Below are 115,343 nucleotides of genomic sequence, written 5' to 3'. Positions count from 1 at the left end.
CAGCACCTGGGCGTAAGGGCGCATGCGCTCGCGCAGTACCTTGCCCAGGCCGCCGGCGGCGCCGGTGAGCAGCAGGCGGTTGAATGGAATGGCGGAGGAGGTGGTCATGGGCGTTCCATTTATTGTTGTAAGTTGTCGTATGACTTTGTCAAAGTATTGTTAGGGTTTCACCGGCTTGTCAACGTTCTTGCAGACAGAATGAAAGCACAGTGAGGATCAAAATGTGGGAGGGGGCTTGCTCCCTCCCACAGGGGATCCCGGTGAGTGGGAGATTGAGTGTTACAGCAGGGAAATCGGATAGCTCACAAACAGCCGGTTTTCATCGAACTCGTTGGTGCTGTAATCCCGACGCAGGGTTGAGTTGCGCCAGCGCACATTCAGGTTCTTCAGCGCACCGCTTTGTACGGTGTAGGCCAGCTCGGACTCGCGTCCCCATTCCTTGCCATCGGTGATCGCCCCGGTGTGCACGTTGCTGCCGCTGATGTAGCGGTTCATCAAGGTCAGCCCCGGTACGCCCAGCACCACGAAGTTGAAGTCATGCCGCACCTGCCAGGATTTTTCCCTGGCGTTGTCGTAGCTGGAGTTGTAGCTGTCGTTGGCCAGGGTGCCGCCGCTGGTGCCGTTGACGCGCATCCACACGCTGTCGCCGGTGAGTTTCTGCAGGCCCACGTAGAAAGTGTGGCCCTGGTACCTGGCCGAGAACAGCGCGGAGACGGTTTTGTTGTCCAGGTCACCGGCCAGGGCGCTGCCGTCTTCCTTGCCGTTGAAGAAACCGAGATTGGCGCCCAGGGTCCAGTCGCCCACGGGCTGGCTGTGGGTGAGGTTGAGGTATTGCTGCTGGTAGATATCGCTGAGTTCGGCGTACCACAGGCCGACCTGGGTGCGCTTGTCGTTGAAGGTGTATTCGCCGCCGCCGAAGTTGAAGCGGTCGGAGGTGAACGCCGCTTTGCCGTTCATGAACATGTCTTCCATGCTCGCATCGTTGCGCGGGCTGTTGCCGCGAAACTGGCCGCCGTAGAGGGTCAGCCCGGCAATCTCGTTGGAGGTGACCTGACCGCCGCGAAAGGTTTGCGGCAGGGAGCGGCCATCGTCGGAGCGCAGAATCGGCAGCACCGGCATCCATTCGCCGACCTTCAGTTCAGTCTTCGACAGCCGGGTTTTCAGGGCCACGCCCAGGCGCCCGAAGTTATCCGCCGGGCGGCCGTCGCTGTGCACCGGCAGCAGCTGCGTGCCGGCGGTGCCTTTGCCGCCGTCGAGCTTCTGCGAGTACAGCCCCAGCACATCCAGCCCGAAACCTACGGTGCCCTGGGTGAAGCCGGACCTGGCGTCAAGAATGAAGTTCTGCGTCCACTCTTCAGCCTTGGCCTGGGGGTTGGCCGGGTTGGTGAAATTGCGGTTGAAGTAGGCGTTGCGCAGGTTGAGCGAGGCCTTGGCATCGTCGAGAAACCCATCCGCCTGGGCGGCGAGGGGCAGGGTAAACGCAAGGCTGGCGAGGCTGATGAGACCGAGGTGCGAGGAGGAATTGCGGGCGAATTGACTCACAGTGAAGCTCCCATTTTCTTTTGTTGTTTTTATTATTTGTTATACGTTGTCGTACAACATTGGGGCGGATATTTGCGGGGTTTGGTGGGGGTGTCAAGCGGAAGTTATACGATGACTGAATAAACTACCCAGGTGAGCACCTTCAAGGTCGGACGGCGTGTCAAGTCAGCCCGTCATGGTCATTGGCGGAAGGGTGCCCAATAGAGAAACCGCTGCCACTGCTGAAACACCGAGTAACCATTCCAGCGTCACACTGGCTTTCAACGTGCTCACGCGCTGCTCACAGTGCTCCAGACGCAAACGGTTCAGCAGCGCCAACCCCAGCATGCCGAGTACCAGCAGCACCTTGATCAACAAAATTAGCGCGAACCCGCTGAACAACGGTGTCGGCCACAGTTGCCCGGTCAGTACGCGCACGTTGATCAAACCTGTCACCAGCAGTCCGGCCACCAGACCATAACCGACGCCGCTGAAGCGCCGCAGGATCGGCTCCAGTGCCGGCGTTGGCGAGCGCAGTATCAGCACCAGCAACATTAAACCTCCGAGCCAGGCGCCGACGCACACCAGGTGCACCACCTGATTGAGGATCAGCAACTGCCCGCTGAGGCCGTCAAGCATTGCGCCGTGGCCCACGGGTGCAAGGGTCGCCAGTAACAACGCGAGCAACGCCAGGCGCAGCACTGGCCAGGGTTTGATCAGCGCGATCACCAGCAGCAGGTTCAGCAACAGATGCCACACCCACACCTGGCCAAAGAAGGTCTTGCCCAGTACCCGTCGCACTGTCGCCGGTTGCAGGGCCGCGTCCCAGTTACCGGCCATGCTCGCGGTGATCAACAGCAACCACACCACGCCCGAAACGAGCCCCAGCCAGGCCAGGCCACGGGTGATGCGCAGCAGTTGCCGGTCCAGCGCCGGTTGCGCGTGCGTGCCCAGCAGCCAGGGCCTGAACGCGCAGGCCCCGAACATCAGCAACACGACGATGAAATGCACGAAACGGCACAGCACCAGCAGCGTCGCCATGGATTATTGGCCGACCTTGAAGCTGTATTCACCGTTGCTCTTGTGGGTGTCGACGGAGACGGCGTTCCACACCACCTTGTAGTTACCGGCCGCCAGTGGCGCAGCGGGTGTCACGACCAACACCTTCTTGTCTTTATCCAGTGTCTCCAGGCCTTTGATCGCGATTTCGGTGCCGTCCTTGCTCAGTGAGACTTTGCTGAACGTGGCTTCAACGCCTTCGGTAAACGTCAGGCGCAGATCCTTGGGCGCAGCGACGCTGCTGTCCGCCGCAGGCTCCGAGCTTTTCAAGTGTGCGTGGGCGAAAGCTGACGCAGCGCCCAGCAGAGAAGCCAGCAGCGCGACGGTGGTGAGAGCTTTTTTGATCAACATTGCGCAATACCAATCAATGAGTAGGGCGGGCAGTGTACGAAGTTTCGGATAAGGCTGTGAGTGGGAGTTAGTGTTTAAGCCAGGAATGCAGTTAAAAAAGGCGGAAGGGGGCTCGCGGCGCTACAGCCATATCGCGTCCCACAGCGGGTAGTCGCCAATTCTGCGCACCAGCCCGGCCCGCAGGGGATTGGCCACCACATACCGCGCCATTTTCAGCAGGTCATCCTGCTTGCGCAGCGCCCGGTCATGGAAACTCTCCTGCCAAAGCCGGCCCTTACGCCCGCTCGCGCCGTTAACCGTGCGGGTGCTTTGGGATTTTACCTGGCACATCAGGTCCGCCAGCGAGCCTTTTTGCAGCTCGATAATCCAGTGAAAGTGGTCGGGCATGATCACCCAGGCGAGGGAGTTCGCCAGGCCTTGGAACTGAGCGATCCGCATCTGCCGGACAACCAGCCGGCCCAACTGGAAATCGCTGAAAATGGCGATGCGTTCGTGGGTATTGGTGGTGATGAGGTAGATGCGGTTCGGCTCGCTGAATCGGCCGATGTGCAGGCGGTGTGACGCGGGTAGATCAGGCATTCCCTGGCCTCTCTGCATGGGTGTTCAAGAGAGGCTAGGTGCTGTGGCTGAGCTTGATCGGCAAGCTTTTGGCAGGATGTGTCTGGAAGGGCGCCATCGGGAGCAAGCCCCCTCCCACAGGGGCCAGCGGTGTTCATACATAGTGTGTCTGGCGCAGAGCCGGTGGGTCAGCGACACATTGCATCAACAGACCCGCTGCCATCAGAAGCAAGCTCCACATGAATCCAGCAGTGTTCATACCTAGTGCGTCTGGCGCAAAGCCTGTGGGAGGGGGCTTGCTCCCGATAGCGGTGGGTCAGCGACACTTGCATCAGCTGACCCGCTGCCATCAGAAGCAAGCCCCACATGAATCCAGCGGTGTTCATACCTAGTGTGTCTGGCGCAAAGCTTGTGGGAGGGGGCTTGCTCCCGATAGCGGTGGGTCAGTCACACTTGTATTGGCTGACCTACTGCAATCGGAGCAAGCCCCCTCCCACATGTGGCGCTGCGTAGGCCCTTAAAACGTGCCGGGTTCCCAACCACCTCCGAGCGCCGCCAGCAGCCCCACACTTGCCTGTAACTGCCGCGTCTGCACTGCCTGCAACGCCCGTTGGGCCTGCAATCCCGCAGTCTGCGCGGTCACCACATCCAGGTAGCTCACCGCGCCCGCCTGATAGCTGTTGATGGCCAGCGCCTGGGTGTGCTGCGCCGCATCCGCCGCGGCCTGTTCATCCTCGGCCTGGCGCTGCAAGTCGCGCAGTTGCGCCAGGTTGTCTTCCACCTCGCGCACAGCCTTCAGCACCTGGCTGCGGTACTGCGCCGAAGCTTCTTCGAACTCGGCTTTGGCCTGGCGCTCATTGGCGCTCAAGCGCCCGCCGTCGAAGATCGGCAGGTTCACCAGCGGTCCCAGCGCCCAATAACGATTGCTGGCAGACAGCAGGTTGCCAACGCCCTGGGTCTGTCCGCCGATCAAGCCGGTCAGGCTGAAATCCGGGTACCACGCCGCTCTGGCCACGCCGATCGTTGCGTTGGCCGCAAACACGCGACGCTCCGCTGCCGCAATGTCGGGGCGACGTTGCAGCAGGTGGCTGGGCAGTTGCGCAGGAATCTGCGGCAGGGCGAGCAGATGCGGGCTGGGCGCCAAGGAAAAGTCACTCGCCGCCACGCCCACCAGCTCACCGATGGCATGTTCGGCAAGGTTGCGTTGGCCGCGCACTTCATCCAGCTGCGCCCTGGCCTCTGCCAGCTGACTTTGCGCGCGCGTCAGGTCCAGCTCTGAAGCGATCTGGCCTTCATAGCGACTGCGCGTCAGTTGCAGCGCCTGGCTGAAGTCATCCAGCGAACGCTGCAGAATCCGGCTTTGCGCGTCCAGTCCGTCGAGCTGCACATACAGGGTCGCCAGCCGCTGCTGCAGGCTCAAGCGTGCCATCGCCAGCTCATCCCCGGACGCTTGCGCCTGGGCATCACCCGCCGCCACCTGGTTGCGGATTTTGCCCCACAGGTCCAGGTCGTAGCTCAGGGAAAATCCGGCCGTATCACTGTTGTACAGCGACGGCTGCGTACCCCCGCGCAGCGGCCGCGAATCCGACTGCCGCTGGCGCAGCGGCTGTGCGCTGGCGCTGATCTGCGGGAACAGTCCGGCATGCAACTGGCTGGCATACGCCTGGGCCGCGTCGAAATGCGCGAGCGCCGCCGCCAGGTCCGGGTTGGCCTGGAGCAGTCGCTGCTGCAGGTCATCAAGACGCGCATCGTTGTAGAGCGTCCACCATTGCGGCGTCACTCGGTCGGACGGCTGTGCGCTGTGCCACGGCCCCTCGCGGTAATCCGCCGGCAGGTCCACCGTCGGCACCTTGTAGGCCGGCGCCATCGAGCAACCCTGCAACGCCAGCAGCATCAACGCCACAACTGATTCACGCCGCATGCGCACCTCCCGCGACAGCGGCCAGTTGCACCGGATCGCCTTCGCGCAAGGCATCGGGCGGGTTGTCGACCACGCGGTCGGCGGGGTTGAGCCCTTGATCGATCACCAGCCGTGCGCCCAGGTCGAGGCCGATATGAATGCCTTGCAAGTGCACACGGTTCTGCGCATCCAGCAGCGCCACCTGAGTGCCTTGGGCGCGGAAGATCAACGCGCTGGCGGGGATGCTCACGCCGTGGGTATCGGCCGGAAGCGGCAGGGTGGCTTCGGCGTAATCGCCGGGCAGCAACGTGTCGCCGGGGTTATCGACGACGAACTGCGCGAGCAGCGTACCGGAGCGGCGGTCGATGGCGGTGGAATCGCCGATCAGGCGCGCGTTGAAGTGTTCGCCGGGATGCTCGGGCACCGTCAGTTCGGCTTGCAGGCCGGGATGGATAACCGCCGCGTAGTTCTGCGGCACCGGCACATACAGACGCAATTGGTGCGTATCGGCGAGGTTGAACAAGGCCAGGTTGCTGTCGGTATCGGCCTTGATCAACTGGCCGATATCGGTGTTGCGTGCGGTGATGATGCCGGCGAACGGCGCGCGCAGGGTCTTGTAGCGCTCCAGTGCACACAGTCGCGCATAGTCGGCCGCGGCGGCTTCGGCGTTGGCCTTGGCCGCAGCCGCAGCCGAGGTTTTCTCGTCGGCTTCCTGGCGTGACACCGAATGGCTCGCCAGCAGGTGTTGCCAGCGCGTCGCGGTGGTGGCCGCCAGGCGTGCATTGGCTTGCTGCTGGACCAGGCGCGCATGGGTTTGCGCCAATTGCTGGTCCAGGTCCGGGCTGTCGATGTCGGCGAGCACTTGCCCGGCCTTGACCCGGCTGCCGATATCGACTTTCCAGTCCTTGAGATAGCCGCTGACCCGCGCATGGATCGGCGCCTTGCTCCAGGCCTCCAGGTGCGCGGGCAAGCGCAGGGTGTCGCCGGCGGCGCTGCGTTCGGGTTGTACCACGCTTACCTGCGCGATGGCGGCGGTTTCGGTCCAGGCGCTGACCGACCGTGCGTGCAGCGCGCGCGCATGCAAACCGTTGGCGACCAGCAGGGCGGCCAGGGTCAGGCCGCCGACGCCCAGGAGCATCAAACGCTTGCGCGAGGGGGTGTGATCAGACGACATGAGGGGTTTCTCCGGCAGTAGCGCGAGTAGGGTGGCGCCCGTGGACCAGGCTGAAAACCACGGGAACGAATAACAGGGTGGCGACGGTGGCGAAGATCAGGCCGCCAATGACGGCACGGCCCAGGGGCGCGTTTTGCTCCTGGGAAAGCGCCAGGGGCAACATGCCGATGATCATTGCCAGGGCGGTCATGCACACCGGACGAAAGCGTGTGTAGCCGGCCTCCAGCGCGGCCTTCAACGCATCGCCATGGGCGGCCAGGCGCTCACGGCAGAAGCTCACCACCAGGATCGAGTTGGCAGTGGCCACGCCCATGCACAGGATCGCGCCGGTGAGTGCCGGCACCGACAGCGATGTGCCGCTGAGGAACAGCATCCACACAATGCCGGCCAGCGCGGCCGGCAAGGCGGTGATGATCACGAACGGGTCGGCCCAGGACTGGAAGTTGACCACGATCAGCAAGTAGATCAGCAGCACTGCGCCGAGCAGGCCGACGCTCAAGCCGGTGAAGGCTTCGTGCAGTGCGTCGATCTGCCCGTGCAGGCTGATCGTCGCGCCTTTGGGGCGCAGGTGCGCGGTGTCGTCCAGTACGGTTTGTACGTCACGGGCGACGCCGCCGAGGTCACGGCCCTGCACGTTGGCGTAAAGGTCCAGGGTCGGCTGGATGTTGTAGTGGGTCACCACGGCCGGGCTGTGGGTGCGGGAAATGCTGGCAACGCCGCCGAGGATCTGCGACTGGCCGTCGGCGCCGGTCACCGGCAGCGCTTCGAGCGCCGGCAAGCTGTCGAGGCGGTATTGCGGCGTCGCCGCCACAATCGAATACGACACGCCATTGGCCGGATTGAGCCAGAACGTCGGCGCCACCTGGGAGCTGCCGGCCAGCGATGCGACCATGCTGTTGGTCACGTCCCTTTCCGTGATGCCCAGGCCATTGGCGCGCAGGCGGTCGACATTCACCTGCAACGACGGGTAGCCGGTGGACTGCTGCAGGCGCAGGTCGGCGATGCCCGGCACATGCTGCAAGCGACGCTCAAGTGCCACGGCATAGGCGCGGTTTTCGGCATCGCTGCGCCCGGAGATTTTAATGTCCAGGGGCGCCGGCGTGCCGAAGTTGAGGATCTGGCTGCTGATGTCTGCAGGCAGGAACGCGAACTGGCTGCCGGGGAAGCTTTGCGGCAAGGCTTCGCGCAGTTGTTTGACGTAGTCAGCGGTGGGCGCGTGATCCTTTTTCAGGCTGACCTGAATATCGCCGTCCTGCGGGCCGATGGTGCCGCTGCTGCTGTAGGCCATGTCGATGCCGCTGAGCGGTATGCCGATATTGTCAACGATAGTGTCCAGCTCCGTGGCCGGGATCACTTGGCGGATGCGCGCTTCAATGCGGTCGAACGCGGCCGCGCTTTCTTCGATGCGCGTGCCCAGCGGCAGGCGCACGTGAAGCGCCAGGGCACCGGCATCGGTGGCGGGGAAGAAGTCCTCGCCCAGGCTCGGCAGCAGCAGGAACGACGCCAGCACGCAGGCGAGAAAGCCTGCGATAAAGTGCTTGCGTCGGCCCAGGGCGATCCTCAGCAGGTCATGGTAGGTATCGCGCAGGTTCGAGAAGTGGCGCTCGAAGCCCTGCTGGACATTCACCACCAATTGCAGCACACGATGGCGCGGCTGCGGGTGATACTCGCCCTCATGGTGATTGATGAAGGCGTCTTCCGGATGCTGGCCTGGGCCCGGCTCCGGTGCGTGTGGCTTGAGCAAATACATCGCCAGGGTCGGCACCAGAGTGCGCGAGAGGATGAACGAGCTGGCCATGGCGAACATCACCGCCAGCGCCATCGGCCGGAACAGATAGCCGGCGATGCCTTGCAGCAGAAACATCGGCACAAACACGATGCAGATGCACAGCAGCGAAACGAAGGCCGGGCCGACGATCTGCGCGGCGCCGTCGAGGATCGCGGTCTTCACCGCCTTGCCCTGTTCCAGGTGCCAGTTGATGTTTTCGATGGTCACCGTGGCGTCGTCCACCAGAATCCCTACCGCCAGCGCCAACCCGCCGAGGGTCATCACGTTGAGCGTTTGCCCGCTGACGGCGAGCAGCGCGATGGCCGACAGCACGGCCAGCGGAATCGACGCGGCGATGATCACCGTGGAGCGCCAACTGCCGAGGAACAGCAGGATCATCGCGCTGGTCAGCAGCGCAGCGATGATGCCTTCCCGGGCCACGCTGCCCACCGATTGTTTGACGAACACCGAGGCGTCGCCCAGCAGCGAAGTCTTCAGCGACGGCGGCAGGGTTTCGTTGATGCGCGGCAGCATCTGGCGGATGCCGTCGATGATCGACAGGGTCGAGATGCTGCCGTTTTTCAGCGCCGGCATCAGCACCGCGCGGTGGCCGTCGACGCGCACGATGTTGGTCTGCGGCGGCGAGCCGTCGCGCACATGGGCCACCTGACCGATGGTGATCAGCGCGCCGTCGACGGTCTTGATCGGCAGGTCGTTGAGTTCGTCGATGGCCTTGGGGCTGTTGTTGAGCAGGATCGTGTATTCGTTGGGGCCAAGCTTGGCGGTGCCCACCGGGATGATCTGGTTCTGCAGCGCCAGGGCCGTGCCCACGTCCTGCGCCGACAGGCCTTTGGCGGCCAGGGCCTGCGGGTCCAGGTCGAGGGTGATCTGGCGCTGCCTGCCGCCCATGGGGGTGGGCATGGCCAGGCCGGGCAGGGCGCTCAGGGGCAGGCGGATATTGTTCTGCACCAGGTCGCGAATCTTCGCTTCCGAGAGACTGGGGCTGGAAAACGCCATTTGCAGGATCGGCACCGTGGACGCGCTGTAATTAAGGATCAGCGGCGGCGTGATGCCCGGTGGCATCTGCTTGAGCACGGTTTGCGAAACGGCGGTGACCTGGGCGTTGGCGGTGCGGATATCCACGCCGGGCTGGAAGAAAATCTTGACGATGCCCATGCCGGGCAGCGATTGCGATTCGATATGTTCGATGTCGTTGACGGTGGTGCTCAAGGCGCGTTCGTAGGTGTAGATCACCCGACCGGCCATGGCGTCCGGCGACAGGCCGTTGTATTGCCATACCACCGCAACCACGGGGATGCCGATATCCGGGAACACATCGGTGGGGGTACGCAGGGCCGCCATCGGCCCGATGATGCAAATGATGATGGCCAACACGATGAAGGTGTACGGCTTGTGCAGTGCGGTCTTTACCAGCCCGAGCATGCGTGACTCTCCAAAAAGGCGGGATTGCAAACCCCGGCAGTCTTGGGCGACCCACCTAACACGCACCTTTCAGCCAGATGAAGGAAGATTTAGTCAGCGGCTTAAGATTGCTTCATCTCTATTCATTTGTTCTGCGAACGACCGCTCTTCAAGCTTGTTGCCCATCGCAACTGTCTTTTTCGGAGCTTTGTCATGTCATTGAAAACGCTGTACTTGATTCCTGTTGTCGCCGTATTGCTGTCGGCCTGCGCGGGCCCTGTCCCCAAGGCGGATCCGGGCGATGCGTGGATCGGCCTGAAGGAAGAGACGCCGAATGACCTGATGGCCGAGCGGGTGGACGGCAAGCGCGTGGACGACGGGCGCTTTTTCGAAGTGACACCGGGGGACCATCGGCTGGACGTGACGTTATTCGAGGAGCCGGCGGGCGACGACAATCAGCAGGACTGCCAGGGCCGGGTCGAGTACAGGCATTTCAAGGCGGGTGAGCACTACACGTTGGTGGAGTCCAGCCTGGGCACCGCCGTGCGCGCAGCCCTGATGGATGGGCACGGCAAGGAGGTAGCGGCGACTCAGGACTTCAGTTGCATGCCTGGCTAGGCGTGGCGCACCGCGCCTTTTGCGGTTTTACGGGGGTGGCGTGGGGGTGATGGTGCCGACGGGCAATGCGCAATACCCCCCACAACATGGCGGCGGCTACCGCCAGCCAACCGCAGATCAACATCGCAATGGTTGTTACAAGGCTCATTCCGGCCTCCTCTCGCCCGCACGGGGCACACTCGGTCTTCTTGGTTGACAGTGTAGCGACGTGGCGGTTGCCTGTTATTGACCAATGGTCATGGCGTCCAACTCGTTTGCTATAACCACGGCCGTGGTGAGCGCGTGATTGGGCTATGATTTGAGCCCTCATCGGCGGTTGAACAAGAGAGTAGAAAATTGCGCTTACCCTCGAACCTGAAACCCACCTTGTTGCTGGCCTGTGCATTGGGGCTGGCGGCGTGTTCGTCGCACCCCTCGAAGCTCGCGGGCCTGCCGGAACGCGTCGAACTCAACGGCGTGCCGACCTTTCGCAGCGAGGCCTATCAAAGCGGTCCCACGGCATTAGCCAGCATGCTGTCGCAACAAGGCATTGTCATGACACCGGGCCTGCTGGATAAACCGTTGCACTTGCCCGGCGCCGAGGCGGACCTTGCGCGCAACATGCAGGTGCTGACGCGTGAATACGGGCTGATGGTGTACCCGCTGGATGCCAGGCTGACGGCGGTGCTGGCGCAGGTGGCGGCGGGTTACCCGGTGATGGCGCGCCTGGGTGGCGGGCTGTGGTCGGACGCGCGGTACGTGGTGGTGGTCGGCTTCAACCAGCAGAAGAGCACGGTGTTGCTGCGTTCGGGCATGAACCGGCGCCTGTTGATGGACTTCAGTGATTTCGAATCGAAATGGAACAGCGCCGGGAGTTGGGCAATCCTGACCCAGCGCCCGAGTCAGTTGCCGGCGAATGTCGATGCGCAGCGCTGGCGCGACGCCGCCAATGCCACCGCCCAGGCCGGGCAGGAGCAGGCAGCGGCCCAGGCGCTCAAAGTGTTGGCCGAACACAAATAGACGGTTGGCATGCAAATAACGGTGGGGGGAGCCAGCCCCCTCCCACCGTTGGAGCTGCTTCACATTGGCGCCTGCTGCGTTATTCAGCGCTGCACGTGCGCCGCATTCGGGCGACTTTTCAGATTCTTGTCAGCCTTGTAGCGCAGTGCCACATCCGGCACCGAACCGCTCTTGCCGGTCTCGACCCAGTTGCGAATACGGCTGGCATCGGCAAAGTGGGTGAATTTGCCGAACGCATCCAGGATCACCAGTGACACCGGGCGGTTGCCCATGCTGGTCACCAGTACCAGGCAGTGGCCGGCCTGATTGGTGAAGCCGGTCTTGGTCAGCTTGATGTCCCAATTGGCGCGGTTGATCAGGTGGTCGGTGTTGGAGAAGCCCAGGGTGTAGTTGGGCTTGCGGAACGACACGGTCTTTTCCTTGGTGGTGCTCAACTGGCTGAGCAGCGGGTAATGCCGTGCGGCGGCCAGCAGCTTGCTCAGGTCGCGGGCGGTCGACACGTTGTGGATCGACAGGCCGGTGGGCTCCACATAATGGGTGCTGGTCATGCCCAGCGCCTTGGCCTTGGCATTCATCGCCGCGATAAAGGCTGCGTAACCCCCCGGATAGTGGTGCGCCAGGCTCGCGGCGGCGCGGTTTTCCGAGGACATCAGGGCGATCAGCAGCATTTCCTTGCGCGGCATCTGGCTGCCGATCTTCACGCGGGAGAACACGCCTTTCATCTCCGGCGTGTCGGTGATGTTGATATCGATGTACTCGTCCATGTTCTGCTTGGCTTCCAGCACGATCAGGCCGGTCATCAGCTTGCTCACCGAGGCGATGGGCACCACCACGTCGGGGTTGCTGGAATAGATGACTTTGTTGGTTTGCAAGTCCACCAGCATGGCGCTGCCGGAAGCGATCTGCAGTTTGGAAGTGTCACGCGGGGCCTGGGTGGTTTCGGCGGCGTGGGCGAATGTGCCGGTCAAAGCGAAAAAAAGACTGACGAGAGAAAGACGAATTTTCACGCGGGTGAACTCGCTAAAAAGTAATGAAAGACCGCTGGGGAAACGGCTGGTAAGAAAAATGACGTTACATTCTAGGAGTATGGATGGATAACTGTCGAATGTTCTTCCAGAACCAGACGAAAGTGCTTAAAAAATAACAAAAAACAGTTTTTCAGCAGGCAATAAAAAGCCCCGCGATAACGCAGGGCTTTTTCAGTCCGCAAGGTTATTAGCCGTGCAGGGTCTCTGCGGCGTACAGCGTGTTCTCCAGCAGGCAGGCGCGGGTCATCGGACCCACGCCGCCCGGTACCGGTGTGATCCAGCCGGCGCGGGGCAGGGCGGTGTCATACACCACGTCGCCCACCAGCTTGCCGTCGTCCTGACGGTTGATGCCCACGTCTATAACGATGGCGCCTGGCTTGATCCACTCACCTTTCACCAGGCCCGGCTTGCCGGCGGCGACCACGACCAGGTCGGCACGACCGACATGGCCGGCCAGATCCTTGGTGAAACGGTGGGTAACGGTCACGGTGCAGCCGGCCAGCAACAGCTCCATCGCCATCGGGCGACCAACGATATTCGAGGCGCCAACCACTACCGCGTCGAGACCGTAGAGGTCGACCCCGGTGCTTTCGAGCAGCGTCATGATGCCTTTCGGGGTGCACGGGCGCAGCAGCGGGATACGCTGGGCCAGACGACCGACGTTATAAGGATGGAAGCCGTCGACGTCTTTGTCCGGGCGGATGCGTTCGAGCAGTTTGGACGCGTCCAGGTGTTCGGGCAGTGGCAGTTGCAGCAGGATGCCGTCGATGCGCGGGTCGTCGTTGAGGCCGTCAATCAGGTCGGTAAGCGCCTGTTGAGTGGTGTCGCTGGGCAAGTCGTAGGCCTTGGAAATAAAGCCGACCTCTTCACAGTCTTTACGCTTGTGCGAGACATAAACCTGAGAGGCAGGATCGCTGCCCACCAGGATCACCGCGAGGCCCGGCGTGCGCAGGCCTTGCTCGCGACGCTCGGTGACGCGTTTGGCGATCTGCTGGCGCAGGCTGGCGGCGATTGATTTGCCGTCGATAAGTTGTGCAGTCATTACGCGTGATTAACCATCGAGAGGGGGAAGAAAAGTGCGCGCATTCTCGCACGCCGAGGCGTGAGGGCAAAGGCGCTTGGTCCGCAAATTGCCCTAAGCCCTTAAATAAAATCAGTTTTTTTCAAAAAAGATTTGACGGGTTTCCGGGCCCTCTATACTATTCGTCGCACTTGTCGGGCACAGCCTAGCACTGGTTAAGAAGGTCGAGCAGAATCGTTGTTCTGCAAGGCTGGAAAGCACTTAGTTTGTAATCCTCCAAGAGTACAGATTAATAAGGCGCCCGTAGCTCAGCTGGATAGAGCATCCGCCTTCTAAGCGGATGGTCGCAGGTTCGAGTCCTGCCGGGTGCGCCATTAGGCAGCTTTGGCACAAGTAGCGCTAGATGGTGGGCGTAGCTCAGTTGGTAGAGCACGGGATTGTGACTCCCGTTGTCGAGGGTTCGATCCCCTTCGTCCACCCCATATTTTGAAAAGGCGCCAGATTAACCATCTGGCGCCTTTGCTTTAAGAGCTGCAAGCGCGGATGTGGTGGAATTGGTAGACACACTGGATTTAGGTTCCAGCGCCGCGAGGCGTAAGAGTTCGAGTCTCTTCATCCGCACCAATCAAGCGTCATCGAGCCACTGGGCTTGATGAGGCCAGACGAAGAAGTTGTTTGAGTGCTTCGTCGATGCTAGATGGTGGGCGTAGCTCAGTTGGTAGAGCACGGGATTGTGACTCCCGTTGTCGAGGGTTCGATCCCCTTCGTCCACCCCATATTCGAAAGGCGCCAGATTTAACAGTCTGGCGCCTTTTTTGGTTTTGGCTGTTCGAGAATTCGGCGGCTGCAGGTATTGGGTCGCAAGGGCAGGGCGCTTCATCGTTTTTGTGTCTCGATGATGCTGCGCTGCCTGCCGTCCCTGTCAGCAGGGAGGGTCGTCAGGGAGATGAATGGCCTCTTTGCTATATAGAAGAGGCGGCGCAGAGCTCTGGCGCGATTGGCTGTATTTGTCACCGGGGCGAAGTCCGTCAGTGCCTTCGTACCGATAAAACGGCGGCTGTTTTCGCGCGCATTTTCAGCAGGGTGACTTCTTGAGTTTGACCCACTAGAATGCATGCCCTTGATTGGGGTCGGAAATGGCCGGCTAATGTCTGTGCAACGAGGAATATCCATGCAAGTTTCTGTTGAAAATACTACTGCTCTCGAGCGCCGCATGAGCATCACCGTGCCGGCTGAGCGTATCGAGACTGCGGTCAACAAGCGTCTGCAGCAGACCGCCCAAAAAGCCAAGATCGCTGGTTTCCGTCCAGGCAAAGTGCCAATGAGCGAAATCAAGCGCCGTTTTGGTGCTGATGCGCGTCAGGAAGCGGTAGGTGACGTGATCCAGGCTTCCTTCTACGAAGCTGTGGTTGAACAAAAGCTGAATCCGGCTGGCTCGCCTTCCATCGAGCCCAAGTCCCTGGAAGCGGGCAAGGACCTGGAATACGTTGCCGTATTCGAAGTGTTCCCGGAGTTCGAAGTTGCCGGTTTCGACGGTATCGAAATCGAGCGCCTGAGCGCCGAAGTGGCTGATGCCGACCTGGACAACATGCTCGACATCCTGCGCAAGCAGAACACCCGTTTTGAAGTGGCCGAACGTGCCGCCCAGAACGAAGACCAGTTGAACATCGATTTCGTGGGCAAGGTTGACGGCGAAGCATTCGCTGGCGGCTCCGCCAAGGGTACTCAGCTGGTGCTGGGCTCCAACCGCATGATCCCGGGTTTTGAAGACGGTCTGGTTGGCGCCAAGGCCGGCGAAGAGCGCGTGCTGAACCTGGAATTCCCGGCTGACTACCAGAACCTGGATTTGGCCGGCAAAGCCGCCGAGTTCACCGTCACGGTCAACACCGTGTCCGAGCCAAAGCTGCCTGAGCTGAACGAAGAGTTCTTCGCTCAATTCGGTATCAAGGAATCCGGCATCGAAGGCTTCCGCACCGAAGTTCGCAAGAACATGGAGCGCGAGCTGCGTCAGGCTATCAAGTCCAAGGTCAAGAACCAGGTCATGGACGGTCTGCTGGCCGCCAACCCGATCGAAGTGCCAAAGGCTCTGCTGTCCAACGAAGTGGACCGTCTGCGCGTACAGGCTGTTCAACAGTTTGGCGGCAACGTCAAGCCTGACCAACTGCCGGCCGAGCTGTTCGAAGAGCAAGCCAAGCGTCGCGTTGTACTGGGTCTGGTCGTGGCTGAAGTGGTCAAGCAATTCGACCTCAAGCCTGATGAAGACCGCGTGCGTGAGATGATCCAGGAAATGGCTTCGGCCTACCAGGAGCCTGAGCAGGTTGTGTCGTGGTACTACAAGAACGACCAGCAACTGAACGAAGTACGTTCGGTTGTGCTGGAAGAACAAGTTGTGGATACTGTTCTGCAGAAGGCTAAGGTGACCGACAAGACGGTCTCTTACGAAGAAGCAGTCAAGCCGGCGGAAGCAGCACAAGCCGACTGATTGTCCAACTCGTTGGAAATTCAACCATAAGCCAGCCTCGCGCTGGCTTATGCGTTTTCAAGACATGACTATTTGGGAGTAACTGCAGAGCATGTTCCGTAATTCCTATATTCAGCAGAACTCTGATATCCAGGCCGCAGGCGGCCTGGTCCCGATGGTTGTCGAGCAGTCCGCTCGTGGCGAACGCGCCTACGACATCTACTCGCGCCTGCTCAAGGAGCGAGTAATCTTTCTGGTGGGTCCGGTAGAGGACTACATGGCCAACCTGATCTGTGCGCAGCTGCTGTTCCTTGAAGCGGAAAACCCGGACAAGGACATCCATCTGTACATCAACTCCCCGGGCGGTTCGGTGACGGCGGGCATGTCGATCTACGACACCATGCAGTTCATCAAGCCGAACGTGTCGACGACCTGTATCGGCCAGGCCTGCAGCATGGGCGCCTTCCTGCTGACCGCGGGTGCCGAGGGCAAGCGTTTCTGCCTGCCGAACTCGCGAGTGATGATTCACCAGCCACTGGGTGGTTTCCAGGGCCAGGCGTCGGACATCGAAATCCACGCCAAGGAGATTCTCTTCATCCGCGAGCGCCTCAATACGCTGATGGCCAAGCACAGCGGTCACACACTGGAAGAAATCGAGCGCGACACCAATCGCGACAACTTCATGAGCGCCGAAGCCGCACGTGCGTACGGGTTGATCGACGCCGTGATCGAAAAGCGCCCAGCCTAATATAAGCAGCGCAAAACAAGGCTGATCGGTTTGTCCGATCATCGGCGGGCTTGAAAAAGCCCGCATAAGCCTTCATCTTGTGTTGCAAGCCTATCGGATTTGGATCGAACGAATGACTGACACCCGCAACGGCGAGGACAACGGCAAGCTGCTCTATTGCTCCTTCTGTGGCAAAAGCCAGCATGAAGTACGCAAATTGATTGCCGGTCCCTCGGTCTTTATCTGCGACGAGTGCGTCGACCTGTGCAATGACATCATCCGCGAGGAGGTGCAGGAAGCCCAGGCCGAAAGCAGCGCGCATAAATTGCCATCGCCTAAAGAAATCAGCGGCATCCTTGACCAGTATGTCATCGGTCAAGAGCGTGCAAAGAAGGTTCTGGCCGTAGCGGTGTACAACCACTACAAGCGTCTGAACCAGCGTGACAAGAAAGGCGACGAAGTCGAACTCGGCAAGAGCAACATCCTGCTGATCGGTCCTACAGGCTCGGGTAAGACCCTGCTTGCAGAGACCCTGGCCCGCCTGCTGAACGTTCCGTTTACCATCGCCGACGCCACCACCCTCACCGAGGCTGGCTACGTGGGTGAGGACGTCGAGAACATCATTCAGAAGCTGCTGCAGAAGTGCGACTACGATGTGGAAAAGGCCCAGATGGGTATCGTCTACATCGACGAAATCGACAAGATTTCGCGCAAGTCCGACAACCCGTCGATCACCCGGGACGTTTCCGGTGAAGGCGTGCAGCAGGCCCTGTTGAAGCTGATCGAAGGCACGGTTGCTTCCGTACCGCCACAAGGCGGCCGCAAGCACCCGCAGCAGGAATTCCTTCAGGTGGATACGCGCAACATTCTGTTCATCTGTGGCGGTGCATTTTCGGGGCTGGAGAAAGTTATCCAGCAGCGTTCCACCCGTGGCGGCATCGGTTTCAGTGCAGAAGTACGCAGCAAGGAAGAAGGCAAGAAGGTGGGCGAGTCCCTGCGTGAAGTCGAGCCTGACGATCTGGTCAAGTTCGGTCTCATTCCGGAATTCGTTGGTCGTCTGCCGGTCCTGGCCACGCTGGACGAGCTGGACGAGGCTGCTTTGATTCAGATCCTCACCGAGCCGAAAAACGCCCTGACCAAGCAGTACGCCAAGCTGTTCGAGATGGAAGGTGTAGACCTGGAGTTCCGTACCGACGCGCTCAAATCGGTGGCCAAGCGGGCACTTGAGCGCAAGACCGGCGCTCGTGGTCTGCGCTCGATTCTCGAAGGCGTGTTGCTCGACACCATGTACGAGATCCCTTCGCAGTCCGAAGTGAGTAAAGTGGTGATCGACGAAAGCGTTATAGAAGGCAAGTCCAAGCCACTGTATATCTATGAAAACAGTGAGCCGACTGCCAAGGCTGCGCCAGACGCGTAAGCGTTTGCAGCCGCGATGCAAACAAGGGGCCTCCAGGGGCCCCTTTGTTTTGGCTGGGTTTTTACCTGCGAGCGTTTACTGCGTTTAACTGCTGGCAATAAGCTTGTTTTTTTTGCATGCAGCCCCCATCTTGGTTTCATGCTTATTTTTCAACTGTCATAGAGGCGAAATCATGAAGACAACCATTGAATTGCCTCTCCTGCCGTTGCGTGATGTCGTCGTCTATCCGCACATGGTTATCCCGCTGTTCGTGGGGCGCGAGAAGTCTATCGAAGCCCTCGAGGCCGCGATGACGGGCGACAAGCAGATCCTGCTGTTGGCCCAGAGAAATCCTGCTGATGATGATCCGGGCGAAGACGCCCTGTATCGCGTCGGTACCATTGCCACTGTCCTGCAATTGCTCAAGCTGCCTGATGGCACCGTCAAGGTGCTGGTGGAAGGCGAGCAGCGCGGTGCGGTCGAGCGCTTCATGGAAGTGGACGGTCACCTGCGCGCTGAAGTGGCGCTGATCGACGAAGTCGAAGCGCCTGAGCGCGAGTCCGAAGTATTCGTACGCAGCCTGCTCTCGCAGTTCGAGCAGTATGTGCAGTTGGGCAAGAAAGTCCCGGCTGAAGTGTTGTCGTCCCTCAACAGCATCGATGAGCCGAGCCGCCTGGTCGACACCATGGCTGCGCACATGGCGTTGAAGATCGAGCAGAAGCAGGACATCCTCGAAATCATCGATCTGTCGGCCCGTGTCGAGCACGTGCTGGCGCTGCTGGATGCGGAAATCGACCTGCTGCAGGTCGAGAAACGCATCCGTGGCCGCGTGAAGAAGCAGATGGAGCGTAGCCAGCGCGAGTACTACCTGAATGAGCAGATGAAGGCCATTCAGAAAGAGCTCGGCGACGGCGAGGAAGGCCACAACGAAATCGAAGAGCTGAAAAAGCGTATCGATGCCGCCGGCCTGCCCAAGGATGCGTTGACCAAGGCGACCGCCGAGCTGAACAAGCTCAAGCAGATGTCACCGATGTCGGCTGAAGCCACCGTGGTGCGGTCCTACATTGACTGGCTGGTGCAGGTGCCGTGGAAGGCCCAGACCAAGGTGCGTCTGGATTTGACCCGTGCCGAAGAAATCCTGGATGCCGACCACTACGGCCTCGAAGAGGTCAAGGAGCGCATCCTCGAATACCTCGCCGTGCAAAAGCGTGTGAAGAAGATTCGCGGTCCGGTATTGTGCCTGGTCGGTCCGCCTGGCGTGGGTAAAACGTCCCTGGCCGAGTCGATCGCCAGTGCCACCAATCGTAAATTTGTGCGCATGGCGCTTGGCGGCGTGCGTGATGAAGCGGAAATTCGTGGTCATCGCCGTACCTACATCGGTTCGATGCCAGGAAGATTGATTCAAAAGATGACGAAAGTCGGGGTGCGTAACCCGCTGTTCCTGCTTGATGAAATCGACAAGATGGGCAGCGACATGCGTGGCGATCCGGCATCGGCGTTGCTGGAAGTGCTCGATCCCGAGCAGAACCACAACTTCAATGACCATTACCTCGAAGTCGACTACGACCTGTCCGACGTCATGTTCCTGTGCACCTCCAACTCCATGAACATTCCGCCGGCGCTGCTGGACAGGATGGAGGTGATTCGTCTGCCGGGTTACACCGAAGACGAGAAGATCAACATCGCGGTCAAGTACCTTGCGCCCAAGCAAACGTCGGCCAATGGTCTGAAAAAAGGCGAGATCGAGTTCGAGGTCGAGGCGATCCGCGACATCGTGCGTTACTACACCCGCGAGGCCGGTGTACGGGGTCTTGAACGCCAGATCGCGAAGATCTGCCGCAAGGCGGTGAAGGAACATGCGCTGGAAAAACGCTTCTCGGTGAAGGTTTCGTCCGACTCCCTGGAGCACTTCCTCGGTGTGCGTAAATTCCGCTATGGCCTGGCCGAGCAGCAGGATCAGGTTGGCCAGGTGACCGGGCTGGCATGGACCCAGGTGGGCGGCGAACTGTTGACCATTGAAGCGGCGGTCATTCCGGGCAAGGGTCAGTTGATCAAGACCGGCTCCCTGGGGGATGTGATGGTCGAGTCCATCACGGCCGCGCAGACCGTGGTGCGCAGCCGCGCTCGCAGCCTGGGGATCCCTCTGGACTTCCATGAGAAGCACGACACTCACATCCATATGCCGGAAGGCGCGACCCCGAAAGACGGCCCCAGCGCTGGCGTAGGCATGTGCACCGCGTTGGTATCGGCTCTGACCGGCATTCCGGTGCGTGCCGATGTGGCCATGACCGGGGAAATTACCCTTCGCGGTCAGGTGCTGGCCATTGGTGGCCTTAAAGAGAAATTGCTCGCGGCACACCGGGGTGGCATCAAGACCGTGATCATTCCTGAAGAGAATGTTCGCGACTTGAAGGAAATTCCTGACAATATCAAGCAGGATCTTCAGATTAAACCGGTTAAATGGATTGACGAAGTCCTGCAAATTGCGCTGCAATACGCGCCGGAGCCCTTGCCGGATGTGGCTCCGGAGATAGTCGCCAAGGATGAAAAACGCGAGTCTGATTCCAAGGAAAGAATTAGCACGCATTAATGTGTTGAAGCCTTGGGGGTTTCCTTGACAGCTTTTTAGAGCCCTTGTTATAAAGCGGCTCTTAAGTGTCTGTAGGCCATTCAGCACCGTTTTTTGCTGTTACAAAAAAACTTAGAATCATACTCAATAGATATATAAGGGGACTTAGAGTGAACAAGTCGGAACTGATTGATGCTATCGCTGCATCCGCTGATATCCCGAAAGCTGCTGCCGGCCGTGCGCTGGACGCAGTAATCGAATCCGTCACTGGCGCTCTGAAGGCTGGCGACTCCGTGGTACTGGTAGGCTTCGGTACTTTCTCCGTGACTGATCGCCCAGCTCGCACTGGCCGTAACCCACAGACCGGCAAAGCACTGCAAATCGCTGCTGCCAAGAAACCAGGTTTCAAAGCCGGTAAAGCCCTGAAAGAAGCCGTTAACTAAGCTTCGTTCACGCCTTGCCTACCCGGGCCAGACGCAGGTCTGGCCTGGCAGCGGAGCGGCAGCTGACCCACGTATCCATTGGGTCGCACGCCGGGGGTGTGGGTTCAAACCCCCGTCCGCTCCGCCAGTTACGAGAAGGCGCATCCTCGGATGCGCCTTTCTTCTATCCGGATTCTACCCACGCTCCACGGTTGCCAATTTTTGAAGTTCAACCGTTTCTGGGGGACGCATGCTGCAAAATATCAGGGACAATTCACAAGGCTGGATTGCCAAGACCATTATCGGGATCATCGTCGCATTGATGGCGTTCACCGGTATCGAGGCCATTTTCCAGGCCTCGACCAACACCAAGCAGGACGTGGCCAAGGTCAACGGTGATGAAATCACCCAGACTGAGCTGAGCCAGGCTGTCGACATGCAACGGCGCCAGCTGATGCAACAGCTGGGCAAGGATTTCGACGCTTCCATGCTCGACGAGAAACTGCTGCGCGAAGCGGCGCTCAAGGGCCTGATCGATCGCAAGCTGCTGCTGCAAGGCGCGGCGGATTCCAAGTTCGGCTTCTCTGAAGCGGCTCTGGACCAGGTGATCCTGCAGACACCGGAATTCCAGGTGGACGGCAAGTTCAGCGCCGAGCGCTTTGACCAGGTGATCCGTCAACTGGGCTATACCCGGATGCAGTTCCGTCAGATGCTGACTCAGGAAATGCTGATCGGCCAGGTTCGCGCAGGCATCGCCGGCAGTGGTTTCGTGACCGACGCCCAAGTGCTGGCATTCGCCCGACTGGAAAAACAGACCCGCGACTTCGCCACCGTCAACATCAAGGCTGACCCTGCGGCGGTGAAACTCACCGACGACGAGGTCAAGGCCTATTACGACCAGCACGCCAAGGAGTTCATGACGCCGGACCAGGTGGTCATCGACTATCTGGAGCTGAAGAAGTCGTCTTTCTTCGACCAGGTTACGGTCAAGGATGATGAGCTGCAGGCGGCCTATCAGAAAGAAATCGCCAACCTCGCTGAACAGCGTCGTGCCGCGCATATCCTGATTGAAGTCAACGACAAGGTCACCGAGGCACAGGCCAAGGCCAGGATTGAAGAGATCCAGGCACGCCTGGCCAAGGGCGAGAAATTCGAGGCGCTGGCCAAGGAGTTCTCCCAGGATCCAGGTTCGGCCAACAATGGCGGCGATCTGGGCTTTGCCGGCCCTGGCGTCTACGATCCGGACTTCGAAACGGCCTTGTACGCCTTGAACAAGGACCAGGTTTCGGCGCCGGTACGCAGTGCGTTCGGATGGCACCTGATCAAGCTGCTGGGCGTTGAAGCACCTCAGGTGCCGACGTTTGCCAGTCTGAAAGACAAGCTGACCCGCGAGCTGAAGACCCAGCAGGTTGAACAGCGTTATGTCGAAGCCACCAAGCAATTGGAAGATGCGGCCTTCGAAGCCTCCGACCTGGCCCAGCCGGCGTCGGACCTGAAGCTCACTGTGCACACGTCTGCGCCGTTTGGCCGTGAAGGTGGCGAAGGTGTTGCAGCCAACCGTGCCGTGGTAACTGCTGCGTTCAGCCCGGAAGTGCTGGATGAAGGCGCCAACAGCAGCGCCATCGAGCTGGACCCTGAAACCATCATCGTGCTGCGCGCCAAGGAACACCTGAAGCCTGCGCAACTGCCGCTGGAAAAAGTGTCTGACGCGATCCGTGCACAGATGACCAAGGAGCGCGCAATCGCCGCTGCCAAAACCCACGCCGACGAGTTGATCGCCAGCCTGCGTGATGGCAAGACCGCGCTGAACCAGCCTATTGATGGTCAGGCCTGGAAAGTCACCGAAGCGGCTACCCGTAGCCAGGAAGGGATTGACCCGGCTGTGTTGCAGGCCCTGTTCCGCATGCCCAAGCCTGCGGCCAAGGACAAGCCGTCCTTCACCACCGTGACCCTGGCTGACGGCAGCCTGGTGCTGGTGCGCTTGAACGGTGTCAACGAAGCGGCTGCCCCAACGGATGAAGAAAAGGCGCAATACCGTCGTTTCCTCGCTTCCCGTGTTGGTCAGCAGGACTTCGCTGCGTACCGCAAGCAGTTGGAATCGCAGGCGGACATCAAGAAGTACTGATGTCGGCTTGAACAAAAAGACCCCGTCCTGAAAAGGCCGGGGTCTTTTTTTGCTCCTGTTGATCCAATATTGAAGCGCCGATGTGTGAGGGCCCTGGAATTTTTCCTGACAGGAATGCGCGCGCCCGGAGACCGTTCTGTTGCACAATACCGGCCGGACTGTTTTTCTCAGGATTTTCGATGTCGATATCATTTCACTTGCGTGGCCTCGGGCTGGCGTTGGTGCTGGCGGGCGCTGCGGGCTGCTCGTCACCCAAGACCGCTATTTATGAGCATGAGAACTTCGACGACTCCGGCACGTTTTCCCGTGATTACCCGGTCAGCGACGTCGCCGCGTGCGAAGCCGCCCGGCGTGCATTGCTCAGCCAGGGCTATATCATCACCAGCAGCGATCCGAAGTTGGTGGTGGGCAACAAGAGCTTTCAGCAGACCGGCGAGACGCACCTGCAGATCAGCTTCAACGTGGTGTGCGCCGATGATGGCAGTGGCAAGCATTCGACGATGTTCGCCAACGCCTTGCAGGACCGCTACGCGCTGAAGAAGGTCAACAACTCTGCGAGCCTCGGCGTGGGCGTGCTGGGCTCGGTGTCGATGCCTATCGGGTCCACCGACGACTCGATGGTGAAAGTGGCGAGTGAGACGGTTTCAGCGCCCAAGTTCTATGACCGCTACTTTGCGCTGGTGGACGTGTTCCTGCCCCAGGAAGTGAAAAAGGCGGCGCACATTCCGGAGACGCCCAAGGCAGACCTGGGCATGCCGGAACCCAAGGCTGCGCCGTTGGCGACACCGACAGCCGAGAAGGTCGAAACGCCGAATCAAGAGCCGGCCGCGTCGCAGCCGCTCGCTCCGCCACCTGAGGCAGCGCCGATTGCGCCGCAGGCAGAACCGGCGGCGGCGCCTGCAACCGAGCCGGCACCTGCGCCGACCAATCCAAACCTGCCCGCGCCCACGGAGGCGATTCCGCCGCTGCCAACGCAGCCTTGAGCCTTGTATACAGTGGAAAGCCGCACATTCTGAAGTGCAGGAACTTCACGGTGTTGCCTTTTTTTCGTCATGACGGCACTTTAGGCTGGTGATACAGGTCATTAACCTGTAATCGCTGTCCATTCAAAAAGGAGCCCACCATGGACGATTATCAGGAAGAACTGCTGGAGTATCAGGCCTTTGAGTTGGATCCACTGGATCCGGTCGACGACGCCACCGAGTTGTAACCCCCGACTTCAGGCGGAATGCCGCTGACTGCGGCGAAATTCCCCTGGGGTCTGGTTGTTCCAGCGCCTGAAGGCCCGTTGAAACGCCTGGGCCGAGGCAAAACCGAGCAGGTAGGCGATCTCGCCAAATGCCAGTTCCGTATCGCGAATGTAGGTCATGGCCAGGTCGCGGCGAGTGTCGTTGAGAATGGCGCGAAATTGAGTGCCTTCGTCGGCCAGTTTGCGCCGCAGTGTCCAGGTCGGCAGTTGCAAGCGTGCTGCCACTTCTTCAAGGTCGGGTTCCCGGCCGCCATTGAGCATTGGCCCGAGCAAACGGGTGATGCGCTCGCGCAGGCTGCGTGTGCGTGTAAGCTGCTCCAATTCCCTTTCGCACAGTTGCAGCAACAGCTGCCAGGTACTCGGGCAATGCTGTGGGTTGCGCAGGGCGAGGCTCTGTCGGCTCAGTCGCAGTTGGTTGGCCTCGGCGCCAAAGTGGATCGGGCCGTCCGCCAACACGCTGTATTGTTCGTGGTAGTCCGGCGCGTCGAATTCGATGTCGATGCGCTGCGCTTGCACGGGCTGTCGCGCCAGGCTCGACAATTGCTGCAGCCAGCCGGCAATGATCGAGTCCACCACAAAGCGGTTATAGGCGTTGTAAGGGCTGATGGAATAGAACCGTAGCCACGCGCCATCGGCATCTTCGTGAAAGCTCGACTGCCCTCGATAGTTGGAGCCGTACAACGCTTCGAAGCGCGTGAGCGTGCGAGCGGCCTCGCGCACCGTAGGCGCCTGGGCGGCGGTGACGCCCGCCAGGCCCGTCTGATTCAGCCGGCTGAGCCTGCCCATGCGCAGGCCCAGCCCCGGGTCGTTGGTGAGTTGGATGGCCGCATGGCCCAGGCGCATGTAGCGCGGGATCGACAAGCGTGCGCCGGCCTCAGCGAGGCGCGCCGGGTCAAATCCGTATTGCAGCAGCAGCGGTTGCGGATCAAGGCCATGGCTTTGGATCGCGTCGGCCAGGCTGTGCACGAAGCCGACCGACAAGTCCCCAAGGCGCACCGGCTTCACGCTGTTACAGCCAGATATTCAGCAGGCGTGCGCCACGGGCACTGCCGTCGGCAAACACCTGGCCGTTGCTGCTCAAAAAGCTCTGGCCGGAGCTGCCCAGGTCCCAGAACTGTCCACGCTGGAACACACTCATGCCGGCGGTGGCCTGGCTGATCGGTTGCTGGCTGATCAGCGTCAGGCGATGCCAGGCCTGACCCTCGCTGAGTTCTTCGGGCTTGAGGCTGATTTCCGTGGGGGTGGACACGCTTTTGAAACCGCGCCATGGGCGGTCCCAAGTATCCCGACCGATCACATAGGCCGGCACCGCGATGAGTTGCGCGCCTTGTTCGTTGAGCTTGCGGTAGTTGTCGGGGTACCAGCTGTCGCTGCCGATCAGGATGCCCAGGCGCCCGGCCGGGGTGTCGACCACGCTGACGATGTTTTCATCGCCCGGCTCGATAAAACCGCGCTCGTCGTAGATCGGGTAGAACTGGCGTTGTGGCTGGCCCACTGCCAGGCCGTCGGCGGCGAATACCACGCTGGCGTTATACAGCGCGCCATGGCCGACCTGCAGTTGTCCCTGGCTGATAGTCGGGTTGGGCAGGGCGATGGAACCGGCCACCAGGGTTACACCGAACTCCTTGGCCAACCCGCCGAACAGCAATTGATAGTCGCGCGCCATGGTTTCGGCTTTCATGCGCAGGTACGCGTCGTTCATGCGGTTGTCGCCGGTGGCGCTGATCCATGCCCGCGCGAACGACAGCGGGTTGCTGAGCGACAGCCAGCTCATCGCGTCCTGCCAATGCGTGGCCTGGTACAACTCGTTTTTTTCGCCGCCGAGCATCAGCCAGGTGCCGATATGTTCGGGCATGACCACGATGGTTTTGTCGTTGATAAAGCCTTGGTCGCGCGCCTTTTGCAGATAGGCTGCGAGTTTCAGGTGCAGGCGCTCCACACTCTGGTAATCGGCGGGGAACAGCTCAGGCTGGATGCCCAGCAGGTTGCCCCGGTCGGCAGGCTGGCCCTGGTTGACGGCGACATTGATGCGCAGGTCCGACAGGTAATGCGCCACAGGGCGATCCTGGGTCCAGACCAGATAGGCGGTGAGGGCGGCAACCAGGGCCATGGTGACGGTGAGGGCTAAGAGTTTACGCATGGATAACGGACAACGAACCTGGGACGGGGCATGAATTTTCGACTGAAGTGCGAATGAGGATACACAGAGTCAGCGGGTTACAGGAATTATTGGGGCGATGCGCAGCTTTTTCCTGGCACCGACGGCAGTTTCGCCAATGTTGACGCCTGCGCGTTGGAACCGGATCGTCCGGCTTGGTTCCTGCCCGGCTTTATTCTTTGCCGCCCGCAAAGGCTTGCCCGCCGGCTATCCATTCACGCAGGGCGTCGGGCGACAGGGGTTTGCAGAAGAAATAGCCCTGGCCCTGATGGCACTGCCAGTCACGCAAGAGCCGGTAGTTCAACAGGGTTTCCACGCCCTCGGCCACCACGGTGAGATTGAGGTTTCGCGCCAGGCTGATGATGCCTTTGACGATATGCCAATTGCTGGTGTCGGGCCGCAGATCCACCAGCAGCGAGCGGTCGAGCTTGACGCTTTTGGCCGGGATGTCCCGCAGGTACCGCCAATTGCTGTAACCGCTGCCAAAGTCGTCGATGGCGATGGCCACGCCCAACCGGTGCAGGCGCATGAGCTGGTGCTGGACGGCGTCGAAGTCGGGAATCAGCACGCTTTCGGTGAACTCCAGTTCAATGCATTGCGGCGCCAGGTTGAACTGCGCCAGTGAGTGGGTCAGCTCATCAATCAGTTGGCCATCGGTCAGGTCTATCGACGACACATTGAGCGACACGTTCAGGTGCAGACCCTGGCTCCGCCACGCGTCTATCTGCTTGCACACGTTTCTCACCACCCAACTGGTGATATGCCGGATGGCGGCGGTGGTCTCCGCCAGGCCGATGAATTCGGCCGGCCCGATTTCTCCCAGTACCGGGTGCGTCCAGCGCAAAAGCGCCTCGACCGAGTCACAGCGTTTGTCGGCCAGATTGATTCGAGGCTGATATTCCAGGCGTAGCTGGTCCGGCGCGAGCAATGCGGACTCGATCGAGTGAAGCAGCATTGCACTGCGCTGTGCGTGGGCATCGATGGTGGCGTCGTAATACAGCCACCGGTGCTCGGAGCGCCGTGCCGTGTCAGTCACGCTGGCCATCAGCCGCACGTTATCGACAGGGGGCAAGGCGCTGGGGCCGATCCTGAGCACGCCGATGCCCACGTCGGCGAACACCGGCACATTCTGGAAGTGCACGGGCTGCGCCAGAGCGGCGGTGAGTCGCTGGATAAGTGCGGGCAGGTCAACCTCGGGGCCATCCTCCATCAGCACGGCGAAGCTCAGCGTGCCGGCGCGATACAGGCGTGCATGCCCGGGCAGTACAGCGGCGAGTACATTTTTTACCCCCAGCATGAACTCGACGAAACAGTCCAGGCCCAGGGCTTTCACCAGCCTGTCCATGCCGAATGCGGTCAATGGCTCGACCAGTATGGCCAGACGTTGCGGCAGGCCTGCCGCTTCTCTGGCAACGTCGCGTTCAAAACACGCGCGATTGGGCAGCCCGGTCAGCGCATCGACGAAGTGCCTGTCGTGAATGAAGTCCAGACGCGCGGCGGCGACTGCGGCGGCGTTATGCAAAAACAGGTTGTCCTGCTCGCTCATCGGCGTGCGTCTGCCTGCATCAGTCGGCGCCGCAAAATGCGCCGACACCATGGCCACGATGCTGTCGAGCACCTCATCCACCTCGGGCACACGCGCTTGTTCAGTCAACTCGGATAAGGAATTGGGCATTTTTTCAATCCTGTAAGGGCAATGAACAAGGTGGCGTGTGCCGGGCAGCGCGTCAGGTTTTAAAGCGCAGCACCAGCCCGTTCAAGTTGACGGACAGACGTGAGAGCTCGTTGCTCGCGGTCAAGGTCTGGCGAGTACCCTCGCTGCTCTGAATGGCAAGGTCACGGATGCTGATCAAGCTGCGGTCAACGTCACGTGCAACGTGCGCCTGTTCCTCGGACGCGGTCGCAATCTGCAGGTTTCGATCATTGATTTCAAGCACCGAATCGGTGATCTGGCGCAGGGACTGGCCTGCCTGTTCGGCCGTGTCTCGGGTGTTGTGAACCTGTGATGTGCTTTTGCTCATTGAGTCGACGGCTGCGCGTGAGCCTACCTGGATCGCAGTGATCATGTGCTCGATTTCTTCGGTCGAGGTTTGTGTGCGATGCGCCAACGCCCGCACTTCATCGGCCACCACCGCAAATCCGCGTCCTTGTTCGCCTGCGCGCGCGGCTTCGATGGCCGCGTTCAATGCCAGCAAGTTGGTCTGTTCGGCAATGGCACGGATAACGCTCAAGACTTTGCTGATGTCCTGTGCCTGCCCGGCCAGCACCTTGACTTGATCCGAAGACGATTCAACCAGGCCCGTCAGGTTTTGCATGGCGATCAGCGTTTCGTTCACACGCGTGTTCCCCAGGTCTGCCGACAGGCTCGACTGCTGGGCGGCCTCGGAGGTGGAAGTGGCGTTCCTGGCGACTTCCTCAACGGCAGCGCTCATCTCGTTAACGGCCGTTGCAGCCTGTTCGATTTCGCTGTTCTGCTGTTGCAACGTGCGATCGGCATTCTCGGTGATCGCGGTCATCTCCACCGCTGCCGTGCTCAATTGGGCGGAGGCTCCCGAGATTTCCAGAATCGTGTTGCGCAGATTTTCGCGCATCAGGTTGAGTGCGTTCATCAGGCGCGAGGCTTCATCCGAGCCACTGACCTCAAGCCCATGGGTCAAGTCGCCCTCGGCAATGTCCTCTGCCAACCGCAGCGATGAGGTCATCGGACGGACAATACTGCGGGTAAAGAACGTCGCGAGCATGACGGTGAGGATGGCGGCGGCGAGCAGCACGGCGATCAGGACGCTGACGCTGTGATCGTACACGTTGCCGGCCTCCTTGCCGGATTCAGCGGCTTGACGCGCGTTTTGCTCGCGCAGCAGCGTCAGTTGCTCCTGGTAGTCATTGCCAAGCTGCATCTGTTCGGCGTTGGCCATCGCCACTGCCTGTTCGTGATTGGACGTGTCCAGCGCTATGACGCGATTCAACCCTTCGATGTAGCTGTTCATCACCTGATTGGTTTTTTCAAACTGGTCCTGGTCCTGGGTTCCCGATATCAGGTGGGTGCGATAGAACTCCGTGCGTGAAGTGAGCGTCTGCAAACCCTCTTGAACCTTGTTCAATGACGCTGCGCGCACCTCTTCAGTCGCGCGTGAGAGCATGCGAATGCTTTCAAGGCGGATGTGCAGCAAGGCGATTTGAATATCGTCGATGACTTGAATGCTGGGCAGCGAGTTGGTCTCGATATCCTGCTCGGCGCTGCGCAAGTGCCCGATCTGCACGTAGGAAAAACCTGCGAAACTGAACAGCAGTAGGGTGATCAAGCCAAAGCAGACGAATGCGCGGCGTGCAATATTCAATGATCTGAGAGTCATTGGGGGCCTCCGATGGCCAGGATTGGGACGTGGTAAATGCACGGCGGCATTAAACAGGTGGAAGACAGGGGCTCCAGGCAAATCCCGGATGGCCGCTTGGTAGCAGAATGATGGCGTCGCGCGGTTTAATGAAGTCAGCAAATTGGATCGGGTTGATAGGGGCGCTACATCAGTGCGCGCAGTGAAGTGACAGATACGGCGCTGTGCATTTCGGTCAATAAGTTGTCAGTTTGGGTCATTGAGCGGCAGTCCATCGCCTCTTAGTCTGTGGGACATAAACCGATGGGGTGTCATTCGAATACCTCACGTCCCGTGATCATCCGTTGTGGAGCTGTACCATGACCGCTGTTGCCTACCCGCACCTGCTGGCCCCGTTGGACCTGGGTTTTACCACCTTGCGCAACCGCACCCTGATGGGTTCGATGCACACTGGCCTTGAAGAAAAAACCGGCGGTTTCGAACGCATGGCAGCTTACTTCGCCGAGCGTGCCCGAGGCGGCGTCGGCCTGATGGTCACCGGCGGGATTGGTCCGAATGATGAAGGCGGGGTGTATGCCGGCGCGGCCAAGCTGACCACCGAGGAAGAAGCGCACCAGCACAGAATCGTCACCCAGGCGGTGCACGCAGCTGGCGGCAAAATCTGCATGCAGATCCTTCACGCCGGCCGTTACGCCTACAGCCCCAAGCAGGTGGCGCCGAGCGCGATTCAGGCGCCGATCAATCCGTTCAAGCCCAGGGAGCTGGACGAAGAGGGCATCGAAAAACAGATTCGGGATTTCGTCACCTGCGCGCGGCTGGCCCAGGTCGCCGAGTACGACGGCGTGGAAATCATGGGGTCCGAAGGCTACTTCATCAATCAGTTCCTCGCCGCCCACACCAACCACCGCACCGACCGTTGGGGCGGCAGCTACGAGAACCGCATGCGCCTGGCGGTGGAAATCGTGCGTCGGGTGCGTGAAGCCGTCGGCCCGAATTTCATCATCATCTTTCGCCTGTCGATGCTTGATCTGGTGGAAGGTGGCAGCAGTTGGGAAGAAATCGTGCAACTGGCCAAGGCCATCGAGCAGGCCGGCGCGACGATTATCAACACCGGCATCGGCTGGCACGAAGCGCGTATCCCGACCATCGCCACCAAGGTGCCACGGGGTGCGTTCAGCAAGGTCACGGCCAAGCTGCGTGGCGCGGTGCAGATCCCGCTGATCACCACCAACCGCATCAACACCCCGGAGATTGCCGAGCAGATCCTTGCCCAGGGCGATGCGGACATGGTCTCCATGGCGCGCCCGTTTCTGGCCGATCCGGAGTTCGTCAACAAGGCTGCGGCCGGGCGTGCCGATGAGATCAATACCTGCATCGGCTGCAACCAGGCCTGCCTGGACCATACCTTTGGCGGCAAGCTGACCACCTGCCTGGTCAATCCGCGCGCATGTTACGAAACCGAACTCAACTATTTACCGACCACCCACCGCAAAAAAATCGCCGTGGTCGGCGCAGGCCCGGCCGGGTTGGCCGCTGCCACCGTGGCCGCCGAACGCGGCCATCAGGTGACGCTGTTTGATTCGGCGAGCGAAATCGGCGGCCAGTTCAACATCGCCAAGCGTGTGCCAGGCAAGGAAGAGTTCTTCGAAACGCTGCGTTACTTCACGCGCAAGCTGCAAACCACCGAGGTCGAGCTGCGCCTGAACACGCGCGTGGATGTCGCGCAGCTCGCGGCGGGCAGCTATGACGAAATCATCCTGGCCACTGGTATCGCGCCGCGTACTCCGGCCATTGTGGGAGTCGACCACGCCAAGGTGTTGAGCTACCTGGACGTGATTCTCGAACGCAAGCCGGTGGGCAGACGCGTTGCGGTGATCGGTGCCGGTGGCATCGGTTTCGACGTCTCGGAGTTTCTTGTGCATCAGGGCGTGTCCACCAGCCTGGACCGCGACGCGTTCTGGCGGGAGTGGGGCATCGACACCCAACTGCAGGCCCGTGGCGGCGTGGCCGGGATCAAGCCGCAGCCGCACCTGCCGGCGCGTGAAGTCTTCCTGCTGCAACGCAAGGCCTCCAAGGTCGGCGACGGCCTGGGCAAGACCACCGGCTGGATCCACCGCACGGGGCTCAAGAACAAGCAGGTGCAGATGCTCAACAGCGTCGAGTACTTGAAGATCGATGACGACGGTCTGCATATCCGCATCGGCGCCGAGGGTGAGCTCCAGGTGCTGGCGGTGGACAATATCGTCATCTGCGCAGGGCAGGACCCGCTGCGCGAACTGCACGACGGTCTGGTCGCGGCGGGTCAGAACGTGCACCTGATCGGCGGCGCCGATGTGGCGGCCGAGCTGGACGCCAAGCGCGCCATCAACCAGGGCTCGCGCCTCGCCGCCGAGCTGTAAGACCCGGGCGGGGGCGGTGTTAGACTACCGCCCCTTTTTCGCGCAGGTGCCACCCGGATGGCCCCCTTCGACTGGCTCCCCCACGCGCCCCTTGAACCCGTGCAGCTTGATTGGCTGCGCGGCGTCGAGCTTGCGGTGCTGCGCCTGGACCTGATCGACCCGCTGATCAGCGGCAACAAATGGTTCAAGCTCAGTGGGCATCTGGCCCAGGCGCGGCAGGCCGGCGCCAGCGGCATCATCAGCCTGGGCGGTGCCTACTCCAACCATCTGCACGCGTTGGCGGCGGCAGGCCAGCGCTTCGGTTTTGCCACGGTCGGCCTGTTGCGCGGTCACCCGCAGGACACGCCCACGGTGCTCGACCTCAAAGCGTTCGGCATGCACCTGCACTGGCTGGGGTATGGCGGCTATCGTGCGCGTCACGAACCGGGGTTCTGGGAACCGTGGCATGAGCACTATCCCCACCTGCATGCGGTGCCCGAGGGCGGTGGCGGATTGACCGGGGCGTTGGGATGTGGGGTATTGGTCGAACAGGCGCGTACGCAGTTGAATGCGCTGGGCTGGGACGACTATGACGCCTGGTGGCTGGCCGCCGGCACCGGCACCACGTTGGCGGGGTTGGTGCTGGCCGAGGCGGGCGGCCATCCGGTGTACGGCGCACTGGCCGTGCCGGATGACCACGGTGTGGCGCGCACTGTGCAGTCAATCGTGGCGCAAGGTTATGAACTGCTGGACGCGAGCAGGGGCGGCTTTGCCAACGTCGACCCGTTGTTGCTGGCGTTTATTGACGCCGCGCAACAGCAATGCGGCCTGCCGCTGGAGCCGCTCTACACCGGCAAGGCGCTGCTGGCGCTGAAACAGCAGATCGAGGCCGGCCGCTTCGCCCCCGGCACCCGCCTGATCTTCATCCACACCGGCGGCCTTCAGGGCCGCCGCGGATTCAATCCCTGATGCGACACCCTGCGGGAGGCTCTGCCTGGCAATGTGGCGCAACAAACTGGAGCCTCTGTGGCGAGCGCGCTCGTCAAAGGAATGTAGTTGCCTGAAATTGCTCATGCTCCCGACAGCGGTGTGTCACTCAACCGATTGCCGCCTGCCTGGCAGCATTCGCAACGCCGTGTTATCGCGCATCACATAATGGTGAAAAATCCCTGCCAGCGCATGCAGCCCGATCAGCCAGTAGCCGATCTGCCCGAACAGCACGTGCCAGCCCTCGATCTCCTTGGCCAATGCCTTGTTCTCGGCGATCAACGGCGGCAACTCCATCCCGTAGAACATCACCGAGTGCCCTTCGGCGCTGACGATCAGCCAACCGGCGATCGGCATGCCGATCATCAGCGCATAGAGTGCGGTGTGCGTAAGCCTGGCCAGCAGACGCTGCCATAGCGGCGGGGCCGGGACGATCTTTGGCGCAACCCCCAGGCTGCGCGCAAACAATCGCAGCCACACCAGCACAAACACGGTCAGGCCGAACATGAAGTGCATTTCGACGATCAGCGTGCGTGCGCCGCTGCCCTTGGGGAACTGCCCGCGCAATTCGATGCAGGCATAGACCACCGCCAGCAGCACCACCATCAACCAGTGCAGCGCAATCGACATGGTGCTGTAGCGCGTATCGGAATTTTTCCACGGCATCGCTGGTTTCCTCACTCATCAGGGCATGTTTCCGTTCTTTGGCGACGGAGTCTGTTTACTGTATGCCTGATTCAGCCGCCGCGCGCGTCCGGGATGCCGTTTTCCTTATTTGCGTCAGGCGCCCTGGGGCATCTCACCGCGCGCCAGGCGCCGGTTGATGTCGGCGATCACCGCCGGCAACTGGTTGATCGTGTCGATTAGGTAGTGCGGGCGCGAGCCGGCGAACATCGCTTCGATACGCTTGCGCTCGGTGGTGAGCGTGGCGCTGTCCAGGGCCAGAAACTGCGCGTAGGTCAGGCCCAGCGCATTGCCGGAACAGGTCAGCGCCACGGTCCACATGCCGGCGCGACGGCCTTCGAGGATGCCCGGCACGGTGTCATCGACCTTCACGCACGCCGCCACATCGTCAATGCCCAGGGCGATCACGTTGGCCAGGGCCTGCGCTGGCCACGGGCGGCCGTTGGGGACGTCATCGGTGGCCACGACGTGGTCGGCGACATAACCGTTGCTCGCCGCCAGGGCGACCACCTTGTCCATGACTTGCCGGGGATAGCCGGAGCAGGAGCCGATTCTGATGCCCTGCGCACGCAGTTCCGCAATGGTATCGAGGGCGCCCGGGATCAGCGCCGAGTGCTCGGCGATTTTTTCGATCTGCAACGGCATGAAGCGCTGGTAGATCGCGGTCACGTCCGCATCGGTAGGCGTGCGGCCGAACGCCTGGCGGTAGCGCTCGGCCACCGCCGGCTGGTTGCAGAGGGTGCGGATATGGTCCCACTTGCCCATGCCCATGGGGCCACGGGCTTCTTCGATGGACACCTGCACGCCGAATTCGGCGAAGGCTTCGACGAAAATCTGCGTGGGCGCGAACGAGCCGAAATCGACCACGGTGCCGGCCCAGTCGAGGATCACGGCTTGCAAAGCGTTGGGGTTTTGATACTGCATGGTTCAAGTCCTGTGGAGGCTGGTGTCTAGTAGAAGCGCTTCACCGATCGCGGTGACCGCTGCTTGCATGTGCGCGGCGTCGACGTGGCCAATGCAGCCGACGCGAAACGTCTCCACCTGGGTCAGTTTGCCGGGGTACAGGATGAAGCCGCGGGCCTTGACCCGTTCGTAGAAGTCCTGAAACCGATAGCGCGGGTCTTGCGGGGCGTGAAAGGTGACGATGATCGGTGCCTGGATGGCGGCCGGCAGGAAGCTGCGCAGGCCCAGGGCGGCCATGCCATCCAGCAGCGCCTGGCAGTTGCTGGCATAGCGCCGGTGACGGGCGGGCAGGCCGCCTTCTTCGTCAAATTGCAGCAGCGCCTCATGCAGGGCGGCAACCACGTGGGTCGGCGGGGTGAAGCGCCACTGGCCGGTGCTGGCCAGGTAGCTGTGCTGGTCGAACAGGTCCATCGCCAGGGAGTGACTGTTGCCCTGGGCTGCGGCCAGCGCAGCTTTCCGTGCGAACACAAAGCCCATGCCCGGCACGCCTTCCAGGCATTTGCCCGAGGCTGCGATCAGCGCGTCGAAGGGTATTTCGCGAGCATCGATGGGCAGTGCACCGAACGAGCTCATGGCGTCGATGATCAGCCGCCTGCCGTGGCGTGCCACCACCTGCGCAATCTCCGCCAGCGGGTTGAGGATGCCGGTGCTGGTTTCGCAGTGGACCAGGGCGACATGGCTGATGCGGCTGTCGGCGTGCAGCAGGCGGTCCACATCGGCGGCGGTGGTGGGGGCGTCCTCGGCGGTTTCGAAGGTGCTGAACGTGCGCCCGAGCACCGCGCAGATCTTCGCCAGACGCTTGCCGTAGGCGCCGTTGATCAGCACCAGCACCTTGCCGTCGCGGGGCACCAGCGTGCCGATGGCGGCTTCGACGGCGAAGGTGCCGCTGCCCTGCAGGGGGATGCAATGGTGGCTGTCCGCACCGTTGAGAATCGTCAGCAGCCGGGCGCAGACGCTGGCGGTGAGTTGATTGAAGCGCGCATCCCATGAGCCCCAGTCTTCCAGCATCGCCTGGCGGGTGCGCAGCGAGGTGGTCAGGGGCCCGGGAGTCAGCAGGAGCGGCGCGGCAGTGGTCATTTCAGGTTCTCGCGAGGCGTTGGTGTGAAAGCTACGGCGCCTAAATTGCAGTTTGGCTTGTTATCAATCAAATTGTTTGTTGTTATGCGAGCCATCAGTGAGGCCGATAATCATGAATCTGTTTCAATTGCGGGCGTTTGACGCCGTGGCTCGCGAGGGCAGCTTTACCCGGGCGGCGGCGCGGCTGTTTATCAGCCAGCCGGCGGTGACCGGGCACATCAAGGCGCTGGAAGAGCACTATCAGATTCCACTGCTGCGCCGCACCGCACGACGGGTGGAATTGACCGAAGAGGGCACGCGCCTGGCGGCAATCACGCGGGCGATCTTCGGCCTGGTGGACGAAGCGCAGACCCTGCTGGAGGCCAATCGCCAACTGCTCAGCGGACGCCTGGAAGTCGCGGCGGACGGCCCGCACCTGGTGATGCCGATGATTGCCAGCCTGCGTGCGCGCTATCCGGGTATCACCGTGAACCTGCGCCTGGGCAATGCCCAGGAAACCCTGGCAGCGCTGTTGGCCGAGCACGCGGATGTGGCCGTGCTCACCGAAGTGGCGCCGCGCAATGGCGTGCACCTGCAACCCTTGAGTGAGTCGCGCATTTGCGCACTGGTGCCGGCGGCGCACCCGTGGGCGCGCCTGCGCGAAGGTATTGCGCTCAAGCAGTTGCATGACGTGATCATGGTGCTTCGCGAGCCTGGCTCCATCACCCGGCGCACCTTTGACGACGCCTGCCGGGCGGCCGATGTGCAGCCCAGGGTGTTGCTGGAACTGGACAGCCGTGAAGCGGTGACCGAAGCGGTCGCGGCCGAACTGGGCGTCGGGGTGGTGTCCTCGATTGAAGTCAGCCCCGACCCGCGGGTGCGCGCGGTGCCGATCCAGGGCGATGGCCTGGTCAACCGGCACTTGCTCGGCTGTCTGCAACGGCGGCGCTCGCAGCGCATGATCCAGGCGGTTTTCGAGTTGGCGCCCTGAGGGTTTTTTGCTGGAAGGAAGCGTGGCTGCGCTATAAACTCTGCCCCCAAAGCGCCGGCCAGTAGACGTTTCGGCGCCATGGACAGTTAGAGAGTGAGTCATGGGCGCACAGTGGAAAGTCAAACATAAAGAAGCGGCATCCAATGCCAAGGGCAAGATCTTCGGCAAGCTGGTGAAGGAAATCACCATTGCCGCGCGCAACGGCGCCGACACCGCCACCAACGCCCACCTGCGTCTGGTGGTGGAGCAGGCCAAAAAGGCTTCGATGCCCAAGGAAACCCTGGAGCGCGCGATCAAGAAGGGCGCCGGCCTGCTCGGTGAAACCGTGCAGTACCACCGCGTGACCTACGAAGGGTTTGCCCCGCATCAGGTGCCGTTGATCGTCGAATGCGTCACCGACAACATCAACCGCACCGTGGCGGAAATCCGCGTGGCGTTCCGCAAGGGCCAACTGGGCGCATCCGGCTCGGTGGCCTGGGACTTCAACCATGTCGGCCTGATCGAAGCCTCGCCGGACAGCCCGGACGCCGATCCCGAGATGGCTGCCATCGAAGCCGGTGCCCAGGATTTTGAAGAGGGTGAAGAAGAAGGCACCAGCCTGTTTATCACCGAGACCACCGACCTGGACGCCGTGCAGAAAGCGCTGCCGGAGCAAGGCTTCACCGTGCTGTCGGCCAAGCTGGGCTATATCGCCAAGAACCCGGTGACCGGGTTGAGCGATGAGCAGATGGCCGAGGTCGAAGCGTTCCTCGAAGGCCTGGATAACCACGACGATGTGCAGGACATGTTTGTCGGTTTGGCAGGCTGATCACTGGAAAAACGCAGACCCAATGTGGGAGGGAGCTTGCTCCCTCTTATCCAACACAAAATAACTTATTGATTTTAAAACCTGAAATTTCAGGCAGCCACATTCCTGTGGCGAGCGGGCTTTGTGGCGAGCGGGCTTGCCCCGCGTTGGGCTGCGCAGCAGCCCCAAAACCATGCGCTGAGCACTGTCAGGCACACAGCGTTTTCTTTGATTGGGGGCGCTTCGCACCCCAACGCGGGGCAAGCCCGCTCGCCACAGAGGCACCGTTGTTTAGCGGTGTTGGAGAGCATCGAGCAGGGCTTCGATGTCTTCGAAGCCGGGCCGCGCCAGCACATCGGGCTGACAGCAGTTTTTGTGCAGTGCCAGCAGTTCGTCGCTCACCTGGCCGTCAACCCGCTCCAGCAATTCCCCCAGCAACACGCCGAACGCTCGCACTTCAATCCTCTGCAAGGCCCGGGTCTCCAGCGTGTCGGCCATGGCGTGGAACGACGCGGCACCAAAGTCCCCCAGCAGACACTCCCCGGCTTCATTCCACAGAATATTGTGGCCGTACAGATCGCCATGGGTGATGCCGTTCCGGTGCAGGTGCGCCGCCACCGAGGCGATACCGCGCGCCATGCGCAGTGCCACGTCGAGGCTGAACCGGGTGGCGGGCGCGTAGATGTCGCGGGTGCAGGACGCCAGGCTTGGCAGGGCAGCGAGGTTGCGGTAGCTCGGCTCGATCAGGTCCATCACCAGCGCAGCCTGTTCATCGGGGTGGCCGACCACGCGGCCGCGCACCTTGATCAGGTTGGGGTGCAGGCCGGCGGCGATGCAGGCCTGCATTTCGTGCAACGGTGAGCCGTCGCTGGTGATCGTGCCTTTGTAGAGTTTCACCGCCACCGGCAGCGCCTGGGGTGTCCACAGCGCCTGGCGGATGATCCCCGACGCACCTTCACCCAGCACCTCGCCCAGTGCCAGTTCGGTCCAGGGAATGTTCGGCGTCGCGTCCTCGCTTGCGAGGTCCGCTGCCATTTCCACCGGATTACCGGCGTAGGCCAGCCAGGTCAGGCTGGGCAGCGTCAGCAGCCAGCGCGGCAGGTGAGTCAGGCGATTGGCGGCGATGCGGATCAATTCGAGGTTCTGACAGTTGGCCAGGCTCTCGGGCAATTGCGCCAGCCGGTTGCCGGCCAGCATCAGTTTTTGCAGCAGCGGTCGCTGGCCCAGCTCGTCGGGCAACTGGCTGATGCGGTTGTCGGTGAGGATCAGCCAGCGCAATTGCGGTGGCAACGCGGCGGCCGACACATGGCTGATCTGGTTGGCCTTGAAGCCGATCATGCTCAACGCCGTGCAGTGGCCCAGGCTCGCCGGCAGCTCGGTAAAGGCGTTGTCCGAACAGAACAGCACGCGCAGGCGCGTCAGCCGGTGCAGGTCGTCGGGCAGGCTGCTCAGGGCGTTGCCCGTGAGGTTGAGGATTTCCAGGGTGTCGGCCAGTTCGAAGATTTCCCGGGGGAATTCGGTCAGCCCGCAGGACAGGTCCAGGCGCGTGGCACCGGCCAATTGGCCGGCCTTGAGTTGGGCGAGGGTATTCATGAACGGCGCGGTCACTCGGCAAGGGGGCGTAAAAAGGTGCTCATGATAGCGGCTCGGGCGCAGGTTGCGGGCACGCCTGTTGCAATTGCCCAAGACGGCTGGCGGTGCGCGCGAGGTCGATGGCCTGGCCGCTCATGGCCTGTGCCAGTGATTGTTCACCGATCAGCGTCAGCTGTTTGTCACGGTCGTAGAGCACGTCCACCAGATTGATAAAACGCTGTTGCACGGCAATCGGGCAGTCGGCGAGGTGGGGCAGGCCGTCGATGATCCAATGGTCATAGTCCTGGCACAGCAACAGGTAGTCCATCACGGCGGTGAGTTGTTCGCACAGATCGGCGAACGTGAAGGCGATGGTGCGCGCCTGATGGCCGCGACACGTCAACTGCCGGTTGCCCACCGTCAGGCTGTGCTCGGCGGCGTCCGGCCCGGGCAGGCCAAGCGCCTCGCGTTGCGCCGGGGTGCCCGGCCACACGTAGTGCCCGCTGGTAAAACGCTGTTGCGCGTGAGCCTGGGGCAGGCTGCGAAAATCCTCGGGTGAACTGACTTCCAGCACCTCCATGCGCGCGGCGATCAGGTCGATCACCGGCTTGAAGCGCTCATGGTACAGCGGGTTGGGCAGCAGGCCTTCGGGCGCATAGTTGGACGTCACCAGCACCAGCACGCCACGCTGGAACAGCGCCTTGAACAGCCGGCTGATCAGCATGGCATCGCCGATATCGTGCACATGGAACTCGTCGAAACACAGCACCCGGCAGCCAGCCAGTAATTCATCCAAGGTCACGGCGAGGGCGTCGTCCTGCGCGCGGTGCCGGAACATGCCCTGGTGCAGGCGGGTAAAAAACTCATGGAAGTGCACGCGCTGTTTCTCGGCCAACGGCAACGCCTGGAAAAAACCGTCGAGCAACCAGCTCTTGCCGCGCCCCACCGGACCGTGCAGATACAGGCTGCGGGTAGGCCGGCCGGCGAGCAGGTGCGCGGTCTCGCGGTGCATGGCGGCAATCGCCCGGGTCTGGCCGACACTGAGGGTATAGCCCTGCTGCGCGGCTTTTGTCTGAAAGAACATCGCGATGGATACGTCGGTGCGGGTGTCGGGTTTTTTACCGAGCAGGCGACGAATCAGGGAACCGGCCAATACAAGTCACTCCAGGGTGCGGTGGTGGCCTACTTTAGGCGACCGCTGCAGTCTCGAAAAGCCATGATCCAGGCTAAATCCTGCCTCGACTGGCAGATTCCGCCCGAGTGGCTAACCTCATACACAGGTGTCACCCGCGCATAAGGATTTGGTGCTGTGAAGGGACGAGCGGTATTGGCAATCATGGGCGCAATGCTCTGCAACACGGTTTACGCGGCGCAACTTCAGGTTGTGGTGCGTATCGACGTGCAGCGCGGTTGCCAGTTGGTAGGCACCACGCGCAGTGCCGGTGTGGAGCAGCTTGGCGTGCTGGATTTTGGCAGCGGCCCGCGGTTGGACGACCCGGCCGGGCCGCTGAGTGCGGCGTTGATCAGCCAGCGCCAGCCGCGCCTTGAGTGCAACCCCGACACGCCGTATCAGATGCGCGTAGACGGCGGCCTGCACGGTGGCACTGGCGAAGTGCGTTATCTGGGCAATGCCACCTCTTCGAGCACACCCATTCCCTATCGTATTTATGCGGACGCCGCGCGGCTGATCCCGTTGCCGGTGAACGTGCCGGTCAGCGGCCGCGTGCCAGAAAGCGGCTCGGTCGACCTGCCGCTCTACGGCCGCATCGAACCGCTCAAGGACATTCCCGCCGTCGGCCGCTACACCGACCTGCTCAAGGTGACGGTCACGTGGTAGGCCGTCGTTTGACCCTGATGGCCATGGGCGGCCTGTGGTTGCTGGCGCCGGATGCCCGGGCGGCGGTGGCCAGCGGCTTTATCCAGGCGCGCATGGTGATCACCGCCAGTTGCGAGGTGAGCAAAGGCACGGACGTGGCCCCCGTCAGCCCGACCGGCGGCACCGCCATGCTGGATTTCGGCAGCCAGGGGCCCACCTGGAGCAACCCGTTGGCGGCCGGCATGTCGGCCGGCGATAACGCGCCGTTGATGGTCGCCTGCAACCCGACGGTCGCCAGTTTCACCGTGACCATCGACGGCGGCACCAATGCCGTCGGCACCACTCGGCGCCTGAGCAACGGGCGCCAGACAATCGCTTACCACCTGATGGCCGACCCGCTCGGGCGTATTCCGTACAGCATCGGCGAGCAACGCAGTTTCGTCGCCAGCAATGGCACGCAAATGACCATCCCGGTGTGGGGCGCCGTGGTGGCCAATACCACCGCCCTCCCGGCAGGAACCTACACCGACACATTGACCGTGACACTGGATTGGTAAACCCAAAGGATGACTCTCATGCACCCACTTGTATCGCGAATCGGCGTCTGCGCCCTGGGCCTGGCGATGGCCTCCAGCCTGAATGCGGCGACCACTGTCACCGGGCAGATCACCTCCAGCCTGACGTTGATCGCCAGCTGTCAGGTCAACGGCTCCGGTGCCGCAACCGGGCTGAATTTCGGTGCCTTGAACTTCGGCACCATCAACAGCCTGTTCACCAATGCCGACGCCCAACTGCTGGGCGGCACCGGTACCGGCGGGGCCTTGTCGATCCTGTGTTCGGCCGGCACCACGCCGGCGGTGAAGGTGCGCGCCGGCGCCCATGACGGCGCCTCGCCGGGCGGCACCCGCGCCCTGGCCGACGGCGCCGGCAACTTTGTGCCGTACGACTTCTACACCGACAGCGGGCACTCCGCGCTGCTGGCGATTGACGGTGTGGTGACCCTGGCCGCCAGCACCGGTGTAGCGCAAACCGTTGCGCTGTACGGTCGGGCCGTCGGCAAACCAGGGTTGCCGGCGGGCACCTACACGGACACGGTGGCCGTTGAACTGACGTTCTGACCATGTGGCGCACAGCGTTGCTGGCCTTCGGGCTGGCGCTGCCGTTGCCGTTGTCGGCGGTTACCAACCAGAGCTTCCAGGTGAGCGCGACCATTACGCCGGGCTGCCTGATCGTGGGCGGTGGGGTCAATTACGGTTCGCTGAACTACGGCAGCTATTCCGCCCTGGCCACCAGCACCGTGACAGCGGCCATGACCGGTGGCATCACCCTGCAATGCACGCCAGGGGTGGCACTGAGCGTGAGCGTCGACGGCGGGCTGCACAGCACCAGCGGGCGCAATCTCAAGCACAGCAGCGGCAGTGCGCAGGTGGGTTACCAGTTATTTCGGGATGCCGCATTCAGCCAGAGCCTGGGCGTGAGCCAGAGCGTCAGCGTGAGCTACAGCGATGCAAACAACATCCGTCTGCCGATTTACGGGCGGGTGGTACTGCCGGGCAATCAGCCGAATGGGACGTACAGCGACACGTTGCAGGTGCAGCTGTCTTGGTAGGGATTTGAGTATGAGGAGTGGTTTTATGCGTTCACCTTCCCGGCGCTTGTGCGCCGTGGGCATTGCCTTGCTTGCCGCGGGCCTGAGCGGGCTTGTGCAGGCCGCAAGCTCAGTGCTGATCTGGCCGATTGACCCGGTGCTGGAGGCCGATCAGCAGGCCAGCGCACTGTGGCTGGAAAACCGTGGCACCGAGACCGCCAACCTGCAGGTGCGCGTGTTTGCCTGGAGCCAGCAGAACTTCGACGAGCAGTACCAGAACCAGCGCGATGTGATCGGCAGCCCGCCCGTGGCAAGGATCGAGCCCGGCCAGAAGCAACTGGTGCGGCTGACCCGCACCAAGGAAGTACCGCCGGGGCAGGAGCAGGCCTACCGCATCATCATCGATGAAATCCCCTCCGCGCTGCAGGTGCCCGCGCCACCGGAAGGCAAGAACACCGCAGCGGCGATTCGCTTTCAGATGCGCTATTCGGTGCCGTTGTTTGCCTACGGCGCGGGCCTGTGGAGCAAGGAAGACGCGACCCGCCAGCGTGACCCCAAGGGCGCGGGCAAGCCGGAACTGAGCTGGCACAAGGTCAATGTGGCCGGGCGCAGCTACATCGAAGTGCGTAACCAGGGCGCCGTGCATGCGCGGCTCACTGACGCTTCCTTCAAGCAGAACGGGCAGACCCGGCCGCTGGTCGATGGTTTGCTCGGCTATGTGCTGCCCGGCGCGACCATGCGCTGGCCGGTGCCGGACGCCGTGTCGGCCGACCAGCCGTTACAGGTACGGATCAACGGTGCGCCGCAACTGGAGAGCCTGGCGCCCAAGCGGTAGGCGTGAAGCAGCGGGACGGGCGGTTGCCCGGGTGTTAACAGGAGGGAGATGTCCATTGAAGGACACAACGCCATGGTGAGCTGTGGTCAGACTCGCGGCATATGGCTGTCGATGGCCGTGGCTGGCGGGCTGTGGGGCGCAGCGGTGGCGGGCGAGCTGCCGCCGCCGCCGAGCAGCATGGAGGCGGTCGCCGATGCCCAATTGTTTCTGCAGTTGGTGGTCAACCAGATGGACACCGGACGTGTGATCGCGGTGGATCAGCGTGCCGGGCAGCTTTTCGTGCCCGCCGGTGCATTGCAGGAGGTGGGCATGACCCTGCCCGGTGACTTCGGGCCCAGCGTGGCTCTGGATACGGTGCCCGGCCTGCACAGCGACTACGACAGCACCGGCCAGCGCCTGCTGCTGGATGTGCCACCGTCCTGGCTGCAGGAGCAGTTCATCGGCAACCGCAGCACCTACCCGCGCACCCAGGCCATGAGCAGTTTCGGCGCGTTGCTCAACTACGATGTCTATTTCAACGATACCGATGAAGGCGGCAGCTACCTGGCCGCCTGGAACGAGGTGCGGCTGTTCGACAACTGGGGCACCTTGTCCACCACCGGGCAGTTTCGTCAGACCCTGGCCGGCGGCATCAGCGACAGCACACTCAATAACGGTTACCGGCGTTACGACACCACCTGGCGCTTTTCCGATGATGAGCGCTTGCTCACCTACGAGGCGGGCGATGTGATCAGCGGCTCGCTGCCCTGGAGCAGCTCGGTGCGCCTGGGCGGGGTGCAGCTGTCGCGGGACTTTGCGGTGCGCCCGGACCTGGTCACCTATCCCTTGCCGCAGTTTGCCGGGGAGGCGGCAGTGCCGTCGTCAGTGGATCTGTTTATCAACGGCTACAAATCCGAAAGCGCGCTGCTGCAACCCGGCCCCTACACCCTCACCAACATTCCGTTCATCAATGGCGCCGGTGAAGCCGTGGTGGTCACCACCGATGCACTGGGCCGGCAGGTGTCGACCACGGTGCCGTTCTACGTCACCAGCACGTTGCTGCAACAGGGCCTGAGCGACTTCTCGGTCGCCGCCGGTACCTTGCGTCGCGATTATGCCCTGCGCGATTTCGGCTACGGGTCGGGCGTGGCCAGCGGCACCTTTCGCTATGGCTACTCCGACAATGTGACCCTGGAAAGCCATGCCGAAGCGTCCAGCAACCTTACCCTTGGCGGGCTTGGCGGCAACCTGCGCCTGGGCAACTTCGGCGTGCTCAATACCGCCATCAGTCAAAGCCGATTCGACGGCCGTAGCGGCCAGCAACTGAGCCTGGGTTACCAGTACAACAGCACGCGCTACAGCCTGTCGTACCAACGGGTCGAGCGCCGCGACGAGTATGCCGACCTGACCCTGGTCGACACGCCCTACGCCAGCCTCAGCAAGCGCAGCGAGCAGGTCACCCTGAGCCTCAATCTGCAGCGTTTCGGCAGCCTGGGCGTGGGCTATTTCGATGTGCAGGCGGCGGACGATTCGCGCACGCGGCTGCTCAACCTGAGCTGGAGCAAACCGCTGTGGCGCAACACCAGCTTTTACCTGTCGGCCAACCGCGAGATCGGCGACAGCAACTGGGCCATGCAGGCGCAACTGGTGATTCCGTTCGACCTCAATGGCAGCCTGGCGGTAAGCACCGAGCGCAGCAAGGACGGCGCCAGTCGCCAGCGCCTCAACTACAGCAGCGCAGTGCCCAGCGAAGGCGGGGTGGGCTACAACCTCGGGTATGCCCAGGGCGATGGCCCGACCTATCGCCAGGCCGACCTGACCTGGCGCTTGCAGTCGGTGCAGTTGCAGGCCGGCGTGTACGGCAGCAGCGATGCCGAAACGCGCTGGGCGGACGCCAGCGGCTCACTCGTCTGGATGGGTGGCAACGTGTTTGCCGCCAACCGCATCAACGACGCGTTTGTGGTGGTGAGTACCCAGGGGTTCGCCGGGATTCCGGTGCGTTACGAGAACCAGTTGGTCGGCCAGACCGATCGGCATGGCCACCTGCTGGTGCCATGGAGCAGTGCGTATTACCGCGCCAAATACGAGATCGATCCGCTGAACCTGCCGCCCAATATCCAGAGCCAGAATGTCGAGCAGCGGGTCTCGGTGCGTCGGGGCAGCGGCTACCTGCTGGAGTTTCCATTACGACGGGTGCTTGCCGCGAGCATCACCCTGGTGGACCGCCAGCATCAGCAATTGCCGCTGGGCAGCCTGGTGGTGCACGAGCAGAGCAACACCCAGGCGGTGGTGGGCTGGGATGGCCTGGTCTACCTGGAAAACCTCAGCGCCCATAACACCCTGCAGGTCACCCTGGGCGAAGGCCAGAGCTGCCAGGCCACATTCGACATGGACGAGCAACAACAGGACGTGCCGCTGATCGGGCCGTTGGTGTGCCAATGAACGCGCCATTTTCTTTGTTGAAAGAGCTGTTGTGGCAAGCCCGCTCGCCACAGGGACAGGAACGGGGAGTATGCGGGTGAGGGGCAAGGGATGGCTGTTGGGTCTGGGGCTGCTGTGTTCGGGCCAGGCGATGGCGGCGTGTTCGGTGGCGGCCAGTGTGCCGGCCAGCTTCGGCTCGATCAGTTCGATGACGGTACGCACGGCTGCGCAGGCCAGTTCCACCACCAGCGCCGGGTTGACGTGCACCTCGGCGTTGATTTCGCTGCTGGTGCCGTCGGACCATTTTTACGCCACCATCACCTCGGCCAGCAACGGCATGGTCGGGCCGACCGGTGATGTGATCGGCTACACGATCTATGGCACCAATACCGCGAGCTTTCCGATTGCACGCAACACTCAGTTCGATTTTGGCGGCACGGGCGGCATTGCCCAGCTTATCGGGCTGATCGCAGGGCCTGGCGCGAAAACCGTGCCGCTGTACATGGGCACTATCACCGGCAGCAACGTCGCCGCCGGCCTGTACACCGAGACACTGAACATCGCCTGGAACTGGAACTATTGCTCGGGGGTGGGCCTTGGCGGCATCTGCCTGGGGCGCGATATCGGTAACGGCACAGCCACCCTGACCGTCAGCATGACGGTGACCAACGACTGCCAGATCACCGCGCCGAATATCCTCTTTGGCAGTGCGCCGGTGGTCAGCGGGTTCACCGCGGTGACCGGGCAGACCATCAACATCGCCTGCACCAAGGGCAGCGCCTATACCGTCGGGCTCAGCGACGGGCAGAACCCGGTGAGTGTCGGCGGGCGGCGGCGGATGGTTTCCGGCACCAACTACCTGGCCTACGATATTTTCAAAAGTGCCGGCACCACGCGCTGGGGCAGTGTCGGCGCGGCGCGGCGCGCCAGTTCGACGGCCGAAGTCAACCCGGGCAATGGGCTGGGCATCGGCAGCCAGGTGTACAACTACAACGCCAGGGTCTACACCGATCAGACCACGCCACCGGCCGGCGTCTATGTGGACAACGTGGTGCTCGACGTCGGCTTCTAGAACTTCAGCAGCGGCGTGCCGGGCTGGCCCACCGGGCTGACCATCGCATAGTTGTAGCCGTCACCGGACCAGTACTCGGCCTGCAGACCGTCGGCGCTGCGACTGCCACGGGGCAGGAAGCCGTTTCCCGGGCCCGGCGGGCGAATGTAAAAGCTGATGCGTCGGCCCTGCGGGTCTTCGTACAGCACCATGGCGGCCGCGCCTTGCTCGGTGGTGAGCAGGCGCCCGCTGACCGGCCTGAAACCCGCCTGGCTCAGGTCGGGCAAGCGATGGGCCTGGTTGAAGTAGCGGTCGAGCCAGGCTTGCATTGTGCCGCTGTCCTGGGTGTTGTAGTCGGCGGGCATGATGCCGTCCTGGGCAAACAGGCGGTAGGCCTGCATCGCATCGGTCATTGGCAGCGTCGGCGGATGGGTGGCTTCGCGGGCGTGCCAGCCGCCCAGCCCGCCGAGGCTGACGGCGATCATCAGCACGGCGGCTGTGGCCAGGTGCCGACGCGACCGGTGCCGGATGCGCTGGCGAATCAGTGCCGGGTCCAACTGCGGGTTGGCGGGTGTTTGCAGGGCGCCGCTCAACGAGGCGCGCAGCAACTGCGCATCCTGTTGCCAGGCTTGCACCTGGGCCGCCACCTCCGGGTGGCCGGCCAGCCAGGTTTCCATCATGCGGCGATCATTCTCCAGCAGTTGATGATCGACGTAGGCATGTAAATCGCGTTCGCTGGGGGGCAGGCTGATCATTTGAGTATCCGCAGGGAAGGGCTGGCAATTTCGCCATCGCTGAGTTGGCGCAGGGCCTGGCGGGCGCGAGACAGGCGTGACATCACGGTGCCAAGGGGCACCTCGAGTATGTCGGCGACTTCCTTGTAGCTCAGGCCTTCGACCGACACCCACAACAGCAGGGCACGCTGCTCGGTGTTGAGTTTATCGAAGGCTTGCAGGGTGGACTGGGCCATCACCGTGCGCTCTACCGACGGCTGCGCGTCGTCGCGTCCGGTGAAGAATTCGAGCATGCGCGCGTAGCGTCGGCTGCGACGGTGGGCGTCGAGAAACTGGCGATAGAGAATCGAGAACAGCCAGGCGCGCAGGTCACCTTCGACGCGTTTGTCGGCCCAGCTGATGATCGCCCGCTCGAGTGTCGACTGCACCAGGTCGTCGGCGCTGCTGGCGTTACGGGTCAGGGACACGGCAAAACGCCGCAGCCTGGGGATGAGTTCACGTAACGGTTCGTCGAGTGCATGCATGGGCGTCTGGCTGTCCACTACGCTTGGACTTGAGAGACGTCCGGCGTTGAAGGTTATTCCCCCGCACTGAAAAAATAAATCCAGCGCCGGGGAATAGGGTGGATCGGCATTCGTCTCAATGCTCCGACCTTATGTTTCATCCCTAAGGCCATTGGCCCTGGAGTTCCTTCATGGTAGATCACTCATCACCGCCGCGTCCCGCGTTGAGCACGGCGAGCCTGATCGCACGACTCGCCGGTATCGGTGCTGTGGTTGCGGTTGTAGCCGGGGCGTTTGCCTACGTCAACGGCACACTCGACCCACAACGCCTGCGTCCCAAGACCCTGGTCAATGCGCTGGAAACCAACAACGGTGTGCATCCCGGTTTTCGACGCAACCATGCCAAAGGCGTGTGCGTGGCGGGATATTTCGAGAGCAGCGCCGAGGCCCGCGCGTACTCCCGTGCGCAGGTGTTCAGCGAGGCGAGGACGCCGGTGATCGGCCGGTTCGCCTTGCCCAGCGGCAACCCCTACGCGCCGGACAGCAGTGTGCCGATCCGCAGTTTTGCCGTGCAGTTCAGCCAGGCCAACGGCCAGCAATGGCGCACGGGCATGAACAGCATGCCGGTGTTCCCGGTGGGCACGCCCGAGGCGTTCTACCAGATGCTCAAGGCCGGTGCGCCCGACCCGGCCACCGGCAAGCCGAACCCGGTGAACATGCCGGCGTTTTTTGCCGCGCACCCTGAGACGGCGGCGTTTCTGGCGTGGGTCAAGACAGCGAAGCCTTCTGCCAGTTATGCCACCGAGTCCTATAACGGCATCAACGCGTTTTACCTGGTGAATGCCGAGGGCAAGCGCCAGGCCGTAAGGTGGGGCGTGGTGCCGCAGAGTCAGGATGCAGCGGGCGATGTCGCCCCGTCGGGCAGCGACTTTCTGGAAAAGGACCTGGTGCAGCGCCTGACGGCGGGGCCGCTAAGGTGGCAACTGAACATGACCCTGGCCAACCCCGGCGATCCGGTGGACGACGCAAGCAAGGCCTGGAGCGGTGAACACAAGGTGCTGAACGCCGGTACGCTGGTGCTGCAAGGCAGCCAGCCGCAGGCGGATGGCGATTGCCGTGACATCAACTTCGACCCGCTGATTTTGCCGAGTGGCATCGAAGCCTCCAGTGACCCATTGCTGGCCGCGCGTTCGGCGGCTTACGCCAGTTCGTATTTACGCCGCGCCGGTGAAGTCAGCCCGCTGCACAGCGCCCCGCAGGAGTCGAAACCATGAGTGCTCAACCGCGTTTTTTTGCGCCGCTGGCGCGCCTGCTGCATTGGGTGATGGCGCTGATGGTCATTGCCATGCTGTTTATCGGTGCGGGGCTTGCGGCATCGGTATCGGAACGGCATGAGTGGCTGCTGCACCTGCACAAGCCGCTGGGCATCGCGATTCTGGCGTTGGTGATTGTGCGGTTGGTGGTGCGCTTTTCCACGCGTCAACCGCCGCTGCCGGCTGATTTGCCGCTGTGGCAGGTGTTGGCGGCCAAGGCGTCTCATCTGCTGCTGTATGGGTTGATGCTGGTGTTGCCATTGCTTGGCTGGGCGATGATTTCAGCGGCCGGAGATCCGGTAATGCTCAGCAGTTCGGTGCAGTTGCCGGCCTTGGTGGCGGCGAATGCGCCGTTGTTTGCGCTGTTGCGCAGGGCCCATGGGTTTTTGGCGTATGTGCTGTTTTTTACCGTGCTGGCGCACCTGGCGGCGGCGCTGTTTCACGGGTGGATTCGGCGCGATGGGGTGTTGCAGAGCATGACTGGGCGCGATGCTGGAGCAGATTGAGCGCTAACTGCGTGAGGCTCCTAGCGCTGTCGCGCAGCAAACTGGAGCCTCTGTGGCGAGCGGGCTTGCCCCGCGTTGGGGTGCGCAGCGTTCCCAATCGAGCAAAACGCGGTGTACCTGACCCTGCCCGGAGCATGATTTTGGCGCTGCTGCGCAGCCCAACGCGGGGCTTGCCCTAATGCCGTTCAGTTAAGCCAGCGTGATGCTCGAAGCAATGAGCGGTGCGATTTTTCGGTGTCCCTATCCGTTTCTGCGGTAACGGCGACTTAGGGTTCCGCCCTTACGGCGGCTCACTTTTGAAAAGCACAAAAGTAAGCAAAACGCTCTTGCCCCAACACTCGGCACCTCGCTTAGGCTCGGTGTGCCCGAACGCAGGCTTTGGAGCGTGGGCCGCCGCGATGGGCCATCCTTGGCCCAGCGCGGCTAACCCGGCGTCCTGCCGGGTTACCCACGCTCCAAAACCTGCGTTCGGCCAGCGTGTTTGACGGGGCGCTCCAGATCAAAAGCAAAAGCAAAAGCGTGGCGGCCTGAGAGCCGACCGGAATGGTCTGCCGAACGCTGTACAAAATGTGGGAGGGGGCTTGCTCCCGATGGCGTCGGCCCAGCAAACATTGATGTTGACTGACCCACCGCTTTCGCGGGCAAGTCGAATCGTCGCACCGTAGATCCCCTGTGGCGAGCAGGCTTGTCCTGCGTTGGGCTGCGCAGCAGCCCCAAAGCCAGGCGCTGAGCCGTATCAGGTAAACCGCGTTTTGCTCGATTGGGGGCGCTGCGCACCCCAACGCGGGGCAAGCCCGCTCGCCAAAGGCGTATGGCTGCCTGAAATTTCAGGTGCGCCATGTAAATGGATCAGCGCAGGCTCGTGGCGACATCCGCCACGGTACTCAACACATCCTTGCCCAGTTGCCTGGAGCGATCCCCTGACCAGCCGGTTTTGGGGTTGGGTGCATCGTCGTTGTCCTTGAACGGCATCTCCAGAGTCAGCGACAGGCAATCGTACTTCTGGCCCACGGCGTTGCAGGCCAGGGTCATGTTGGCTTCGCCCGGCAGGTCGCGGGTGTAACCGTGAGTGGTCTGGAAGTCGCGGGTCAAGGCGCTGAGGTGGCTGCGAAAGTGTTTTTCCAGCGCTTCGATGCGTGGCGTATAGCCCGGGTTGCCTTCGCAGCCGGCGGTGAACACGTAGGGGATTTCTTCGTCGCCGTGGATATCGAGGAACAGGTCCACGCCGTACTTTTCCATCTGTTGCTGCACGAACAGCACTTCGGGGCTCATTTCCTGGCTGGCGCTCTGCCAGGCGCGGTTGAGGTCCTGGCCCATGGCGTTGGTGCGCAGGTGGCCGTGGAAAGCGCCATCGGGGTTCATGTTGGGCACCAGGTACAGGTCGGCGACCGCCAGCAGCTTTTTAAGCTCGGTATCGCCGTCGCGTTGCAGACGTTCGATAACGCCTTCCATGAACCATTGCGCCATGTGCTCGCCCGGGTGTTGCTGCGCGATGATCCACACTTTGAGTCGGCCTTCGCCGCCTTTGCCACGGCGCAGCAACTGGATATCGCGGCCTTCGACACTTTTACCGGTGGCCAGCAGTTGGGTACCGGCGTGTTTCAGGGCCTGGTCGATCAGCCAATCGTGGCGCTCACGGCTGTAGGGTTCAAAGTAGGCGAACCAGGCATGTTTCTCGCGGCTTTGAAGGCTGATGTGCAGCGTCTCGCCGTCAAAGCGCGTGGGTACGCGGAACCAGTTGACGTGATCGTACGACGCCACGGCGTTGTAGCCGCTCCAGGCATTTTTATACGAGGAATGGCTCGCGTTGCTCAGGCGGAAGGTGTGGGTGTGGCCCACGTGCATGCCTTCGGCCTTGAAGTGGAACCACTGGAAATGCTGGCTGCGGGTATCGGGTTTGATCGCCAGCAGCAACTGATAGGCATCGCTGGCATCCAGGACCTGGATGTTGCCGCTGTCGAAGTCGGTGCTGATCTTGATGGAGGTCAAGGCCACGGTCATGGTCTGGTTGCCTGAATATGAGTTGTGGCGGCTATATTACACAGAGGCTGGGCAAAATCTTGATGCAAAATTGTTGCAGGGGAGGGGGCATTCTTCCTGATCCGGCGGCGGCTTGAAAACGGTGAGATTGATTCTCAGGCGCTGTTTCTCAAAGATCCCGTCCAGAGCGGTTGGGCGACTTTCATTGGGCAATGGTCTTTTGCTACCATGCGCGCCATCAAGCAACACACAGTCTTCATTAGCCTGAAGCCACGCCAGGGAAACTGGCAAAAAAAAGACCCGGCCAAAGAGCCGGGTCAAAAACCGTGATTAGCCTGATGAGGAGATATTCCAAGAGTCCGACCTAAGGTCTCTTGGTCTATCGACTGATCTCGCGATCAGCTGAGCCCAATAATAATCATTATCATTTGCAAGTCAAATGTTTTTATCCTCTGGATAGAAATATTTTTGCTTCGCGTCCTCACACGTTTGCCTCGGCCTGCGGCCGCAGCAACGATCGCTCTACCATCGCCTTCGCCATATCGATCAGATACACCACTGAAAACGCCAGGTCGCGTTGATTGCCCTGATGGTTGCTCGCAGATTCGTAAGCCGTAGCGGCTGCACTGCGCAGCAGGTCGGAGGCGTGCACCAGCGCTTCTTCATGGCTGATGCCGGGTTTGATGTGAAAGAAGGTGTCGTCTGCCTTGGAGTCGGACATATTCGCTTTCAAGTAATAGTCCAATGCACGTTGGGCGGCGCCGCTGGTGTGCATGTCGAGTGCTTCGTCAGTGGAAGGTGTTTCGAGCGGTAGATACGGGGTGGTCGTCATCGTGGGCGATACTCTGATGGGGGCGGAATCCTTGAGATTGATAATAGTACGTATCGTATTTATGTCGTTTCGTGGATTACTACAAACTGTTTATTGCCCTGAAAAATACGCAACGTATTGTCACGCACCATGGATAAATGGATAGCGTTGGTCCGGGCCAACATGAAAGACCGCAAGGTCACCCAGGATGAACTGGCCGAACGCCTGGGCATGTCCCAGGGGGGTGTGGGCCATTGGCTCAACAAACGCCGGGTGCCCAGCCTTGCGGACATGAACCGGGTGCTGGCGGAACTGGGACTGGGCTATCTGGAGGTGGCGCTGGAGATTCGTGAGCGGGTCGACGCAGAGCGGCCACTGGAACACCACTACAACCCGTATTTCCGCTACCCGGTCAGCGACTGGAACGGGCTCTGTGAAGTGCGCGAAGAACGTCCGCCCTATGGCCCCGAGCGCTTTGAGCTGACGGACTATCACGCGGGCGGCGAAGCCTTCTGGCTCCCCGTAACCGGCGACGCCATGACCGCCCCTACAGGGCTCAGCGTCAGCGCAGGCATGCTGATCCTGGTCGACCCTTCCATCGATGCCGTTCCCGGCAAGCTGGTCGTTGCGCAATGGGACGACAGCCCCCGGGCCACCTTTCGCCAATTGCAGGAAGAAAGCGGCCAGCTGTACCTGGTGCCGCTCAATCCCACCTACCCGAAGCTGCTGTTCACCGACGATTGCCGCATCCTCGGTGTTGTCGTGCAAGCCACCGCGAGGTTCTAGTCGGCCATTTCCAGTTCCACCAGTGCACTGCCTTCAGCCACCATCTCGCCTTCCTGGCAAAACAGCGCCTTGACCACTCCGGCCACGGGCGCGCGAATGCTGTGTTCCATTTTCATTGCTTCGAGCACTACCAGTTGCGTGCCGGCTTCGACAGGCTGACCAACCTCCACCAGCACCCGCACGATACTGCCGTTCATGGGCGCAGTGAGACCGCCCTGTTGCGACTGGCCCGCCTCCACCGCCGCAATCGGGTCAAACAGGCTGACCGCCTGCATCTCGCCGTCCCAGCGCAGGTATACGGTGCTTTCATGACGCACCGCCAGGTGCGCGCGGCGTATGCCCTGATCGTCGATCAGCAACTGCTCACCGTGCATCTTGTGCGCAGCGCCGGCAGCCAATGTCACCACCCGATCCTGCCCATTGCAGCTCAAGTGCAGCGAAACCTGCGCCGGCAGCCCCGCGCGAAAGCCCCGGGTATCCGCCCAAGGCCCTTCACCGCGCGGCAGACTCTGCATGAACGCCGAACCCGCCGCCTGCCAGAACCCGTCGCTCAACGCACCCTCCGTCGGCAGCAACTGCGCCTGATAACGCGGAATGAACCCGGTATCGAGCTCGGCCGCCGCAAACGCCGGATGGCCGATGATGCGTCGCAGAAAACCCAGATTGGTCTTGAGCCCACCCACAGCGAACTCGTCGAGCATGGCCAGCAGACGCAGGCGCGCCTGCTCGCGGTCCTCGCCCCAGGCAATCAGCTTGCCCAGCATCGGATCGTAGAACGGCGAGACCCTGTCACCTTGCTCCACGCCGCTGTCCACGCGACGTCCAGGCCCCGGGTCGCACTCGCGGTACAGCGCCAGGTGCCCGGTGGCAGGCAGAAAATCATGGGTCGGATCTTCGGCATACAGCCGCACCTCAATGGCGTGGCCATTCAACGGCACCTGCGCCTGAGTGATCGGCAGCGCTTCGCCCTGGGCCACGCGGATCTGCCAGGCTACCAGATCAAGGCCGGTAATCGCTTCGGTCACCGGATGCTCCACCTGCAGCCGGGTGTTCATCTCCATGAAGAAAAATTCGCCACGGGCATCCAGCAAAAACTCCACCGTGCCCGCGCCCACATAACCAATCGCCTGCGCCGCGCGCACTGCCGCTCCACCCATGGCCTTGCGCTGTTCAACACTCAGCCCCGGCGCCGGGGCTTCTTCCACCACCTTTTGATGACGCCGCTGGATCGAGCAATCGCGCTCATTGAGGTACAGGCAGTGGCCGTGCCCATCGGCGAACACCTGGATTTCCACATGGCGCGGCTTGAGCAGGTATTTCTCCACCAGCATCTGCCCGTTGCCGAACGAGGACACTGCCTCACGCTGGGCTGAAGCCAGGGCTTCGGCCAACTGGCTGATGTCTTCGACCACCTTCATGCCCTTGCCGCCGCCGCCGGCAGTCGCTTTCAGCAGCACGGGATAGCCGATGCGCGCGCAGGCGTCGCGAAAGGTGTCCAGGTCCTGGGCCTCGCCGTGATAACCCGGTACCAATGGTACCCCGGCGGCTTCCATCAACGTCTTGGCCGCCGACTTGCTGCCCATGGCATCGATGGCCGAGGCGGGCGGGCCGAGGAAGATCAGGCCGGCAGCCTCGATGGCGCGGGCAAACGCTGCGTTTTCCGAGAGAAAGCCATAGCCCGGATGAATCGCCTGGGCGCCACTGGCCTTGGCGGCGGCGATGATCTTGTCGATTTGCAGGTAACTTTCCGTAGCTTTGCTGCCGCCCAGGTCGACGCGAATGTCCGCCTCGCGACTGTGCCGCGCATCGCAGTCGATGGCGCTGTGCACGGCTACCGTGGTCAGCCCCATCGCTTTGGCGGTGCGCATGATCCGGCAGGCAATTTCGCCACGGTTGGCGACCAGCAGGGTGGTAAGTGGTCTCATGGGCGTGGCTCCCGGGACTGCCAGACAGGCGCGCGTTTTTGCAGGAATGCGCGCAAGCCTTCCTGGCCTTCGGCGCTGACGCGAATACGCGCGATGGCATTTTCGCAATAGCGCCGCAGGGCTGGCGTGAGGGCGCCGTGGCCCACTTCGCGCAGCAGGTCCTTGCTGGCGCGCATGGCCGCCGGGCTGTTCTGCAGCAGGTTGGTCACCCAGACGTCCACTTGCTGCTCCAGCGTGTCGGCCGGATAACTCTCCGCCAGCAGGCCGATTTCCCGCGCACGCTGGCCGCCAAATCGCTCGGCCGTCAGAGCATAGCGGCGGGCCGCGCGCTCGCCGATGGCCTGCACCACGAACGGGCTGATCACCGCCGGTGCCAGGCCGATGCGCACTTCCGACAGGCAGAACTGCGCATCATCGGCGCCGATTGCCATGTCGCAGCAACTGATCAAACCCAGCGCACCCCCATAGGCGGCGCCTTGCACCACGGCCAGGGTGGGGATTTTCAGCTTGGCGAGGTTGTACATCAGCTCCGCCAGTTCGCGCGCGTCGTCCAGGTTGGTGTGGTAGTCCAGCTCGGCCGACTGCTGCATCCAGGCCAGGTCAGCCCCTGCGCTGAAGTGCCGGCCGCGTCCGCGCACCACCAGAAAGCGCAGGCAAGGGTCGCCCTGCACGTGGTCCAGAGCGAGGATCAATTCGCGGATCATCTCGGCGTTGAACGCGTTGTTCTTGGCTTCACGACTGAGCCATAACGTGGCAAAGCCACGGCTATCGGTGATCAGTTCGAGGGTGTTGAAATCGTGCATGGGGACAAGCTCCATTTACATGCGGAACACGCCGAAGCGGCTCGGCTCGATGGGGGCGTTCAGTGCGGCGGACAGTGCCAGGGCGAGTACCTCGCGGGTCTGCACCGGGTCGATGACGCCGTCGTCCCACAGGCGGGCGCTGGAGTAATAGGGATGGCCCTGGGTTTCATACTGGTCGAGGATCGGCTGCTTGATCGCGGCTTCATCCTCGGCGCTGAAGGCAGTGCCGGCGCGTTCGGCCTGTTCGCGCTTGACCTGCACCAGCACGCCGGCCGCCTGCTCGGCACCCATCACGCCGATGCGCGCGTTGGGCCACATCCATAAAAAACGCGGGTCATAGGCGCGCCCGCACATGCCGTAGTTGCCGGCCCCGAAGCTGCCGCCGATGATCACGGTAAATTTCGGCACCCTGGCGCAGGCCACCGCCGTGACCAGCTTGGCGCCGTGCTTGGCGATGCCGCCGGCTTCATACTTCTGCCCGACCATGAAACCGGTGATGTTCTGCAGGAACAGCAGGGGAATCCCGCGCTGGCAGGCCAGCTCGATAAAGTGCGCGCCTTTCTGCGCGGCTTCGGCGAACAGGATGCCGTTGTTGGCGAGGATCGCAATCGGGTAGCCATGCAAGTGCGCAAAGCCGCAGACCAACGTGGTCCCGAACAGCGCCTTGAATTCATCGAATACCGACGCATCCACCAGCCGCGCGATCACCTCGCGCACATCGAATGGTTGCTTGGCCTCGGCCGGAATCACCCCGTAGAGCTCTTCTGCGCTGTACAGCGGCGCTACCGGCGGGCGTAGGCGCAACTCGCCCAGCTTGCGCCAGTTGAGGTTGGCCACGCTGCGGCGGGCCAGGGCCAGGGCGTGTTCGTCGCTGTCGGCGTAGTGGTCGGCCACGCCGGAGATTTTGCAGTGCACATCGGCGCCGCCCAGGTCCTCGGCACTGACCACTTCGCCGGTCGCCGCTTTGACTAGCGGCGGGCCGGCCAGGAAGATCGTGGCCTGCTGGCGCACCATGATCGCCTCGTCGGCCATGGCCGGCACATAGGCACCGCCGGCGGTGCACGAGCCCATCACCACGGCGATCTGCGGGATGCCCTGGGCGCTCATGTTGGCCTGGTTGAAGAAGATCCGCCCGAAGTGTTCGCGGTCCGGGAACACCTCATCCTGGCGCGGCAGGTTGGCGCCGCCGGAGTCCACCAGGTAGATGCACGGCAGGCGGTTCTGCTCGGCGATGGTCTGCGCGCGCAGGTGTTTTTTTACCGTCAGTGGGTAGTAGGAGCCGCCTTTGACCGTGGCATCGTTGGCGACAATCATGCATTCCACACCCTCGACGCGGCCAATCCCGGCAATCACCCCGGCGGCGGGCACGTCTTCGCCATACACCTGATGGGCGGCCAGTTGGCTGAGTTCGAGGAACGGCGAGCCCGGATCGAGCAGACGATTGATGCGTTCGCGCGGCAGCAGTTTGCCGCGCGAGGTATGCCGCTCCTGGGCCTTGAGGCCGCCGCCTTGTTGTACCTGGGCGAGGAGGGCATGCAGGGCGTCGACCTGCTGACGCATCGCCGCGCTGTTGGCGGAAAATTCCGCCGAGCGTGGGTTGAGCTGGGTGTGCAAGGTGGCCATGGCGCGCTCCTTCAGCGGGTTTCGTTGAACAGTTCGCGACCGATCAACATGCGCCGAATCTCACTGGTGCCCGCGCCGATTTCATACAGCTTGGCATCACGCAGCAGGCGCCCGGCGGGGAATTCGTTGATGTAGCCATTGCCGCCGAGAATCTGGATCGCGTCGAGGGCCATCTGTGTGGCGCGCTCGGCGCTGTAGAGGATCACACCGGCGGCGTCCTTGCGCGTGGTCTCGCCGCGCTCGCAGGCCTGGGCCACGGCGTAGAGGTAGGCGCGGCTGGCGTTGAGCTGGGTGTACATGTCGGCGACCTTGCCCTGGATCAGCTGGAATTCGCCGATGCTCTGGCCGAACTGCTTGCGGTCGTGAATGTAGGGCACGATCAGGTCCATGCAGGCCTGCATGATCCCGGTGGGCCCGCCGGCCAGCACCACGCGCTCGTAGTCCAGCCCGCTCATCAGCACTTTCACGCCGCCGTTGAGGACACCGAGGATGTTGTCTGCGGGCACTTCGACGTCGTCGAAAAACAGCTCGCAGGTGTTGGAGCCGCGCATGCCCAGCTTGTCGAACTTGTTGCTGCGGCTGAAGCCTTTCCAGTCGCGCTCGACGATGAATGCGGTGATGCCGTGGGCGCCCCTTTCCAGGTCGGTCTTGGCATAGATCACGTAGGTGCTGGCATCGGGGCCGTTGGTGATCCAGGTTTTGCTGCCATTGAGCACGTAGCAGTCGCCGCGTTTGTCGGCGCGCAGTTTCATCGAGACCACGTCGGAGCCGGCGTTGGGCTCGCTCATGGCGAGGGCACCGATGTGCTCGCCGCTGATCAGTTTGGGCAGGTACTTGAGCTTCTGTTCATGATTGCCGTTGCGGTTGATCTGGTTGACGCACAGATTGGAGTGCGCACCGTAGGACAACGCCACGGAGGCCGAGCCGCGGCTGATCTCCTCCATGCTCACCACATGGGCCAGGTAACCCAGGCCGGCGCCGCCGTATTCTTCCGCCACAGTGATGCCGAGCAGGCCCATGTCACCGAACTTGCGCCACAGGTCGGCGGGGAACAGGTTGTCGATGTCGATCTGCGCGGCGCGTGGCGCGATTTCCTTGGCCACGAAGGCCTGCACCTGGTCGCGCAGCATGTCGATGGTTTCGCCGAGGGCGAAGTTCAGGGACGGATAACTCATGGCAGGCACCTTACTGTGAGCTTTGTTGTTGTGTGGGTCGAGTGCCGGGGAGGGCTATGACCTTTACGTTAACGTAAGCTTGCGTTAAGGCGCTGTCAATCGTAGTTTACGTTTACGTCAACCCACAAAAAACACAACAGGGGATGGTGATGGATCAACCGAACCAGAGCTACAGCCGTGGCGCCCAGGACAAGGCGCTGCTGGCGATGACCATCGGCCAGGCCTTCGATCAGACTGCCGCGCGCTATCCCGAGGGCGAGGCGCTGGTGGTACGCCATCAACGGCGCCGCTTCACCTGGCGGCAACTGGCTGAAACGGTCGACCTGCACGCCCGCGCTTTCCTGGCCCTGGGCATGCAAGCTGGCGACCGCCTCGGTATCTGGGCGCCCAACTGCGCCGAGTGGTGCATCACCCAGATCGCCAGCGCCAAGCTCGGGGTGATTCTGGTCAACATCAACCCGGCCTATCGCAGCAGCGAACTGGACTACGTGCTCAAGCAATCCGGCTGCCAATGGCTGGTGTGCGCCGGCGCGTTCAAGACGTCCGATTACCACGCCATGCTGCAGGCGCTCGCGCCCGACCTGCGTGCCACCGTCAGCCTCGACCCCAGCCCGCCCGAGGGCTTCGTACCCTGGGCGCAACTGGCGAGCATGGGGGCGGAGATTGCTCATGAACACTTGCAGCAGCGCCAGGCCAGCCTGCACTTCGATCAACCCGTGAACATCCAGTACACCTCCGGCACCACCGGGTTTCCCAAGGGTGCCACCCTCAGTCACCACAATATTCTCAACAACGGCTACATGGTCGGCGAAAGCCTTGGCCTTACCGCGCAGGATCGTCTGGTGATCCCGGTGCCGCTGTACCACTGCTTCGGCATGGTGATGGGTAACCTGGGCTGCATCACCCATGGCACCACCATGATCTACCCCAATGATGGCTTCGACCCGTTGCTCACCCTGACCGCCGTCGCCGAGGAGCGCGCCACGGGCCTGTACGGCGTGCCGACGATGTTCATTGCCATGCTTGATCATCCGCAGCGCGGCGAGCTGGACCTCGCCAGCCTGCGCACCGGGATCATGGCCGGCGCTACCTGTCCCATCGAAGTGATGCGCCGGGTCATCAGCGAGCTGCACATGGGCGAGGTGCAGATCGCCTATGGCATGACCGAAACCAGCCCGGTGTCGTTGCAGACCGGCCCGGATGACGACCTGGAGCGACGCGTCACCACCGTCGGTCGCACCCAGCCGCACCTGGAAAATACAATCATCGACGCCGCCGGTAACACCGTGGCACGTGGCGAGATCGGTGAACTGTGCACCCGTGGCTACAGCGTGATGCTCGGCTACTGGAACAACCCCGAGGGCACCCGCCAAACGATCGACGCGGCGGGCTGGCTGCACACTGGCGACCTTGCGACCATGGACCCGCACGGTTACGTGTGCATTGCCGGGCGCAACAAGGACATGATCATCCGTGGTGGCGAGAACGTGTACCCGCGCGAGCTGGAGGAATTTTTCTTCACTCACCCGGCGGTGGCCGACGTGCAGGTCATCGGCATTCCCGACGAGCGCTACGGCGAAGAAATCGTCGCCTGGATCAAATGCCATCCGGGCCATGTGGTCGATGCGCTTGAGCTGCAAGCCTGGTGCAAGGGCCGCATCGCACACTTCAAGACGCCCAGGCACTTCAAGTTCGTGGATGAGTTTCCGATGACGGTGACGGGCAAGGTACAGAAATTCCGCATGCGCGAGATCACGCTTCAAGAGCTGCGAACGCAGTCCTGACAGCCACGCAAAATCCCTTGTGGGAGCAGGCTTGTTGTGGCGAGCGGGCTTGCCCTAATGCCGTTCAGTCAAGCGCAGATTCCCTGTGGCGAGCAGGCTTGTCCTGCGTTGGGCTGCGCAGCAGCCCCAAAACCAGACGCTGAGCCGTATCAGGTACACCGCGTTTTGCTCGATTGGGGGCGCTTCGCACCCCAACGCGGGGCAAGCCCGCTCGCCACAGGTTTTTCTGTTGGCTGTGCGACAGCGCAACGTGGAGCCTCCAACCTTTAAGGGCAGAAACGACAAAAGGGACCCGAAGGCCCCTTTTAATGTGTCGTTGCGTGCTCTTTTTTTATTATTGAGGGGCGGCCTGTTGTTGTTTTTGGCAGCCGTGGCCCTTTACTGCTGTTTTGGGTGACCCCCATCCGGGGTCAAGAGCAAACGTATTTTTTTGAGCGCTGAAGTGCTTCCAAAAAAATCTGTTAGCTGCGTCTCTGCCGTGTTGTTTTTGTTATGTCAGAGTCGTTACGTCTTGTTTTTATTAGGCTTGGTGCTTTTTATTCTTGTTATGCAATAGAGATAGCAGGAGCCATGCCAACTTTTAAATTTCTATTAAAATCAATAGCTTATTTTTTATGCCGCGATTGCCTCTGCGCAAAGGCGGCCAATTATGTTCCCGCGTTACCCGCTGTGTCGGCGCCCGGTAACACATTGTCACAGCCATGCTACTCAACTGGCGCTACGCACCTTCGCCACCCGCGACCCACTGGCGCGCCCCAGCACCTGGCTGATCTGCCGGCCCGCGTCAATCAGGCGCGAGAGGTCGATGCCGGTGTGGATGCCCAGCCCGTCGAGCAGGTACACCACGTCTTCGGTGGCGACGTTACCGCTGGCGCCCTTGGCATACGGGCAGCCGCCAAGGCCTGCGATAGAGCTGTCGAACACCTGGATACCTTCCAGCAGGCTGGCATAGATATTCGCGATCGCCTGGCCGTAAGTGTCGTGGAAGTGTCCGGCAAGCTTCTCCCTTGGCACCTGGGCGCCAACGACCTCGAACAACCGCCGCGTATCGCCTGCCGTGCCGGTGCCGATGGTGTCGCCCAGGGACACTTCATAGCAGCCCATGGCGTACAGCTCGCGGGCCACCGCAGCGACCTGTTCCGGCGCGACGTCACCTTCGTAAGGGCATCCCAGCACACAGGACACGTAGCCGCGCACGCTGACACCGTGCTGCCGGGCTGCGCTCATGATCGGAGCGAAGCGCTCCAGGCTCTCGCTGATCGAGCAGTTGATGTTGCGTTGCGAGAACGCCTCGGACGCGGCCGCAAACACCGCGACCTCCTTGACGCCGGCCGCCAGCGCATCTTCAAAGCCGCGCAGGTTGGGCGCCAGCGCGCCGTAGGTCACGCCGGGCTTGCGCCGGATCTGCGCAAACACCTCGGCGGAGCCGGCCATCTGCGGCACCCATTTGGGCGACACAAAGCTGCCCACTTCGATATAGCCCAGCCCGGCGTCGCTCAAGGCGTCCACCAGACGGACCTTGTCCGTCACGGCGATGGGCTGGGCTTCGTTCTGCAAACCGTCGCGTGGGCCGACTTCAACCAGGCGTACGTGGGAGGGGAGGGGCATGAGGATTACCTTCTGTTCAATGGCCAGACTGGCTCATGGTGTGGGCCAGGGCTTGAGTGCAGCGTTCTTCGGCGGTGTCCAGTTCCAGCTTCATCTGTTCGATGTCCAGCAGTTGCTGTTCCAGCTGTTCACGCCGCTCGGCGATCTTGGCCAGCATGCTGTTGAGCTGGATGTGGTTGCCGCTGGTGGGATCGTAGAGTTCGATCAGCTCGCGGCATTCGGCCAGGGAGAAACCGATGCGCTTGCCGCGCAGAATCAGCTTGAGGCTGACCTTGTCCCGCGCTGAGTAGATACGCTCCTGGCCCCGACGCTCTGGGGTCAGCAGGCCTTGCTCTTCATAAAAGCGAATGGCGCGGGTGGTGATGTCGAGCTCGCGGGCGAGGTCGGAGATGCTGTAGGTGGTGCTCATGGCGGCGCTCGGCGGATGGCTTGGCGCTAAGCTAATGGCTGGTTGACGTAAACGTCAATAACATCCCATGGCTTTCATCTTGCCGTGGCGAGCGGGCTCGCCACCACGACAACCCCGGCAAGCCCGCTCAGTCAAAGGTCAAGCCTGCTTGCCATCGAGCTTCTTCTCATGGGCCGTCACCTGCTGGCACAGCTCGATCATCTGCTCGCGCATCCAGCGGTTGGCCGGGTCCTGGTCGGTGCTTTCATGCCAGTACAAATGGGTTTCCACGGGCGGCACGTCGTTCACCGGCAGGTTGACCCAGTGCAGTTCGTGGCGGCGGGCGAAGCGCTCGGGCACGGTCATGACCATGTCGGTCTGCTGCAGCACCTGCGAGGCCATCAGGTAATGCTGGGAACGCAGCGCGATCTTGCGCTGGATGCCCATCTTGCCCAGGGCCAGGTCGACATGGCCCAGGCCGTTGCGGCGACTGGAGATATGAATGTGGGTCAGCGACAGGTAATCATCCAGGCTGAGCTTGTCCTTGCCCGCCAGCGGATGGCCCTTGCGCATGGCGCACACGTAGCGGTCTTCCATCAGCTTGACGTGACGCACCTGCGGGTCGGTGTTGAGCGGTGCGTCCACGGCAAAATCCAGGCGCCCGGCCGCCAGTTCCTTGGTGGTCTCGCGGCGCTTGGACAGGAAACTTTCGATCACCACCGTGGGTGCCAGCCGGCGCAGGCGCTGGAACAGCAGCGGCAGAATCACCGCCTCGGTGAGGTCGGTCATGCTGATGCGATAGGTCTTGGCCGCCTGTTGAGGATTGAAAATCCGGCTTTCCTGCACCGATACCCGCAGCAACGACAGCGCATTGCGCACCGGGCCGATGATGTTCTGCGCCATCGGCGTAGGCACCATGCCCTGGGCAGTGCGCACGAACAGCGGGTCGTTGAAGGTCTCGCGCAGGCGGGCCAGCGCGTTGGACACCGCCGGTTGCGTAATGCCGACGATCTGCCCGGCGCGCGTCAGGTTGGCTTCGGTGTAGATCGCATCAAAGACGATGAAGAGGTTCAGGTCGACCTTGCTCAGATTCATTGCGTTGCGCTCTTATTGTTAGGTGCCGATAGGCTGATCATATATCGGTGATGAATGTTAATACACGCCGAGAATAGGCTAGGTAAATTATCAGCGCTGTTCTAGCATCGAATTCATGACCTAAACAACCTCTCAGAGAAGGGAGCTGCCCATGGATTTCGCCTATTCGCCCAAGGTTCAGGAACTGCGTGAACGCGTCACTGCATTCATGGACGCTTACGTCTACCCGGCCGAGCCGGTGTTTGAACGCCAGGTCAGCGAAGGCGACCGCTGGCAGCCCACAGCGATCATGGAAGAACTCAAGGCCCGCGCCAAAGCCGAAGGCCTGTGGAACCTGTTTCTGCCCGAGTCCGAACTCGGCGCCGGCCTCACCAATCTGGAATACGCGCCGCTGGCCGAAATCATGGGCCGCTCGCTGCTGGGGCCGGAGCCGTTCAACTGCTCGGCCCCCGACACCGGCAATATGGAAGTGCTGGTGCGCTATGCCAACGAAGAACAGAAACAGCGCTGGCTCGAACCGCTGCTGCGCGGCGAGATCCGTTCGGCCTTCGCCATGACCGAGCCGGACGTGGCTTCGTCCGATGCCACCAACATGGCCGCCCGTGCCGAGCGCCAGGGCGATGAGTGGGTCATCAACGGCAAAAAGTGGTGGACCTCCGGCGCCTGCGACCCGCGCTGCAAGATCCTCATCTTCATGGGCCTGAGCAACCCGGACGCGCCGCGTCACCAGCAGCATTCGATGATCCTGGTGCCGGTGGACACACCCGGTGTGAAAATCCTCCGCCCGCTGCCGGTGTTCGGCTACGACGACGCGCCCCACGGTCACGCCGAAGTGCTGTTCGACAACGTACGGGTGCCCTACGAAAACGTCCTGCTTGGCGAAGGCCGTGGCTTCGAGATCGCCCAGGGGCGCCTCGGCCCCGGCCGTATTCACCATTGCATGCGCTCGGTGGGCATGGCCGAACGCGCGCTGGAACTGATGTGCAAACGTTCGGTCAGCCGCACCGCATTCGGCAAGCCGTTGGCACGCCTGGGTGGCAACATCGACAAGATCGCCGACTCACGCATGGAAATCGACATGGCGCGCCTGCTGACCCTGAAGGCCGCGTACATGATGGACACCGTGGGCAATAAAGTAGCGAAAAGCGAGATCGCGCAGATCAAGGTGGTCGCGCCGAACGTGGCGCTGAAGGTGATCGACCGCGCGATTCAGATGCACGGCGGTGCCGGCGTTTCCAATGATTTCCCGTTGGCCTACATGTACGCCATGCAACGCACCCTGCGCCTGGCCGATGGCCCGGATGAAGTGCACCGCGCGGCGATCGGCAAGTTCGAGATTGGCAAGTATGTGCCCAGGGAGATGATGCGCGGCGGGCAGTAGCACTGCGTCGCCTGCAATCGGGAGCAAGCCCCCTCGCACATTTTGAATTGTGAATACAGTGCAAATGTGGAGGGGCTTGCTCCCGATGAGGCCCGTCCTGACAACCCCAAACTCCAGCCTCAGTACACCCAGACCTCCACCCGCCGATTCTTGATCCGCCCCTCATCCGCCGTATTCGCCGCCACCGGCATCTGCGCGCCAAACCCGCGAATATCGCGCAGCACCACGCCGCTCTTGACCAGTTCCCTGCGCACCGCCATCGCCCGCAACTTCGACAGCAACGCTGCGCGCTGGGGATCATTCTTGGCATCGCCAAATCCCACCAGCGTCACCTGCTTGTCGAGCTTGCCGTGGCTTTTCAGATAGTCCACCACCCGCAGCACATCCTGGCGCGCCTTGGTGTCCAGGCTGGCGCTGCCTTCCTCGAAACGAAAATTGACGCTCAGGCGCTGGGCATCGCGGGCAATCGCTTGATAGTCCGCCGGCATCGATGCACGCGGTTGCACGCCAATGGCCTGCACCTGCTGGGCAATAAAACCGTTGGCCGCGACGATTGCCTGGCCCTGGCTGCTCTGGGCAAAGTCCACCAGCGCCCGGGCCCACGGGTTGTGGCTCGTCGGCGGCAGGTAAAAGAACAGGCGCCGCGACAGCGGGTAATCTTCGGTGGCGATCAAGCTATTGAGCGGCAACATCGGTTGTGAATCGCCATCGGCAATCGCCACCGCCTTGGCCTGGCGTATGTAGGGCAGGCCGATAAAGCCGATGCCCTGGGGATCGCGGCTGACTGCATCGGACAATGCTTCGCTGGACTCGAAACGCCGGGCGCTTGAAGCCAGCGGTTTGCCGCGCCGGTTCAGCACCAGCTCCTTGAACGTGTCGTAGGTGCCGGACTGGTCATCTCGCGCATACACATGAACAGGCCCGCCGACGCCGCCCAGTGCTTCCCAGGTGCTGACCTCGCCGTTGAAGAGCTGCGCCAGTTGTTCGGTGTCGAGGGTGTTCAGCGGGTTGAGCGGGTTAACGATGATGGCCAGGCCATCGATGGCGATCACCTGTTCGGCTTCGGGGCTTTTCAGGTCGCCCAGTGGCTCAAGGTCCACCAGCTCGCTGTCCTTGATCGGGCGGGACGCTGCCGCGAGGTCTGCGCTGGCTTTTTTCAGCGCGGCAAAGCCGGTGCTGGAGCCATGGGCCGCCACCTCGATGGTCACGCTCCTGCCCTGGCGCGTCTTGCCGACTACGCGCTGCTCGTTTGGTCCGTCGCCCGATTCGATGTGCACCCGTTGCACGCCCTCGTGCTCCAGCAAGCCCTTCACCAAAGCCGGGCCCAGCGCTGCGCCGATGGTATTGGAGCCCTGAATGCGCAGGGCAGGGCCGTGCTCGGGTACGGGCAGTTGCGCCGACACGGCAATCAGAGGGAAAAGGGTCAAAATAAACAGAACGCGCAGCATCATGCCGGCACCTTCAAAGAGAGTGCGACGAGATTAAGTCAGAGAGTTTGCAGAAATATGACCGAGACGCGCCCGTCAAGCGGCGCCAGGAATGAGTGTGGGAGGGGGCTGCCGCCTCTTATCAAATGAGTTTTTTCAGCAACTGCAGCGCCTGGCTTTGGGGCTGCTGCGCAGCCCAACGCAGGACAAGCCTGCTCGCCACAGGGAATCTGCTCTTGTGGGCTTATTGTGGCGAGCGGGCTTGCCCCGCGTTGGGGTGCGAAGCGCCCCCAATCGAGCAAAACGCGGTGTACCTGATACGGCTCAGCGCCTGGCTTCGGGGCTGCTGCGCAGCCCAACGCAGGACAAGCCTGCTCGCCACAGGGAATCTGCGCTTGTGGGCTTATTGTGGCGAGCGGGCTTGCCCCGCGTTGGGGTGCGAAGCGCCCCCAATCGGGCAAAACGCGGTGTACCTGATACGGCTCAGCGCCTGGTTTTGGGGCTGCTGCGCAGCCCAACGCAGGACAAGCCCGCTCGCCACGGAGGTTCCAGTTTGCTGCGTGACAGCGCCAGGTCGAAGACCGTCAGGGGTTCAGCTCAATTCGAGCCAGATCGGTGCATGGTCCGACGGCTTCTCCAATCCACGCAGGTCGTAGTCCACGCCGGCATCCTTGACCCTTGGCAGCAGCCCATTGGACGCCATGATCACGTCAATCCGCAGCCCGCGCTTGGGCTCGTCCTCAAACCCGCGGCTGCGGTAATCGAACCAGCTGAAGCGGTCGGTCACGTCCGGATAGAGGTGCCGGAAACTGTCCACCAGGCCCCAGTTTTTCAGGCGGGCCATCCATTCGCGTTCTTCCGGCAGGAAGCTGCACTTGCCGGTTTTCAGCCAGCGCTTGGCATTGTCGGCGCCGATGCCGATGTCGCAGTCCTGCGGGGAGATATTCACGTCGCCCATCACCACCAGCGGCTGCTCGTTGCTGAACCGGCTTTCCAGCAATTGTTGCAAGTCCTCATAGAAGCGCTGCTTGGCGGGGAACTTGGTCGGGTGGTCACGGCTTTCGCCCTGGGGGAAATAGCCGTTCATGACCGTGACCGGTTGGCCGTTTTCATCGGCGAACGTGCCCCAGATGAAACGGCGCTGGGCGTCCTCTTCATCACTGTCGAAGCCTTTGTGCACGCTCAAGGCTTCCTTGCGCGACAGCAAGGCCACGCCGTAATGACCTTTCTGACCGTGGTAGTACACGTGGTAGCCCAGCGCCTGCACCTCGGCCAGGGGGAACTGGTCATCGTGAACCTTGGTTTCCTGAAGGCCGATGACGTCGGGTTGGTGCTTGTCGATCAGCGCCGCCAACTGATGAGGGCGGGCGCGCAGCCCGTTGATATTGAAGGAGACGATTTTCATGGTCGACAATCCGGTCTGGCAAAAAGGGCGATGCTAGCCGACAAGTCCGGCCGGGGCCAGCGTGGGGACAGGGCATCTGCGTTGCCAATGTCTTGGAACGACTGCTGCGCCGCAGGTTCGTAACCCTATGAACGCCGCCTTTCGAGTGGCGCCCAGGGAGATTGACTGCATGCTTGACACTTCAACCGCCACTGCCCAGATCCGCGTGCTCAACAGCGGCTATTCCCGCGAGGCCCGCGCGCTGCTGTACCAGGCTTATCGCCATGAGCCGACCTTCGCCTATATTTTCGAAGCGCAGCGCACCGGCTATGAATTGCGGGTGCGCGCCACGGTGCGTGAGCTGGTCAAGCAACATTTCTTCCAGAAGCTCCCGGCCATTGGGCTGTTTGTTGATGACAAGATGATCGGCATCGCCCTGATCGCGCCGCCGCAACGGCGCCTGGGTATCACCGAGAGCTGGGCCTGGCAAATTCGCATGTGGCTGAGCACCGGCGTGCGCGGCACCCGACGTTATCTGGATTACCACCACGCGGTGCTGGCGTGCCTGCCCACCGATTCGGTGCATGTATTACCGCTGCTGGGCGTTCACCCGCAATTCCAGGGCCAGCACTATGGCGAGCAGTTGCTTGAAGCGGTGCACAACTGGTGTGCCGACGACCCGCATTCCTCGGGCGTGGTGCTCGACACCGGTAATTCACGCTACCTGGCGTTCCTTGAACGTCAGGGCTACGAGGAAATCGGTGAAGTTGCCGTAGGACCCGTCCTGGAGCATGTGTTCTTTCATGCCAACCCCCAGTCTTTGCGGGCTGTAACGGTTTGAGACAGATTTTTTCAGAAAAATCCGGGTTCAAAGACTCCCTCTCGCTCATGTAGCATCCGCGCCTATGAAGCTTCCAGGAAGATTTACCAGCAGCCTGGTCCTGCTGTTCACAAGCTGTGGCGCATGGGCGCAGAGCGAATTGGACGTGCGGATCAAGCCCTCAAACGACGCGTTGAAAGCCAACATCGAAGGCTATATCGGCGGGGTTGGCGATCGTGACGAAGAAGCCTTGCTGCGGTTCAGTCGCGGTGCCGAAGAGCAGGCGCGCAAAGCCGCTCAGGCGTTGGGCTTCTATCAGTCGCAGATCGCCAGTGACGTGAAGGGCGGCAAGAACCCGCGCCTGATCCTCACCATCGACCCCGGCGAGCCGGTGCATTTGCGCAACGTGACCATTCGGGTCGATGGCCAGGCTGCGAGCCTCAAGGCCTTTCGCCTGCCTGCCAGCGACGACCTCAAGTCCGGCGCGGTGCTCAACCACGGACATTACGAAGACGCCAAGCGCCTGATCCAGAACCAGGCCTCGCGCTACGGTTTTTTCAGTGGCCGCTTTACCCGCCAGACCCTCTCGGTAGACCCGAAGGCGGGCGTGGCCGATATCGACCTGGTCTACGACAGCGGCCCGCGCTACAGCATGGGCAAGGTCAGCTTTACCGGTGATACGCCGTTCGACGAAGACCTGCTGCAACGCATGGTGCCGTTCAAGAGTGGCACGCCGTACGACTCCGAACTCATCGCCGAGCTCAACCAGAACCTGCAAGCCAGCGGCTTCTTCGAAGGCGTGCGGGTGGATGCGACCCCCGCCGGCGCCAAAGACGACGTGATCCCGGTGGCCGTGCAACTGGAAACCCGCAAGCCACGCACCATGGGCCTGGGCCTTGGCTACTCCACCGACGTCGGCCCGCGCGGCAAGGCCAACTGGACGCGCCATTGGGTCAACCCCCAGGGTCACAGCTATGGCTGGGAGGCGGAGCTGTCGGCGCCACGGCAGAACGTTGGCCTGTGGTACGACGTGCCGCTCGACCCGCCGCTCACCGACAAGCTTCGCTTCGCCGGCGGCTACCAGAATGAGGAAATCGCCAACACCGACGCCCTGAGTAAATTGCTCACCGTCGGCCCCGAGTGGCACAGCAAATTGCCCAGCGGCTGGACCCGCGTGATCTCGCTCAAATACCAGCGTGAAGAATACCGCCTGGGCAACGACTCGGGCCTGAGCAACCTGGTGATGCCGGGTATCAACTATTCCTACTTGCGCAGCGACAACCGCATCGACCCGCATAACGGTTATCGCCTGGCCTTCGATGCCAAGGTTGCCAAGGAAGGCCTGGGTTCGGACACCAACCTGCTTTACGGCACCGCGACGATCAAGGGCTTGACCACCCTGTGGGACAACCACCGTTTCCTCGGCCGTGCGCAGTTCGGCGGCAGTGCCACCAACGGCTACCAGTCCGTGCCGCCGTCCTTGCGTTTCTTCGCCGGTGGCGACCAGAGCGTGCGGGGTTACGAGTACCAGACCCTGTCGCCGGAGAACGACCGTGGCGACCGTATCGGTGGCCGTTACATGGTGGCCCTGAGCGCCGAGTACCAATATTCCATCGCCGAAAAATGGCGGATCGCAACCTTCATCGACCAGGGCAACTCGTTCAATACCCTGGACATGCCGAGCCTTAAAACCGGTGTCGGCGTCGGCGTACGCTGGGTCTCTCCGGTAGGTCCGATCCGTCTCGACCTGGCCCATGCCCTGGAAGACCCGGGCGGCATCCGACTGCACTTTTCCATGGGGCCTGAGCTGTGATGCGTGGTTTGAAAATAGCGGGGCTGGCGTTGATCGCTGTCCTCGCCTTGTTGTTGCTGGCGCTGTGGACGGTGCTGGGTACGCAGGCCGGTAGCCGCTGGGTGCTGGGCCAGGTACCGGGGTTGAGCGTGGAGAATTTCCAGGGCCGCTTGGGCGGGCAGTGGAGCGCCGATCATCTGCTGTGGCAGCAGGGCTCCAGCCGCGTCGAGCTGGATGCGCCGACTCTGGTCTGGTCGCCGGCCTGCCTTTTGCGCATGACCCTGTGCATCGAGCGGCTGGATGTGGAGCAGGTCAACCTGCAATTTGCACCGAGCGGCGAAGCGAGCAGCGGGCCCGTCGCGTTGCCGGATCTGAAGCTGCCCTTGGCGATTCAACTCGGTGAGGTGCACGTCGGCAGCCTGCTGTTCAACGGCAGCGAGCAACTCAAGGGCCTGCAGTTGGCGGCGCACTGGACCGCCGCAGGCATGCGTATCGACTCGGTGCACCTGGAGCGCGATGGCCTGGTGCTCGACCTCGCTGGCCTGCTGCAACCTGTCGGCGACTGGCCGCTGAACGCTAGCGGCAACCTCAGCCTGCCGTACGCGCCCGGTGGCGCGCCGTGGACGGTTGCGCTGAAGGTCGAAGGCGACCTGCTCAAAACCCTTAAGCTCGATGCCGACAGCAGTGGTTACCTGCCAGCCAGGCTCACCGGCGAGCTGCAACCGCTGGAAGAGAACCTGCCGGCACAGGTGCGCATCACCGCGGACAGCTTCAAGCCCAGCGCTGATCTGCCCGCGACTCTGCAACTCAATCAACTGGATGTCACTGCCAGGGGCGACCTGAAAAGCGGTTACCAATTGCTTGGCAAAGCCGTATTGCCTGCGGAAAAAGGCCCGGTGGATCTTCTGCTGCAAGGCAGGGTCGACGCCAGGGGCGCGCAGATCGCCGGTCTTGATCTGAACGCCGGCGACAAACAGAACCTCAAGCTCAGCGCCAACCTGGATTGGCAGCGAGGCTTCAGCGCCGACGCCAAAATCGACTGGCTCGACTTCCCCTGGCATCGCCTTTACCCGCTGATTGACGAGCCGCAGGTCACCTTGCACACCTTCAACGGCGAAATCTCCTATAAAGACGGCAACTACCTGGGCAACCTCAAAGCCGATCTCGACGGCCCGGCGGGCAAGTTCACGGTGGTCACGCCGTTCAGTGGCGATCTCAAGCAGGTGTTCCTGCCCGAGCTGAAACTCACCGCAGGCCAGGGCAAGGCCGCAGGCCATCTGAATCTGCAGTTCGCCGAGGGTATCGCCTGGGACACGGCGCTGGATCTGTCGGCGCTGAACCCCGCGTACTGGGTGGCTGAATTGCCTGGCACCCTGGCCGGGCCCTTGCGCAGCAAGGGTGAGTTCAGGAACGATCAACTCAAGCTCGACGCCGACCTCAATCTCAAGGGCCAACTGCGCGGGCAAACCGCCGTGTTCGCCGCCAAGGCCGAAGGCGCGGGCGAGCAATGGACCCTCGCCAACCTGGATCTGCGCCTGGGCGACAATCGCATCAACGGCAGCGGCAGCCTGCAACAGCGTTTGGCCGGCCAGATCGACATCAAGCTGGCGCGCCTGGCCCAGTTGTGGCCGCAACTGCGCGGCCAGGTCAACGGCCGGCTCGACGTGGCTGGCACCTTGAAGGCGCCGCAAGGCAAGCTTGGCCTCAAGGGCCAACAACTGGCGTTTGCCGACAATCACCTGCAAAACCTCAGCCTCGACGCCACCCTGGATAACGCCCAGCGTGCGAAGATCGACCTCAAGGGCAGTGGCATTCAAAGCGGCGAGACCCAGGTGGGCACACTCACCGCCAGTGCCCAGGGTGATATCAAGAACCAGAAAGTCCAGTTGGACCTCGCCGGCCCGCTGGTCAAGCTGGCGCTCGCGCTGGACGGCAACCTCGACAAAGGCAACTGGCGCGGGCGGCTGGCCAGCGGCGACGTGCAAGCCGGTGGCCAGGACTGGCGGCTGCAGGCCCCGGCCCGGATCGAGCGTCTGGCGGATGGCAAACTGACGTTCGCCGCCCATTGCTGGGTCTCCGGAGGCGCCAGCCTGTGCGGTGAAGACCAGCGCCTGATGCCCGAGCCCAAGCTGCGCTACCACCTCAAGCAATTCCCGATCGACAGCCTGGCGGCGTTTTTGCCCAAGGATTTTGCCTGGCAGGGCAGGCTCAACGCCGACGTGCAGCTCGATCTTCCAGAGAGCGGCCCGAAGGGCGTGGTCTCGGTGGACGCCAGCGGCGGCACCTTGCGTGTCAAGGACAAGGCCCAGTGGCTGGATTTTCCCTATGACACCCTCAAGCTGGAAACCACCCTCAATCCCAAGCGCATCGACACCCAGCTGAATTTCCGTGGCGGCAAACTGGGCGAGCTGTTGTTGCAGGCACAGATCAATCCATTGCCCGCCAACAAGCCGATCACCGGCAACTTCAGCCTCACCGGCCTGGACCTGGCGGTGGCGCGGCCATTTGTGCCGATGGTGGAAACGCTCACCGGCAAGCTCAACGGCACCGGGCGCATTTCCGGCGGTTTGCTTGCGCCCCTGGTCAACGGCAGCGTCAATCTGGTGGGCGGCGAAATCTCCGGGCCGGAGCTGCCCCTCAGCCTCCAGGACCTCAACGTGCAAGCGCTGATCGCTGGCGAAAGCGTGCAACTCAACGGCGGCTGGCGCAGTGGCAAGGCTGGGCAGGGCAGCCTCAAGGGACAGATCGACTGGGGCCAGGCGCTGGCGGCCGACCTCAGCCTCACGGGTTCGCAGTTGCCGGTGACGGTCGAGCCTTACGCCGTGCTGGAAGTGGCGCCCGACCTGAAGATCAGCCTCAAGAACGACAAGCTGGCGGTTGCTGGCAAGGTCCGTATCCCGCGTGGCGACATCACCGTGCGTGAGTTGCCGCCGTCCACGGTCAAGGTCTCCGATGACACGGTGATCGTCGGCAGCCAGACTGAAGAGGGCAAGGCGCCGATGGCAATGGCCATGGATATCGATGTGGAGGTTGGTGAAGACAAGCTCAACTTCGCCGGCTTCGGCCTCACCGCCAAGGTGCAGGGCCATGTGCATATCGGTGACAACATGGACACCCGCGGCGAGCTGTGGCTCAACGACGGTCGCTACCGCGCTTACGGGCAGCGCCTCAATGTGCGGCGTGCGCGATTGTTGTTCGCCGGGCCCCTGGACCAACCGTTCCTGGACATCGAAGCGGTGCGCGTCACCACCGAGGCCTCGCGAACGGTGACGGCCGGTATTCGCCTGAGCGGCAGCGCCGAGCAGCCAACCACGCAGATCTTCTCCGAGCCGGCCATGGCCCAGGAGGATGCGCTGTCGTATCTGGTGCTGGGGCGTTCGCGTACCAACAACGGTGAAGACAACAACATGCTCGCCGAAGCGGCGCTGGGCCTGGGCTTGATGGGCAGCTCGGGGGTCACCACCGACATTGCCAACAAGCTGGGCATCCAGGATTTTGATCTCGACACCCAGGGCGCCGGCAACAAGACCGCCGTGGTCGCCAGCGGCAAGATCAACGAGAAGCTGAGCCTGCGTTACGGGGTAGGGGTGTTCGAACCGGCCAATACCATCGCCTTGCGCTACCTGCTGAGCAAAAAGGTTTACCTGGAAGTGGCGACCGGCGTGGCCAGCTCGCTGGACATCTTCTACAAACGCGATTTTTAAACCATCACTCAATCAGAAACGGTGGGAGGGGGCTTGCTCCCGATAGCGGTGTATCAGTCAGCTTATCTGCGGCTGACACACCGCCATCGGACGCAAACCCCCTTTTTATGGTTGATGGCATTTCAGCCATATCTCAGCTAGATACCAAGCAAGCTAATAATTCCATTTGACATTCGCTGCCTAAGCAGTAACATCTCGTCACACATTCGCTGCCTAGGCAGTAATAAGGTGACTTCCGATGACCCATTTCACCCCTGACAGCTTTCGCCACTGTCATCTCGGCTTGTTGCTGGGACGGGCGGCGTTGCTCAAGGACCGCATCATCGACACCCATATGGAACCCCACGGCGTCACTGCCGCGCAGTTCAAGGTGTTGATCATCATTGCCCAGTTCGACGTCGACACCCCGGCCGAGCTGTGTCGCAACCTGTCGCTGGACAGCGGCTCGATGACCCGCATGCTCGACCGCCTCGAACAAAAGGGCCTGCTGGTGCGCCAGCGTTCCGAGCAGGACCGGCGCCAGGTGCGGCTGGTGCTCACCGAAGAAGGCCAGCGCCTGGCGGACATGCTGCCGCACATCGGCGCGCAGTCGATGAACGAGTTGGCCGGCGCCCTGGAGCCCGGCGAGCTGCAGACCCTGGAAAAAATCCTCAAGAAAATCCTCGTTGCAGCGGGTGACGCCATCGTCATCCAGCGGGTAGGTACAGAATGAACACACGTGCGTTATGCCTGGTGCTGGTGGCCGTGAGCATGGCCGGTTGCGCCAACTACAGCGGCCTCGACACCCAGGGTCGGCGCCTCGACGCCAACACCCTGCAAACCGGCAAGTCCCTCGCTGGGGTGACGCTCTCGAGTGCGGCCTGGCCGGCGCCCGACTGGTGGAAGAGCCTCGGCGACCCGCAGCTGGACGGCCTGATCCAGGAAGCCCTGCGCAACAGTCCGGACATGCAAGTGGCCAGCGCCCGCGCCCATCAGGCCGAAGCGGCCGCCTATGCGGCCAACGCTGCGCGCCTGCCCACCGTAGATGCCAGCGCCGGTGTGAGCCGGTCGCGGCTGGCCCGGGACCAGGACCCGCGCGGCGAGGGCGATGCCTATTCGACCGTGCGCAACATCGGCGCCAGCTTCAATTACACCTTCGACCTGTGGGGTGGCCAGCGTGCCGCCTGGGAAGCCGCGTTGGGGCAGGCCCGAGCCGCCGAAGTCGACCAGCAGGCCGCGCGTCTGACCCTCGCCGCCAACGTCGCCAAGGCCTACAGCGACCTGGGCCAGGCGCATATCGTGCGTGACCTGGCCAATGACGACCTCAAGCGCACCCGCCAGATGCTCGACCTGAGTCAGCGCCGCCTGAACTCCGGGATCGACAGCCAGTACCAGTACCAGCAAACCGAAAGCCTGGAAGCCAGTAGCCAGTCGCAACTGATCGATGCGGAAAAACAGCTGCAGAGCGCCAGAATCGCCCTCGCGGTGTTACTCGGCAAAGGTCCGGATCGTGGCAATGAACTGGCCCGTCCCGCAGTGCTGCAACCCGCCGCCGTGGCGGTGCCTTCGGTGCTGCCTGCCGAGCTGCTGGGTCGTCGCCCCGACCTGATCGCCGCGCGCTGGCGCGTCGAAGCTGCGAGCAAGGACATTGCCGCCAGCAAGACGCGCTTCTACCCCAACCTCAACCTGAGCGCGAGCGCCGGGGCCGAGTCGTTGCTGGGTGATGCGATGTTCGGTTCGGCCAGCCGCTTCTTCAACATTGCGCCGACGATCTCGCTGCCGATCTTCGACGGCGGCCGCCTGCGCGCCGACCTCGATGCGCGCGACGCCGATTACGACCTGGCCTTGGCTCAGTACAACAAAACCCTGGTGCAGGCCCTGGGCGATATCGGCAGCACGCTCGCGCAACTGCGTGACACCGCGCGGCAGATCCAGGCCCAGCAACACGCGGCGGACATCGCCCGGCAGTCCTACGACACCGGGCTGCAACGTTACAGCTCAGGCATCGGGAATTACCTGGATGTGCTGAGCATCGAGCAGCAACTGCTCCAGGCCCAACGCCAACTGGCCAGCCTGAAGGCTGCGCAGATCGATCTGTCGATTCAATTGATGCAGGCCCTGGGTGGCGGCTACAGCGCCGCAGACGTTGCGTCGACCACCCCCGCTGCACGCACGGAATAATGTGAGGTATTTGTCATGGCCACTGCCGAAAACAGCAACGCAACAGAGCAACCCAAAACCGACAGCAACCCGCGCAAACGCAGGATCATGCTGGTCGGCCTGGCGCTGATCGTCATCCTCGGCGCCCTGGGCGTGTGGGGCTGGTATGAGTTTTACGGGCGCTTCAATGAAAGCACCGACGACGCCTATGTAAACGGCAACGTGGTGGAAATCACCCCGCTGGTCACCGGCACCGTGGTCAGCATCGGCGCCGACGATGGCGACCTGGTCCACGAAGGCCAGGTGCTGATCAACTTCGACCCCAACGACGCCGCCGTCGGTTTGCAAAGTGCCCAGGCCAACCTGGCCCGCACCGTGCGCCAGGTGCGCGGCTTGTACAGCAATGTCGATGGCATGAAAGCCCAGGTCAACGCGCAGAAGGCCGACGTGCAAACCGCCCAGGACAACTACAACCGTCGCAAGACCTTGGCCCAGGGTGGGGCGATTTCCCAGGAAGAGCTGTCCCACGCCCGTGACAGCCTGACCGCCGCGAAAAATGCCCTGACCAACCTCGAGCAACAGCTCAAGACCAGCAATGCCCTGGTGGACGACACGGTGATTTCCTCCCACCCGGATGTGCAGACCGCCGCTGCGCAACTGCGCCAGGCCTACCTGAGCAATGCGCGCAGCACCTTGATCGCGCCGGTCACCGGCTATGTGGCCAAGCGCACCGTGCAACTGGGCCAGCGCGTGCAGCCCGGCACCGCGTTGATGGCGGTGATCCCGCTGAACCAGCTGTGGATCGATGCCAACTTCAAGGAAACCCAGCTGCGCGACATGCGCATCGGCCAGCCAGTGGACATCGAGTCGGATATCTATGGCAGCGACGTCAAATACAGCGGCACCGTCGACAGCCTCGGCGCCGGCACTGGCAGCGCGTTCGCCCTGCTACCGGCGCAGAACGCCACCGGCAACTGGATCAAGATCGTGCAACGGGTGCCGGTGCGCATTCATATCAACGCCGAAGAGCTGGCCCAGCATCCGCTGCGTGTGGGCTTGAGCACCGTGGTCAATGTCGACCTGCACGACAAGAGCGGTCCGGTGCTGGCGCAGCAGGCGCCGCAAAAGGCGACGTTCACCACCAATGTGTATGACCGCCAATTGGCCGAAGCCGATGCCATGATCAGTCAGTTGATCCATGACAACAGCGTCGCCGCTCCCAAGGCAGCGCAACGCTGATGAGCAATAACGCCTCCTTCACGCCGCCCAGCCTGCTGATGGCCACCATTGGCCTGTCGCTGGCGACCTTCATGCAGGTGCTCGACACCACCATCGCCAACGTGGCACTGCCGACCATCTCCGGCAACCTTGGCGTGAGTTCGGAGCAGGGCACCTGGGTGATCACCTCGTTTGCGGTGAGCAATGCGATTGCCTTGCCGCTCACCGGCTGGTTGAGCCGGCGCTTTGGCGAGGTGAAGCTGTTTTTGTGGGCGACCATGCTGTTTGTGCTGGCCTCGTTTATGTGTGGCATTTCCACCTCGATGCCCGAGCTGATCGCGTTTCGTGTGGTGCAGGGGCTGGTCGCGGGGCCGTTGTACCCGATGACCCAGACCTTGCTGATTGCGGTTTATCCACCCGCCAGGCGGGGCATGGCCCTCGCGTTACTGGCGATGGTGACGGTGGTGGCGCCGATTGCCGGGCCCATCCTTGGCGGCTGGATCACCGACAGCTACAGCTGGCCGTGGATCTTCTTTATCAACGTGCCGATTGGCGTCTTTGCGGTGATGGTGGTGCGTTCCCAGTTGAAGAAGCGTCCAGTGGAAACCAGTTACCAGCCGATGGATTACATCGGTCTGCTGAGTTTGATCGTCGGGGTCGGCGCCTTGCAGGTCATCCTCGACAAGGGCAATAACCTGGACTGGTTCGAATCGGACTTCATCATCATCGGCTCGGTGATCTCGGCGGTTGCCCTGGCGTTTTTCGTGATCTGGGAAATGACCGACAAGCACCCGGTGGTCAACCTGCGGCTGTTTGCCTACCGCAACTTTCGGATCGGCACCATCGTGTTGATCGGGGGATATGCTGCCTTCTTCGGCATCAACCTGATCCTGCCGCAGTGGTTGCAGACCCAGATGGGCTACACCGCCACCTGGGCGGGTCTGGCGGTGGCGCCGATTGGCATTCTGCCGGTGCTGATGTCGCCGTTCGTGGGCAAGTACGCGAACAAGTTCGACCTGCGTCTGCTGGCGGCGCTATCGTTCCTGGCCATGGGGTTGAGCTGTTTCATGCGTGCGGGCTTCACCAGTGAGGTGGACTTCACGCATATCGCGCTGGTGCAGTTGTTCATGGGTATTGGCGTGGCGCTGTTCTTCATGCCGACCCTGACCATCCTGATGTCCGACCTGCCACCGAGTCAGATTGCCGACGGCGCGGGGCTTGCGACCTTCCTGCGCACCCTGGGCGGCAGCTTTGCGGCCTCGCTCACCACCTGGATCTGGATTCGCCGAGCGGACCAGCACCATGCCTACATGAGCGAGAACATCAACACCTACGACCCGGCCACCCGCGATGCGCTGCAGGCGCTTGGCGGGGCAGGGCAGAAAGCCTATGCGCAACTCGACCAGGTCGTCACCAGCCAGGCGTACATGATGTCCACCGTGGATTACTTCACGCTGATGGGCTGGCTGTTCGTGGCGTTGATGTTGCTGGTGTGGCTGGCCAAGCCGCCATTCGGCGCCAAGGCCGGGCCGCAGGCTTCCGGGCACTGATCTGAGCCTGTACCGGGTCAAAAAGTGGGAGGGAGCAAGCCCCCTCCCACATTTGATTGTTGTGTTCTTGCGTCAAGCGCCTGGCAGGGCCAGCTGTGGGTTCACAAAATCAAACGCCGCCAGCGCAAACCCTTGCTCATCCACCTGCAACGCCCAGCCCTGCCTGTCCCAATCCCCCAGCACAATGCGCCTGGCCGCCTGGTCGCCAATCTGCAGCTTATGGATGGCCGGGCGGTGCGTGTGGCCGTGGACCAGGGTGCGCACGCCAAATTGCTGCATCACCTGCGGTACTTCGTCGGGGGTGACATCGACAATGTCGTTGGCCTTCATCCGCGTTTGCGCGCGGCTTTCGCTGCGCAGCTTGCGCGCCAGCTTGTGGCGTGTGCCCAGAGGCAGGTGGCGCAGGATAAACAGCACAATCGGGTTACGCAGGATGCGCCGCAGCTTCATATAGCCGAGGTCGCGGGTGCAGAGGCTGTCGCCGTGCATCAGCAGCACGGGTTCGCCGTACAATTGCACGACACTCGGGTCCTTGAGCAAGCTGGCGCCTGCGGCTTTGCAGAACGCCTTGCCGATCAGGAAATCGCGGTTGCCGTGCATGATAAAAATCGCGGTGCCGCTGTCGCTCAGTTCGCGCAGCGCGTCACAGATGGAACGCTGGAACGCGGTCATCCCATCGTCGCCAATCCAGGCTTCGAAGAAGTCCCCCAGAATGTACAACGCCTGGGCACCACGGGCGCGGCCGTGGAGCAGATCCAGAAACGCCCGGGTAATGTCCGGGCGATCCTCTTCCAGATGCAAGTCTGAAATCAGCAATATCACCCAACGATCTCGGCTTTCTCGACGATGACGTCTTCGGCTGGAACATCCTGGTGACCGGCTTTGGACGTGGTGGACACGCCTTTGATCTTGTCGACAACGTCCTGGCCTTCGGTGACTTTACCGAATACCGCGTAGCCCCAACCCTGCACGTTCTTGCCGCTGTGGTTGAGGAAGGCGTTGTCGGCGACGTTGATGAAGAACTGCGCGGAGGCCGAATGCGGCTCCATGGTACGGGCCATGGCGACGGTGTACTTGTCGTTGGAAAGGCCGTTGTCCGCTTCGTTCTGGATGCTTGGACGCTTGTCTTTCTTCTCTTTCATGCCCGGCTCGAAACCGCCGCCCTGGACCATGAAGTTGCCGATGACGCGGTGGAAAACCGTGTTTTCGTAGTGGCCGGCCTTTACGTACTCGATGAAGTTGGCGACGGTGATCGGCGCTTTCTCGGCGTTCAGCTCGATGACGATGTCACCGTGGTTGGTGGTCAGTTTGACTTGAGTCATGTTCACTACTCTTTTCAGGGAATTCGTGGGTTTGGGCGTTTGAACGCTTTACCTGTCTGGCCAAACGGCGGCCAGGGCGCGCAGTTTAGCGTGCCTTGCAGGAGTTTTGAGGTGGTTTTTTACCGCGCCTGTCATTAAAGCAGCAATTAAAGCAGCAGTTTTCGGCCGTGCCCTGTCAGGTGGTTGACCGCTTCGGCTATGATAAGCCCTTTGTTTTGTCTGGCCTCACCCGGCCACGAACCTGTCTGTTCAAGGATCCTATGAGCAAGCCCACTGTCGACCCTACCTCGAATTCCAAGGCCGGACCTGCCGTCCCGGTCAATTTCCTGCGTCCGATCATCCAGGCGGACCTCGATTCGGGCAAGCACACGCAGATCGTCACCCGCTTCCCGCCAGAGCCCAACGGCTACCTGCACATCGGTCACGCCAAGTCGATCTGCGTGAACTTCGGCCTGGCCCAGGAATTCGGCGGTGTCACGCACCTGCGTTTCGACGACACCAACCCGGCCAAGGAAGACCAGGAATACATCGACGCCATCGAAAGCGACATCAAGTGGCTGGGCTTCGAATGGTCCGGTGAAGTGCGCTATGCGTCCAAGTATTTCGACCAGTTGTTCGACTGGGCCGTCGAGCTGATCAAAGCCGGCAAGGCCTATGTAGACGACCTGAGCCCGGAACAGGCCAGGGAATACCGTGGCACCCTGACCGAGCCGGGCAAGAACAGCCCGTTCCGCGACCGTTCGGTAGAAGAGAACCTCGACTGGTTCAACCGCATGCGCGCCGGCGAGTTCCCGGACGGCGCCCGCGTGCTGCGCGCGAAGATCGACATGGCCTCGCCGAACATGAACCTGCGCGACCCGATCATGTACCGCATCCGCCACGCCCATCACCACCAGACCGGCGATACGTGGTGCATCTACCCCAACTATGACTTCACCCATGGCCAGTCCGACGCCATCGAAGGCATCACTCACTCCATCTGCACCCTGGAGTTCGAAAGCCATCGCCCGCTGTACGAATGGTTCCTGAGCAATCTGCCGGTACCGGCGCAACCGCGTCAGTACGAGTTCAGCCGCCTGAACCTGAACTACACCATCACCAGCAAGCGCAAGCTCAAGCAATTGGTGGATGAAAAGCACGTGCACGGTTGGGATGACCCGCGCATGTCTACCCTGTCGGGCTTCCGCCGTCGCGGTTACACCCCGGCGTCGATCCGCAATTTCTGCGAGATGGTCGGTACCAACCGTTCCGACGGTGTGGTCGACTTCGGCATGCTCGAGTTCAGCATCCGCCAGGACCTCGACGCAAACGCGCCGCGCGCCATGTGCGTGCTGCGGCCGTTGAAAGTCGTGATCACCAACTACCCTGAAGGCCAGGTCGAAAACCTCGAGCTGCCGCGTCACCCGCAAAAAGAAGAGCTGGGCGTGCGCAAGCTGCCGTTCGCGCGGGAAATCTACATCGACCGTGACGACTTCATGGAAGAACCACCAAAAGGCTACAAGCGCCTGGAGCCGAACGGCGAAGTGCGCCTGCGCGGCAGCTACGTGATCCGCGCCGACGAGGCAATCAAGGACGCCGATGGCAACATCGTCGAACTGCGCTGCTCGTACGACCCGGACACCCTCGGCAAGAACCCTGAAGGCCGCAAGGTCAAAGGCGTGGTGCACTGGGTGCCGGCTGCGGCCAGCATCGAGTGCGAAGTGCGTCTGTACGATCGCCTGTTCCGTTCGCCAAACCCCGAGAAGGCCGAAGACAGCGCCAGTTTCCTCGACAACATCAACCCTGACTCCCTGCAAGTGCTCACCGGTTGTCGTGCCGAACCCTCTTTGGGCGACGCACAGCCGGAAGACCGTTTCCAGTTCGAGCGCGAAGGTTACTTCTGCGCGGATATCAAGGACTCCAAACCCGGTCGGCCGGTATTCAACCGTACCGTGACCTTGCGTGATTCGTGGGGCCAGTGATTCTGTTTAAGGAACTGTCGTGCTAACGATCTACAACACACTCAGCAAGACCAAAGAAGTCTTCAAGCCGCTGGATGGCAACAAGGTGCGCATGTACGTGTGCGGCATGACCGTGTACGACTACTGCCACATCGGCCACGGCCGCAGCATGGTTGCCTTCGACCTGGTGACCCGCTGGTTGCGGTTCAGCGGCTATGACTTGACCTATGTGCGCAACATCACCGACATCGACGACAAGATCATCAAGCGCGCCAATGAAAACGGCGAGTCGTTCGACGCACTGACCGCGCGCATGATCGCCGCGATGCACGAGGACGAGGCGCGCCTCAACATCCTCAAGCCGGACATGGAACCGCGTGCCACCGATCACATCGCCGGCATGCATGCAATGATCCAGACCCTGATCGACAAGGGTTACGCCTACGCTCCGGGCAATGGCGACGTGTACTACCGCGTGGCCAAGTTCATGGGCTACGGCAAGCTGTCGCGCAAAAAGATTGAAGACCTGCGTATCGGCGCGCGCATCGAAGTCGACGAAGCCAAGCAGGACCCCCTCGACTTCGTGCTGTGGAAAGCCACCAAGCCCGGCGAGCCGAGCTGGGAATCGCCGTGGGGCGCCGGGCGTCCGGGCTGGCACATCGAATGCTCGGTGATGTCGACCTGCTGCCTGGGCGAAACCTTCGACATTCATGGCGGTGGCAGCGACCTGGAGTTCCCGCACCACGAAAACGAAATCGCCCAGAGCGAAGCCGCCACCGGCAAGACCTACGCCAATGCCTGGATGCACTGCGGCATGATCCGCATCAATGGCGAGAAGATGTCCAAGTCCTTGAACAACTTCTTCACCATTCGCGACGTGCTGGAAAAGTACCACCCGGAAGTGGTGCGTTACCTGCTGGTGTCCAGCCATTACCGCAGCGCCATCAACTACTCGGAAGACAACCTCAAGGACGCCAAAGGCGCCCTGGAGCGTTTCTACCACGCGTTGAAAGGCTTGCCCGCCGTGGCCCCGGCCGGCGGCGAAGCGTTCGTCGCGCGGTTTACTGAAGTGATGAACGACGACTTCGGTACGCCGGAAGCCTGCGCGGTGCTGTTCGAGATGGTGCGCGAGATCAATCGCCTGCGTGAGAGCGATCTCGACGCAGCGGCGGGCCTGGCGGCGCGCTTGAAAGAGCTGGCCAGTGTGCTGGGCGTGCTGCAGATGGAAGCCGATGACTTCCTGCAGGCCGGTGCCGAAGGGCGAGTGGATGCAGCGCAAGTGGATGCGCTGATCCAGGCGCGTCTGGCTGCCAGGGCTGGCAAAGACTGGGCGGAATCCGACCGTATCCGTGACCAACTGACCGCGATGGGTGTGGTGTTGGAAGACGGGAAGGGCGGGACGACGTGGCGGTTGGCCGACTGACGGTGGGTGGCCGTGCGCTGAATGAAAAACGCCCCGACTGGTTCGGGGCTTTTTTTTGATCCCTGGCGCCACGCAGCGCGGGAGCCATCAATCTCCAAGGCTAAATGGCTTGCCCGTGCTTGAACGCGGTTGGCACCTGCTATTCGCCTTGAGGGTGACATGCGGTGCGGGAAAAAAGGTAGGGTGTGGCGGTAGCTATACCGGCCCGAACGGTCGATTTTTGAAAAACCGGAATTTGGGATTGTCGTGAGTCGTTTTGAAACTGTAGGAAATACCGCTGTGCAACCTGCCTCCTGGTGGGCTGTCGGCAGCGTAGCGCTGGGCTCCTTTGCTACCGTCACAACCGAGTTTCTGCCAGTAGGTCTTCTGCCGGATATTGCCGCTGAGCTGAATGTCAGTATCAGCCATGCTGGATTAATGATGGCGGTGCCGGGTTTGCTGGCGGCCATTTCAGCCCCTTCCTGCATTGCGCTGTTCAGCCACATCGACAGAAAGCGGATTTTGCTCACGCTGCTGTCGATATTGCTGGCCTCCAACTTGATCGTGGCGCTGTCCGGGCAGTTCTGGCTGACGCTTGCCGGGCGGGTGCTGCTTGGTTTCGCGCTGGGTGGGTTCTGGACGATTGCCGGGTCATTGGGGCCACGGCTGCGGTCTGGTCGAGAGGGCGTCAGCGCAACGTCCTATATTCTCGCGGGGGTATCGCTGGGGACGGTCGCGGGGATTCCGGCCGGGACACTGTTGGGCGAAGCTTTTGGTTGGCGTTCCGCCTTTGAGGCCGCAGCGGTCATGACGCTGCTGGTCGGGGTGCTGATTCTGCTGTGTCTGCCTGTATTGCCGGGTCACCGCACGGCGGGCATGCGCCAGATGCGCTTGCTGGCGAGTGAAGGCGCGATCCTGCGCAGGTTTGTCGCCGCGCTGCTGATCTACGTCGGACACTTCGCGGCCTACACCTATCTTGCGCCTTTCGTGCATGAGCAGGCCGGCATTGCGGGGCAGACGCTGGGAGCGTTGTTATTCGCGTTTGGCCTTGCGGCTGTAGCGGGGAACCTGGTGGGTGGTGTGCTGGCCGCGCGTGGAGCGCCGCTGTCGGTATTGATCATGACCCTGCTGATGCTGGTCGCGCTGACTGCGCTGCTGCTCTTTGCCGCCAATCCGTTATTGCTCTGGCCCTCGATCCTGCTGTGGGGCTTCGGTTTCGGCATGATCCCTATCACTACGCAGATCTGGTGTTTCGATGCCTCCAATGGACGCGTCGAAGGCGTGCAGGCACTGCTGGTATGTGTGGTGAATTTATCGATTGGCGGCGGCGCGTTCATCGGAGGTCAGGTTTCCGGGTATGGCGGCTTCACTGCAGCCATCGTCACGGGCGTCGTCGGTGCGTTTTCGGCCATGGTGGTCGTGCTGTTTTCATTGTCCAGACCCAAGGCAAAACCTCTTGAGACGTTATGAAATATGGAACCTGCAACGTCAGCCTTGCCACTGAGCGAGTGGGCCTTTCGGGCCTGTCAATCAGTGAGCGGAGAAGAGCCGAAAAATGTTGAATCCAACAGTGACGGGTTTTGTAGGTGGGCAAGTACGTTATGCCTCAAATCAGTTGCATATGCACCGCAGGCCTGCCGCGTTCGAAGCAGACATTGCTGCTGTCAGGCAGATGCTGAACGAGTGGCTTCGTGTAACGCCAGACGCCAAGCTTCATATGGCGTCAGGTGTCATTGACAGGTTGAAGGTGTTTCGAGAGAGCGTAGGGGACGCGGCTTTCAAGAACAATGTTAATAAGCTGATTCATACAGTGAACGTCTACGTTCAGTCCCATACCCATCATTCTCCAGAGCCCGTGCCAGGCCTCGGTATGGGACATCGGCATGCCTTCCACAGACCTGCACTGCGTAACCCGCAGCGTTTTAATCAACACGCCCCCGCTCAGCGGGTGAGTCACCATGACTTCTACACCGCAAGGAGTAACCCTGGCCGCCGACCTGGTGTTGGTAACGAGCCCGGCAACATCTGGAGCGGTTTCAGCCCTAAAAGCGGCAATGATGAGATTCGGTCAGAAGCCCGCTGATATTTTCAGCGAAGTCAGAGCCGAGGGCGATGGCTATAGGGTGGTGATGCGGGATCACGGCGTGCCCATCAATGGGAGAATAGTGGGGCACCCCCTTGCCGTTATTAACGGACGTGAAGAGGTGTGGGGCAGGCAAGGCGGGTATCCACCTACCAAGGGTTACGCCAACGCATTGGCTTTGGTTTGAGGAGAGGCCCCCACCTGTTTGACTGTGTTTGCCTGCAGATCAGCGGCGGCTGCTCACCTCGGCCGGCACATCATCACCCGCCATGCGTTTGCGGAACAACGCCGTGCGCGCCAGCAGCAGCGTGGTGACCGGCACCGTGATCGACAGCAAAATCGGAATCAGCCAGCCGTGCAACACCGGCCCGGACTTGAGCACCGAAAAGTAGATAATCGACGCCAGCGCCACACACCAGGCGCCCAACGTCGAGGCCAACGCCGGCGGGTGCATGCGCTGGAAGAAGTCCTTCATGCGCAACAACCCCAGCGCGCCGATCAGCGCAAACACACTGCTTGACACCAGCAGCACCGCCACCACGATTTCCATCCACATCGGCATCATTCAATCACCTCCCCACGCAGCAGAAACTTGGCCAGGGCGAACGAGCCCACGAAGCCGAACAGCGCAATCAGCAGCGCCGCTTCAAAATAGGTATCACTGGCATAACGAATGCCCAACACCAGCATCATCAGCATCGCCAGGATGTACAGGTAGTCCAGCGCCAGAACGCGGTCCTGGGCCGAGGGGCCCTTGAACAGGCGGATCAGGGTCAGCACCATGGCCAGCGAGAACAGGAACAGGCTGAGCAGGATCGCATTGGAGAGCAGGGCGCTCATTCGAAGATCTCCATCAGGGGGCGCTCATAGGTGGACTTGAAGTGTTCGATAAACGGCGCTTCGTCCTCCAGGTCGAACACGTGCAACAACAGCACGCTGCGGTCCAGCGCCAGTTCCGACCAGATGGTGCCGGGCACCACGGTGGTGATCATCGACAGCGCAGCGAGGCCGTTTGGGCTGCGCAGGTCCAGGGGGATCCTGACAAAGCGCGAGCGCGGTGGACGCGCGCCGCACACCAGCACGCCCCAGGCCACTTGCAGGTTGGACACAATCACATCGCGGCCCACCAGGAAAAACAGGCGGATGATCACGCCAGGGCGGCGCAGGCTGATCGGCTGCGGACGCAGCGGCGCCATCATCAGCGGGGCGAGAAACCCCAGCAGCGCGCCGAGCAACAGATTGCCGGGGCTCACCGACAGGTTGAGCACCAGCCACAGCACCCACAGTGCCAATGACAGCCACGGCGCAGGCAGCAAGCGCTTCATGGTTGCACCTCCAGGGCGGCGGCCTTGCCTTCGGGGCTCGGCACCGGGCGCGTGGCCATTACCGCCATCACGTAGCTCTCCGGGTTGTTCAGGCTTTTGGCGGTCGCCAGGGTATAGCGCATCAACGGCTCGGCCTTGAAGGTCAGCGCAATGCACAGGCCCAGCAGCAGGAAGATCGGCACGCACTCATAGCGGCGCAGCAGCGGCGACGGGCGCTCTTCCGGGGTCCAGAAGCGCTGGGTGCCCAGGCGCGCAAAGGCAATCAACGAGGCCAGGCCCGAGAGGATCAACAGGGCCACCAGGCCCCAGGCGGCCGGACGGATCGGCTCATTGACCGCATTGCCCAGGCCCAACGGATTGACCAGCGCACTCAACAGGCTGAGCTTGCCGATAAACCCGGACAGCGGCGGCATGCCGATAATCAGCAGCGCACAGGCGACAAAGCTCAGGCCGAGGAACGCCATCGTCCACGGAATCACCTGGCCGACCACGGCTTTCTGTTCGTCATCGAGGTTGACGCCGGGGCGCGGATGCAAGGATTCCATGGCCTTGGGCAGTGCGTCGATTTCTTCATCCAGCGGCAGGTCATTGGCCGAGCGCGAGCGCTCGATCAGCTCCGCCAGCAGGAACAGCGCACTCAAGGCCAGGGTGGAACTCACCAGATAGAACAGCGCGCCAGCCGTCAGGCTGGGCTGGGCAAAACCCACCGACGACAGCAGGATGCCGGCCGACACCAGAATGCTCAGGCTGGCCATGCGCTCCAGCCGTTGCGCCGCCAGCATCGCCAGCGCCGCGCAGACGATGGTCGCCATGCCGCCGTACACCAGCCAGTCGCCGCCGAACAGCGCTGACGCACCGGCCTGACCGGAGAACAGCAGGGTCCACAGGCGCAGCACGGTGTACACGCCGACCTTGGTCATGATCGCGAACATCGCCGCCACCGGTGCACTGGCCGACGAGTAGGCCGGCGCCAGCCAGAAGTTCAGCGGCCACATGCCGGCCTTGGCCAGGAACGCCGTGGCGAGGATCGCGGTACCGGCGTGCAACAAGCCACGGTCAGCCTCCGGCACCAGCGGGATTTTCAGCGCCAGGTCGGCGAAGTTCAACGTGCCGGTCACGCCGTAGATCATCGCTGCGCCAATCAGAAACAGCGACGAGGCCAGCAGGTTGATCGCAATGTAGTGCAGCCCCGACGACACCCGCGCGCGGCCGGAACCGTGCAGCATCAGGCCGTAGGACGCGGCCAGCAGCACCTCGAAGAAGACGAACAGGTTGAACAGGTCGGCGGTTAGAAACGCGCCGTACAGGCCCATCAACTGGATTTGGAACAGCGCGTGGAAACTGGTGCCGGCACGGTCCCAGCGGGCCATGGCGAACATCAGTGCGCTCACGCCAATGATCCCGGTCAGCACCAGCATCAGCGCCGACAGTTGATCCACCACCAGCACGATGCCGAACGGCACCTGCCAGTTGCCCGGCAGGTACACGCCAATGGAGCCCGGGTCACCCTGTTGCGTCCAGTACAGCAGCAGAGCCGCCACGCCGACGCCGAGCAGGCTCGACAGCAGGTTGATCTTGGCCTTCAGCGGGCGGCGCTTCTCGCCCAGCATGAGCATCAGCCCCGCCGTGAGCAACGGCAGCAGAATCGGTGCGACGATCAGTTGATTGACCCAATTCATTCCTTGTGCTCCCGGCCGTCGACATGGTCAGTGCCGGTCAGGCCCCGAGACGCCAGCAACACCACCAGGAACAGCGCGGTCATGGCGAAGCTGATCACGATGGCCGTGAGTACCAGCGCCTGGGGCAGGGGATCGGTGTAGTTGAGCAGGTCCTGGGGCACGCCGTCCTTGATGATCGGCTCCTTGCCGATAAACAGGCTGCCCATGCTGAAGATGAACAGGTTGACCCCGTATGACAGCAGGCACAGGCCCATCACCACCTGGAAGGTCCGTGGCCGCAGGATCAACCAGACGCCCGAGGCCGCCAGCACCCCAATGGCAATTGCAATGACTTCTTCCATCAGGCGGCTCCTTGTGTTGCGGCAACCACTTTGGCCTGGTTGCTGGGTTTATGGGCGCGCACCGATTGGTGACCCAGGGCGGTGAGCATCAGCAGGGTCGAACCGACCACCATGGCGTACACGCCAACATCGAAGAACAGCGCGCTGGCGACGTGAATATCGCCCAGCACCGGCAGGCTCAAATGCCAGGTGTGGGTGGTGAGGAACGGGTAACCGGCAAACAACGCGCCCAGCCCGGTGAGGGTGGCCGAGAGCAGCCCGAAGCCCATCCAGCGCATTGGCCGCAGGTTCATCTGCGCCTCCACCCACTGGGTGCCGGCCACCATGTATTGCAGGATAAACGCCACCGACATCACCAGGCCTGCGACAAAGCCGCCGCCTGGCTGGTTGTGCCCGCGCATGAACAGGTAGAACGACACCACCATCGCAATCGGCAGCAGCAGGCGCACCAGCACCGCTGGCACCATCATGAAGCCCAGTGCGGTGTCGCTCGCCTGGCGCGGGTTGACCAGGTCAGTGGCCACGTCCGGCGCCAGCTGACGCTGTTGCGTGGGCAGTTGCATGCTTTCCTTCGAGGGGCGGAAGCGTCGCAGCAGCGCGTATACGGTGAGCGCCACGGCGCCGAGCACGGTGATTTCGCCCAGGGTGTCGAAGCCACGGAAGTCCACCAGCATCACGTTGACTACATTGCTGCCGCCGCCTTCGGGCAGGGCACGGCTCAGGTAGAACGAGGAGATATCGTTGGGCGTCTGGCGGGTCAGCATCGCGTAGGACAACAGCGCCATGCCGCCGCCCACCGCGCTGGACAGCAGGAAGTCGCGCAGGCGTCGGATGCGCGCCTTGCGCAGCGTGCTCGGCAGCGGCGAGACCTCTTCGATCCGCCTTGGCAACCAGCGCAGGCCGAGCAGGATCAGCACGGTGGTCACCACTTCGACCACCAGTTGGGTGAGTGCCAGGTCCGGTGCCGAGAACCACACGAAGGTGATGCAGGTCATCAGGCCGCACACGCTGACCATGGTCAGGGCTGCGAGTCGGTGGTACTTGGCTTGCCAGGCGGCGCCCAGGGCGCAGGTGATGGCCAGTACCCACAGGGTCACGAACACCACCGAGCCAGGGATCTTCGGCCGGTCGCCCCAGGTGAGGCCGCTGCCCAGCATGGGGATCATGGCGCCGATCACCGCCACCAGCACCAGCAGGAACAGCTGGGTCTGCAGGCGCTTGGTGCTCAGGCGTTTTTCGATTTTGCGCACGCCGCGCATCATCACCACCAGGCTGCGCTCGAAGCCGCGCTTGCCGTTGAAGTAGCTGATCAGCGGCGGGTACTTGAAGCGCCCGCGCTTGAGTTGCTTGCGCAGCATCAGGTACAGCACCACACCGCCGGACATCGCCACCAGGCTCATGATCATCGGCGCGTTCCAGCCGTGCCAGATCGCCAGGCTGTACTCGGGCAACACGCCGCCCACCACCGGCAGCGCCGCCGCCGCGAGGAGCGGGCCGACCACCTGGGCCGGGAAGATCCCCACCAGCAGGCAGGTGAACACCAGCAGCTCGACCGGCGCGCGCATCCAGCGCGGCGGCTCGTGGGGTGTGTGGGGCAGGTCGGTCGCCGGCGGGCCGAAGAACACGTCAACGGTAAAGCGCAACGCGTAGGCCACACTGAACGTGCCGGCAATGGTCGCGATCAGCGGCAGGGCGATTTCCACCCATTCTGTGGACGAGATAAACACGGTTTCGGCGAAAAACATCTCTTTGGACAGAAAGCCATTGAGCAACGGCACGCCGGCCATGGACGCACTGGCCACCATCGCCAGGGTCGCGGTAAACGGAATCAGGCGCACCAGGCCGCTGAGCTTGCGGATATCCCGCGTGCCGCTTTCGTGGTCGATGATGCCCGCCGCCATGAACAGCGAGGCCTTGAAGGTGGCGTGGTTGAGGATATGAAAGACGGCGGCGACCGCCGCCAGCGGGCTGTTGAGGCCCAGCAGCAGGGTGATCAGCCCGAGGTGGCTGATGGTGGAATAGGCCAGCAGGCCCTTGAGATCGTTTTGAAACATGGCGCAGTAAGCGCCGAGTACCAGGGTAATGGCGCCGGCACCGCCGACGATCCAGAACCATTCTTCGCTGCCCGACAGCGACGGCCACAGACGGGCCAGCAGGAACACGCCGGCCTTCACCATCGTCGCCGAGTGCAGGTACGCAGAAACCGGTGTAGGCGCCGCCATCGCGTGGGGTAGCCAGAAATGGAAAGGGAACTGCGCACTTTTGCTCAGCGCGCCCACCAGCACCAGAGCCAGCATCACCGGGTACAGCGAGTGCGCGCGAATCTGATCGCCCGCCGCCAGCACCTGATCCAGGTCGTAGCTGCCGACGATATGCCCCAGCAGCATCACCCCGGCCAGCAGGCACAGGCCGCCGGCACCGGTGACCATCAACGCCATGTAAGCGCCGCGTCGCGCATCGGCGCGGTGGTGCCAGTAGCCGATCAGCAGGAACGAGAACAGGCTGGTCAGCTCCCAGAAAAACACGATCTGGATCAGGTTGCCGGAGATCACCAGCCCGAGCATGGCGCCCATGAAGGCCAGGAAAAACGCAAAGAAACGCGGCACCGGGTCATCCGGCGACATGTAGTAGCGCGCATACAGCGACACCAGCGTACCGATGCCGAGCACCAGCATCGAAAACAGCCAGGCAAAGCCGTCCATGCGCAGCACGAAGTTCAGGCCGAGGCTGGGCAGCCACGTGAATTCCTCGCGGATCACGCCACCGTAGGCGATCTGAGGGTAAAGCAGGGCGACCTGAACCGTTCCGACCAGCGCCACAAGGCCTGCCAGCAGCGATTCGGTATTACGTGCATTGTGCGGCAGCAAGGCCGCCAGACAGCTGCCAATAAATGGCAGAAGCAGTAGAACTATCAGGGACATAGGCTTCTAATCTGCGGGAGTTTGGGATGCATCATACGTGCCGCTTTCTCGATCACCAAACGCCAAGGTGTGGCAGGATCCTACAGAAGCGGTCGAATAATCTCATTTGGCAATATTTCAAGCCGCACCGTTCAATGTGGACGGTCCGCCCTCAGCCCCGCTGTTCCTCTTCCAGCGCATCCTGAAGTTCCAAGGCCTTTTGCCCCTTGGTCTTCAACTCGCTCACGATCACCGCCACCACAATCAACACCGCCCCCAGCATTGCAATCGGCGGGAAACGCTCCCCGGCAATCCGCCCGACCACACCCGCCCACACCGGCTCCCCGGCGTAGATCAGCGTGGCCCGTGTCGGCGAAACGCTCTGTTGTGCCCAGTTCATCGCTACCTGGATGACTGCACTGGTTAAGCCCAAACCCACCGCGCTGAACAGCAGCAACCAGGAAAACCCCGGCAATGCCTCGCCCATCGGCACCACCATCAGGAACGACAACAGCGACGCCGTAGCCAGTTGCACCACTGTCACCCGGCGTACGTCCACTTGCCCCGCGAACGCACTGATCAGGATGATTTCGGCGGCAATCGCGACAGCGCCGATCAACGTGGCGATTTCCCCTGCGCTGAAATTCAGCGACGCGCCCGCCGGGCCAGTCAGCAGCATCAACCCGGCAAACGCCAGCATGATGCCAATGCTCGGCATCAACCCCGGGCGCCGGCCCAGCACCAGCCATTGCAGCAAGGGTACGAAGGGCACGTACAAGGCGGTAATGAACGCCGACTGGCTGCTGAGGATGGTTTGCAAGCCGATGGTTTGCAAACCGTAGCCGAACATGATTGCCACGCCAATGAACACGCCGGCCTTCAGCTCGAACAGGGTCAGGTCGCGCAAGGTGCGCACGGAAAAGAACCCCACCACGATGGCGGCGGCGGCAAAGCGCAGCCCCACGAAGAACATCGGCCCGCTGACCGCCATGGCGTGCTGCACCAGCAAAAAGGTGCCGCCCCAGATCATGGTGATCACCACCAGGATGCATTCGGCTTTGCTGAAACGGTTAAAACGCGACGGGGAGTTCGGGGTAGTCATGGCGGCTCGGTCTTGCAAGGGAGGGGCACGGACCGCACAATGCGCCGCACGCTGGGCAGTATACTGCGCACACCCACCCATTGAGCAATATAGTGCACAAAGAAAATCCACACCGGGCCTCGGTCCTGCAGCACGTCAGCCAGAACGTGCGTCGCCTGCGTCACGCCGCCGACCTCAGCCAGACTGCGCTTTCGGAAAAGTCCGGGGTCAGCCGGCGCATGCTGGTGGCCATCGAGGCCGGCGAGAAAAACGTCAGCCTGTCCACCCTCGATCGCGTGGCCGAAGCGCTGGACGTGGCTTTCAGCGACCTGATCCAGGCGCCTGGTGCACCCGACCACAGCCGCATCAACGAGCTGGTCTGGGCCGGCGAGATTGCCGGCAGTAAAGCCGTGTTGCTGGCCAAGGCCACCGCGCGCCGCGAGGTCGAACTGTGGGAGATGCACCTGGCGCCGGGTGATCGCTACACCCCCGGTTCCGACCCGGACGGCTGGAGCGTGCAACTGTTCGTGTTCGAAGGCTGCCTCACCTTGCTGGTGGGCGCTGAAGAAAAGCGCGTCGCCGCCGGTGAGTTCTACATGTTCGCCAGCCGCCATGTGCACGACTATCGCAATGATGGCGAGGTGGCCGTGCGGTTTGTGCGCAACGTTGTGATCTGACTGTTGGTGCGGCAACAGTGGCTGGACACTTTGCTGGTTTCAGCCTTGTAAAAATCCCCGAATACCGCGGCAAACGCCTGATTTTGCTGGTGATTACATTCAGGCACGACTCCTGCAATCACGCCGATAACCTATCGGAGCCTGGAGTCGGCCCATGTCAGCCCACCCTCAACACCCTGCCCACCTCATCCGCTCGGACGCCGAAGCCATCGAGGTCGCCACCCGCCTGGCCGCACGCTTTGCCGTCGAGGCCAGCGCGCGCGACCGCGAGCGTCGCCTGCCAGTGGCCGAGCTCGACGAGTTTTCCGCGAGCGGACTGTGGGGCATCACGGTACCCAAGGCCTACGGCGGCGCCGGTGTGTCCTATGTGACGGTGGCCGAGGTGATCAAATTGATCTCTGCCGCCGACCCGTCCCTGGGCCAGATCCCGCAGAACCACCTGGGCATCGTGGATATCCTGCAGCAAACCGCCAGCGAATCGCAAAAGCGCCATTACTTCGAAAAGGTCCTCGCGGGCTATCGTTTCGGCAACGCGTTCTCCGAAGCCAAGAGCAGGAACGCCGGCACCTTCGACACGCAGATTCGCTTCCACGGCGACACCGCGCAGGTCGACGGCGAAAAGTTCTACTGCACCGGCGCGCTGTTCGCCCATATCGTGCCCACCGTCGGCAACAACGAACACGGCCAGGCGTTTATCGCCCTGCTTGAGCGCGACGCGCCGGGCCTGAGCGTGATCGACAACTGGGACGGCTTCGGCCAGCGCACCACGGCCAGCGGCGGCGTGACCCTCGACGGCGTGACGGTGCCCCTGAGTGCGGTCATCCCGGCGCATGAGGCCTTCGACCGGCCAACCGCCCACGGCCCGATCTCACAGATTATCCAGGCCGCCGTCGACACCGGCATCGCCGTCGGTGCGTTGGAACAGACAAAGCTGCACGCGCGCTAGGCTCGCCCGTGGATCGACAGCCAGCAGGACCACGGCTGGCAGGACCCTTTCACCATCGCCGGCATCGGTGACCTGCAATGGCGTGTGCACGGCACCGAAGCCATTCTCGCCCGGGCCGGCCGGGCGATCGACCTGGCGCTCGCCGAACCCAACGAAGACACGGTCGCCAACGCGTCGCTGATCGTGGCCCAGGCCAAGGTCCTGTCGGCTGAAACCGCGTTGCTTGCCAGCAGCAAACTGTTCGAGCTGGCCGGCACCCGCTCGGTCACCGGCAAACACAACCTCGACCGCTTCTGGCGCAACGCGCGCACCCACACCCTGCATGACCCGGCTCGGTGGAAGTACCACCTGATCGGCAACTTCGTGCTCAACGGCGTAAAACCTGCGCGCCACGCCTGGAACTGAGGAACCTCGCCCATGACCGCCCTGAACCAAGCCCGCCAACTGCTGGAAACCACCCGGCGCTTCGTCGCCCGCAGCGACGACCCCTATGTGATCAGCCGCTTCGGCGACTTGCAGATCCGCGTCGACCTGGCCGCGGCCCTGCTCGAACGCGTCGACACCCACCCCAGCCCGGTGGCGCTCACCGAGGCGCATATCGCTGCCGCCGAGGCCCTGATCGCCGTGAGCAACGCCGAATTCGAACTGACCGGCCAACGCACCGCGCTGCCGTCGACCCTGGATGACCCGTTGCGCCACAAATACCGGGTCGTCGGCAACTATCACCTCAACGGAGTGTTTTGATGGCCCGTGAAATCCGCTTGAACGCCTTCGACATGAACTGCGTCGGCCACCAGTCTCCCGGCCTGTGGGCGCATCCGCGTGATCGTTCGTGGCAGTACAAGGACCTGGAATACTGGACGGACCTGGCGAAAATCCTTGAGCGCGGCAAGTTCGACGGCCTGTTCATCGCCGACGTGCTGGGCATTTATGACGTGTACAACGGCACGGGCGACGCGGCGATTCGCCAGGCGACCCAGGTGCCGGTCAATGATCCTTTGTCGCTGATCGCACCGATGGCGCTGGTCACTGAACACCTGGGGTTCGGCCTGACCGCCTCATTGTCGTTCGAGCACCCGTATCCGTTCGCCCGCCGTTTGTCCACGCTGGACCACCTGACCAAGGGCCGCATCGGCTGGAACATTGTCACGTCTTACCTGGAAAGCGGCGCCAAGAACCTCGGCCAGCAAGCCCAGACCGAACATGACGCGCGCTACGACTACGCCGAGGAGTACCTTCAGGTCTGCTACAAACTCTGGGAAGGCAGTTGGGAGGAGGGCGCGGTGCTGCGTGACCGTGAGCGGCGGATTTTCAGCGACCCGAGCAAGATTCACGAGATTCGCCATGTGGGCAAACACTTCCAGGTGCCTGGCATTCACCTGTGCGAGCCGTCGCCGCAGCGCACGCCGGTGCTCTACCAGGCCGGCGCTTCCAGCCGTGGCAAACAGTTCGCGGCCGAACAGGCCGAGTGCGTATTCGTCGCCGCACCGTCCAAGGTGCTGCTGAAAAAGACTGTCGCCGATATCCGCCGCCGCGCCGCCGAGGCCGGGCGCGACCCGAGTAAAATCCTGATCTTCAACCTGCAGACAGTGATCGTCGGCGAGACCGATGCCAAGGCCAAAGCCAAGTTCGACGACTACAAGTCCTATGTCAGCTACGAAGGCGCCATGGCGCTGATTTCCGGCTGGACCGGCATCGACTTCAGCCGTTTCCAGCCGGATGAACCGCTCAAGCATGTGCACACCAACGCCATCCAGTCGGCGGTGGAAGCGTTTTCCACGGCTGACCCGAACAAGGTCTGGACCCCCAATGAGCTGGCCGATTGGGTTGGCATCGGCGGCTTCGGTCCGCTGTTCGTCGGTGGCCCGCAAACCGTCGCTGATCTGCTGCAGGAGTGGGTGGAAGAGACCGACGTGGACGGCTTCAACCTGGCTTACGCGCTGACCCACGAAACCTTCATCGACGCCGTGGACCTGCTGGTGCCCGAATTGCAGAAGCGCGGCGTGTACAAGACCGACTACGCCCAGGGCACCCTGCGCGAAAAGCTGTTCGGCGACGGCGCCCGCCTGGCGCCCAACCACCCCGGCGCCGGCTACCGCGACCTCAAGGCAAGCGCGCTGTAACCGCCGAACTTTTTGGTGTGGCGAGCAGGCTTGCCCTGCGTTGGGCTGCGAAGCAGCCCCAAAACCAGCGTCCACGGACCGCAGTCGCCTTTATCGGGGCTGCTGCGCAGTCCAACGCGGGGCTTGCCCTAATGCCGTTCAGTTAAGGAAATTTTGTGGGCTTATTGTGGCGAGCGGGCTTGCCCCGCGTTGGGGTGCGAAGCGCCCCCAATCAAGCAAAACGCGGTGTACCTGATACGGCTCAGCGTCTGGTTTTGGGGCTGCTGCGCAGCCCAACGCAGGACAAGCCTGCTCGCCACAGAAGCCCTCTTTGCTGGGGGTGCGCTGGCCGACTCAAACCTGCAGCGGAGATCAACACCATGAACCAACCTGCCACACAACCCGCGCGCCCGGCGCTGCTGAGGGTCGACGACATTGAGGTGATCTACGACGGCGCGATCCTGGCTGTGGCCGGGGTATCGCTGAGCGTGCCCAAGGGCGCCATCGTGGCTTTGCTCGGCGCCAATGGCGCGGGCAAGAGCACCACGCTCAAGGCCATCTCGGGGCTGGTGCGCGCCGAGCGTGCCGAAGTCAGCCGGGGCGTAATCGAATACGCCGGGCAGGACCTCGCCGGTATCGACCCCAGCCTGCGTGTGCGCCAGGGCATGGTGCACGTGCTCGAAGGTCGCCACGTATTCGGCCAGTTGACCGTCGAAGACAACCTGCGCAGCGGCGGCTTTGTGCGGCGCTTGAGTCGCAAGGCCATGGCCCAGGACCTGGAGCGCATCTACTGCTGGTTCCCACGGCTCAAGACCAAACGCCACACCCGCGCCGGGCTCACGTCGGGAGGTGAGCAGCAGATGGTCGCGATTGGCCGTGCGTTGATGACGCGCCCAGAGCTGGTATTGCTCGACGAGCCGTCCATGGGCCTGGCGCCAATGATCGTGCAGGAGATCTTCGCGATCATCGCCCAGCTCAACCGTGAGCAGCAGGTGAGTTTTTTGATCGCCGAGCAGAACATAAACGTTGCGCTCAGCTATGCGTCCCATGGCTACGTGCTGGATACTGGGCGCGTTGCCTTGAGTGGCAGCGCCGCTGAACTGCTGGCGCGGGGCGACCTGCACGATATTTACCTGGGCAAACAGTAAGGGCCAACCCGCATGACTGAATCCACCCGCAACGCTGATGTTCTGATCATCGGCGGCGGCCTGAGCGGCACGATGCTCGCCGTGCAGCTGTTGCGCCTGCCCGGCACACGCCAAATCCTGGTGATCGAGCCGCGCGCCGAGCTGGGACGCGGCGAGGCCTACAGCGCGGTCGAGCTGGGCCACACGCTGAACGGCAACGCGGCGCGCATGAGCGTCGACCCGGACAATGCCGATGACCTGACCCAGTGGCTCACCGACCATATCGCCGCCGGTGGCTGGCCGGAGTCCGATCAGCAGCACGTGCCGGTCAGTGAATTGTTCCCGCCACGCGGGCTGTTCGGCCTGTATGTGCAGCAGCGCCTGGCCGAAGCCCAGGCGCAGTCCACCTCCACCGTCGAGCATGTCCGCGCTGAAGCGGTCGACCTGCAGGTCGAGGCGGGCGCTGCGCTGTTGACCCTGGATAACGGCGAGCAATTGCGCGGTGCCCATGCCGTACTGGCCACCGGCATGTTCCCGGCGGCGCGCACGCCACAGACCGACTCCAGCGGCGTCAACGCAGCGGCGGTGGACCCTTGGGACGTGCAGGCGATGACGCGGATCGACCCGCAGGGAAGTGTGCTGATCATCGGTTCCGGGCTGACCATGGTCGACGCCGTGGTGTCTCTTGAGCAGGCCGGGCATCGTGGGCCGATCGAAGTGTTTTCACGCCACGGCCTGCTGCCCCATGTGCGCCGGCAGCCGCCAGCCTGGGAGGACTTTTTGAGCGCCGAACCTGCGCTGCGCAGCCCTCGGCAATTACTGCGCGCGCTTCGCCGCCAGTGCCGCCGCGCGCTGGCGCAGGGCATTGATTGGCAGGCCCCGCTGGACACCGTGCGTGCGCACATTGCCCGGCTGTGGAGCCAGGCCAGCGAGGGCGAGAAGCGTCAGTTCGTGCGGCATGTACGGCCGTGGTGGGAAAGCCATCACCACCGTGCGCCGCCGTTGAGTGCCGAGTTGGTGGCGCGGTTGCAGGCGCAGGGGCGATTGCGCATCCGGGCGGCATCGTTCAAGGGCCTGGCGCCTGCCGCCAGCGGCGTGAGCATTCGCCTGCGTTTTCGCGGCGAGCAAGGCATTACCCAGGTGAGCGGCGCCGCGCTGATCAACTCCAGTGGCATCGAATACGACTGGCGCCGCGTAGCCCGGCCGCTGCCGCAACAGTTGCTCAAGCGCGGGCTGATCCAGCCCGGCCCGCTGGCGTTGGGAATCGCGGCGGATGCGACCGGTGCGGTGCTCGATGCCCAGGGTAGGGTCAGCACGCACCTGTTCGCCATGGGCCCGCCATTGCGCGGGATGTGGTGGGAAAGCACAGCGGTGACCGACGTGGCACTCCAGGCCAAGGCCCTGGCCCTGGAACTGACGACGATCTAAAAGTGCGAGCGGGCCTACTGTAACAAGCGTGCTTACTGTGACAAACGGGCTTGTTGTGGCGAGCGGGGCAAGCCCTAATGCCGTTCAGTTAAGCGCAGATTCCCTGTGGCGAGCAGGCTTGTCCTGCGTTGGGCTGCGCAGCAGCCCCAAAACCAGACGCTGAGCCGTATCAGGTACACCGCGTTTTGCTTGATTGGGGGCGCTTCGCACCCCAACGCGGGGCAAGCCCGCTCGCCACAATAAGCCCGCTCGGCACAAAAAAACCGCTCGGCACAGAGATGTGGGGGGCTGAAATGGCTCATGTGCAGTCAATACTTCAAGGTCTCGGGATTTTCACGAAGCCGGGCTTGAGGCCGAACACCTCCACGCCCTGCGGCGTCGATTGCCCGGTGGTCACTTTCACTCGCTCCACCGGCTGATCCATCGCCGCGCGATATTCCACGGTCATATCCGCCCCAATCGCCTGGCCTGGCACCACCATTGCCTGCGCATTGTTGTAGGTCACGATGGTCAGGCGCGCACTCATGCCCAGGCGCACCCTTTGCAACTGCTGCGGGGTAAGTGTGGGGATCGCCAGGGTCACCGGAAATTGCGCGCTGCCCTGGCCCTCACTGGCAATCGCCAGGCCGCTGACCACGCTCACCGTCCCGCTCAGCCGCTCGCCATCAAAACCATCGCCCAGTACCTCCACCGCCTGGCCCTGGTGCAACTGGTTGATGTCCAGTTCGGAGACCTTGGCGACGATTTTCAGCCGCTCGATATTCGCCAGCCCGAACAGCACCTGGCCCTGGCTGACCTTGCTGCCGGACTGCACCGGGGCATTGGTATTGCCGCCCGCTTGCGCCGAATTGTTGCCGGGCGCGGGCACCACAATGCCGGAGAACGGCGCCTTGACCTCCTTGCCAGCGAGTAGTTGTTGCAGCGCTTCGTATTTCACCGTGGCGTTGGTCAGCTCCATATCGGCGATCTGCCGGTATTCGCCGCGACCCTGGTCCTGGGCCTGTTGCAGTTCGGCGCGGGCTGCCGCCAGGTCCAGTTGTTGCTGCCGGGCCTGCTGCTTGAGGTCGTCGAGTTCGTTGCGCGGGATGATGCCGCGCTTGAACAGGTCTTCGCTTTCGCTGAGCCTGCGCCGGGTTGTGTCGGCGGTCATTTCGGCGGTGCGCAGGCTACGGCGGGCGCGACTCACATTGGCGCTGCTGTCCCAGTCCTGCATGTCCTGCACGGCGCGGCGCGCCTTGAGCTGGGCGGAGAGGGCGTCGCGCAGTTGCACCTCGAGGGTGGCCGGGTCCATGCGCAACAGCACCTGTCCGGCTTCGACGCGCTGGCCTTGCTCCACCAGATTGGCCTGCACATTGCCGTCGAACGGCGCCGTGAGGGTGACGGTAGTGTCGGGCTCGATTTTGCCCACCAGGCCGATCTGGTGCACCAACTGATCAGGTTTCACCGCCAGCCATTGCTCGTCGGCGCTGCCCGGCGTTTGCGCCGGGCTGCGCAGGGCCAGGCCGGCAGCGCCCGCCAGCACGATCAACAGAGCAACCAGCAGGCGTTTTTGATTAGTAGTCATTGAGGGCGATTTCCCAGCTTTCCAGGGTCATGCCCAGCGTCAGGTCGAGCTGGGTCTGGGCGTTCAGGTAAGCGATCAGCGCATTGAGCTGCGCGTTCTCGGCGTTGCGCAGGTCGGTCTCGAAGCTCAGCACCTGAAAGTTGGTGGAGCGCCCGGCGCTGAGTTTGTCACGCTCGATCTCGATCTTGCGCCGCGACAGCTCCACCGCGCGCCGCGAGATTTCATACTGGCGCCAGCGGGTGCCCAGGTCACGCACCACATCGTTGACCGAGCGTTCGAGCTCCTGGCGGGCGTCGGTGATACGGATCTCCTGATCTTCCACATTCACCCGCGCGCGCACTTCGGCCTGGCGCGTGCTGATGTCGCCGATGGGGATCTGCACCTGCACGCCAGCGTAGCTGTCCCAGCTACGGTTGTTACTGCGCCCGTTGTCATTGTCATAGGCGTCGCGCACCTGGTTCGCGCCGGCCACCAGGTCCACTTGCCAGCGCCCGGAGTCCTTGGCGATCACCAGGTTGAGGTCGGCCTGCTGACTGCCGAGCAGGGCGGCAAGGTATTCCGGTTGCTGGGTTTGCGCGAGGTTGAAGGCCTGGCGCTTGTCGATCTCCATGGGCCTGGCCTCCAGGGCTTCGCTGGCGCGAATCGGCGTGGACAGGTCCAGCGCGAGCAGGCGCAGCAACGCCAGGCGGCTGCTGTCGAGCTGGTTCTGCGCTTCTTCGACGCCCAGTTGCTGGGTGGCGATATCGGCTTCGGTCTGCACGATTTCAAATTCGGCCATGCGTCCGGCGCTGATCAGCGCTTTGTTTACCTCCAGCAACGTGTTGGAGCGCTTGAGGGCTTCCTGCACGATCAGCAGTTGCTCCTGGGCGCGCAGCAATTCGCGGTAGGTGGCGATGATCTGGCTGATGGTGCCCGCCACGGTGGCCTTGAGGTTCAGGCGGTTGGCCTGTTCGGACAGGCGCGACAGACGCAGCGGCGCGGTGGTGGCGTCCCAGCCGGCGCCGCGTGCCAGCGGTTGGATGACGGCCAGGTCCAGGCCGTCGCTGCGGTATCGGCCGGCGCGGTCGGCGTTGTTCAGTTGCTGGGTCCAGGCCATGCTCAGGCGCGTGCCATATTCGCCGAGCAGGCTGGTGGACGGTGCGAGGTTGGCATTGCGTGCGCTGTCCTGGGAGCCGCGGGTGCCACGGTAATAGCTGTTGAGGGTGAGCTTGGGCTTGAACACGTCTTCGGCCACCCGCAGGTCGAACTTCTGCGCGACCCGCTGCAGGTACGCGCTGCGAATCGCCGGGTTGTTGCGCAGGCCCAGGTACACGGCGTCGCCCAGGGTCAGGCTGGTGGCCTGGGCATTCAGCGACACGCCTCGGTCGTAGCCGCTGCGGGAGGTGCTCGGTGCCGACGGCTTGATCACCACCTCGGCGGCCATGCCGGGCAGGCTGAGCAGGGCCAGCAGCCACAGCCATTTACTCATCGCGCAAGGCCTCCACCGGCTGCAACCGGGAGGCCGAGACCGCCGGGTAAATGCCAAAGAACAAGCCCACCAGCAGCGTGCTGCCCACTCCCAGGGGCAGGGCCGCCACCGCCAATGAAAACACCCAGCCCGACAGCCACGCATACAGCCACGCCGCCGTCATGCCGAGCACGGCGCCGCAGACGGCGCCGACAGCGGTGAGGGTGACGGCTTCGAGCAGGAACAGGTTGCGAATATCCCGCTGGCGCGCGCCCAGCGCCATGCGAATGCCGATTTCGCGGCGCCGCTGCGAGACGTTCATCAACATCACGTTCATCACCCCGACACCGCCGCCCACCAGCGAAATCGCGCCCAGGGCCAGCAGCAGATAGGCGAAGGTGCGGCTCTGGCGGGTCATGCCGTCGATCATTTGCTGGGGCACGGTAATGTCGACGTTGTGGTCGATCAGCTGACGTTGCAGCGCAGCGGCGGCTTCGCGGGCGATGCGCTCCATGTCCTGCCCCGGCGCTGCGCGGATGATCACATTGCCGATCTGCGGGTTGGCGTAGATGCGGCGCATGCCCTCGGCGGGGATGAACAGCGACTCGTTGGCCTGCACCGGCATCAGCATCGCCCGGGGCTGATTGTGCAGAATGCCCACGATCAGAAACAGGTAGTCGTGGATGCGCACACGCTCGCCCAGCCTGAGCGGATCACCCGGTGCGCCGAGGGCCTGGGCCACCTGGTCGCCGATCACCGCGTAGGTTTCATTGGCATCGAAGGGCGACAGGAAGCGTCCTTCGCGCAGCACCAGGCGCATGGCCTCGTGGATACCCGGTGTGGTGCCGACCAGGTTGGCATTCGCCGTGCGGCCGTTGAACACGACGGGGCCGCTGAACAGGCTGAGCGCACCGATATGGGCGATGCCGGGGACGGCGCTGCGCACGGCGTCCAGGTCGAGATGGGCGCGCATGCTCAGGTTACCGCTGCGTTTGGTCGGGAATTGCGCGATCAGGGTGTCGGTGCCCATGTCCTTGAAAATCATCGCGGCATCCACTGCCGCGTTGTGGCCGATATTGATCAGCGCCACCACCGACGAACTGCCGATCACAATGCCCAGCAACGCGAGGACCGAGCGTTTGCCCAGGGTGCGCAGGCTGACGAACGCTTCATGCAGCAGTTGGCTCAGGCTCTGTTCAACGCGCAGGCTCATGGGCCGGCCTCGTTCACCACGCCGTTGCGCACCAGGATCTTGCGCTGCAGGCGCTCGGCGATCTGCGCATCGTGGGTGACGATGATCAGGGTCACCTGCTGCTCGCGGTTGAGCGTCAGCAGCAGGTCCATGATGTCCTGGGCGGTGCTGCTGTCGAGGTTGCCGGTGGGTTCGTCGGCGAGGATCACCGAGGGGTTGCCCACCAGCGCCCGCGCAATGGCAACGCGCTGACGCTGGCCGCCGGAGAGGTCGGCAGGGTGATGGTGCGCGCGTTCGGCCAGGCCCACCTGGTCGAGCATGCGCAGCGCCTGTATCACCGATTCATGGCGCGACACGCCGCGATAACTCAGGGGCAGCGCGACGTTGTCCAGGGCGCTGAGGCGTGGCAGCAGGTTGAAACTCTGGAACACGAAGCCGATCTGCTGGTTGCGGATCGCCGCCAGTTCATCCGGCGTGGCGCTGAAGATATCGTGGCCGGCAAAGCGATACTGGCCGCCGTTGGGTAAATCCAGCAGGCCGAGGATATTGAGCAGGGTGCTTTTGCCGGAGCCGGAGGCGCCGAGGATGCCGCAGCTGTCGCCGCGCGTGATGGACAGGCACACGTCATTGAGAATCGGCAGGTCTTGCCCCGCCAGTTGATAGCGCTTGCCGATGCCTTGCAGGGAGATCAATGGGGGTTGCGCGAAGTGCTCTGTCATCGTCGCCTACGCCTGCAGTCTGGATGCCGCCGTCACCTCTCGGAAAAACGTTGAAATAACTTCGAGGGCTGCGTGAGGCGTGTCGAGGACTGATTTGTTTCTTGTTTTTAAAATATTGTTTGAATAGTAACCGCGTTCCAGGCGCTTCGCCAGCCATTGGGGTAGAGCGGTTTTACGCTTGGCAAAGATTTATCCGACAACTGGACGCCGCCGCCGAGCACGCGCTCGACTACTGTTTGGAGGCCCGTGGACCGTGGCTTTCGATCGTATGGCAACCTGTCAGTACTTGCTTTCAAGGGACAGCCCCGGTATAAAAAATCAAATTATTTTTTAAAACAATATTTCCGCCGTGGAACCTTTATGGTCGCTAAGAAAATCAGCACGCCAAACATTACCAAGACTCGATTGCTGGATGCGACAGAGGCACTCTTTATCAAGTACGGGTACGACGCGGTTTTGTTACGGCAGATAACCGAGCGTGCCCAGGTGAACCTGGCCGCCGTGAACTATCACTTCGGGGACAAGGACTCCCTGATGAAAACCCTGCTGATGCAGCGCCTCGAGCCGCTCAACGAGCAGCGCCTGGAATTGCTCGCGCGCTGTGAGGCCGAGTCCGACGGGCCGCTCGACTGCGATACCTTGCTCGGCGTGCTGTTTGCCCCGGCCATGGGCCTGGAGCGCAGCGACCCGGGCAGCGGGGAGGGGCGCTCGTTCATCCGCTTCCTCGGTCGCGTGTACAGCGATACATCGCCGTTTATCCAGGAATACCTCAAGGTGCATTACCAGCCGGTGTTCCAGCGTTTCTTCGAAGCTTTTGCCCTGGCGCTGCCGGACCTGCCGCGTAATGAACTGGGCGTGCGCCTGCAGTTTGCGCTCAAGGCGATTTCCGGCGTGATGGCCGGGACCGAGCTGCGCCTGCTGATGAACTCCATGAGTCTTGGTCGCCCGGCCACTGACGCCGAGGTGATGGCCAAGCTGATTACCCTGGTGTCGGCCGCGATCCGTGTGCCGCAGCAAAGCCCCGAAGCACAAACTGCGCTGGCCAGGGTGCTGGACACCCAGCGCGTCATTCGTGAAGAAGCTGCAGCGCCTGTGACGAGGGCAACGCGCTGAGCTCGAATTGCAGGCAAAAAAAACCCGCTGGGGCGGCGGGTTCTTAATGTGCAGCATTTGTAACGGATGAGGCTTCACAGTAAGGCCCAGGGTGTGAATAAATCGTGAAAAATATGTAAGAAAAAGCGTTTCATAGTCGTTTCAGCCTTAACGGGCGATTTTTAGTTGCTTTGGATGCTGCCACTCGTCGCCACTGTCAATTCTGACAGTAGATTCAATCATTATTCCAAGCGCCTCATTCACCTTGCCCGTCGCGCCGCCACTGCGCGACTCAACCCCGCAAGGTGATGGCTATGACCACTGCGACTGACACGCTTTTCTCGCCGCCCTATTCGGTATACCCCGCCATACCGTTGACGGCTACCCCCTACCCGGAAACCGCTGAGTGGGGCCTGGGCCAGCGCGAAACGGACCCCAATGCGCTCTTCACGTTCGAGAACTGGTACGCGTCCGTTGCAAACGACAGCTTCGCCCTCTATTGGGGCAACTCGTCGCTGCCGGTGGCTCAGGACGTCGTCACGAAGATTTCCGACCGCTATAACCTGTCGATCCCCAAGACCAAAATTCGCGAAGGCGAATCCGACGTGTTCGGCCGGGTCACGCGTGCTGCCAGCGGGCAACAGGCGGATGGCTTTCCTCAAAAGTACCTGGTCAAGACCCTGCGTCCCGGCGGCCTCACATTCTGGGCCTCGGAGCAGTACCACCGGGGGTTGTTCCTGACCATCGAGGGCTTCCCGGATGGCTCGATCATCAATCAGGCCAATACCAGGAACGGGCTGTGGTGCCAGATCAAAAAGTACGAAAACATGCGCAAGAACGACACCATCACGCTGGCCTATGGCGCGACCACCATCGATCATGTGGTCAGCCCCGCCGAGGCCGCCGGGCCCGGGCCGATTCGCATGTTTATCAGCCAGCAGGTGATTTTGCAGGGCAATCAGCTGGGGCCGGTCGGCGTGGCGTTTATGGTGCGAGACGTGGTGAACAACGTCTCCGGGGAGAAGTACGCGTATTCAAAGCCCTACATTCTGAACAGCGAGCTGGACCTCAATCTGCTCAGGCCGCCGATCTTCCTGCTTGAAGGCGTCAGAGCCACCACGGTGGACCTCGATCAATCCAGCACGGCACGCTTTGCAGCGCGGGTGATTCTGCCCGACGACCCGCTGGACCCCAGCCCCCCTAACCGGATTGTGCTGATATTGACGATGACGCAGAACACCGAATACGGCGAGTCCACCCGGACCCTGCGCTTGCCTGCGGTTAAGGACACCAACCTGGGGGGAGAAACCATTGCCATCGCCAACGACATCATCACCTCCCTGAAGGACGCCACCATCCGCATGGCGTTCGAGTGGCAAACCGCTGATGGCACGTTGTTGAATCGCTCGGGCAGCACCGTAGTGAGGGTAGTGGGCACGGCTGCACGTCCCTCACCGTTAAAAATAGATACCTCACCTGTAGTGCTGTCTAAATTTAGCATTTTTTTAGATAATAGTCCGCTGATTGCCGATTTTCCTGGAAAGACAATTACCCGATTGCCTGAGGGAGGAAGTCCTCCGTATGTTTTTTCGGAAACAGGGGGGGCAGTTCAAGTTGACATCAATACTGGGAAGGTTACAGGGGTGCGTAATGGCTCGGCAATTATTACTGCGCGTGATAAAAATGGGAGTACCGTTAGTTATCCTGTCACGATAACGAACTGCTGGCTTTTCGCGATCGTAGGGTGGGGGGATCCAAAGGATGGCCACGCCAACTATTTCGTTAATTTACGCGCTCTGGGTGCGAGTTATCCAGGTGCGCGCGGGTTAACAGAGGAGGAATGGGCGTTGCTGTATACAGTATTGGGAAGTACGCCGATGAAATTGCCGGCTAATTTTTCTTACTATCAATGGACAACTGGGCAGGTTGTTAACGGAACATCCCTTGTCAATAATCGTGTTACCGGAGCTCGTGAACCTATATCTACACTGTGGCGCGAGACCGCAACTGTACTTCTTCGCCCGTATTGATTTTTTTGCGGCCCTGTATTGAGAAATTGTCTAGCGGTTGGGTAAATTTACTTGAACGTAAATTTGCCCATTTTTTAGACTGTTCGCATGTGTAGCGGGAGATAGCATAAAGGGATAGCCTACTTAACGGCAGGCTGTCCCTTTTTTCCGTACTCAACGCCTCACCTGATTTGCCATCTTCGTCTGCCGCCCCGCATCCCTGCGTCTTACCACTCGTCGCCACTGTCAATTCTGACAGTAGATTCACTCCGCCTCCCAGGCGCCTCATTCACCTTGCCCGTCGCGCCGCCACTGCGCGACTCAACCCCGCAAGGTGATGGCTATGACCACTGCGACTGACACGCTTTTCTCGCCGCCCTATTCGGTATACCCCGCCATACCGTTGACGGCTACCCCCTACCCGGAAACCGCTGAGTGGGGTCTGGGCCAGCGCGAAACGGACCCCAATGCGCTCTTCACGTTCGAGAACTGGTACGCGTCCGTTGCAAACGACAGCTTCGCCCTCTACTGGGGCAACTCGTCGCTGCCGGTGGCTCAGGACGTCGTCACGAAGATTTCCGACCGCTATAACCTGTCGATCCCCAAGACCAAAATTCGCGAAGGCGAATCCGACGTGTTCGGCCGGGTCACGCGTGCTGCCAGCGGGCAACAGGCGGATGGATTTCCTCAAAAGTACCTGGTCAAGACCCTGCGTCCCGGCGGCCTCACATTCTGGGCCTCGGAGCAGTACCACCGGGGGTTGTTCCTGACCATCGAGGGCTTCCCGGATGGCTCGATCATCAATCAGGCCAATACCAGGAACGGGCTGTGGTGCCAGATCAAAAAGTACGAAAACATGCGCAAGAACGACACCATCACGCTGGCCTATGGCGCGACCACCATCGATCATGTGGTCAGCCCCGCCGAGGCCGCCGGGCCCGGGCCGATTCGCATGTTTATCAGCCAGCAGGTGATTTTGCAGGGCAATCAGTTGGGTCCGGTCGGCGTGGCGTTTATGGTGCGAGACGTGGTGAACAACGTCTCCGGGGAGAAGTACGCGTATTCAAAGCCCTACATTCTGAACAGCGAGCTGGACCTCAATCTGCTCAGGCCGCCGATCTTCCTGCTTGAAGGCGTCAGAGCCACCACGGTGGACCTCGATCAATCCAGCACGGCACGCTTTGCAGCGCGGGTGATTCTGCCCGACGACCCGCTGGACCCCAGCCCCCCTAACCGGATTGTGCTGATATTGACGGTGACGCAGAAAACCGAATACGGCGAGTCCACCCGAACCCTGCGCTTGCCTGCGGTTAGGGACAACAACCTGGGGGGAGAAACCATTGCCATCGCCAACGACATCATCACCTCCCTGACGGACGCCACCATCCGCATTGCGTTCGAATGGCAAACCGCTGATGGCACGTTGTTGAACCGCTCGGGCAGTACGGTGGTGAGGGTGGTGGGCACGGCCCAGTGGTCTGCGCTGCCTCATCCAGTCCTCAATGGCGCCGCAAGCGTCGGGCAACAGACGGCCGTTGATCCGTTGGCCATCGAGAACTATACAAGTGTGACCGTCAAGTACCCAGGCATGCTCGCGACGGATAGCATCACATTGATATGGATGTATCAGGATGGCACTCAATATCAGACAACACTGGGAGGCCAGACGAGCGGCTCAGTAATATTTGATCTGACATCGGCTCAGGTCGTGCATAAAAGCGTAAACAGTAAAGTGCAGTTGAGCTACTCGATTGTACGGGGTGGTAAAACCATCGCTTCGGTTGTTCAAACGGTCACGGTGGCAACCATTGTTCCTGGCAAATTGCCGAGTCCGTTGATTAATGGCTTGACCTCGGGTTCGACGTTGTTTTGGAAAGCTTTTTACAGTAGAGAAGTGGCAGTGGCTAAGTGGCCGCTGATTAAAGCAGGGCAAAAAGTATGGCTGACTATCACGGCGGCAGGTATTGAGCTGAAAGTGTTGGAGGGTTACTCTGTTAATGCAGATGAAGCCAGAAATGGACTGGTGGATAAAGTCGTTTTGCGTGATAGGATTGCGGCTTTGCCAGAGGGCAGCAGGGTTGAGGTGAAATGCTCAGTGGCGTTTGATGAAGGGGGTGATCCGACCAGGGCCGTGCTGTTTCCGATAATGACCTACATGATGGAGCCTAAATTTAATCCGCCCGTTATCACACATGCAATAGTGGCATCCTCAGGCAGAGTTTTACCCAATGGTGGTAGGTTGAATTTAGCCTCGGAGGGTACTGGCGTGAATTTCTACTGGACCTGTGATGCCAGGCCTTATGCACGGTATATGTATGTGAAGGACTCCAATATTGGCGGATATTCGTTCCTCGTTCCCGCCAACGTTACATCCTGGTCAGCTTGGACTGGTTTTCATGTTCCCAACGTTACCACATTTATATATGTCCAAGAGTCCTATGATCTCAATGCTAGGTCAAACCTATTCAGTTGGACCAAGACATAACGTATAGGGTGTTTGTGTTAGATTTTATAAATTAATAGTAAGTGGGACAGCTCTACTTAACCGTAGACTGTCCCTGTTTTTATCCCTCAAATCCGCCAATGACTCGACGTTCTCGCCAGTTGCTGGCGCATCCCCTCCACATTCCCCGCTAATTGCAGCGTCAGCAACCGATACCCGTCCAGTGCACTGTGCACCGGCGCTTGCAGCCCACCGCCATCCGTTGCGTGAGCCGCAGGCCGATCCAGCCGTTCGGTAAACCCCGACTTCAATGCCCGCGCCATCCCTACCAGTTGCACCCGAATCTGTCGGTGCTCGGACTTCAACATCATCTGCATACGCGCCATCGCCTGCTCATCACGCGGGTCTGGCCGGGTATTGCCAAGAATCTCCAGGGTGCTGATGCACATGCGCAGGTGCCGTTGGATGGCGTCCAGTTCGGTCAGGGAAATGCGCACCTCCTTGGACACTGACGGCATCAGCGAGCGCAGTTGCACCATCGCCGTGTTCAGGCGGTTGAGCAGCTTGAGGTGTTCATCGTCGGTCACCGACTGGCCACCGATAATCCGGCTGTAGATTGCCGCACAGTCGCGCAACGCACTGGCCAGGTTGTAGCGCCAGGAGTACACCGCGTACAGCGGCAGGGCGAACGAAAACGCCAGCGCCAGTGCGATGCCGATCAGGATGTCCACGGTGCGCCACAAGCCGTCCGAGATCGGATTGTCGCCGTGCCCGGCCACGATAAACACCGTGATCGCCGACAGCAGCGCGATGTAGCCGCCCTTGCCGATGGCGTGATAGGAAAAGAACCCGCACACCACCGACATCAGCAGGTAGGTCAACAGCGGCAGGCCGAAGTAGGCCTGTTGCACCACTAACAGCAAGCCGACACTGGCACCGATCAAGGTGCCGTAGGCGCGTTCCACCGCCTTTTTGCCGATGTTGCCGTGGTGCTGCAAGCCGCCGATCACGATGAGCATGGTCACCGACGCCCATTCGCCGTGGGGCAGGTTGAGCCCGGTGGTGAGCAGGATTGTCGCCAGCAAGCCGATGGACACGCGCACGGCGTGGATCAGCTTGGCATGGCGATAGCGGCGGTAGGGGTCCAGCAACGGGCGCAAAAGGCGCCGGGCAAACAGGGGCAAATTCATCGGTAGTAAAGTGACCTCGGTAATCAGGGGGAAATGCTATCCACTGTGAGAACTGGCTTGCCTGCGATAGCCTCACCGCTGCGTGGCAGACAGACCGAGGAGCCTGCATCGCAGGTAAACCAGTTCCCACATTCGTCAGAAGATGTAATCGGTGGTCAGAAAACTTGAATCCCGGTTACGCAGAATATCGCTGACCAACGCCTTGTTGCTTTCCTGGAACTTCGTTGCCACCAGGGTGCGAATCGAGAACACGCGCAGTGCGTCATGCACAGACAGCGTGCCTTCGGCCGAGTTCTTGCGCCCGTTGAACGGGAAAGTGTCCGGCCCGCGCTGGCACTGGGCATTGATGTTGATACGGCCCACCTGGTTGGCGAAAACGTCTACCAGCCGCCCGACTTCCACGGCATTGGTGCCGAACAGGCTCAATTGCTGGCCGAAGTCAGAATCGAGCACGTAGTCGATTACCTTGTCCAGATCACGGTAGGGCACGATCGGTACCACCGGGCCGAACTGCTCTTCGTGGTATACGCGCATCTGCGGGTTCACCGGGTACAACACCGCCGGGTAGAAAAACGAGCCGCGACTCTCGCCGCCATTCGGGTTGACCACCTTGGCGCCGTGCAGCGCGGCATCGGCCACCAGCGCGTTGAGATAGTCGACCTTGCCCACCTCCGGCAGCGGCGTCAGCGACACACCATCTTCCCACGGCATGCCTGGCTTGAGCGTGGCCAGTTTGGCATTGAATTTTTCGATGAAACGCTCAACCACATCCTCATGCACAAACAGGATTTTCAACGCGGTGCAGCGCTGGCCGTTGAACGACAGAGCGCCGGTGACCGCTTCGCTCACGGCATTATCCAGGTCGACCTCCGGGAGCACGATGCCGGGGTTTTTCGCATCCAGGCCCAGGGCCGCGCGCAGGCGGTGCGGCTTGGGGTGCAGCTTTTTCAAATCGCTGGCGGCCTTGTTGGTGCCGATAAACGCAAAGATATCGATCTTGCCGCTGGCCATCAGCGCGCTCACGGTTTCGCGGCCGCTGCCGTAGATCACGTTGATCACCCCGGCCGGGAAGCTGTCGCGAAACGCCTCCAGCAACGGACGAATCAGCAGCACGCCGAGCTTGGCGGGCTTGAACACCACGGTATTGCCCATGATCAGCGCCGGGATCAGCGTGGTGAAGGTCTCGTTCAGTGGATAGTTGTAAGGGCCCATGCACAATGCGACGCCCAGCGGCACGCGGCGGATCTGGCCGAGGGTGTCCTGTTCCAGCTCGAAGCGGCTGGAGCGACGGTCGAGTTCCTTGAGGGCATTGATGGTGTCGGTGATGTAGTCGCAGGTGCGGTCGAACTCTTTCTGCGAGTCCTTGAGGTTCTTGCCGATCTCCCACATCAGCAGCTTGACCACCGCGTCGCGCTGTTCGCGCATACGCCGCAGGAATGCTTCGACATGCTGGATACGCTCCGCCACGCGCATCGTCGGCCACTCACCCTGGCCGCGGTCGTAAGCACGCACGGCGGCGTCGAGCGCGGTAAGAGCGGTGTCGGCGTCCAGCAACGGCGTGCTGCCGATGTGCACGCGTTCATCACCCAACTGCACCGGGCTTTGCACGCGGGCCAGCGGGCCGTTCCAGACCTGCAAGCGGCCATCGACCAGGTAATCACGCTGTTCAATCGGCGCGGCGAGGCGAAATTGTTCGGGAATATCGGTGGAGGCGGTGGGAAACAGCTGGGCGAGCAGGTTGCTGGTGGTCATGTCGCTACCCCGGGAATAGTGTCCAAACATGACGAGAGAGTTACCCATCCACCGGCTCGATGGCAAGGGCTACGCAGCTTTGCCGAACGCTGTACACAATGTGGGAGGGGGCTTGCTCCCGATGGCGGTGGGTCAGTAAGCATCAATGTTTGCTGACCCTCTGCTCCCACAGCGAGTCTGCGTTTAACTGAACCTTGCTCGCCCCAGGATGAATATTTTGACAGCCAGCCGATTGTTGCCTGAAAAAAATCCGCGCTGCCCGTAACCTACAGGCCCCTTGTCACCCGTGCGGAGCGTTCATGTCTTCTGTTGCCGATGGGCTTGCCCTCAATAAACGCCTGCCGGCCGTTATCGCGCTGTCCCTGGGCATCGGCATGGCGACGCTGGACACGGCCATCGTCAACACGGCGTTGCCGACCCTGGCCGAAGGTATCGGCACCGATTCGGCCTCGGTGATCTGGGTGGTCAACGCCTACCAGTTGGCGATCATCGCAACGGTGCTGCCGTTTGCGTCGTTGAGCGATGTGCTGGGGCATCGCCGCGTGTACCTGGGCGGGCTGCTGCTATTTATCGTCTCGTCGCTGTTGTGCGGGCTGGCCGGTTCGCTGTTGACCCTCACTGCCGCGCGTGTGGCCCAGGGGCTGGGGGCGGCGGCGTTGATGAGCGTCAATACCGCGTTGCTGCGCCATATCTACCCCTCGAAGATGCTCGGGCGGGGCCTGGGCTATAACTCGCTGGTGGTGGGGCTGGCGTTTACGCTGGGGCCGACGGCAGCGTCGGCGATTCTTTCGGTGGCCAGTTGGCACTGGTTGTACCTGATCAATGTGCCGTTGGGGCTCTTGGCCCTGGGCCTGGGGGTGCGCTCGCTGCCCACGCTGCCGATCAGCGGGCACGCCTTTGATCGTCTGGCAGCGTTGCTGTGTGCCGGTTTGTTCGCGTTGCTGGTGCTGGGCCTGGGCGCCGCCGTGCATGGCGCGCAGGGTGCATCGACCATCGGGCTGGTGGCGCTGGCAGCGGTGTGCGGTGCCCTGCTGCTGCGCCGCGAGGCCGGGCACCCGGCGCCGATGCTGGCGGTGGACCTGTTCAAGCGCCCGGTATTTGCCTTGTCCTCCCTTACCGCCATTTGCGCGTTCAGCGCCCAGGGCCTGGCGTTTGTGTCACTGCCGTTTCTGTTGCAGGCGGCGTTGGGCCATAGCCAGGTGGAGACCGGGTTTCTGATGACGCCATGGCCAGCGGTGGTGGCGGTGATGGCGTTGGTGGCCGGGCGTCTGGCGGATCGGGTGTCCCTGGGCCTGTTGTGCGGCGTCGGCCTGCTGATGCTGAGCCTCGGCATGGGCGCGCTGGCGACGCTGGGCAATGAGGCCTCGGCATTTGATATCGGCTGGCGCATGGCGTTGTGCGGCGCCGGTTTCGGGTTTTTCCAGTCGCCCAATCTCAAGGCCCTGATGACCAGCGCCCCTTTGGCACGCAGTGGCGGGGCCAGCGGCATCGTGGCGATTTCGCGGCTGCTGGGGCAGACACTGGGCGCCTCGTTGGTGGCCCTGTGTTTTCACCTGTCCGTGAGCAGCGGCCCGCACTACGCGCTGTGGCTGGGGTGTGCGTTCGCGCTGGTGGGCAGTGTGGCCAGCGGGCTGCGTTTGTTGCCGTATCAACAGCGAATCTGACTCTAATGCCATTCCCTGTGGCGAGCAGGCTTGTCCTGCGTTGGGCTGCGCAGCAGCCCCAAAACCAGGCGCTGAGCCGTATCAGGTACATCGCGTTCTCCTTCACTGGGGGCGCTTCGCACCCCAACGCAGGACAAGCCCTAATGTCAGTCAGTTAAGCTCAGATCTCCTGTGGGAGCGGTGGTGCGACGATTCGACTTGCCCGCGAAAGCGGTGGGTCTTCAGCATCAATGTTTGCTGCGCCGACGCCATCGGGAGCAAGCCCCCTCCCACATTTTGTACAGCGTTCGGCAGACCATTTCGGTCGGCTCTCAGGCCGCCGCGCTTTTGCTTTTGCTTTTGATCTGGAAGCGCCCCGTCAAACACGCTGGCCGAGCGCAGGTTTTGGAGCGTGGGTAACCCGGCAGGACGCCGGGTTAGCCGCGCTGGGCCAAGGATGGCCCATCGCGGCGGCCCACGCTCCAAAGCCTGCGTGAGGGCACACCGAGCCCAGGCGAGGTGCC

At 62.1% G+C, this 115,343-nt stretch carries 93 protein-coding genes, 4 tRNA genes and 1 pseudogene (1 of these 98 running past the window's edge); 50 read left to right on the top strand and 48 right to left on the bottom strand.

All coding sequences use genetic code 11. The features are described from left to right. The 8 genes from LUB09_RS14125 to LUB09_RS14090 all read right to left on the bottom strand — a co-directional run. Positions 1 to 108 carry the 5' portion of an NAD-dependent epimerase/dehydratase family protein gene (locus LUB09_RS14125; protein ID WP_231422856.1) on the bottom strand. 708 nt of this gene lie to the left of the window's left edge, so only the first 108 of its 816 coding nucleotides appear in the window; its start codon is at positions 106 to 108; the stop codon falls past the left edge of the window. Positions 109 to 279: 171 nt separating this feature from the next. Then, on the bottom strand, positions 280 to 1,542 hold the full coding sequence (locus LUB09_RS14120; protein WP_231422855.1) for an OprD family porin: 1,263 nt from the start codon (positions 1,540 to 1,542) through the stop codon (positions 280 to 282). Between the two features lie 165 nt (positions 1,543 to 1,707). Continuing rightward, a complete protein-coding gene (gene copD, locus LUB09_RS14115; protein WP_231422854.1) occupies positions 1,708 to 2,562 on the bottom strand; it encodes a copper homeostasis membrane protein CopD in 855 nt (284 codons plus the stop codon). A 3-nt stretch (positions 2,563 to 2,565) separates the two neighbouring features. After that, the gene (copC, locus tag LUB09_RS14110; protein WP_231422853.1) at positions 2,566 to 2,931 is read right to left on the bottom strand and encodes a copper homeostasis periplasmic binding protein CopC; all 366 of its coding nucleotides are present in this window, start codon (positions 2,929 to 2,931) and stop codon (positions 2,566 to 2,568) included. Positions 2,932 to 3,051: 120 nt separating this feature from the next. Then, the gene (locus LUB09_RS14105) at positions 3,052 to 3,510 is read right to left on the bottom strand and encodes an REP-associated tyrosine transposase (RefSeq protein WP_231422852.1); all 459 of its coding nucleotides are present in this window, start codon (positions 3,508 to 3,510) and stop codon (positions 3,052 to 3,054) included. Positions 3,511 to 4,006: 496 nt separating this feature from the next. Further along, positions 4,007 to 5,410 (bottom strand): efflux transporter outer membrane subunit, encoded by a 1,404-nt coding sequence (locus tag LUB09_RS14100; protein WP_442964099.1) that lies wholly within the window; start codon positions 5,408 to 5,410, stop codon positions 4,007 to 4,009. Then, positions 5,400 to 6,563, bottom strand: a complete 1,164-nt coding sequence (locus LUB09_RS14095) for an efflux RND transporter periplasmic adaptor subunit (RefSeq protein ID WP_231422851.1) — start codon at positions 6,561 to 6,563, stop codon at positions 5,400 to 5,402. Before LUB09_RS14095 ends, LUB09_RS14100 begins: the two co-directional genes overlap by 11 nt. Further along, positions 6,553 to 9,774, bottom strand: a complete 3,222-nt coding sequence (locus LUB09_RS14090) for an efflux RND transporter permease subunit (RefSeq protein WP_231422850.1) — start codon at positions 9,772 to 9,774, stop codon at positions 6,553 to 6,555. Before LUB09_RS14090 ends, LUB09_RS14095 begins: the two co-directional genes overlap by 11 nt. A 192-nt stretch (positions 9,775 to 9,966) precedes the next feature. Here LUB09_RS14090 and LUB09_RS14085 point away from each other — a divergent pair, with 192 nt between their 5' ends. After that, positions 9,967 to 10,371: a PA0061/PA0062 family lipoprotein gene (locus LUB09_RS14085; protein WP_209983015.1), complete on the top strand. Its 405-nt coding sequence runs from the start codon at positions 9,967 to 9,969 to the stop codon at positions 10,369 to 10,371. Here the strand turns inward: LUB09_RS14085 and LUB09_RS14080 are convergent. Further along, the gene (locus LUB09_RS14080) at positions 10,352 to 10,519 is read right to left on the bottom strand and encodes a hypothetical protein (protein WP_163001008.1); all 168 of its coding nucleotides are present in this window, start codon (positions 10,517 to 10,519) and stop codon (positions 10,352 to 10,354) included. The two genes, LUB09_RS14085 and LUB09_RS14080, sit on opposite strands and share 20 nt — an antisense overlap. Positions 10,520 to 10,707: 188 nt before the next feature. Between LUB09_RS14080 and LUB09_RS14075 the strand changes: the two genes are divergently transcribed. After that, positions 10,708 to 11,370: a peptidase C39 family protein gene (locus tag LUB09_RS14075; RefSeq protein WP_231422849.1), complete on the top strand. Its 663-nt coding sequence runs from the start codon at positions 10,708 to 10,710 to the stop codon at positions 11,368 to 11,370. Between the two features lie 83 nt (positions 11,371 to 11,453). On the opposite strand, the gene pbpG is transcribed toward LUB09_RS14075, so the two are convergent. Both pbpG and folD read right to left on the bottom strand, forming a co-directional pair. Beyond that, positions 11,454 to 12,377, bottom strand: a complete 924-nt coding sequence (gene pbpG / locus LUB09_RS14070; RefSeq protein ID WP_209983012.1) for a D-alanyl-D-alanine endopeptidase — start codon at positions 12,375 to 12,377, stop codon at positions 11,454 to 11,456. Between the two features lie 208 nt (positions 12,378 to 12,585). After that, on the bottom strand, positions 12,586 to 13,440 hold the full coding sequence (gene folD / locus LUB09_RS14065) for a bifunctional methylenetetrahydrofolate dehydrogenase/methenyltetrahydrofolate cyclohydrolase FolD (protein ID WP_209983010.1): 855 nt from the start codon (positions 13,438 to 13,440) through the stop codon (positions 12,586 to 12,588). A 276-nt stretch (positions 13,441 to 13,716) separates the two neighbouring features. Here folD and LUB09_RS14060 point away from each other — a divergent pair. The 11 genes from LUB09_RS14060 (at position 13,717) to LUB09_RS14010 (ending at position 24,102) form a co-directional block, all read left to right on the top strand. Beyond that, a tRNA-Arg gene (locus tag LUB09_RS14060) sits at positions 13,717 to 13,793 on the top strand. 32 nt (positions 13,794 to 13,825) lie between these two features. Next, positions 13,826 to 13,901: transfer RNA gene (locus tag LUB09_RS14055), tRNA-His, on the top strand. A 57-nt stretch (positions 13,902 to 13,958) separates the two neighbouring features. Beyond that, a tRNA-Leu gene (locus tag LUB09_RS14050) sits at positions 13,959 to 14,043 on the top strand. Positions 14,044 to 14,119: 76 nt separating this feature from the next. Next, positions 14,120 to 14,195: transfer RNA gene (locus tag LUB09_RS14045), tRNA-His, on the top strand. Positions 14,196 to 14,590: 395 nt separating this feature from the next. Then, positions 14,591 to 15,901, top strand: coding sequence for a trigger factor (tig, locus tag LUB09_RS14040; RefSeq protein ID WP_057007596.1), 1,311 nt, complete (start codon positions 14,591 to 14,593; stop codon positions 15,899 to 15,901). A 91-nt stretch (positions 15,902 to 15,992) separates the two neighbouring features. Beyond that, entirely contained in the window at positions 15,993 to 16,628 is a 636-nt protein-coding gene (clpP, locus tag LUB09_RS14035) for an ATP-dependent Clp endopeptidase proteolytic subunit ClpP (RefSeq protein ID WP_003238276.1), read from the top strand. A 112-nt stretch (positions 16,629 to 16,740) separates the two neighbouring features. Then, positions 16,741 to 18,024 carry an ATP-dependent Clp protease ATP-binding subunit ClpX gene (gene clpX / locus LUB09_RS14030; protein WP_003238279.1) on the top strand — a complete coding sequence of 428 codons (1,284 nt, stop codon included), beginning with the start codon at positions 16,741 to 16,743 and terminating at the stop codon, positions 18,022 to 18,024. 172 nt (positions 18,025 to 18,196) lie between these two features. After that, a complete protein-coding gene (gene lon / locus LUB09_RS14025) occupies positions 18,197 to 20,593 on the top strand; it encodes an endopeptidase La (RefSeq protein WP_209983006.1) in 2,397 nt (798 codons plus the stop codon). A 149-nt stretch (positions 20,594 to 20,742) separates the two neighbouring features. Continuing rightward, positions 20,743 to 21,015 carry an HU family DNA-binding protein gene (locus tag LUB09_RS14020; protein WP_003174819.1) on the top strand — a complete coding sequence of 91 codons (273 nt, stop codon included), beginning with the start codon at positions 20,743 to 20,745 and terminating at the stop codon, positions 21,013 to 21,015. 229 nt (positions 21,016 to 21,244) lie between these two features. Then, complete coding sequence (locus tag LUB09_RS14015) at positions 21,245 to 23,119, top strand: SurA N-terminal domain-containing protein (protein WP_209983005.1); 1,875 nt, start codon at positions 21,245 to 21,247, stop codon at positions 23,117 to 23,119. Between the two features lie 179 nt (positions 23,120 to 23,298). After that, complete coding sequence (locus LUB09_RS14010) at positions 23,299 to 24,102, top strand: DUF2242 domain-containing protein (RefSeq protein WP_209983003.1); 804 nt, start codon at positions 23,299 to 23,301, stop codon at positions 24,100 to 24,102. Between the two features lie 236 nt (positions 24,103 to 24,338). Here LUB09_RS14010 and LUB09_RS14005 read toward each other — a convergent pair whose 3' ends face one another. From LUB09_RS14005 to LUB09_RS13990, 4 genes are all read right to left on the bottom strand, one after another. Further along, positions 24,339 to 25,373: an AraC family transcriptional regulator gene (locus LUB09_RS14005; RefSeq protein WP_209983001.1), complete on the bottom strand. Its 1,035-nt coding sequence runs from the start codon at positions 25,371 to 25,373 to the stop codon at positions 24,339 to 24,341. Between the two features lie 4 nt (positions 25,374 to 25,377). Next, a complete protein-coding gene (locus LUB09_RS14000) occupies positions 25,378 to 26,508 on the bottom strand; it encodes a carbon-nitrogen hydrolase family protein (protein WP_209982999.1) in 1,131 nt (376 codons plus the stop codon). Positions 26,509 to 26,698: 190 nt separating this feature from the next. Next, entirely contained in the window at positions 26,699 to 28,201 is a 1,503-nt protein-coding gene (locus LUB09_RS13995) for a putative bifunctional diguanylate cyclase/phosphodiesterase (RefSeq protein WP_209982997.1), read from the bottom strand. Between the two features lie 52 nt (positions 28,202 to 28,253). Beyond that, the gene (locus LUB09_RS13990) at positions 28,254 to 29,879 is read right to left on the bottom strand and encodes a methyl-accepting chemotaxis protein (RefSeq protein ID WP_231422848.1); all 1,626 of its coding nucleotides are present in this window, start codon (positions 29,877 to 29,879) and stop codon (positions 28,254 to 28,256) included. Between the two features lie 338 nt (positions 29,880 to 30,217). On the opposite strand from LUB09_RS13990, the gene LUB09_RS13985 reads away from it, so the two are divergent. Both LUB09_RS13985 and LUB09_RS13980 read left to right on the top strand, forming a co-directional pair. Further along, complete coding sequence (locus LUB09_RS13985; protein WP_231422847.1) at positions 30,218 to 32,257, top strand: NADPH-dependent 2,4-dienoyl-CoA reductase; 2,040 nt, start codon at positions 30,218 to 30,220, stop codon at positions 32,255 to 32,257. A gap of 57 nt (positions 32,258 to 32,314) precedes the next feature. Beyond that, complete coding sequence (locus LUB09_RS13980; protein WP_231422846.1) at positions 32,315 to 33,205, top strand: 1-aminocyclopropane-1-carboxylate deaminase/D-cysteine desulfhydrase; 891 nt, start codon at positions 32,315 to 32,317, stop codon at positions 33,203 to 33,205. A 123-nt stretch (positions 33,206 to 33,328) separates the two neighbouring features. On the opposite strand, the gene LUB09_RS13975 is transcribed toward LUB09_RS13980, so the two are convergent. The 3 genes from LUB09_RS13975 to LUB09_RS13965 all read right to left on the bottom strand — a co-directional run bounded on the left by LUB09_RS13975 (position 33,329) and on the right by LUB09_RS13965 (position 35,947). Then, positions 33,329 to 33,889 carry a cytochrome b gene (locus tag LUB09_RS13975; protein ID WP_231422845.1) on the bottom strand — a complete coding sequence of 187 codons (561 nt, stop codon included), beginning with the start codon at positions 33,887 to 33,889 and terminating at the stop codon, positions 33,329 to 33,331. 114 nt (positions 33,890 to 34,003) lie between these two features. Then, positions 34,004 to 34,831, bottom strand: a complete 828-nt coding sequence (gene phnX / locus LUB09_RS13970; protein ID WP_231422844.1) for a phosphonoacetaldehyde hydrolase — start codon at positions 34,829 to 34,831, stop codon at positions 34,004 to 34,006. Positions 34,832 to 34,834: 3 nt separating this feature from the next. Further along, positions 34,835 to 35,947, bottom strand: coding sequence for a 2-aminoethylphosphonate--pyruvate transaminase (locus LUB09_RS13965; RefSeq protein WP_231422843.1), 1,113 nt, complete (start codon positions 35,945 to 35,947; stop codon positions 34,835 to 34,837). Positions 35,948 to 36,059: 112 nt separating this feature from the next. Between LUB09_RS13965 and LUB09_RS13960 the strand changes: the two genes are divergently transcribed. Together LUB09_RS13960 and LUB09_RS13955 are read left to right on the top strand one after the other, a co-directional pair. Further along, positions 36,060 to 36,917 carry a LysR substrate-binding domain-containing protein gene (locus LUB09_RS13960; protein ID WP_231422842.1) on the top strand — a complete coding sequence of 286 codons (858 nt, stop codon included), beginning with the start codon at positions 36,060 to 36,062 and terminating at the stop codon, positions 36,915 to 36,917. 100 nt (positions 36,918 to 37,017) lie between these two features. Next, complete coding sequence (locus tag LUB09_RS13955; RefSeq protein WP_057007583.1) at positions 37,018 to 37,725, top strand: YebC/PmpR family DNA-binding transcriptional regulator; 708 nt, start codon at positions 37,018 to 37,020, stop codon at positions 37,723 to 37,725. Positions 37,726 to 37,995: 270 nt separating this feature from the next. On the opposite strand, the gene LUB09_RS13950 is transcribed toward LUB09_RS13955, so the two are convergent. Then, positions 37,996 to 39,297 (bottom strand): leucine-rich repeat-containing protein kinase family protein, encoded by a 1,302-nt coding sequence (locus LUB09_RS13950; protein WP_231422841.1) that lies wholly within the window; start codon positions 39,295 to 39,297, stop codon positions 37,996 to 37,998. 40 nt (positions 39,298 to 39,337) lie between these two features. Further along, positions 39,338 to 40,429 (bottom strand): cell division protein ZapE, encoded by a 1,092-nt coding sequence (gene zapE / locus LUB09_RS13945; RefSeq protein WP_231422840.1) that lies wholly within the window; start codon positions 40,427 to 40,429, stop codon positions 39,338 to 39,340. A 183-nt stretch (positions 40,430 to 40,612) separates the two neighbouring features. Here zapE and LUB09_RS13940 point away from each other — a divergent pair, with 183 nt between their 5' ends. From LUB09_RS13940 to LUB09_RS13910, 7 genes are all read left to right on the top strand, one after another. Beyond that, entirely contained in the window at positions 40,613 to 41,113 is a 501-nt protein-coding gene (locus LUB09_RS13940; RefSeq protein ID WP_435532506.1) for a Csu type fimbrial protein, read from the top strand. Next, a complete protein-coding gene (locus tag LUB09_RS13935) occupies positions 41,107 to 41,649 on the top strand; it encodes a Csu type fimbrial protein (RefSeq protein WP_209982976.1) in 543 nt (180 codons plus the stop codon). The genes LUB09_RS13940 and LUB09_RS13935 overlap by 7 nt, the downstream gene beginning before the upstream one ends. Positions 41,650 to 41,667: 18 nt before the next feature. Then, entirely contained in the window at positions 41,668 to 42,210 is a 543-nt protein-coding gene (locus tag LUB09_RS13930) for a Csu type fimbrial protein (RefSeq protein WP_209982974.1), read from the top strand. A 2-nt stretch (positions 42,211 to 42,212) separates the two neighbouring features. Further along, positions 42,213 to 42,701 carry a Csu type fimbrial protein gene (locus LUB09_RS13925; protein WP_057007578.1) on the top strand — a complete coding sequence of 163 codons (489 nt, stop codon included), beginning with the start codon at positions 42,213 to 42,215 and terminating at the stop codon, positions 42,699 to 42,701. Between the two features lie 25 nt (positions 42,702 to 42,726). Further along, positions 42,727 to 43,515, top strand: coding sequence for a fimbrial biogenesis chaperone (locus LUB09_RS13920; RefSeq protein WP_209982972.1), 789 nt, complete (start codon positions 42,727 to 42,729; stop codon positions 43,513 to 43,515). 111 nt (positions 43,516 to 43,626) lie between these two features. Beyond that, the gene (locus LUB09_RS13915; protein WP_231422869.1) at positions 43,627 to 45,936 is read left to right on the top strand and encodes a fimbria/pilus outer membrane usher protein; all 2,310 of its coding nucleotides are present in this window, start codon (positions 43,627 to 43,629) and stop codon (positions 45,934 to 45,936) included. 70 nt (positions 45,937 to 46,006) lie between these two features. Further along, positions 46,007 to 46,987: a Csu type fimbrial protein gene (locus tag LUB09_RS13910; RefSeq protein ID WP_231422839.1), complete on the top strand. Its 981-nt coding sequence runs from the start codon at positions 46,007 to 46,009 to the stop codon at positions 46,985 to 46,987. Here the strand turns inward: LUB09_RS13910 and LUB09_RS13905 are convergent. Together LUB09_RS13905 and LUB09_RS13900 are read right to left on the bottom strand one after the other, a co-directional pair. After that, positions 46,984 to 47,721, bottom strand: coding sequence for an anti-sigma factor family protein (locus tag LUB09_RS13905; protein ID WP_231422838.1), 738 nt, complete (start codon positions 47,719 to 47,721; stop codon positions 46,984 to 46,986). The two genes, LUB09_RS13910 and LUB09_RS13905, sit on opposite strands and share 4 nt — an antisense overlap. Continuing rightward, positions 47,718 to 48,224, bottom strand: a complete 507-nt coding sequence (locus LUB09_RS13900) for a sigma-70 family RNA polymerase sigma factor (protein ID WP_057007574.1) — start codon at positions 48,222 to 48,224, stop codon at positions 47,718 to 47,720. Before LUB09_RS13900 ends, LUB09_RS13905 begins: the two co-directional genes overlap by 4 nt. Before the next feature lie 170 nt (positions 48,225 to 48,394). Between LUB09_RS13900 and LUB09_RS13895 the strand changes: the two genes are divergently transcribed. Together LUB09_RS13895 and LUB09_RS13890 are read left to right on the top strand one after the other, a co-directional pair. Further along, a complete protein-coding gene (locus LUB09_RS13895; protein ID WP_231422837.1) occupies positions 48,395 to 49,477 on the top strand; it encodes a catalase family peroxidase in 1,083 nt (360 codons plus the stop codon). After that, the gene (locus LUB09_RS13890; protein WP_209982964.1) at positions 49,474 to 50,022 is read left to right on the top strand and encodes a cytochrome b; all 549 of its coding nucleotides are present in this window, start codon (positions 49,474 to 49,476) and stop codon (positions 50,020 to 50,022) included. Before LUB09_RS13895 ends, LUB09_RS13890 begins: the two co-directional genes overlap by 4 nt. Positions 50,023 to 50,871: 849 nt before the next feature. Here the strand turns inward: LUB09_RS13890 and LUB09_RS13885 are convergent. Both LUB09_RS13885 and LUB09_RS13880 read right to left on the bottom strand, forming a co-directional pair. After that, complete coding sequence (locus LUB09_RS13885; RefSeq protein ID WP_209982963.1) at positions 50,872 to 52,023, bottom strand: M14 family metallopeptidase; 1,152 nt, start codon at positions 52,021 to 52,023, stop codon at positions 50,872 to 50,874. A gap of 460 nt (positions 52,024 to 52,483) precedes the next feature. After that, a complete protein-coding gene (locus LUB09_RS13880) occupies positions 52,484 to 52,834 on the bottom strand; it encodes a DUF6124 family protein (protein ID WP_231422836.1) in 351 nt (116 codons plus the stop codon). Between the two features lie 129 nt (positions 52,835 to 52,963). On the opposite strand from LUB09_RS13880, the gene LUB09_RS13875 reads away from it, so the two are divergent. Further along, on the top strand, positions 52,964 to 53,599 hold the full coding sequence (locus LUB09_RS13875) for a LexA family protein (RefSeq protein ID WP_231422835.1): 636 nt from the start codon (positions 52,964 to 52,966) through the stop codon (positions 53,597 to 53,599). Here the strand turns inward: LUB09_RS13875 and LUB09_RS13870 are convergent. From LUB09_RS13870 to LUB09_RS13855, 4 genes are read right to left on the bottom strand one after another with little or no spacing between them, the layout of a single operon-like run. Beyond that, a complete protein-coding gene (locus LUB09_RS13870; protein ID WP_231422834.1) occupies positions 53,596 to 55,524 on the bottom strand; it encodes an acetyl/propionyl/methylcrotonyl-CoA carboxylase subunit alpha in 1,929 nt (642 codons plus the stop codon). The genes LUB09_RS13875 and LUB09_RS13870 overlap by 4 nt on opposite strands. Continuing rightward, a complete protein-coding gene (locus LUB09_RS13865) occupies positions 55,521 to 56,327 on the bottom strand; it encodes a gamma-carboxygeranoyl-CoA hydratase (protein WP_231422833.1) in 807 nt (268 codons plus the stop codon). Before LUB09_RS13865 ends, LUB09_RS13870 begins: the two co-directional genes overlap by 4 nt. Positions 56,328 to 56,342: 15 nt before the next feature. After that, positions 56,343 to 57,950: a carboxyl transferase domain-containing protein gene (locus LUB09_RS13860; RefSeq protein ID WP_209982956.1), complete on the bottom strand. Its 1,608-nt coding sequence runs from the start codon at positions 57,948 to 57,950 to the stop codon at positions 56,343 to 56,345. A gap of 11 nt (positions 57,951 to 57,961) precedes the next feature. After that, entirely contained in the window at positions 57,962 to 59,125 is a 1,164-nt protein-coding gene (locus LUB09_RS13855) for an isovaleryl-CoA dehydrogenase (RefSeq protein ID WP_231422832.1), read from the bottom strand. 149 nt (positions 59,126 to 59,274) lie between these two features. Between LUB09_RS13855 and LUB09_RS13850 the strand changes: the two genes are divergently transcribed. Beyond that, entirely contained in the window at positions 59,275 to 60,909 is a 1,635-nt protein-coding gene (locus LUB09_RS13850) for an AMP-binding protein (protein ID WP_231422831.1), read from the top strand. A gap of 708 nt (positions 60,910 to 61,617) precedes the next feature. Here the strand turns inward: LUB09_RS13850 and LUB09_RS13845 are convergent. The 3 genes from LUB09_RS13845 to LUB09_RS13835 all read right to left on the bottom strand — a co-directional run bounded on the left by LUB09_RS13845 (position 61,618) and on the right by LUB09_RS13835 (position 64,000). Continuing rightward, positions 61,618 to 62,517: a hydroxymethylglutaryl-CoA lyase gene (locus LUB09_RS13845; protein WP_231422830.1), complete on the bottom strand. Its 900-nt coding sequence runs from the start codon at positions 62,515 to 62,517 to the stop codon at positions 61,618 to 61,620. A 16-nt stretch (positions 62,518 to 62,533) separates the two neighbouring features. Next, positions 62,534 to 62,926, bottom strand: coding sequence for a MerR family transcriptional regulator (locus LUB09_RS13840; RefSeq protein ID WP_209982947.1), 393 nt, complete (start codon positions 62,924 to 62,926; stop codon positions 62,534 to 62,536). 138 nt (positions 62,927 to 63,064) lie between these two features. Then, entirely contained in the window at positions 63,065 to 64,000 is a 936-nt protein-coding gene (locus LUB09_RS13835; protein WP_003238359.1) for a LysR family transcriptional regulator, read from the bottom strand. 151 nt (positions 64,001 to 64,151) lie between these two features. Here LUB09_RS13835 and LUB09_RS13830 point away from each other — a divergent pair, with 151 nt between their 5' ends. Beyond that, positions 64,152 to 65,381: an acyl-CoA dehydrogenase gene (locus tag LUB09_RS13830; protein ID WP_057007562.1), complete on the top strand. Its 1,230-nt coding sequence runs from the start codon at positions 64,152 to 64,154 to the stop codon at positions 65,379 to 65,381. A 119-nt stretch (positions 65,382 to 65,500) separates the two neighbouring features. Here the strand turns inward: LUB09_RS13830 and LUB09_RS13825 are convergent, their stop codons facing one another. Both LUB09_RS13825 and xthA read right to left on the bottom strand, forming a co-directional pair. Continuing rightward, positions 65,501 to 66,832, bottom strand: coding sequence for a substrate-binding domain-containing protein (locus LUB09_RS13825; RefSeq protein ID WP_231422829.1), 1,332 nt, complete (start codon positions 66,830 to 66,832; stop codon positions 65,501 to 65,503). A gap of 568 nt (positions 66,833 to 67,400) precedes the next feature. Then, positions 67,401 to 68,213: an exodeoxyribonuclease III gene (xthA, locus tag LUB09_RS13820; protein ID WP_231422828.1), complete on the bottom strand. Its 813-nt coding sequence runs from the start codon at positions 68,211 to 68,213 to the stop codon at positions 67,401 to 67,403. A 169-nt stretch (positions 68,214 to 68,382) separates the two neighbouring features. Here xthA and LUB09_RS13815 point away from each other — a divergent pair, with 169 nt between their 5' ends. The 7 genes from LUB09_RS13815 to LUB09_RS13785 all read left to right on the top strand — a co-directional run bounded on the left by LUB09_RS13815 (position 68,383) and on the right by LUB09_RS13785 (position 79,415). Continuing rightward, a complete protein-coding gene (locus LUB09_RS13815; protein ID WP_231422827.1) occupies positions 68,383 to 69,033 on the top strand; it encodes a GNAT family N-acetyltransferase in 651 nt (216 codons plus the stop codon). 64 nt (positions 69,034 to 69,097) lie between these two features. Next, the gene (locus tag LUB09_RS13810; RefSeq protein WP_231422826.1) at positions 69,098 to 70,825 is read left to right on the top strand and encodes an autotransporter assembly complex protein TamA; all 1,728 of its coding nucleotides are present in this window, start codon (positions 69,098 to 69,100) and stop codon (positions 70,823 to 70,825) included. Beyond that, positions 70,825 to 74,508, top strand: coding sequence for a translocation/assembly module TamB domain-containing protein (locus LUB09_RS13805; protein WP_231422825.1), 3,684 nt, complete (start codon positions 70,825 to 70,827; stop codon positions 74,506 to 74,508). Before LUB09_RS13810 ends, LUB09_RS13805 begins: the two co-directional genes overlap by 1 nt. 238 nt (positions 74,509 to 74,746) lie before the next feature. Beyond that, complete coding sequence (locus LUB09_RS13800) at positions 74,747 to 75,220, top strand: MarR family winged helix-turn-helix transcriptional regulator (protein ID WP_209982935.1); 474 nt, start codon at positions 74,747 to 74,749, stop codon at positions 75,218 to 75,220. Further along, positions 75,217 to 76,668 carry an efflux transporter outer membrane subunit gene (locus tag LUB09_RS13795; protein WP_231422824.1) on the top strand — a complete coding sequence of 484 codons (1,452 nt, stop codon included), beginning with the start codon at positions 75,217 to 75,219 and terminating at the stop codon, positions 76,666 to 76,668. The genes LUB09_RS13800 and LUB09_RS13795 overlap by 4 nt, the downstream gene beginning before the upstream one ends. A gap of 15 nt (positions 76,669 to 76,683) precedes the next feature. Further along, positions 76,684 to 77,886: an HlyD family secretion protein gene (locus LUB09_RS13790; protein ID WP_209982931.1), complete on the top strand. Its 1,203-nt coding sequence runs from the start codon at positions 76,684 to 76,686 to the stop codon at positions 77,884 to 77,886. Continuing rightward, positions 77,886 to 79,415 (top strand): DHA2 family efflux MFS transporter permease subunit, encoded by a 1,530-nt coding sequence (locus tag LUB09_RS13785; RefSeq protein WP_231422823.1) that lies wholly within the window; start codon positions 77,886 to 77,888, stop codon positions 79,413 to 79,415. Before LUB09_RS13790 ends, LUB09_RS13785 begins: the two co-directional genes overlap by 1 nt. A gap of 72 nt (positions 79,416 to 79,487) precedes the next feature. Here LUB09_RS13785 and lpxH read toward each other — a convergent pair whose 3' ends face one another. Beyond that, positions 79,488 to 80,237, bottom strand: coding sequence for a UDP-2,3-diacylglucosamine diphosphatase (gene lpxH / locus LUB09_RS13780; RefSeq protein ID WP_231422822.1), 750 nt, complete (start codon positions 80,235 to 80,237; stop codon positions 79,488 to 79,490). Further along, positions 80,234 to 80,737: a peptidylprolyl isomerase gene (locus LUB09_RS13775; RefSeq protein WP_231422821.1), complete on the bottom strand. Its 504-nt coding sequence runs from the start codon at positions 80,735 to 80,737 to the stop codon at positions 80,234 to 80,236. Before LUB09_RS13775 ends, lpxH begins: the two co-directional genes overlap by 4 nt. 260 nt (positions 80,738 to 80,997) lie before the next feature. Between LUB09_RS13775 and LUB09_RS13770 the strand changes: the two genes are divergently transcribed. The 4 genes from LUB09_RS13770 (at position 80,998) to LUB09_RS13755 (ending at position 86,162) form a co-directional block, all read left to right on the top strand. Then, a complete protein-coding gene (locus LUB09_RS13770) occupies positions 80,998 to 82,698 on the top strand; it encodes a glutamine--tRNA ligase/YqeY domain fusion protein (protein ID WP_209982924.1) in 1,701 nt (566 codons plus the stop codon). Between the two features lie 19 nt (positions 82,699 to 82,717). Then, complete coding sequence (cysS, locus tag LUB09_RS13765) at positions 82,718 to 84,100, top strand: cysteine--tRNA ligase (protein ID WP_231422820.1); 1,383 nt, start codon at positions 82,718 to 82,720, stop codon at positions 84,098 to 84,100. Between the two features lie 246 nt (positions 84,101 to 84,346). Further along, entirely contained in the window at positions 84,347 to 85,549 is a 1,203-nt protein-coding gene (locus LUB09_RS13760) for an MFS transporter (protein WP_231422819.1), read from the top strand. A gap of 85 nt (positions 85,550 to 85,634) precedes the next feature. Then, the gene (locus tag LUB09_RS13755) at positions 85,635 to 86,162 is read left to right on the top strand and encodes a hypothetical protein (RefSeq protein WP_231422818.1); all 528 of its coding nucleotides are present in this window, start codon (positions 85,635 to 85,637) and stop codon (positions 86,160 to 86,162) included. Between the two features lie 226 nt (positions 86,163 to 86,388). On the opposite strand, the gene LUB09_RS13750 is transcribed toward LUB09_RS13755, so the two are convergent. The 7 genes from LUB09_RS13750 to LUB09_RS13720 all read right to left on the bottom strand — a co-directional run bounded on the left by LUB09_RS13750 (position 86,389) and on the right by LUB09_RS13720 (position 93,509). Beyond that, the gene (locus LUB09_RS13750) at positions 86,389 to 86,727 is read right to left on the bottom strand and encodes a Na+/H+ antiporter subunit G (protein ID WP_209982912.1); all 339 of its coding nucleotides are present in this window, start codon (positions 86,725 to 86,727) and stop codon (positions 86,389 to 86,391) included. Beyond that, a complete protein-coding gene (locus LUB09_RS13745; protein ID WP_010209507.1) occupies positions 86,724 to 87,002 on the bottom strand; it encodes a K+/H+ antiporter subunit F in 279 nt (92 codons plus the stop codon). The genes LUB09_RS13750 and LUB09_RS13745 overlap by 4 nt, the downstream gene beginning before the upstream one ends. After that, positions 86,999 to 87,487: a Na+/H+ antiporter subunit E gene (locus LUB09_RS13740; protein ID WP_231422817.1), complete on the bottom strand. Its 489-nt coding sequence runs from the start codon at positions 87,485 to 87,487 to the stop codon at positions 86,999 to 87,001. Before LUB09_RS13740 ends, LUB09_RS13745 begins: the two co-directional genes overlap by 4 nt. After that, positions 87,484 to 89,166 (bottom strand): monovalent cation/H+ antiporter subunit D, encoded by a 1,683-nt coding sequence (locus LUB09_RS13735; RefSeq protein ID WP_231422816.1) that lies wholly within the window; start codon positions 89,164 to 89,166, stop codon positions 87,484 to 87,486. Before LUB09_RS13735 ends, LUB09_RS13740 begins: the two co-directional genes overlap by 4 nt. After that, positions 89,163 to 89,507 carry a Na+/H+ antiporter subunit C gene (locus LUB09_RS13730; protein WP_231422815.1) on the bottom strand — a complete coding sequence of 115 codons (345 nt, stop codon included), beginning with the start codon at positions 89,505 to 89,507 and terminating at the stop codon, positions 89,163 to 89,165. Before LUB09_RS13730 ends, LUB09_RS13735 begins: the two co-directional genes overlap by 4 nt. After that, positions 89,507 to 92,428, bottom strand: coding sequence for a monovalent cation/H+ antiporter subunit A (locus LUB09_RS13725; RefSeq protein WP_231422814.1), 2,922 nt, complete (start codon positions 92,426 to 92,428; stop codon positions 89,507 to 89,509). The genes LUB09_RS13730 and LUB09_RS13725 overlap by 1 nt, the downstream gene beginning before the upstream one ends. Before the next feature lie 151 nt (positions 92,429 to 92,579). Beyond that, the gene (locus LUB09_RS13720) at positions 92,580 to 93,509 is read right to left on the bottom strand and encodes a DMT family transporter (protein ID WP_231422813.1); all 930 of its coding nucleotides are present in this window, start codon (positions 93,507 to 93,509) and stop codon (positions 92,580 to 92,582) included. Between the two features lie 92 nt (positions 93,510 to 93,601). Between LUB09_RS13720 and LUB09_RS13715 the strand changes: the two genes are divergently transcribed. The 6 genes and pseudogenes from LUB09_RS13715 to LUB09_RS13690 all read left to right on the top strand — a co-directional run bounded on the left by LUB09_RS13715 (position 93,602) and on the right by LUB09_RS13690 (position 99,768). Then, positions 93,602 to 94,165 carry a helix-turn-helix domain-containing protein gene (locus LUB09_RS13715; protein WP_209982903.1) on the top strand — a complete coding sequence of 188 codons (564 nt, stop codon included), beginning with the start codon at positions 93,602 to 93,604 and terminating at the stop codon, positions 94,163 to 94,165. A 154-nt stretch (positions 94,166 to 94,319) separates the two neighbouring features. After that, positions 94,320 to 95,516 (top strand): annotated as a pseudogene (locus LUB09_RS13710) (SfnB family sulfur acquisition oxidoreductase). 12 nt (positions 95,517 to 95,528) lie between these two features. Further along, positions 95,529 to 95,855, top strand: a complete 327-nt coding sequence (locus LUB09_RS13705) for an acyl-CoA dehydrogenase (protein ID WP_231422812.1) — start codon at positions 95,529 to 95,531, stop codon at positions 95,853 to 95,855. Beyond that, positions 95,855 to 97,234: an LLM class flavin-dependent oxidoreductase gene (locus tag LUB09_RS13700; RefSeq protein WP_231422811.1), complete on the top strand. Its 1,380-nt coding sequence runs from the start codon at positions 95,855 to 95,857 to the stop codon at positions 97,232 to 97,234. The genes LUB09_RS13705 and LUB09_RS13700 overlap by 1 nt, the downstream gene beginning before the upstream one ends. 359 nt (positions 97,235 to 97,593) lie before the next feature. Next, complete coding sequence (locus tag LUB09_RS13695) at positions 97,594 to 98,361, top strand: ABC transporter ATP-binding protein (RefSeq protein ID WP_231422810.1); 768 nt, start codon at positions 97,594 to 97,596, stop codon at positions 98,359 to 98,361. 12 nt (positions 98,362 to 98,373) lie between these two features. Then, on the top strand, positions 98,374 to 99,768 hold the full coding sequence (locus tag LUB09_RS13690) for an FAD/NAD(P)-binding protein (protein ID WP_231422809.1): 1,395 nt from the start codon (positions 98,374 to 98,376) through the stop codon (positions 99,766 to 99,768). 316 nt (positions 99,769 to 100,084) lie between these two features. On the opposite strand, the gene LUB09_RS13685 is transcribed toward LUB09_RS13690, so the two are convergent. Genes LUB09_RS13685 through LUB09_RS13670 form a run of 4 tightly spaced genes read right to left on the bottom strand, consistent with a single transcriptional unit; the run spans position 100,085 to position 104,690 of the window. Continuing rightward, positions 100,085 to 101,332, bottom strand: a complete 1,248-nt coding sequence (locus LUB09_RS13685; protein ID WP_231422808.1) for an efflux RND transporter periplasmic adaptor subunit — start codon at positions 101,330 to 101,332, stop codon at positions 100,085 to 100,087. Further along, on the bottom strand, positions 101,322 to 102,800 hold the full coding sequence (locus LUB09_RS13680) for a TolC family protein (protein WP_209982886.1): 1,479 nt from the start codon (positions 102,798 to 102,800) through the stop codon (positions 101,322 to 101,324). The genes LUB09_RS13685 and LUB09_RS13680 overlap by 11 nt, the downstream gene beginning before the upstream one ends. Then, positions 102,793 to 103,992 (bottom strand): ABC transporter permease, encoded by a 1,200-nt coding sequence (locus LUB09_RS13675; protein ID WP_231422807.1) that lies wholly within the window; start codon positions 103,990 to 103,992, stop codon positions 102,793 to 102,795. Before LUB09_RS13675 ends, LUB09_RS13680 begins: the two co-directional genes overlap by 8 nt. Then, positions 103,989 to 104,690 (bottom strand): ABC transporter ATP-binding protein, encoded by a 702-nt coding sequence (locus LUB09_RS13670; protein WP_209982880.1) that lies wholly within the window; start codon positions 104,688 to 104,690, stop codon positions 103,989 to 103,991. The genes LUB09_RS13675 and LUB09_RS13670 overlap by 4 nt, the downstream gene beginning before the upstream one ends. A 360-nt stretch (positions 104,691 to 105,050) precedes the next feature. Here LUB09_RS13670 and LUB09_RS13665 point away from each other — a divergent pair, with 360 nt between their 5' ends. From LUB09_RS13665 to LUB09_RS13655, 3 genes are all read left to right on the top strand, one after another. Next, positions 105,051 to 105,803: a TetR/AcrR family transcriptional regulator gene (locus LUB09_RS13665; RefSeq protein WP_209982879.1), complete on the top strand. Its 753-nt coding sequence runs from the start codon at positions 105,051 to 105,053 to the stop codon at positions 105,801 to 105,803. 293 nt (positions 105,804 to 106,096) lie between these two features. Further along, complete coding sequence (locus LUB09_RS13660; RefSeq protein WP_231422806.1) at positions 106,097 to 107,812, top strand: hypothetical protein; 1,716 nt, start codon at positions 106,097 to 106,099, stop codon at positions 107,810 to 107,812. Positions 107,813 to 108,134: 322 nt separating this feature from the next. Continuing rightward, the gene (locus tag LUB09_RS13655) at positions 108,135 to 110,276 is read left to right on the top strand and encodes a hypothetical protein (protein ID WP_231422805.1); all 2,142 of its coding nucleotides are present in this window, start codon (positions 108,135 to 108,137) and stop codon (positions 110,274 to 110,276) included. An 86-nt stretch (positions 110,277 to 110,362) separates the two neighbouring features. Here LUB09_RS13655 and LUB09_RS13650 read toward each other — a convergent pair whose 3' ends face one another. Further along, positions 110,363 to 111,424, bottom strand: a complete 1,062-nt coding sequence (locus tag LUB09_RS13650; RefSeq protein ID WP_231422804.1) for an FUSC family protein — start codon at positions 111,422 to 111,424, stop codon at positions 110,363 to 110,365. A gap of 135 nt (positions 111,425 to 111,559) precedes the next feature. Then, positions 111,560 to 113,176: an NADP-dependent glyceraldehyde-3-phosphate dehydrogenase gene (locus LUB09_RS13645; protein WP_231422803.1), complete on the bottom strand. Its 1,617-nt coding sequence runs from the start codon at positions 113,174 to 113,176 to the stop codon at positions 111,560 to 111,562. A gap of 299 nt (positions 113,177 to 113,475) precedes the next feature. On the opposite strand from LUB09_RS13645, the gene LUB09_RS13640 reads away from it, so the two are divergent. Continuing rightward, positions 113,476 to 114,840: an MFS transporter gene (locus LUB09_RS13640; protein ID WP_231422802.1), complete on the top strand. Its 1,365-nt coding sequence runs from the start codon at positions 113,476 to 113,478 to the stop codon at positions 114,838 to 114,840. The last annotated feature ends 503 nt before the right edge of the window (positions 114,841 to 115,343 follow it).

This window comes from Pseudomonas sp. Leaf59 (assembly GCF_920984685.1).
Lineage (GTDB): Bacteria > Pseudomonadota > Gammaproteobacteria > Pseudomonadales > Pseudomonadaceae > Aquipseudomonas.
Note: the sequence above shows the minus strand (reverse complement) of the source record. Positions and strands in the feature narration are given on the sequence as shown.

Bases quoted from the DNA above. Each gene is read 5' to 3' on its own strand.
- copD (WP_231422854.1), bottom strand. From the start codon at position 2,562: ATGGCGACGCTGCTGGTGCTGTGCCGTTTCGTGCATTTCATCGTCGTG.
- copC (WP_231422853.1), bottom strand. From the start codon at position 2,931: ATGTTGATCAAAAAAGCTCTCACCACCGTCGCGCTGCTGGCTTCTCTG.
- LUB09_RS14105 (WP_231422852.1), bottom strand. From the start codon at position 3,510: ATGCCTGATCTACCCGCGTCACACCGCCTGCACATCGGCCGATTCAGC.
- LUB09_RS14100 (WP_442964099.1), bottom strand. From the start codon at position 5,410: ATGCGGCGTGAATCAGTTGTGGCGTTGATGCTGCTGGCGTTGCAGGGT.
- LUB09_RS14095 (WP_231422851.1), bottom strand. From the start codon at position 6,563: ATGTCGTCTGATCACACCCCCTCGCGCAAGCGTTTGATGCTCCTGGGC.
- LUB09_RS14090 (WP_231422850.1), bottom strand. From the start codon at position 9,774: ATGCTCGGGCTGGTAAAGACCGCACTGCACAAGCCGTACACCTTCATC.
- LUB09_RS14085 (WP_209983015.1), top strand. From the start codon at position 9,967: ATGTCATTGAAAACGCTGTACTTGATTCCTGTTGTCGCCGTATTGCTG.
- LUB09_RS14080 (WP_163001008.1), bottom strand. From the start codon at position 10,519: ATGAGCCTTGTAACAACCATTGCGATGTTGATCTGCGGTTGGCTGGCG.
- folD (WP_209983010.1), bottom strand. From the start codon at position 13,440: ATGACTGCACAACTTATCGACGGCAAATCAATCGCCGCCAGCCTGCGC.
- tig (WP_057007596.1), top strand. From the start codon at position 14,591: ATGCAAGTTTCTGTTGAAAATACTACTGCTCTCGAGCGCCGCATGAGC.
- clpP (WP_003238276.1), top strand. From the start codon at position 15,993: ATGTTCCGTAATTCCTATATTCAGCAGAACTCTGATATCCAGGCCGCA.
- clpX (WP_003238279.1), top strand. From the start codon at position 16,741: ATGACTGACACCCGCAACGGCGAGGACAACGGCAAGCTGCTCTATTGC.
- lon (WP_209983006.1), top strand. From the start codon at position 18,197: ATGAAGACAACCATTGAATTGCCTCTCCTGCCGTTGCGTGATGTCGTC.
- LUB09_RS14015 (WP_209983005.1), top strand. From the start codon at position 21,245: ATGCTGCAAAATATCAGGGACAATTCACAAGGCTGGATTGCCAAGACC.
- LUB09_RS14010 (WP_209983003.1), top strand. From the start codon at position 23,299: ATGTCGATATCATTTCACTTGCGTGGCCTCGGGCTGGCGTTGGTGCTG.
- LUB09_RS14000 (WP_209982999.1), bottom strand. From the start codon at position 26,508: ATGCGTAAACTCTTAGCCCTCACCGTCACCATGGCCCTGGTTGCCGCC.
- LUB09_RS13995 (WP_209982997.1), bottom strand. From the start codon at position 28,201: ATGCCCAATTCCTTATCCGAGTTGACTGAACAAGCGCGTGTGCCCGAG.
- LUB09_RS13990 (WP_231422848.1), bottom strand. From the start codon at position 29,879: ATGACTCTCAGATCATTGAATATTGCACGCCGCGCATTCGTCTGCTTT.
- LUB09_RS13985 (WP_231422847.1), top strand. From the start codon at position 30,218: ATGACCGCTGTTGCCTACCCGCACCTGCTGGCCCCGTTGGACCTGGGT.
- LUB09_RS13980 (WP_231422846.1), top strand. From the start codon at position 32,315: ATGGCCCCCTTCGACTGGCTCCCCCACGCGCCCCTTGAACCCGTGCAG.
- LUB09_RS13975 (WP_231422845.1), bottom strand. From the start codon at position 33,889: ATGCCGTGGAAAAATTCCGATACGCGCTACAGCACCATGTCGATTGCG.
- phnX (WP_231422844.1), bottom strand. From the start codon at position 34,831: ATGCAGTATCAAAACCCCAACGCTTTGCAAGCCGTGATCCTCGACTGG.
- LUB09_RS13965 (WP_231422843.1), bottom strand. From the start codon at position 35,947: ATGACCACTGCCGCGCCGCTCCTGCTGACTCCCGGGCCCCTGACCACC.
- LUB09_RS13960 (WP_231422842.1), top strand. From the start codon at position 36,060: ATGAATCTGTTTCAATTGCGGGCGTTTGACGCCGTGGCTCGCGAGGGC.
- LUB09_RS13955 (WP_057007583.1), top strand. From the start codon at position 37,018: ATGGGCGCACAGTGGAAAGTCAAACATAAAGAAGCGGCATCCAATGCC.
- LUB09_RS13950 (WP_231422841.1), bottom strand. From the start codon at position 39,297: ATGAATACCCTCGCCCAACTCAAGGCCGGCCAATTGGCCGGTGCCACG.
- LUB09_RS13940 (WP_435532506.1), top strand. From the start codon at position 40,613: ATGGGCGCAATGCTCTGCAACACGGTTTACGCGGCGCAACTTCAGGTT.
- LUB09_RS13930 (WP_209982974.1), top strand. From the start codon at position 41,668: ATGCACCCACTTGTATCGCGAATCGGCGTCTGCGCCCTGGGCCTGGCG.
- LUB09_RS13925 (WP_057007578.1), top strand. From the start codon at position 42,213: ATGTGGCGCACAGCGTTGCTGGCCTTCGGGCTGGCGCTGCCGTTGCCG.
- LUB09_RS13920 (WP_209982972.1), top strand. From the start codon at position 42,727: ATGCGTTCACCTTCCCGGCGCTTGTGCGCCGTGGGCATTGCCTTGCTT.
- LUB09_RS13915 (WP_231422869.1), top strand. From the start codon at position 43,627: ATGGCCGTGGCTGGCGGGCTGTGGGGCGCAGCGGTGGCGGGCGAGCTG.
- LUB09_RS13910 (WP_231422839.1), top strand. From the start codon at position 46,007: ATGCGGGTGAGGGGCAAGGGATGGCTGTTGGGTCTGGGGCTGCTGTGT.
- LUB09_RS13905 (WP_231422838.1), bottom strand. From the start codon at position 47,721: ATGATCAGCCTGCCCCCCAGCGAACGCGATTTACATGCCTACGTCGAT.
- LUB09_RS13900 (WP_057007574.1), bottom strand. From the start codon at position 48,224: ATGCATGCACTCGACGAACCGTTACGTGAACTCATCCCCAGGCTGCGG.
- LUB09_RS13895 (WP_231422837.1), top strand. From the start codon at position 48,395: ATGGTAGATCACTCATCACCGCCGCGTCCCGCGTTGAGCACGGCGAGC.
- LUB09_RS13890 (WP_209982964.1), top strand. From the start codon at position 49,474: ATGAGTGCTCAACCGCGTTTTTTTGCGCCGCTGGCGCGCCTGCTGCAT.
- LUB09_RS13885 (WP_209982963.1), bottom strand. From the start codon at position 52,023: ATGACCGTGGCCTTGACCTCCATCAAGATCAGCACCGACTTCGACAGC.
- LUB09_RS13880 (WP_231422836.1), bottom strand. From the start codon at position 52,834: ATGACGACCACCCCGTATCTACCGCTCGAAACACCTTCCACTGACGAA.
- LUB09_RS13875 (WP_231422835.1), top strand. From the start codon at position 52,964: ATGGATAAATGGATAGCGTTGGTCCGGGCCAACATGAAAGACCGCAAG.
- LUB09_RS13870 (WP_231422834.1), bottom strand. From the start codon at position 55,524: ATGAGACCACTTACCACCCTGCTGGTCGCCAACCGTGGCGAAATTGCC.
- LUB09_RS13865 (WP_231422833.1), bottom strand. From the start codon at position 56,327: ATGCACGATTTCAACACCCTCGAACTGATCACCGATAGCCGTGGCTTT.
- LUB09_RS13860 (WP_209982956.1), bottom strand. From the start codon at position 57,950: ATGGCCACCTTGCACACCCAGCTCAACCCACGCTCGGCGGAATTTTCC.
- LUB09_RS13855 (WP_231422832.1), bottom strand. From the start codon at position 59,125: ATGAGTTATCCGTCCCTGAACTTCGCCCTCGGCGAAACCATCGACATG.
- LUB09_RS13850 (WP_231422831.1), top strand. From the start codon at position 59,275: ATGGATCAACCGAACCAGAGCTACAGCCGTGGCGCCCAGGACAAGGCG.
- LUB09_RS13845 (WP_231422830.1), bottom strand. From the start codon at position 62,517: ATGCCCCTCCCCTCCCACGTACGCCTGGTTGAAGTCGGCCCACGCGAC.
- LUB09_RS13840 (WP_209982947.1), bottom strand. From the start codon at position 62,926: ATGAGCACCACCTACAGCATCTCCGACCTCGCCCGCGAGCTCGACATC.
- LUB09_RS13835 (WP_003238359.1), bottom strand. From the start codon at position 64,000: ATGAATCTGAGCAAGGTCGACCTGAACCTCTTCATCGTCTTTGATGCG.
- LUB09_RS13830 (WP_057007562.1), top strand. From the start codon at position 64,152: ATGGATTTCGCCTATTCGCCCAAGGTTCAGGAACTGCGTGAACGCGTC.
- LUB09_RS13825 (WP_231422829.1), bottom strand. From the start codon at position 66,832: ATGATGCTGCGCGTTCTGTTTATTTTGACCCTTTTCCCTCTGATTGCC.
- xthA (WP_231422828.1), bottom strand. From the start codon at position 68,213: ATGAAAATCGTCTCCTTCAATATCAACGGGCTGCGCGCCCGCCCTCAT.
- LUB09_RS13815 (WP_231422827.1), top strand. From the start codon at position 68,383: ATGCTTGACACTTCAACCGCCACTGCCCAGATCCGCGTGCTCAACAGC.
- LUB09_RS13810 (WP_231422826.1), top strand. From the start codon at position 69,098: ATGAAGCTTCCAGGAAGATTTACCAGCAGCCTGGTCCTGCTGTTCACA.
- LUB09_RS13805 (WP_231422825.1), top strand. From the start codon at position 70,825: ATGCGTGGTTTGAAAATAGCGGGGCTGGCGTTGATCGCTGTCCTCGCC.
- LUB09_RS13800 (WP_209982935.1), top strand. From the start codon at position 74,747: ATGACCCATTTCACCCCTGACAGCTTTCGCCACTGTCATCTCGGCTTG.
- LUB09_RS13795 (WP_231422824.1), top strand. From the start codon at position 75,217: ATGAACACACGTGCGTTATGCCTGGTGCTGGTGGCCGTGAGCATGGCC.
- LUB09_RS13790 (WP_209982931.1), top strand. From the start codon at position 76,684: ATGGCCACTGCCGAAAACAGCAACGCAACAGAGCAACCCAAAACCGAC.
- LUB09_RS13785 (WP_231422823.1), top strand. From the start codon at position 77,886: ATGAGCAATAACGCCTCCTTCACGCCGCCCAGCCTGCTGATGGCCACC.
- LUB09_RS13775 (WP_231422821.1), bottom strand. From the start codon at position 80,737: ATGACTCAAGTCAAACTGACCACCAACCACGGTGACATCGTCATCGAG.
- LUB09_RS13770 (WP_209982924.1), top strand. From the start codon at position 80,998: ATGAGCAAGCCCACTGTCGACCCTACCTCGAATTCCAAGGCCGGACCT.
- LUB09_RS13755 (WP_231422818.1), top strand. From the start codon at position 85,635: ATGTTGAATCCAACAGTGACGGGTTTTGTAGGTGGGCAAGTACGTTAT.
- LUB09_RS13750 (WP_209982912.1), bottom strand. From the start codon at position 86,727: ATGATGCCGATGTGGATGGAAATCGTGGTGGCGGTGCTGCTGGTGTCA.
- LUB09_RS13745 (WP_010209507.1), bottom strand. From the start codon at position 87,002: ATGAGCGCCCTGCTCTCCAATGCGATCCTGCTCAGCCTGTTCCTGTTC.
- LUB09_RS13740 (WP_231422817.1), bottom strand. From the start codon at position 87,487: ATGAAGCGCTTGCTGCCTGCGCCGTGGCTGTCATTGGCACTGTGGGTG.
- LUB09_RS13735 (WP_231422816.1), bottom strand. From the start codon at position 89,166: ATGAATTGGGTCAATCAACTGATCGTCGCACCGATTCTGCTGCCGTTG.
- LUB09_RS13730 (WP_231422815.1), bottom strand. From the start codon at position 89,507: ATGGAAGAAGTCATTGCAATTGCCATTGGGGTGCTGGCGGCCTCGGGC.
- LUB09_RS13725 (WP_231422814.1), bottom strand. From the start codon at position 92,428: ATGTCCCTGATAGTTCTACTGCTTCTGCCATTTATTGGCAGCTGTCTG.
- LUB09_RS13720 (WP_231422813.1), bottom strand. From the start codon at position 93,509: ATGACTACCCCGAACTCCCCGTCGCGTTTTAACCGTTTCAGCAAAGCC.
- LUB09_RS13705 (WP_231422812.1), top strand. From the start codon at position 95,529: ATGACCGCCCTGAACCAAGCCCGCCAACTGCTGGAAACCACCCGGCGC.
- LUB09_RS13700 (WP_231422811.1), top strand. From the start codon at position 95,855: ATGGCCCGTGAAATCCGCTTGAACGCCTTCGACATGAACTGCGTCGGC.
- LUB09_RS13695 (WP_231422810.1), top strand. From the start codon at position 97,594: ATGAACCAACCTGCCACACAACCCGCGCGCCCGGCGCTGCTGAGGGTC.
- LUB09_RS13690 (WP_231422809.1), top strand. From the start codon at position 98,374: ATGACTGAATCCACCCGCAACGCTGATGTTCTGATCATCGGCGGCGGC.
- LUB09_RS13685 (WP_231422808.1), bottom strand. From the start codon at position 101,332: ATGACTACTAATCAAAAACGCCTGCTGGTTGCTCTGTTGATCGTGCTG.
- LUB09_RS13680 (WP_209982886.1), bottom strand. From the start codon at position 102,800: ATGAGTAAATGGCTGTGGCTGCTGGCCCTGCTCAGCCTGCCCGGCATG.
- LUB09_RS13675 (WP_231422807.1), bottom strand. From the start codon at position 103,992: ATGAGCCTGCGCGTTGAACAGAGCCTGAGCCAACTGCTGCATGAAGCG.
- LUB09_RS13670 (WP_209982880.1), bottom strand. From the start codon at position 104,690: ATGACAGAGCACTTCGCGCAACCCCCATTGATCTCCCTGCAAGGCATC.
- LUB09_RS13665 (WP_209982879.1), top strand. From the start codon at position 105,051: ATGGTCGCTAAGAAAATCAGCACGCCAAACATTACCAAGACTCGATTG.
- LUB09_RS13660 (WP_231422806.1), top strand. From the start codon at position 106,097: ATGACCACTGCGACTGACACGCTTTTCTCGCCGCCCTATTCGGTATAC.
- LUB09_RS13655 (WP_231422805.1), top strand. From the start codon at position 108,135: ATGACCACTGCGACTGACACGCTTTTCTCGCCGCCCTATTCGGTATAC.
- LUB09_RS13650 (WP_231422804.1), bottom strand. From the start codon at position 111,424: ATGAATTTGCCCCTGTTTGCCCGGCGCCTTTTGCGCCCGTTGCTGGAC.
- LUB09_RS13645 (WP_231422803.1), bottom strand. From the start codon at position 113,176: ATGACCACCAGCAACCTGCTCGCCCAGCTGTTTCCCACCGCCTCCACC.
- LUB09_RS13640 (WP_231422802.1), top strand. From the start codon at position 113,476: ATGTCTTCTGTTGCCGATGGGCTTGCCCTCAATAAACGCCTGCCGGCC.